General features: G+C 71.4%; 116 protein-coding genes (1 of these 116 only partly in view). 83 read left to right on the top strand and 33 right to left on the bottom strand.

Annotation, left to right across the window (positions count from 1 at the left end; translation table 11 throughout):
* From ACZ6ZI_RS28095 to ACZ6ZI_RS28045, 11 genes are all read right to left on the bottom strand, one after another.
* Positions 1-1,361, bottom strand: the 5' portion of a protein-coding gene (locus ACZ6ZI_RS28095) for an ATP/GTP-binding protein (RefSeq protein ID WP_363060221.1). Its footprint begins 52 nt before the window's first position; only the first 1,361 of its 1,413 coding nucleotides appear in the window; its start codon is at positions 1,359-1,361; its stop codon lies off the left edge, out of view.
* Between the two features lie 92 nt (positions 1,362-1,453).
* Positions 1,454-2,947: an SCO6880 family protein gene (locus ACZ6ZI_RS28090; RefSeq protein ID WP_469525235.1), complete on the bottom strand. Its 1,494-nt coding sequence runs from the start codon at positions 2,945-2,947 to the stop codon at positions 1,454-1,456.
* Between the two features lie 27 nt (positions 2,948-2,974).
* Positions 2,975-3,964, bottom strand: a complete 990-nt coding sequence (locus ACZ6ZI_RS28085) for a zeta toxin family protein (protein ID WP_469525232.1) — start codon at positions 3,962-3,964, stop codon at positions 2,975-2,977.
* Positions 3,965-4,071: 107 nt separating this feature from the next.
* The gene (locus tag ACZ6ZI_RS28080) at positions 4,072-4,314 is read right to left on the bottom strand and encodes a hypothetical protein (protein WP_469525231.1); all 243 of its coding nucleotides are present in this window, start codon (positions 4,312-4,314) and stop codon (positions 4,072-4,074) included.
* A gap of 17 nt (positions 4,315-4,331) precedes the next feature.
* Positions 4,332-5,426, bottom strand: coding sequence for a zeta toxin family protein (locus ACZ6ZI_RS28075; RefSeq protein ID WP_469525228.1), 1,095 nt, complete (start codon positions 5,424-5,426; stop codon positions 4,332-4,334).
* Positions 5,419-5,661 (bottom strand): hypothetical protein, encoded by a 243-nt coding sequence (locus ACZ6ZI_RS28070; RefSeq protein WP_469525225.1) that lies wholly within the window; start codon positions 5,659-5,661, stop codon positions 5,419-5,421. Before ACZ6ZI_RS28070 ends, ACZ6ZI_RS28075 begins: the two co-directional genes overlap by 8 nt.
* Positions 5,662-5,738: 77 nt before the next feature.
* Complete coding sequence (locus ACZ6ZI_RS28065; RefSeq protein WP_469525223.1) at positions 5,739-6,944, bottom strand: hypothetical protein; 1,206 nt, start codon at positions 6,942-6,944, stop codon at positions 5,739-5,741.
* On the bottom strand, positions 6,934-7,737 hold the full coding sequence (locus ACZ6ZI_RS28060; RefSeq protein ID WP_469525220.1) for a DUF8175 domain-containg protein: 804 nt from the start codon (positions 7,735-7,737) through the stop codon (positions 6,934-6,936). Before ACZ6ZI_RS28060 ends, ACZ6ZI_RS28065 begins: the two co-directional genes overlap by 11 nt.
* 16 nt (positions 7,738-7,753) lie before the next feature.
* Complete coding sequence (locus tag ACZ6ZI_RS28055; RefSeq protein WP_363060121.1) at positions 7,754-8,041, bottom strand: hypothetical protein; 288 nt, start codon at positions 8,039-8,041, stop codon at positions 7,754-7,756.
* 163 nt (positions 8,042-8,204) lie between these two features.
* Complete coding sequence (locus ACZ6ZI_RS28050; protein ID WP_469525218.1) at positions 8,205-8,447, bottom strand: hypothetical protein; 243 nt, start codon at positions 8,445-8,447, stop codon at positions 8,205-8,207.
* 23 nt (positions 8,448-8,470) lie between these two features.
* A complete protein-coding gene (locus ACZ6ZI_RS28045; protein ID WP_469525311.1) occupies positions 8,471-8,863 on the bottom strand; it encodes a DUF6668 family protein in 393 nt (130 codons plus the stop codon).
* A gap of 336 nt (positions 8,864-9,199) precedes the next feature.
* On the opposite strand from ACZ6ZI_RS28045, the gene ACZ6ZI_RS28040 reads away from it, so the two are divergent.
* From ACZ6ZI_RS28040 to ACZ6ZI_RS28030, 3 genes are read left to right on the top strand one after another with little or no spacing between them, the layout of a single operon-like run.
* The gene (locus ACZ6ZI_RS28040) at positions 9,200-10,237 is read left to right on the top strand and encodes a peptidoglycan DD-metalloendopeptidase family protein (RefSeq protein WP_469525215.1); all 1,038 of its coding nucleotides are present in this window, start codon (positions 9,200-9,202) and stop codon (positions 10,235-10,237) included.
* Positions 10,234-10,965, top strand: a complete 732-nt coding sequence (locus tag ACZ6ZI_RS28035; protein ID WP_469525212.1) for a hypothetical protein — start codon at positions 10,234-10,236, stop codon at positions 10,963-10,965. Before ACZ6ZI_RS28040 ends, ACZ6ZI_RS28035 begins: the two co-directional genes overlap by 4 nt.
* Before the next feature lie 22 nt (positions 10,966-10,987).
* Positions 10,988-12,472 carry a hypothetical protein gene (locus ACZ6ZI_RS28030; protein WP_469525210.1) on the top strand — a complete coding sequence of 495 codons (1,485 nt, stop codon included), beginning with the start codon at positions 10,988-10,990 and terminating at the stop codon, positions 12,470-12,472.
* Positions 12,473-12,481: 9 nt separating this feature from the next.
* Here ACZ6ZI_RS28030 and ACZ6ZI_RS28025 read toward each other — a convergent pair whose 3' ends face one another.
* Positions 12,482-14,971, bottom strand: a complete 2,490-nt coding sequence (locus ACZ6ZI_RS28025) for a YfhO family protein (RefSeq protein WP_469525207.1) — start codon at positions 14,969-14,971, stop codon at positions 12,482-12,484.
* Positions 14,972-15,371: 400 nt separating this feature from the next.
* On the opposite strand from ACZ6ZI_RS28025, the gene rpsL reads away from it, so the two are divergent.
* The 41 genes from rpsL (at position 15,372) to glmM (ending at position 44,359) form a co-directional block, all read left to right on the top strand.
* The gene (gene rpsL / locus ACZ6ZI_RS28020) at positions 15,372-15,743 is read left to right on the top strand and encodes a 30S ribosomal protein S12 (protein WP_007265893.1); all 372 of its coding nucleotides are present in this window, start codon (positions 15,372-15,374) and stop codon (positions 15,741-15,743) included.
* 2 nt (positions 15,744-15,745) lie between these two features.
* Positions 15,746-16,216, top strand: a complete 471-nt coding sequence (rpsG, locus tag ACZ6ZI_RS28015; RefSeq protein WP_007265894.1) for a 30S ribosomal protein S7 — start codon at positions 15,746-15,748, stop codon at positions 16,214-16,216.
* Positions 16,217-16,255: 39 nt separating this feature from the next.
* The gene (gene fusA / locus ACZ6ZI_RS28010) at positions 16,256-18,388 is read left to right on the top strand and encodes an elongation factor G (RefSeq protein WP_469525206.1); all 2,133 of its coding nucleotides are present in this window, start codon (positions 16,256-16,258) and stop codon (positions 18,386-18,388) included.
* A 150-nt stretch (positions 18,389-18,538) separates the two neighbouring features.
* Positions 18,539-19,732 (top strand): elongation factor Tu, encoded by a 1,194-nt coding sequence (tuf, locus tag ACZ6ZI_RS28005; protein ID WP_363060133.1) that lies wholly within the window; start codon positions 18,539-18,541, stop codon positions 19,730-19,732.
* A gap of 176 nt (positions 19,733-19,908) precedes the next feature.
* Positions 19,909-21,090, top strand: coding sequence for a hypothetical protein (locus ACZ6ZI_RS28000; protein WP_469525204.1), 1,182 nt, complete (start codon positions 19,909-19,911; stop codon positions 21,088-21,090).
* Positions 21,091-21,544: 454 nt separating this feature from the next.
* Entirely contained in the window at positions 21,545-21,853 is a 309-nt protein-coding gene (rpsJ, locus tag ACZ6ZI_RS27995; RefSeq protein ID WP_003948644.1) for a 30S ribosomal protein S10, read from the top strand.
* An 18-nt stretch (positions 21,854-21,871) separates the two neighbouring features.
* Entirely contained in the window at positions 21,872-22,516 is a 645-nt protein-coding gene (gene rplC / locus ACZ6ZI_RS27990) for a 50S ribosomal protein L3 (protein ID WP_069921521.1), read from the top strand.
* Positions 22,517-22,520: 4 nt separating this feature from the next.
* Positions 22,521-23,171: a 50S ribosomal protein L4 gene (gene rplD / locus ACZ6ZI_RS27985; protein WP_249767355.1), complete on the top strand. Its 651-nt coding sequence runs from the start codon at positions 22,521-22,523 to the stop codon at positions 23,169-23,171.
* On the top strand, positions 23,171-23,494 hold the full coding sequence (rplW, locus tag ACZ6ZI_RS27980; protein ID WP_007265901.1) for a 50S ribosomal protein L23: 324 nt from the start codon (positions 23,171-23,173) through the stop codon (positions 23,492-23,494). Before rplD ends, rplW begins: the two co-directional genes overlap by 1 nt.
* A 39-nt stretch (positions 23,495-23,533) precedes the next feature.
* A complete protein-coding gene (gene rplB / locus ACZ6ZI_RS27975) occupies positions 23,534-24,370 on the top strand; it encodes a 50S ribosomal protein L2 (protein WP_363060137.1) in 837 nt (278 codons plus the stop codon).
* Between the two features lie 12 nt (positions 24,371-24,382).
* Positions 24,383-24,664, top strand: a complete 282-nt coding sequence (gene rpsS / locus ACZ6ZI_RS27970) for a 30S ribosomal protein S19 (RefSeq protein ID WP_249767356.1) — start codon at positions 24,383-24,385, stop codon at positions 24,662-24,664.
* 43 nt (positions 24,665-24,707) lie between these two features.
* Positions 24,708-25,055, top strand: a complete 348-nt coding sequence (gene rplV, locus ACZ6ZI_RS27965) for a 50S ribosomal protein L22 (RefSeq protein WP_007265904.1) — start codon at positions 24,708-24,710, stop codon at positions 25,053-25,055.
* Positions 25,055-25,894: a 30S ribosomal protein S3 gene (rpsC, locus tag ACZ6ZI_RS27960; RefSeq protein ID WP_363060139.1), complete on the top strand. Its 840-nt coding sequence runs from the start codon at positions 25,055-25,057 to the stop codon at positions 25,892-25,894. The genes rplV and rpsC overlap by 1 nt, the downstream gene beginning before the upstream one ends.
* Before the next feature lie 5 nt (positions 25,895-25,899).
* Entirely contained in the window at positions 25,900-26,319 is a 420-nt protein-coding gene (rplP, locus tag ACZ6ZI_RS27955) for a 50S ribosomal protein L16 (RefSeq protein WP_030653642.1), read from the top strand.
* The gene (gene rpmC, locus ACZ6ZI_RS27950; RefSeq protein WP_079429299.1) at positions 26,319-26,543 is read left to right on the top strand and encodes a 50S ribosomal protein L29; all 225 of its coding nucleotides are present in this window, start codon (positions 26,319-26,321) and stop codon (positions 26,541-26,543) included. Before rplP ends, rpmC begins: the two co-directional genes overlap by 1 nt.
* Positions 26,543-26,827, top strand: a complete 285-nt coding sequence (gene rpsQ, locus ACZ6ZI_RS27945) for a 30S ribosomal protein S17 (RefSeq protein ID WP_008739702.1) — start codon at positions 26,543-26,545, stop codon at positions 26,825-26,827. Before rpmC ends, rpsQ begins: the two co-directional genes overlap by 1 nt.
* Before the next feature lie 107 nt (positions 26,828-26,934).
* Entirely contained in the window at positions 26,935-27,303 is a 369-nt protein-coding gene (gene rplN, locus ACZ6ZI_RS27940) for a 50S ribosomal protein L14 (protein ID WP_003956455.1), read from the top strand.
* A gap of 2 nt (positions 27,304-27,305) precedes the next feature.
* Positions 27,306-27,617 carry a 50S ribosomal protein L24 gene (gene rplX, locus ACZ6ZI_RS27935; RefSeq protein WP_363060142.1) on the top strand — a complete coding sequence of 104 codons (312 nt, stop codon included), beginning with the start codon at positions 27,306-27,308 and terminating at the stop codon, positions 27,615-27,617.
* Complete coding sequence (gene rplE, locus ACZ6ZI_RS27930) at positions 27,617-28,168, top strand: 50S ribosomal protein L5 (RefSeq protein WP_249767359.1); 552 nt, start codon at positions 27,617-27,619, stop codon at positions 28,166-28,168. The genes rplX and rplE overlap by 1 nt, the downstream gene beginning before the upstream one ends.
* Before the next feature lie 5 nt (positions 28,169-28,173).
* Positions 28,174-28,359: a type Z 30S ribosomal protein S14 gene (locus ACZ6ZI_RS27925; RefSeq protein ID WP_003956452.1), complete on the top strand. Its 186-nt coding sequence runs from the start codon at positions 28,174-28,176 to the stop codon at positions 28,357-28,359.
* 220 nt (positions 28,360-28,579) lie between these two features.
* Positions 28,580-28,978, top strand: coding sequence for a 30S ribosomal protein S8 (gene rpsH, locus ACZ6ZI_RS27920; protein ID WP_008739698.1), 399 nt, complete (start codon positions 28,580-28,582; stop codon positions 28,976-28,978).
* Positions 28,979-28,998: 20 nt separating this feature from the next.
* Complete coding sequence (gene rplF / locus ACZ6ZI_RS27915) at positions 28,999-29,538, top strand: 50S ribosomal protein L6 (RefSeq protein ID WP_363060145.1); 540 nt, start codon at positions 28,999-29,001, stop codon at positions 29,536-29,538.
* A gap of 2 nt (positions 29,539-29,540) precedes the next feature.
* Positions 29,541-29,924, top strand: coding sequence for a 50S ribosomal protein L18 (gene rplR, locus ACZ6ZI_RS27910; RefSeq protein WP_007265913.1), 384 nt, complete (start codon positions 29,541-29,543; stop codon positions 29,922-29,924).
* A 45-nt stretch (positions 29,925-29,969) separates the two neighbouring features.
* Positions 29,970-30,572, top strand: a complete 603-nt coding sequence (gene rpsE / locus ACZ6ZI_RS27905) for a 30S ribosomal protein S5 (RefSeq protein WP_249767360.1) — start codon at positions 29,970-29,972, stop codon at positions 30,570-30,572.
* Positions 30,572-30,754 (top strand): 50S ribosomal protein L30, encoded by a 183-nt coding sequence (gene rpmD / locus ACZ6ZI_RS27900; RefSeq protein WP_005313525.1) that lies wholly within the window; start codon positions 30,572-30,574, stop codon positions 30,752-30,754. Before rpsE ends, rpmD begins: the two co-directional genes overlap by 1 nt.
* A gap of 2 nt (positions 30,755-30,756) precedes the next feature.
* Positions 30,757-31,212 (top strand): 50S ribosomal protein L15, encoded by a 456-nt coding sequence (gene rplO, locus ACZ6ZI_RS27895; protein ID WP_053682613.1) that lies wholly within the window; start codon positions 30,757-30,759, stop codon positions 31,210-31,212.
* Between the two features lie 188 nt (positions 31,213-31,400).
* Entirely contained in the window at positions 31,401-32,714 is a 1,314-nt protein-coding gene (gene secY / locus ACZ6ZI_RS27890; protein WP_363060148.1) for a preprotein translocase subunit SecY, read from the top strand.
* Positions 32,714-33,361 carry an adenylate kinase gene (locus ACZ6ZI_RS27885; RefSeq protein WP_363060150.1) on the top strand — a complete coding sequence of 216 codons (648 nt, stop codon included), beginning with the start codon at positions 32,714-32,716 and terminating at the stop codon, positions 33,359-33,361. The genes secY and ACZ6ZI_RS27885 overlap by 1 nt, the downstream gene beginning before the upstream one ends.
* A gap of 101 nt (positions 33,362-33,462) precedes the next feature.
* Positions 33,463-34,314, top strand: coding sequence for a type I methionyl aminopeptidase (map, locus tag ACZ6ZI_RS27880; RefSeq protein WP_469525191.1), 852 nt, complete (start codon positions 33,463-33,465; stop codon positions 34,312-34,314).
* Positions 34,315-34,442: 128 nt separating this feature from the next.
* On the top strand, positions 34,443-34,664 hold the full coding sequence (gene infA / locus ACZ6ZI_RS27875; RefSeq protein WP_003956442.1) for a translation initiation factor IF-1: 222 nt from the start codon (positions 34,443-34,445) through the stop codon (positions 34,662-34,664).
* A gap of 61 nt (positions 34,665-34,725) precedes the next feature.
* The gene (rpmJ, locus tag ACZ6ZI_RS27870) at positions 34,726-34,839 is read left to right on the top strand and encodes a 50S ribosomal protein L36 (protein ID WP_003956441.1); all 114 of its coding nucleotides are present in this window, start codon (positions 34,726-34,728) and stop codon (positions 34,837-34,839) included.
* 200 nt (positions 34,840-35,039) lie between these two features.
* The gene (gene rpsM / locus ACZ6ZI_RS27865; RefSeq protein ID WP_007265919.1) at positions 35,040-35,420 is read left to right on the top strand and encodes a 30S ribosomal protein S13; all 381 of its coding nucleotides are present in this window, start codon (positions 35,040-35,042) and stop codon (positions 35,418-35,420) included.
* A 54-nt stretch (positions 35,421-35,474) separates the two neighbouring features.
* Positions 35,475-35,879 carry a 30S ribosomal protein S11 gene (gene rpsK, locus ACZ6ZI_RS27860; RefSeq protein ID WP_003956432.1) on the top strand — a complete coding sequence of 135 codons (405 nt, stop codon included), beginning with the start codon at positions 35,475-35,477 and terminating at the stop codon, positions 35,877-35,879.
* Positions 35,880-36,026: 147 nt separating this feature from the next.
* Positions 36,027-37,049, top strand: coding sequence for a DNA-directed RNA polymerase subunit alpha (locus ACZ6ZI_RS27855; protein WP_007265920.1), 1,023 nt, complete (start codon positions 36,027-36,029; stop codon positions 37,047-37,049).
* Between the two features lie 92 nt (positions 37,050-37,141).
* Entirely contained in the window at positions 37,142-37,618 is a 477-nt protein-coding gene (rplQ, locus tag ACZ6ZI_RS27850) for a 50S ribosomal protein L17 (protein ID WP_007265921.1), read from the top strand.
* A 104-nt stretch (positions 37,619-37,722) separates the two neighbouring features.
* Complete coding sequence (truA, locus tag ACZ6ZI_RS27845) at positions 37,723-38,586, top strand: tRNA pseudouridine(38-40) synthase TruA (protein ID WP_363060154.1); 864 nt, start codon at positions 37,723-37,725, stop codon at positions 38,584-38,586.
* An 84-nt stretch (positions 38,587-38,670) separates the two neighbouring features.
* A complete protein-coding gene (locus ACZ6ZI_RS27840) occupies positions 38,671-40,299 on the top strand; it encodes an ABC-F family ATP-binding cassette domain-containing protein (protein WP_469525189.1) in 1,629 nt (542 codons plus the stop codon).
* A gap of 38 nt (positions 40,300-40,337) precedes the next feature.
* Positions 40,338-41,621 (top strand): glycosyltransferase family 87 protein, encoded by a 1,284-nt coding sequence (locus tag ACZ6ZI_RS27835; RefSeq protein WP_469525186.1) that lies wholly within the window; start codon positions 40,338-40,340, stop codon positions 41,619-41,621.
* Positions 41,622-41,863: 242 nt separating this feature from the next.
* Positions 41,864-42,307, top strand: a complete 444-nt coding sequence (gene rplM / locus ACZ6ZI_RS27830; protein ID WP_363060160.1) for a 50S ribosomal protein L13 — start codon at positions 41,864-41,866, stop codon at positions 42,305-42,307.
* A gap of 42 nt (positions 42,308-42,349) precedes the next feature.
* Positions 42,350-42,865 carry a 30S ribosomal protein S9 gene (gene rpsI, locus ACZ6ZI_RS27825; protein WP_363060162.1) on the top strand — a complete coding sequence of 172 codons (516 nt, stop codon included), beginning with the start codon at positions 42,350-42,352 and terminating at the stop codon, positions 42,863-42,865.
* Between the two features lie 135 nt (positions 42,866-43,000).
* Complete coding sequence (glmM, locus tag ACZ6ZI_RS27820; protein WP_469525183.1) at positions 43,001-44,359, top strand: phosphoglucosamine mutase; 1,359 nt, start codon at positions 43,001-43,003, stop codon at positions 44,357-44,359.
* Between the two features lie 10 nt (positions 44,360-44,369).
* Here the strand turns inward: glmM and ACZ6ZI_RS27815 are convergent, their stop codons facing one another.
* Positions 44,370-45,335, bottom strand: a complete 966-nt coding sequence (locus tag ACZ6ZI_RS27815; RefSeq protein ID WP_469525181.1) for a TIGR00341 family protein — start codon at positions 45,333-45,335, stop codon at positions 44,370-44,372.
* A 35-nt stretch (positions 45,336-45,370) separates the two neighbouring features.
* On the bottom strand, positions 45,371-46,390 hold the full coding sequence (gene coaA, locus ACZ6ZI_RS27810; protein WP_363060168.1) for a type I pantothenate kinase: 1,020 nt from the start codon (positions 46,388-46,390) through the stop codon (positions 45,371-45,373).
* Positions 46,391-46,653: 263 nt separating this feature from the next.
* Between coaA and ACZ6ZI_RS27805 the strand changes: the two genes are divergently transcribed.
* The 8 genes from ACZ6ZI_RS27805 to ACZ6ZI_RS27770 all read left to right on the top strand — a co-directional run bounded on the left by ACZ6ZI_RS27805 (position 46,654) and on the right by ACZ6ZI_RS27770 (position 54,612).
* Complete coding sequence (locus tag ACZ6ZI_RS27805; protein ID WP_469525179.1) at positions 46,654-47,439, top strand: hypothetical protein; 786 nt, start codon at positions 46,654-46,656, stop codon at positions 47,437-47,439.
* A 132-nt stretch (positions 47,440-47,571) separates the two neighbouring features.
* Positions 47,572-49,458, top strand: a complete 1,887-nt coding sequence (gene glmS, locus ACZ6ZI_RS27800; protein WP_469525176.1) for a glutamine--fructose-6-phosphate transaminase (isomerizing) — start codon at positions 47,572-47,574, stop codon at positions 49,456-49,458.
* 18 nt (positions 49,459-49,476) lie between these two features.
* On the top strand, positions 49,477-49,845 hold the full coding sequence (locus ACZ6ZI_RS27795; RefSeq protein ID WP_469525174.1) for a holo-ACP synthase: 369 nt from the start codon (positions 49,477-49,479) through the stop codon (positions 49,843-49,845).
* A 16-nt stretch (positions 49,846-49,861) separates the two neighbouring features.
* Positions 49,862-51,256: an NAD(P)H-hydrate dehydratase gene (locus ACZ6ZI_RS27790; protein WP_469525172.1), complete on the top strand. Its 1,395-nt coding sequence runs from the start codon at positions 49,862-49,864 to the stop codon at positions 51,254-51,256.
* A gap of 95 nt (positions 51,257-51,351) precedes the next feature.
* Positions 51,352-52,500, top strand: a complete 1,149-nt coding sequence (gene alr / locus ACZ6ZI_RS27785; RefSeq protein WP_469525168.1) for an alanine racemase — start codon at positions 51,352-51,354, stop codon at positions 52,498-52,500.
* Between the two features lie 17 nt (positions 52,501-52,517).
* Positions 52,518-53,690: an alpha/beta fold hydrolase gene (locus ACZ6ZI_RS27780; RefSeq protein WP_469525166.1), complete on the top strand. Its 1,173-nt coding sequence runs from the start codon at positions 52,518-52,520 to the stop codon at positions 53,688-53,690.
* Positions 53,647-54,210 (top strand): tRNA (adenosine(37)-N6)-threonylcarbamoyltransferase complex ATPase subunit type 1 TsaE, encoded by a 564-nt coding sequence (gene tsaE / locus ACZ6ZI_RS27775; RefSeq protein ID WP_469525163.1) that lies wholly within the window; start codon positions 53,647-53,649, stop codon positions 54,208-54,210. Before ACZ6ZI_RS27780 ends, tsaE begins: the two co-directional genes overlap by 44 nt.
* A gap of 219 nt (positions 54,211-54,429) precedes the next feature.
* Entirely contained in the window at positions 54,430-54,612 is a 183-nt protein-coding gene (locus tag ACZ6ZI_RS27770) for a hypothetical protein (RefSeq protein ID WP_469525161.1), read from the top strand.
* Positions 54,613-54,663: 51 nt separating this feature from the next.
* Here the strand turns inward: ACZ6ZI_RS27770 and ACZ6ZI_RS27765 are convergent, their stop codons facing one another.
* Positions 54,664-55,221 (bottom strand): hypothetical protein, encoded by a 558-nt coding sequence (locus tag ACZ6ZI_RS27765; RefSeq protein WP_363060185.1) that lies wholly within the window; start codon positions 55,219-55,221, stop codon positions 54,664-54,666.
* A 148-nt stretch (positions 55,222-55,369) separates the two neighbouring features.
* Here ACZ6ZI_RS27765 and tsaB point away from each other — a divergent pair, with 148 nt between their 5' ends.
* From tsaB to ACZ6ZI_RS27740, 5 genes are all read left to right on the top strand, one after another.
* Complete coding sequence (gene tsaB, locus ACZ6ZI_RS27760; RefSeq protein ID WP_363060187.1) at positions 55,370-56,047, top strand: tRNA (adenosine(37)-N6)-threonylcarbamoyltransferase complex dimerization subunit type 1 TsaB; 678 nt, start codon at positions 55,370-55,372, stop codon at positions 56,045-56,047.
* A 26-nt stretch (positions 56,048-56,073) separates the two neighbouring features.
* On the top strand, positions 56,074-56,562 hold the full coding sequence (gene rimI, locus ACZ6ZI_RS27755) for a ribosomal protein S18-alanine N-acetyltransferase (protein WP_469525310.1): 489 nt from the start codon (positions 56,074-56,076) through the stop codon (positions 56,560-56,562).
* Positions 56,555-57,718: a tRNA (adenosine(37)-N6)-threonylcarbamoyltransferase complex transferase subunit TsaD gene (gene tsaD / locus ACZ6ZI_RS27750; RefSeq protein WP_469525158.1), complete on the top strand. Its 1,164-nt coding sequence runs from the start codon at positions 56,555-56,557 to the stop codon at positions 57,716-57,718. Before rimI ends, tsaD begins: the two co-directional genes overlap by 8 nt.
* Complete coding sequence (locus tag ACZ6ZI_RS27745) at positions 57,715-57,987, top strand: hypothetical protein (RefSeq protein WP_469525155.1); 273 nt, start codon at positions 57,715-57,717, stop codon at positions 57,985-57,987. Before tsaD ends, ACZ6ZI_RS27745 begins: the two co-directional genes overlap by 4 nt.
* 131 nt (positions 57,988-58,118) lie before the next feature.
* A complete protein-coding gene (locus ACZ6ZI_RS27740; protein WP_469525153.1) occupies positions 58,119-58,781 on the top strand; it encodes a hypothetical protein in 663 nt (220 codons plus the stop codon).
* Positions 58,782-58,820: 39 nt separating this feature from the next.
* Here the strand turns inward: ACZ6ZI_RS27740 and ACZ6ZI_RS27735 are convergent, their stop codons facing one another.
* Positions 58,821-59,993 (bottom strand): THUMP-like domain-containing protein, encoded by a 1,173-nt coding sequence (locus tag ACZ6ZI_RS27735; protein ID WP_469525151.1) that lies wholly within the window; start codon positions 59,991-59,993, stop codon positions 58,821-58,823.
* A 91-nt stretch (positions 59,994-60,084) separates the two neighbouring features.
* Between ACZ6ZI_RS27735 and ACZ6ZI_RS27730 the strand changes: the two genes are divergently transcribed.
* Together ACZ6ZI_RS27730 and ACZ6ZI_RS27725 are read left to right on the top strand one after the other, a co-directional pair.
* Positions 60,085-61,032: a polysaccharide deacetylase family protein gene (locus ACZ6ZI_RS27730; protein WP_469525149.1), complete on the top strand. Its 948-nt coding sequence runs from the start codon at positions 60,085-60,087 to the stop codon at positions 61,030-61,032.
* Complete coding sequence (locus tag ACZ6ZI_RS27725; RefSeq protein WP_469525146.1) at positions 61,029-61,916, top strand: polysaccharide deacetylase family protein; 888 nt, start codon at positions 61,029-61,031, stop codon at positions 61,914-61,916. The genes ACZ6ZI_RS27730 and ACZ6ZI_RS27725 overlap by 4 nt, the downstream gene beginning before the upstream one ends.
* Positions 61,917-62,392: 476 nt before the next feature.
* Here ACZ6ZI_RS27725 and ACZ6ZI_RS27720 read toward each other — a convergent pair whose 3' ends face one another.
* The 3 genes from ACZ6ZI_RS27720 to ACZ6ZI_RS27710 are packed head-to-tail and all read right to left on the bottom strand — an operon-like array spanning position 62,393 to position 63,280.
* A complete protein-coding gene (locus tag ACZ6ZI_RS27720) occupies positions 62,393-62,929 on the bottom strand; it encodes a DUF6879 family protein (protein WP_469525144.1) in 537 nt (178 codons plus the stop codon).
* A gap of 8 nt (positions 62,930-62,937) precedes the next feature.
* On the bottom strand, positions 62,938-63,156 hold the full coding sequence (locus tag ACZ6ZI_RS27715; RefSeq protein WP_469525142.1) for a hypothetical protein: 219 nt from the start codon (positions 63,154-63,156) through the stop codon (positions 62,938-62,940).
* Positions 63,149-63,280: a hypothetical protein gene (locus ACZ6ZI_RS27710; protein WP_469525140.1), complete on the bottom strand. Its 132-nt coding sequence runs from the start codon at positions 63,278-63,280 to the stop codon at positions 63,149-63,151. The genes ACZ6ZI_RS27715 and ACZ6ZI_RS27710 overlap by 8 nt, the downstream gene beginning before the upstream one ends.
* 143 nt (positions 63,281-63,423) lie before the next feature.
* Here ACZ6ZI_RS27710 and ACZ6ZI_RS27705 point away from each other — a divergent pair, with 143 nt between their 5' ends.
* Genes ACZ6ZI_RS27705 through ACZ6ZI_RS27695 form a run of 3 tightly spaced genes read left to right on the top strand, consistent with a single transcriptional unit; the run spans position 63,424 to position 65,463 of the window.
* Positions 63,424-64,260: a helix-turn-helix domain-containing protein gene (locus ACZ6ZI_RS27705; protein ID WP_469525138.1), complete on the top strand. Its 837-nt coding sequence runs from the start codon at positions 63,424-63,426 to the stop codon at positions 64,258-64,260.
* Between the two features lie 14 nt (positions 64,261-64,274).
* The gene (gene cyaB / locus ACZ6ZI_RS27700; RefSeq protein WP_469525137.1) at positions 64,275-64,832 is read left to right on the top strand and encodes a class IV adenylate cyclase; all 558 of its coding nucleotides are present in this window, start codon (positions 64,275-64,277) and stop codon (positions 64,830-64,832) included.
* Between the two features lie 52 nt (positions 64,833-64,884).
* A complete protein-coding gene (locus tag ACZ6ZI_RS27695; RefSeq protein WP_469525134.1) occupies positions 64,885-65,463 on the top strand; it encodes an HD domain-containing protein in 579 nt (192 codons plus the stop codon).
* Positions 65,464-65,989: 526 nt separating this feature from the next.
* On the opposite strand, the gene ACZ6ZI_RS27690 is transcribed toward ACZ6ZI_RS27695, so the two are convergent.
* Genes ACZ6ZI_RS27690 through ACZ6ZI_RS27675 form a run of 4 tightly spaced genes read right to left on the bottom strand, consistent with a single transcriptional unit; the run spans position 65,990 to position 70,848 of the window.
* Positions 65,990-67,363 (bottom strand): FtsW/RodA/SpoVE family cell cycle protein, encoded by a 1,374-nt coding sequence (locus ACZ6ZI_RS27690; protein ID WP_469525133.1) that lies wholly within the window; start codon positions 67,361-67,363, stop codon positions 65,990-65,992.
* 11 nt (positions 67,364-67,374) lie between these two features.
* The gene (locus ACZ6ZI_RS27685) at positions 67,375-68,631 is read right to left on the bottom strand and encodes an LCP family protein (RefSeq protein WP_469525131.1); all 1,257 of its coding nucleotides are present in this window, start codon (positions 68,629-68,631) and stop codon (positions 67,375-67,377) included.
* Between the two features lie 59 nt (positions 68,632-68,690).
* Complete coding sequence (locus ACZ6ZI_RS27680) at positions 68,691-70,175, bottom strand: HAMP domain-containing sensor histidine kinase (protein ID WP_469525130.1); 1,485 nt, start codon at positions 70,173-70,175, stop codon at positions 68,691-68,693.
* Positions 70,168-70,848 (bottom strand): response regulator transcription factor, encoded by a 681-nt coding sequence (locus ACZ6ZI_RS27675; protein WP_363058152.1) that lies wholly within the window; start codon positions 70,846-70,848, stop codon positions 70,168-70,170. The genes ACZ6ZI_RS27680 and ACZ6ZI_RS27675 overlap by 8 nt, the downstream gene beginning before the upstream one ends.
* 341 nt (positions 70,849-71,189) lie before the next feature.
* On the opposite strand from ACZ6ZI_RS27675, the gene groES reads away from it, so the two are divergent.
* Both groES and groL read left to right on the top strand, forming a co-directional pair.
* Positions 71,190-71,498: a co-chaperone GroES gene (gene groES / locus ACZ6ZI_RS27670; protein WP_007265952.1), complete on the top strand. Its 309-nt coding sequence runs from the start codon at positions 71,190-71,192 to the stop codon at positions 71,496-71,498.
* A 133-nt stretch (positions 71,499-71,631) separates the two neighbouring features.
* The gene (gene groL / locus ACZ6ZI_RS27665; RefSeq protein ID WP_363058150.1) at positions 71,632-73,260 is read left to right on the top strand and encodes a chaperonin GroEL; all 1,629 of its coding nucleotides are present in this window, start codon (positions 71,632-71,634) and stop codon (positions 73,258-73,260) included.
* 119 nt (positions 73,261-73,379) lie between these two features.
* Here groL and ACZ6ZI_RS27660 read toward each other — a convergent pair whose 3' ends face one another.
* The 3 genes from ACZ6ZI_RS27660 to ACZ6ZI_RS27650 form a co-directional block, all read right to left on the bottom strand.
* Positions 73,380-74,075 carry an ester cyclase gene (locus tag ACZ6ZI_RS27660; RefSeq protein ID WP_469525126.1) on the bottom strand — a complete coding sequence of 232 codons (696 nt, stop codon included), beginning with the start codon at positions 74,073-74,075 and terminating at the stop codon, positions 73,380-73,382.
* A 121-nt stretch (positions 74,076-74,196) separates the two neighbouring features.
* Positions 74,197-74,970: an SDR family NAD(P)-dependent oxidoreductase gene (locus ACZ6ZI_RS27655; RefSeq protein WP_469525125.1), complete on the bottom strand. Its 774-nt coding sequence runs from the start codon at positions 74,968-74,970 to the stop codon at positions 74,197-74,199.
* 22 nt (positions 74,971-74,992) lie between these two features.
* Entirely contained in the window at positions 74,993-75,664 is a 672-nt protein-coding gene (locus ACZ6ZI_RS27650) for an MOSC domain-containing protein (RefSeq protein WP_469525122.1), read from the bottom strand.
* 80 nt (positions 75,665-75,744) lie between these two features.
* On the opposite strand from ACZ6ZI_RS27650, the gene ACZ6ZI_RS27645 reads away from it, so the two are divergent.
* Positions 75,745-76,656: a LysR family transcriptional regulator gene (locus ACZ6ZI_RS27645; RefSeq protein ID WP_469525120.1), complete on the top strand. Its 912-nt coding sequence runs from the start codon at positions 75,745-75,747 to the stop codon at positions 76,654-76,656.
* A gap of 95 nt (positions 76,657-76,751) precedes the next feature.
* Here the strand turns inward: ACZ6ZI_RS27645 and ACZ6ZI_RS27640 are convergent, their stop codons facing one another.
* Positions 76,752-77,078: a WhiB family transcriptional regulator gene (locus ACZ6ZI_RS27640; protein ID WP_363058140.1), complete on the bottom strand. Its 327-nt coding sequence runs from the start codon at positions 77,076-77,078 to the stop codon at positions 76,752-76,754.
* A gap of 379 nt (positions 77,079-77,457) precedes the next feature.
* Between ACZ6ZI_RS27640 and ACZ6ZI_RS27635 the strand changes: the two genes are divergently transcribed.
* The 4 genes from ACZ6ZI_RS27635 (at position 77,458) to ACZ6ZI_RS27620 (ending at position 81,970) form a co-directional block, all read left to right on the top strand.
* Positions 77,458-78,069, top strand: a complete 612-nt coding sequence (locus ACZ6ZI_RS27635) for a response regulator transcription factor (RefSeq protein ID WP_003948568.1) — start codon at positions 77,458-77,460, stop codon at positions 78,067-78,069.
* Positions 78,070-78,409: 340 nt separating this feature from the next.
* Positions 78,410-79,039, top strand: a complete 630-nt coding sequence (locus ACZ6ZI_RS27630) for a sigma-70 family RNA polymerase sigma factor (RefSeq protein WP_469525119.1) — start codon at positions 78,410-78,412, stop codon at positions 79,037-79,039.
* A 129-nt stretch (positions 79,040-79,168) separates the two neighbouring features.
* Positions 79,169-80,668 (top strand): IMP dehydrogenase, encoded by a 1,500-nt coding sequence (gene guaB, locus ACZ6ZI_RS27625; protein ID WP_469525116.1) that lies wholly within the window; start codon positions 79,169-79,171, stop codon positions 80,666-80,668.
* 177 nt (positions 80,669-80,845) lie between these two features.
* A complete protein-coding gene (locus ACZ6ZI_RS27620; RefSeq protein WP_363058134.1) occupies positions 80,846-81,970 on the top strand; it encodes a GuaB3 family IMP dehydrogenase-related protein in 1,125 nt (374 codons plus the stop codon).
* A 74-nt stretch (positions 81,971-82,044) separates the two neighbouring features.
* Here the strand turns inward: ACZ6ZI_RS27620 and ACZ6ZI_RS27615 are convergent, their stop codons facing one another.
* The 4 genes from ACZ6ZI_RS27615 to ACZ6ZI_RS27600 all read right to left on the bottom strand — a co-directional run bounded on the left by ACZ6ZI_RS27615 (position 82,045) and on the right by ACZ6ZI_RS27600 (position 86,870).
* A complete protein-coding gene (locus ACZ6ZI_RS27615) occupies positions 82,045-83,832 on the bottom strand; it encodes a M16 family metallopeptidase (protein WP_469525114.1) in 1,788 nt (595 codons plus the stop codon).
* 12 nt (positions 83,833-83,844) lie between these two features.
* A complete protein-coding gene (locus ACZ6ZI_RS27610) occupies positions 83,845-84,813 on the bottom strand; it encodes a hypothetical protein (protein ID WP_469525113.1) in 969 nt (322 codons plus the stop codon).
* Between the two features lie 155 nt (positions 84,814-84,968).
* Complete coding sequence (locus tag ACZ6ZI_RS27605; protein WP_469525109.1) at positions 84,969-85,436, bottom strand: hypothetical protein; 468 nt, start codon at positions 85,434-85,436, stop codon at positions 84,969-84,971.
* 204 nt (positions 85,437-85,640) lie between these two features.
* Entirely contained in the window at positions 85,641-86,870 is a 1,230-nt protein-coding gene (locus ACZ6ZI_RS27600; protein ID WP_363058126.1) for a nucleotide sugar dehydrogenase, read from the bottom strand.
* A gap of 266 nt (positions 86,871-87,136) precedes the next feature.
* Between ACZ6ZI_RS27600 and ACZ6ZI_RS27595 the strand changes: the two genes are divergently transcribed.
* From ACZ6ZI_RS27595 to ACZ6ZI_RS27565, 7 genes are all read left to right on the top strand, one after another.
* Positions 87,137-88,843, top strand: coding sequence for a glycerol-3-phosphate dehydrogenase/oxidase (locus ACZ6ZI_RS27595; protein ID WP_469525107.1), 1,707 nt, complete (start codon positions 87,137-87,139; stop codon positions 88,841-88,843).
* Positions 88,844-88,993: 150 nt separating this feature from the next.
* Positions 88,994-91,822 (top strand): serine/threonine-protein kinase, encoded by a 2,829-nt coding sequence (locus ACZ6ZI_RS27590; RefSeq protein WP_469525105.1) that lies wholly within the window; start codon positions 88,994-88,996, stop codon positions 91,820-91,822.
* A gap of 90 nt (positions 91,823-91,912) precedes the next feature.
* Positions 91,913-94,633 (top strand): protein kinase, encoded by a 2,721-nt coding sequence (locus ACZ6ZI_RS27585; RefSeq protein WP_469525102.1) that lies wholly within the window; start codon positions 91,913-91,915, stop codon positions 94,631-94,633.
* Between the two features lie 114 nt (positions 94,634-94,747).
* Positions 94,748-96,370 carry a serine/threonine-protein kinase gene (locus tag ACZ6ZI_RS27580; RefSeq protein WP_469525100.1) on the top strand — a complete coding sequence of 541 codons (1,623 nt, stop codon included), beginning with the start codon at positions 94,748-94,750 and terminating at the stop codon, positions 96,368-96,370.
* A 92-nt stretch (positions 96,371-96,462) separates the two neighbouring features.
* Positions 96,463-98,088 carry a succinic semialdehyde dehydrogenase gene (locus tag ACZ6ZI_RS27575; RefSeq protein WP_469525098.1) on the top strand — a complete coding sequence of 542 codons (1,626 nt, stop codon included), beginning with the start codon at positions 96,463-96,465 and terminating at the stop codon, positions 98,086-98,088.
* A gap of 26 nt (positions 98,089-98,114) precedes the next feature.
* Positions 98,115-99,920 carry a GMC oxidoreductase gene (locus ACZ6ZI_RS27570; protein WP_469525097.1) on the top strand — a complete coding sequence of 602 codons (1,806 nt, stop codon included), beginning with the start codon at positions 98,115-98,117 and terminating at the stop codon, positions 99,918-99,920.
* 180 nt (positions 99,921-100,100) lie between these two features.
* Positions 100,101-101,774 (top strand): hypothetical protein, encoded by a 1,674-nt coding sequence (locus ACZ6ZI_RS27565; RefSeq protein ID WP_469525094.1) that lies wholly within the window; start codon positions 100,101-100,103, stop codon positions 101,772-101,774.
* 286 nt (positions 101,775-102,060) lie between these two features.
* Here ACZ6ZI_RS27565 and ACZ6ZI_RS27560 read toward each other — a convergent pair whose 3' ends face one another.
* A complete protein-coding gene (locus ACZ6ZI_RS27560) occupies positions 102,061-102,324 on the bottom strand; it encodes a chorismate mutase (RefSeq protein ID WP_363058110.1) in 264 nt (87 codons plus the stop codon).
* A gap of 299 nt (positions 102,325-102,623) precedes the next feature.
* Here ACZ6ZI_RS27560 and guaA point away from each other — a divergent pair, with 299 nt between their 5' ends.
* From guaA to ACZ6ZI_RS27540, 4 genes are all read left to right on the top strand, one after another.
* Complete coding sequence (guaA, locus tag ACZ6ZI_RS27555; RefSeq protein ID WP_469525092.1) at positions 102,624-104,198, top strand: glutamine-hydrolyzing GMP synthase; 1,575 nt, start codon at positions 102,624-102,626, stop codon at positions 104,196-104,198.
* Positions 104,199-104,317: 119 nt separating this feature from the next.
* On the top strand, positions 104,318-105,103 hold the full coding sequence (locus tag ACZ6ZI_RS27550) for a class II aldolase/adducin family protein (RefSeq protein ID WP_469525090.1): 786 nt from the start codon (positions 104,318-104,320) through the stop codon (positions 105,101-105,103).
* A gap of 94 nt (positions 105,104-105,197) precedes the next feature.
* On the top strand, positions 105,198-106,463 hold the full coding sequence (locus tag ACZ6ZI_RS27545) for a hypothetical protein (RefSeq protein ID WP_469525088.1): 1,266 nt from the start codon (positions 105,198-105,200) through the stop codon (positions 106,461-106,463).
* 18 nt (positions 106,464-106,481) lie between these two features.
* A complete protein-coding gene (locus tag ACZ6ZI_RS27540; RefSeq protein ID WP_469525085.1) occupies positions 106,482-107,006 on the top strand; it encodes a DoxX family protein in 525 nt (174 codons plus the stop codon).
* Between the two features lie 156 nt (positions 107,007-107,162).
* Here the strand turns inward: ACZ6ZI_RS27540 and ACZ6ZI_RS27535 are convergent, their stop codons facing one another.
* A complete protein-coding gene (locus ACZ6ZI_RS27535) occupies positions 107,163-108,470 on the bottom strand; it encodes a PspC domain-containing protein (RefSeq protein WP_469525083.1) in 1,308 nt (435 codons plus the stop codon).
* 131 nt (positions 108,471-108,601) lie between these two features.
* On the opposite strand from ACZ6ZI_RS27535, the gene ACZ6ZI_RS27530 reads away from it, so the two are divergent.
* The 3 genes from ACZ6ZI_RS27530 to ACZ6ZI_RS27520 all read left to right on the top strand — a co-directional run bounded on the left by ACZ6ZI_RS27530 (position 108,602) and on the right by ACZ6ZI_RS27520 (position 111,805).
* Positions 108,602-109,891, top strand: a complete 1,290-nt coding sequence (locus ACZ6ZI_RS27530; RefSeq protein ID WP_469525081.1) for a PspC domain-containing protein — start codon at positions 108,602-108,604, stop codon at positions 109,889-109,891.
* Positions 109,888-110,583 carry a response regulator transcription factor gene (locus ACZ6ZI_RS27525; protein WP_363058094.1) on the top strand — a complete coding sequence of 232 codons (696 nt, stop codon included), beginning with the start codon at positions 109,888-109,890 and terminating at the stop codon, positions 110,581-110,583. The genes ACZ6ZI_RS27530 and ACZ6ZI_RS27525 overlap by 4 nt, the downstream gene beginning before the upstream one ends.
* A 109-nt stretch (positions 110,584-110,692) precedes the next feature.
* Positions 110,693-111,805 (top strand): alpha/beta hydrolase, encoded by a 1,113-nt coding sequence (locus tag ACZ6ZI_RS27520; RefSeq protein ID WP_469525079.1) that lies wholly within the window; start codon positions 110,693-110,695, stop codon positions 111,803-111,805.
* The last annotated feature ends 9 nt before the right edge of the window (positions 111,806-111,814 follow it).

Genomic DNA, 111,814 nt, shown 5'->3' with positions numbered 1-111,814 from the left:
CGGTTGTTCGTGTTGTGCAGGGCCTTCTCGGTCTCCGTGATGGCCACCTTGATCGGGATGCCCGGCCGGCCACCCACCTTGATCAGGAACCGGCCCCGGCCGGGCGGCTCGGCGTTCGCCGTCGGATTGGCCCACCCGGGCGGCGAGGACCAGGACGACACCAGGTCGATCTCCCGCTCCGACATGCCGATGACCTTGCCGAGCTCCTCCATCTCGGTACGCGGCAACCCCGCGCACACCACCATCCCCGCACGCTCCACGAAGCCGCGGGCCTTGGCCCGGTCCGCCTCGCTGCCCAGCGCCTCGGCGTCCTTCAGGGTGTGGGTGATCTTCGCGTCGCCCAGGCCCAGCGAGCGGTTCAGGCGGGTCAGCGCGTCGATGCGCTCCACGATGCCGGACGCCGCGCGCAGCGGACGCCACAGCTCGTCCAGGACGGTGAAGAACCAGCGCTGCGGGGCCAGGCCCGCGTCGGCCAGCGCGTGCGCGGCGGCGACCGTGCCGAGCCCGTCCGACCAGGCCGCGAGCATCGCCGCCGCCGTCAGCTGGGTGTCCGCCTCACCGATGCGGGAGATGTCCACGCACACGGCCGGCGCGTTCGGGTTGATCCGCGTGGAGGTCTCCGTGGCGAACGTGTCGCCCAGCGGGCCGTCCAGGATGCCGATCAGCGAACGGTGCAGGGGGTCGACGGCCTCCTGGTACCGCTCCTGGTTCCCGCGGTCCAGGGTGACCGCGCGGACCCGGTCCGGACCCTCGTCGAGGACCCGCAGGAGGTCGGGCAGCAACGGCGGCTTGCCCGGCGCGGCCCGCTCCTTGAGGTGGTGCAGGCACGCCGACAGCACCGACTGCTCGTGGTCGTCCATCGGACGCCCGCGCATGATGGTGATCAGCGCCGCCACCATGTTGAGGACACGACCGTGCGCCTCCGCCTGGAGCACCCGACCGGCCTCCCCGCCGATGCGCTCCGCCGCCTCGCCCATCGCCCCCGGGTCCAGGACGTTGATGCCGCCGACCCCGCGCCCGATGGAGATCACCTGGCCGCCGAGGGCCCGTACGGTGTCCGCGTAGTCCGGCTTCAGGTCGCCGAGGACCAGCGGCACCACACCGGTCGCCGTCATCCCGATCAGCATCCGGTTGACCAGCGTCGACTTGCCCAGACCCGGCATGCCGAGCATGAACAGCGACGGGTTCGAGATGTACCGCGCCCGGGTGAACCACGAGATCGGGTCCCCGCACACCGTCGCACCCGTGTGCAGGTGCTGACCCAGCGGCACGCCCGTCATCGGCGCGCCCGACCCCGCGGCGAACGGCCACAGACCGCACGCCTGCACGGTCGTGGCACGCCACATCGACGGCGGGTCCATGTTCGCGACCTGCCCGCCGCCCGGCCCGGCCCAGCCACGCGACGGCGCCACGGGTATCCGCGGCGCCCGGGGTGCCTGCGGCTGCTTCTTGCTCACAGGGTCTCCCTGAGCTGGTACGGGATGAGGGTGTGCTCCCACGGCAGGAGGCCGACGGGCAGGGTGCAGGTGAACGCCGCCGCCTGCATGCGGTCGGCGGGACGCATCAGGATCCGGGAGGACGCCTGGAGGTTGCGCACGGTGATCGACGCGTCCGCGAGCTGCTCCTCGTCGGCGACGGTGACCGTGACCATCATCGAGAACTCGACGAGGCCGGCGCCCGAGGCCTCCTCGGCGGCCGTCTGCTCCGCCGCCCGCATCTCCGACGCGGCACGGGCCTGGACCAGGCCGCGCTGTGAGCCGGCCATGAAGTGCGCGGAACGGCGGTCCGCCTCCACGATCCGCGCGGACGTCGCCGGGTCGATGGGCCGGTAGACGAGGCTGACGCGCTTGCGGCGGGTGCCCTGCGCCGGCTCCAGCAGACCGCGCAACACGCTGGAACGCACGGTGCCGCGCGGGGCCAGCGTCAGCATCCACGTCCGCGAGACGCCGGAGTCGTGCTTGTAGCCGTCCACCGTCTCCACGGCGGCGGCCGGACCCGCGTCGTGCCACTGGAGGCCGGTGACGCCGTGCTCGGCGCGCACGTTGAGGACGTCCGGGGCGATCGCCGGGTCGTAGGCGACCCGCACGATCTCCGAGATCTGCTCCGCCGACAGCGGGGACGCGGAACCGCCACCGGCGGCGACCAGGCCCGACAGCAGCGACGGCAGGCGCATCGACAGGTCGGTGATGACGTCCTCGGTCTTGCGGCGCGGACCGGGCACCGCCCCGTAGGTGAGGGCGATGTACGTGTGCATCTCGGAGGACGCGGACGGGTAGCGGGCCACGACCTCCTCCATCACCGCGCGCGCCGCCGGCGGGGCGTCGGGCACGATGCGCGGCAGCACCTCGGCCGCGAGCCGGGTACCGGTGTCGGGGGCCGTCTCCACGACGACCTGCGCGCCGCGCAGACCGGGCTCGTGCGACAGCCGGGCCAGCCAGTCGCCCCAGGACGCCACCCAGATGTCGACCTGCTGCGGGTCGACGAGGGAGCCGCCGTCCGGCTCACAGGCCAGGACGATGGTGAACAGGTTGCGGCCCGGGTGGTGCAGGACGCCGAACGAACGCCCGTACGCGTCGTTGCCCTCCAGCATCTTCACGCGGGCGAGCATCCCGGGCGGGGAGAAGTGCCCGCCGGGGCGCCGGGAGAGCGGGCCGGAGACGTACGAGGTCGAACCGTTGGCCTTGCGCTTCATCCAGCCGATCCGCACGGCCACCATCTGGTAGACGTTGCGGCCGTCGGCGGTGCGCAGGGCGAGCGGCCCGACGACCAGCGCGAGCGGTATCAGGACCCCGATGGCCGCGGCGAGCGAGATCAGCGAGGCGAGCAGCACGACCACGAGCCCGCCGAACGCGATGACGGTGCCGAGCAGGCCGAGCGGCCCGAGGCCGGGCCTGCGGGGGCGCCGCCAGTTGCCGTAGGTAGGCCGCGCCATGGATTCGGTGGCCATGGGATTCCTTTCGGGTTTGGTTCGGGCTCAGCGGGTCCGGCCGGGGGCCGGGGGATTCTGGCGCGGGACCTGGGGGGCGGTGGTCCGGGTGGAGGGCGTGACGGGGGCGGCACCCGTACGCGAGGACCGCAGCCGCCCGGCGGCGGCGACGCTGACGCGGGTGTCGCCCTGCTGGAAGGAGGGGGCCTGGCCCTGGCCCTGTGCCTGGCCCTGCCCCTGTCCCTGGGCGGGAACGCCGCCCTTCGCCGCCGCCTGCGGGAAGGTCCCCCGGTCGGTGGTGATGAGCCCGGTGGCGAGCCCCCGCTCGGCGAGCTTCTCGGCGTTCTCCCGGCCGATGGAGTAGCCGCGGGCGGCGTCTCCCTGGGCGTAGAGGCCCTTGATCATCGCCTCCGGGGCCATGCGGCCGCCGTAGTTATGCTCGTCCTCGCCGTTCTCGTACTTGATGCGGCCCTTCTGCCAACGCTCGGCGTTCTGGGCGATGCACTGGTCCAGCGGGACCTCTACGGAAAGGATGACCCGCTGGTCGTAGCCGCCGTGATCAAGGTTTTTGAGGAGCTTGGCGTTGTCCTCCAGGTTCTTGAGGGTGGCGTCGTACAGCAGGTTGTAACCCTCCCCGCGCGCCCACTGTTCGAAGGCGTCCTGGAGCAGGGACGACTCGCGGTGGATCAGGGAAGCCATCTCCGCGGGAGCCAGCTCTCGGCCGAAAGGCAGGGCGCGCAGACCGGTATCCAACTGAGGGAGACCGCCGTGCTCGAAAATGGCGACCTTGAATGCATCGGGATCCAGCGGGACGTAGTCGTCCATGTTCACACCGTGCGCGGACGCCACGGCACGGCCCAATGGCGAATCCTGAGCCTGCCATTCCTGAAGGCCGTCCCGGGCAGCGCCCTTGCCCACACCCGGTGCCCCCGCCGTGAGCAGCACGGCGTGCCCACCGCGGGGGCGGTTTCCGTACGTGTCCTGGAACTGCGCGATGATCGCGCGGTGGAGTGCGACTCTCTCTGGTCCCAGGTCCATGAGCGACTGTCCTTTGTAGGCGGTCGCGTGGGGACTGTCGGGAGAGAGGTCTCCGCGGGGCCCCATGCGAGCCTGGAGTACTTCGTACAACTCCTTGTAGAGGTCGCTCATGCGCGCAGCTCGCGTCGACGGTTGATCTCCGTGAGGTCCTCGTACTCGATCTGACCGAGCACGCAGGCCGTCCACAGGTTCTTCGCGGTGTTGTCCTGGTGGGTGGGCTCGATGTGCTCCGGGTCCCAGTCGTCCTCTTCGAAGTCCCAGGCGGCGACGGTGGCGATCATCTCCTCGCGGGGGATGCCGCCTTGCGCGTAGCGCTGGAGGTACGCGATCAGGGAGGGCTTGTCGGTCATCGGCGTTTCCTTACGGATCAACGGGTGCGGCCGGGGGCCGGCGGGGTCTGGCGGGGGACCTGGGGGGCTGGTCCCTGGGCCGGTGGCGTGGTGGGGGCGGTTCCCGCCCGGGGCGAACGCATGCGGCCGGCGGCGGCGATGCTGATGCGGGTGTCCTCGCGCTGGAAGCCGGGGGACTGCGTCCGGCCCTGGGCGGCCGTGGCCGTGGCCGCGGTCTGCGGGAAGGTGCCCCGGTCGGTGGTGATCAGGCCGGTGGCCAGGCCCGCCTCGGCGAGGTGCTGGGCGTTCTCCCGACTGATGGAGTGCCCCCGGCCCGTGGTGGACTTGCCGTAGAGGGAATCGATCATCCCCTCGGGGGACATCCGGCCGCCGTAGGCGTTCTCGCCCCGCTCGAACTCGGCGCGCCCCTGGTGCCAGCGACCCGCGTTCTGGGCCACGGACAGATCGCGCGGCACCTCGACCGACAGGATCACGCGCTGCTCGTACCGGTTGTCGTCACGCAGGCTCCGCAGGAGTTCCGCCGCCGCCGGTTGGTTCGCGAGGGTGGCGTCGTAGAGGACGTTGTGCCCCTGCTGGAGCGCCCACGCCTCGCAGCGGTCGCGCAGGACGGTCGCCTCGTTGTGGAGGAGGCCCGACATCTCCGCGGGGGTGAGCTCGCGCCCGTAGGGGAGCTTCAGGTCCTCGGCGGTCAGGCGGGGCAGGCCCCCGGCCCTGAACAGGTCCTCCTTGAAGTCGTCCGGGTTCAGGACGACGTAGTCCTTGATGTCGAGGCCGTGCACCCCGGAGAGTCGGCGGCCGAGCTCGGAGTCCTCTGCCTGCCACAGCGCGAGCCTGTCCTGCGTACTGCCCTTGCCGACGCCGGGGGCGCCCGCCGTCATCAGGACGGCGCGCCCGCCGCGCGGGTGGTCGGCGTACTTGGCCTTGAAGGCCTCGACGATCTCGTTGTGCATGGCCCGGCGGGCGGGGTCCCAGCGTTTCCCCTGCCGGTACTGGGCGGTGGTGTCCGTCGGTCCCGGCGAGAGGTCACCGCCGCGCTTCATACGCTGTTGCAGGGCCGCGTAGAGCTGGGCGTACTCGCCCGGTAGGGCGGTGCCCCCGGAGAACTCAGCCATGGGCGTCCATCCGCCGTTCGATCTCCTGGACGTCTTCCTCCGTGATCTGGCCCAGCACCTCGGCGGTGTAGACGAGCTCGAAGGTGTTGTCCTGACGGATGGGCTCGATGACCAGCTCGTCGCGGACGTCTTCTTCGAAGTCCCAGGCGGCGACGGTGGCGATCATTTCCTCGCGGGGGACGCCGCCTGCCGCGTAGTGCTTCAGGTAGGCGCGCAGGGAGGGCTTCTCGGTCACGGGGGTTCCTTTCGAGCGACCTGCTGCCGACGGTGGGGTGGCGCACGCCGAGGCGCGCACCACCCCACCGTCGGTGACTACTGGTTGTGGCCCTTCATACCGTCGTTGTCGTCCAGGGAGCCGGCGACTTCCTGCGCCGCAGCGATACCAGCCTGGGCGACCACCGCGGCGGCCTGGATCGCGACGCCCGCAGGGCCTGCGGCTGCCGCCGCGCCGCCGGCCGCGCCACCTGCGGCGCCGCCGGCGCCACCGGCACCGCCGGAAGGGGCTCCGGCGCCGGCGGACGGGGAGCCCTCGGGGCCCTTGCCGCCACCGCCACCGCCACCGCCACCGCCGCCACCACCGGCTCCGGAGGCGATGCTGACGGCGCCGGAGGCGACGTTGCTCGCGAAGTTCATCGCGACGGTTCCGCCGGAAGTGCTGCCGAGGGCCGCAGTCGCGGGTACGACGAGCTTGAGCATGGCGGGAAGGGCGAAGACCGAGAGGATCAGTAGGCCCATACCGGCGATGACGCTGTCCAGATCCGCTTTGCCCTTGGTCATCGACGCCGCAGAGTAGATGATCAAAGCGGCGGCCGGTTTATAAAGGAGCCACGCCGTGATCCAACCGATGTGCTTCTTCCACCAGCCGTCGCCCCAGCCGGTCATCGACGAGGCCGCGGCGATGGGCAGCGTGCCGATCAGCATGATGAGCACACCCAGCCTGATGTACATCAGGATGATCTGGATGAAGCTGGACAGCATGATGAGAATGCCGAAGATGATGATGATTCCCGGGCTTCTCAACATGATCGCGCCGGTCAGCTGTTCGGCGGTCTTCCCGAGATCGGCCTTCGCGTAGATCTCCTTCGCGTAGGCGTCGGAGGCCGTGTAGAGGGCCTGTGCGATGACGGGGGCCATGGCGCTGACGAGGATGACCTTCCACATGCCCATGAAGGCCTGCTGCATGGACTGGCCCTTGCGCTCGTAGGCCATGCGGAACGCAGCGAGGAGGAGGCACGCGACGGCGATGTAGCCGACGATCCAGCTGGTCTCATCCATGATGGCCTTGAGCCCGGTGCCCTCAGTGGAATTCAGGTTGGAGCCGCTGCCGACCGACAGCCAGACGCCGTTGAGGCTCTTGAGGATCTCCTCGACGGCCTTGCCGATCGCCTGAGCGAAGGCCTTCACAGCACCGTCAGCGATGGCCCCGCCAGCCTTCGAAACGACCTTTCCGCCACAGCCCACCAGGTCGCCGGCGCAATCGACGATATCGTCGAGGGGCCCGGGGAGGTTAGGCGCCACTGCCGCCTCCCCACATCGTGAAGCCTTCCGGACCGCCCACCGATGCGAGGCCTTCCGTCACCGATCCGCTCAAGGTGGGGCGGATCTTCCAGTCGCCGTCTTCCCACACTGTCGACACCGTTGCGACGGCGTAAGCGCCGTCCGCTAGGCGCATCAGGACCATCGTCGTGGCCTGTTCCTTCGAGTAGTTGAGGACTCGGAAGCCGACATAGGTGCCGGCGCTGCCAGGGGCTCCGGTCTTGTCCTGGTCGGGGATCGCGGAGCGCTTTGCCTTGAAGGCGTCCATGCCCGGGCCCTTCGCGATCTGCTTCTCGGTCACCACCTTCCACTCGGAGCCGCTTAGTTTGGCCGAGATGGAATGGACGGCCAGCACCGCACCGAGCGGCGTGTGGGAGAAGCAAGACCAGACGCCGCCATCGAACTTCAGAGGCCCCGCAACGGGTGATGTCGGGAGTAGCGACGTCTGGTAGGCCTTCCACTTGAGGTCGGCCGGGCTCTGCTGAGGGGTGCTCTGGTCCGCGTCGTTCGTGCTGCACCCCGCCGGGCGGCCTTCCGCCGCGCCGGACGGCTTGCCCGACGGCTGTCCGGACGGCGCTCCGGAGGACTTGCCGGACGCCGACGCGGACGGCTGAGGCTGCCCGGTGTCGTTGGTCGTGCCGTCGTCCGTCAGGAGGACGAATCCGCCGATCAGGAACATCGACAGCAGGAACGCGGCCGAGATCAGCCACCCGCGCTGCTGCCAGAACGGCTTGTCCCACTCGCCGCTGTTGCCACGGGATCCTCGGGAAGCCATCGGTCAGCCTCCCGGGTCAGTTGAAGACGAACGACACGAGGGGACCGGCCGTGGCGACCAGGACGCAGCCGCCGAGGACCATGCCGAGGCGGCCCATGTGCTCGGAGCCCTCGCCGCGGCGCATCGATATCGCCATCATGGCGCCGGTGATGAGGACGCCCGCCACGCCGGCGGCGGTGCCGGCCCAGGCCGCGATGCCGAGGACGTCGTTCACCTTGTTGGTGAGCTCCGTCGGTGCCTTCATCTGGGGATTCGGGACGTCGGCCGCGAGGATGACCGCGGCATCGCGAACCTTGCTGAACATGAAAATTCCCCCTGATTAATGTCTACATCGGCCAAATCGCCGAAGATACTGCGGTATTGAGATTCATTTGCCGACGGCATCATGGCAGGGATGGCCGACAAGGTGATCGTATGAGGCCGGCTCGTGACCGGCCTGGGACATATTTCGTCGGTGGTACGTCGCCTCAGCCGTTCAGCAGGAAAGCGACGATCGGCCCCGCGGTGGCGCCGATGATGCACGCCCCCAGGACCGTGGCCAGCTGGGTGAGGTGTTCGTCCCCGCCGCCCGCGCGCAGGGCGATCGCCATGCGGGATCCGACGATGATCACTCCGAGCACCCCTGCGGCGGTGACCAGCCAGGCCATCCAGCCGAGCACGGTGTTGAGGGGTGCGGTGACGTCGGCCCCGACGGCCAGCGTCCATTCCATTGCGTGGCCCCTCTCTACGGGTCTCACTGACTGTTGATCAGTTTGGACAGCGCGGAAGCCTCCCGGGGCGCCGGACCCGACAGGTCGCCCATGCGCCAGTTCGGCATCCAGGGGACCCGGTGGATCGTGACGACCGAACTGATCACCTTGATGCGTTTGGCCAGCTCAGGGGGCAGACGGCCAGGTGCGTCCGCCACGAGAACCACGGCCTGGAGGGTCACTCCTGATGGCTGCTCATCCCGTCGGATCATATCCAGTACCCGTGACACCGCCTGGAGGCCGGAAGCGTGCGTCCGTGCCACGAGAAGGACTTTTCCGGACGCTCCGGCTTCCGTTTCGGGCCACCTGGCGCCGCAGTCGTAACCGCCGAAGACCGTGGCCAGGGTGCTCGCCCCGGCACCTCCGTGGGCGTTCATCCAGCTGAAGGCGGTCGTCCCCGGAGGGGGTCCGGAAACCGGAAGACCCGTGTCCGCAAAGGGTTGTGGAGGTGCGGTGGAGATGTCGACCGGAGCGGAGCCGCCGCCGATCGGGCCCCGGATCCAGATCTCCGGACCACCAGGTGTTTTATCGTTCAAGGCTTCATCTCCCCCCGTGTCGACGCATGTCCGCGGTCTCGCGTAGCGTCCAGCATCGACAACTTAGTGCGAATCTCTGGGGATTGTTTGTGACAGTCTCGTGACCGTGCTGCCGGGAGTTCCCCAGGAGACTCACACCGGCAACGGCATTGGAACACGACTGACTACGGGGGAGTGATGTCGGAAGCGGGGGGCGGCGCGGCCATGTGGGTGGTCGGCGCCGGAGTGGCGGCCGTCATGATGCCGTTCGTCATGTTCGTCGGCGTCAGCGGCGGCGGGGCGGACCCGAACATGGACGTCGTCGCGGGCGGCGCGCTCAATCCGAAGAACGTGCCCGCGCAGTACCTGCCGTGGGTGTTGAAGGCGGGCTCGATGTGCCCGCAGATCACCCCGCCGGTCATCGCCGCGCAGATCGAGGCCGAGTCCGGCTGGATCAACGGCCGTACCTCGCCCGTCGGCGCGCAGGGCCTGTCCCAGTTCATGCCCGGAACCTGGGCCGGTTGGGGTCGCGACGACGACGGCAACGGCCGAATAAACCCGTTCGACCCCGGCGACGCCATCATGGCCCAGGGCCGCTACGACTGCGCCCTCGCCCGGGACGTCGAGCGCTACAAGGCCCGCGGCATAGCCGCCGGCCCCACCCTCGACCTCACCCTCGCCGCCTACAACGCGGGACCGGGAGCCGTGGAGAAGTACGGCGGCATCCCCCCGTACCGCGAGACCCGGGGCTACGTCGTCGCCATCAAGAACGCCATGGCGAAGTACACGGCCATCGCCTCCGACCCCGGCGGCGGCACCATCCCCGCCGGCCAGCAGATGGCCTTCCCGCTGCGCGGCAGCTTCCCGGTCACCTCGCCCTACGGCATGCGCGTGCACCCGGTGACGGGCGTCCACAAGCTGCACACCGGCATGGACTTCGGCGTCGCGTCCGGCAACCCCGTCCTGGCGGCCAAGGAGGGCACGGTCACCTTCTCGGGCTGGAACGCCGCCTACGGAAACCGCGTCATCATCTCGCACGGCACCATCGGCGGCGCGCAGGTCTCCACCACCTACAACCACATGTCCGCCCTGAACGTCGGCGTGGGACAACAGGTCGGGGTCGGCACCGTGGTCGGGCTCGTCGGCTCGACGGGCTACTCCACCGGCGCCCACCTCCACTTCGAGGTCCAACAGAACGGCAGCTACGTGAACCCCGCACCCTGGATCGGCAGATGAGCGGGACGAGGAACCGGAAGAAGGGGAAGGGCGTCATGCGCAACGCGCTCGGCCTGGCACTCGCGACCGTCGCGGGCGCCGCGCTCCTGACGGGGTGCGGCCTGAAGGACCTGCGGGACGACAAGGGCGCGGGACCCTCGCCGCTGCCCTCCGTCTCGGAGACCTTCCCGGTCAAGGCCCCGCTGCCGGCCGGGAAGCCGCTCGACGGCCAGGCGAAGGTGCGACCCGTGCCCGCGCCCGACCCCGCCGACCCGAACTCCGTGGCCCGCGCCTGGCTGGAGACGGTCTACAGCCACGACACGGCGTACGACACCGGGCCGCAGGACGCCAACCTGCGCGCCGTCGACCACCTCACGCCGCAGCAGGCCGAGGCCGAGCGCGCCTACCGGCCCGGCGCCGGCAGCGGCGCGGCCTGGGCGGTCTGGGCGGAGCACAAGGCGTGGACCACGGTGGAGATCACCGCCGACGAGGACGACCAGGGCCCGGGTGACACGCCGACGTCCTCCTTCCGTACCTTCTACGTCGACGGCAAGGCCCACGGCCGCGACGGCTGGAACGGCACCGGGCCGCAGCTGACCGCCGTCGTGGAGCTGACCATGACCGCCCCGGGCACGTGGAAGGTCGCCGGAGCCACGGTGACGCCGGCCGCGATCCCGCCCGGTCCCGTCCCGACCACGTCGTCTTCGGCGTCCTCCTCACCGTCACCCTCCACCACCAACACACCCTGAGCCGAGCAGAGCCGAGGAACGCATGTCCCTATTCAGTCGACGAGGCCGGAAGTCGGAGCCCGCACCGCAGCCGGCACCGGTCGAGGCGGTCCACGTGGAGGTACGGGTCACGGCGGACGGCTACGCGGAAGTGGCGGGCCGGCCCGTCGTCGCGGGCGTCGGGGAACCGGTGCAGGACGCGGTGCTCGACTACCTCCACCGGCAGGCGCTGTCGAGCGGGGCGCCGGTCACCGCCACGGTGCGGGACGAGCGCATCGCCTCGATCGTGCCGATCCAGGTACTGGCGGACGGCTCCAGCCGGTTCACGGCGGAGCCGGTGCCGCTGCCCGGCGCGGTGCCGGTGGCGCCGGTCGCGCCCGAGGTGGCCGCGCCCGCGCCGGTGGTGCCGGAGGCGGTCGCGCCCGCGCCGGTGGTGCCGGAGGCGGTCGCGCCCGCGCCGGTGGTGCCCGAGGTGGCCGCGCCCGCGCCGGTGGTGCCCGAGGTGGCCGCGCCGCCGGTCGCCGTGGTGCAGGAGCCGCGCGCGGTCCCCGCGCCCGTCCCGGTGCCGCAGGCCCAGCCCGAGCCGACGCCCGTGCCCGCGCCGGTCGCGCTCCCCGAGGCGGAGCCCGAGCCGACGCCGGTGCCACTGCCCGTGCCGGTCGCGCTCCCCGAGGCGGAGCCCGAGCCGACGCCGGTGCCACTGCCCGTGCCGGTCGCGCTCCCCGAGCCCGCGCCCGAACCCGCGCCCGCCCCGGAGCCCGCGCCCGTCCCGCTCCCGGAGCCGAGCCCCGTTCCCGCGCCGGAGCCCGCGCCCGCGGTGGCGCCCGCGCCCGTGGTGGCGCCCGCCCCGGAGCCCGCGCCCGCGCCGGAGCCCGTCGAGGCGCCCGCGCTCCCCGCCGCGCCCGCCCCCGTACCGGATCCGCCCTCGGAGCCGGCGCCCGTGGTGACTCCGGAGCCCGCGCCGGAGCCCGAGCCCGTTCTCGCGCCCGCCCCCGCCCCCGTGCAGGTACCGCCCCCGCCGCCGATGCCGCCCACCGCGCCGCCCGTACCGCCCGCGCCCCCGGCGCCCCCGGCGCCCGCGCACGCGCCCGGGACCGACCTCATCGAGGGGCCCATCGCGCGGATCAACGACGCCATCCGCCGCGGCTGGATCGAGTGGGCCGCCGGCCACGCCCGGGAGAGCACCGCCACCGCCGCCGAGAGCCTCGGCTGGGAGGATCCCGGCGTGCTGCGGCTGCGCGAACTCAACGCGTACGTCGCCTACGTCGCCGGCGACGCCCGCCGCTCCTTCCACAGCTCCCTGGAGATCGCCCGGATCCGCTCCGGCCGCCAGGACCCGCTGGCCCTCCAGAGCGTCCACAACGCGGCCGCCGCCTGGGCCAAGGTGAGCGACCCGGTCGAGGCCGTCGCCATGGGCCGGGACCTCGTCGCCCTGTGGGTGCTCGCCGCGCCCGCCGGGGCGGACACCGCCCACCTCGACGCCGCCCGCGCCCGGATAGCCCGCATGGAGCAACGGGCCGCCCGCTGACCGGAACCGTCAGGAGCCGGCGGGCCCGCCCCGCCGGCGCAGGCGCGCCACCGTCGGGACCGCCAGCAGCGCGAGCAGCGCCAGACCCCCCGCCGCGAGGCCGGGGGCGAGGCCCTTCGGGGTGAAGGAGCACGAGACCCGGTCGGCGCCGGCCGGGACCTCGACGGCCACCAGCCCGTGGAAGGGTTCGATCGGCGCCGAGCACCGCCAGCCCTCGACCGCCGTCATCGCGAAGACGGCGGTACGGGCGCCGCCCGCCGGCAGCGTGGCCTCGATCGTGTGACCGCCGACGTCCACGGACGCGGCGCCCGTCGCCGTCAGCTCCCGCACCCGGGCGTCGAGCGCGGCCCGGTCCAGACAGCCGATCGGACGGTCGCCGGCCGTCGCGCCCTCGGTCCGGGTGTCGACGGCCACCTCGACGCGGCCCGACGCGGGCACCCGCCCCAGCGGCAGGACCCCGCTCATCCGGTCCTCCAGCGGACGCCGCAGCTCACCGGAGCGCAGCGTCCCGTACAGCTCGGGGGAGTACCAGAAGGCCTCGGAGCCGGGCGTGCACCGGGCGGCGTACGTCTGCTCGGTCGGGGTGCCGCCCGCCGTGACGGCCGGGACCTCGTAGACCCGGGCGCCGAGCACGTTCTCCTGCCGGGCGTAGACGCCGTCCGGGTTCGGCGACGCGAACGGGGCCCCGGACCGGACGGTGACCAGCGGGGGAGCCGCGAACCGCGCACCGGTCCAGGTGTTCGGCGCCGTCCCCGGCCGGACCCGCGCACCGATCGAGAAGATCGCGTCGAGCACCGGGTTGTCCGCCCCGAAGAAGGTCCGGCCGTCGTTCTTGTAGCCGTACCCCAGCGGCTCCAGCGCCCGGTAGGTGACCTCCGGCAGGTAGCTGCTGTAGTACTGCGGCCCCTCCGCCCCGAGCGCGAGCGCGTCGTTGTACGAGGTCTGCGGCGCGCCCGAGTCCGTCCGGTACGCGGGCCAGCCGTCCACGTCGCGGACCGCCTCGAAGTGGCGCGTGATCGACTGGCTGGAGGTGACCGCCGGCTTCGCCCAGCGCTCGCGGGCCCGCCGCGCGTCCGCGTTCGCCGCCGCCACGGTCGACTCCGCGAAGACCACGCCCACCATCAGCACGGCCGCCACCGGCACCAGCACGCGCCGCTTCCCGCCCAGCGCGAGCAGCACCAGCGCGAGCAGCGACACCGCGCCCCCGCCGAGCACCGCGGGCCAGGTCCAGCCGCCGAAGTCGTCGGTGTGCCGGAGCGCGAACGCGGCCACCACCAGCAGGGCGGCCGACAGGGCCAGGTGCGGGGGGCGGGGCCGGTGGGCGAGCGCCAGCCAGGCCACGATCACGACCATGCCGCTGAAGACGAACGCCTCGCGGTACGGATTGCCGTTCGGGACCGCGAGCCCGTGCCACACGTACTGCGTCGGAGGGAACTGGAAGGAGACGGCCACCAGCACGACCGCGGCCGCCCACACCAGTCGGGTGCGGCGGGCGACGGCCGTGTTGAACAGGAAGCTGCCGGCCAGGATCAGACCCAGGGAGGCGACGTACAGGCGCGGCCGGCCGCCCCACAGGTGCGTCGCCGGGAGCATCCCGGACAGGAACACGTCGATCCGCACCGGGTCGAAGGCGGCGGCCTTCGTCGGCTGCGCCGCCCCGCTCGACAGGAAGGACGGCAGCAGCAGCGGCAGCGTCAGCAGGATGCCGACGGCCGCCGCGGAGGCGGCCCGCCACAGCGCCCGCACCCGCTGCCGGCCGGTGAGGTCGAGGGTGAGCATCCGGACGCCGAGGAGCACGCAGGCGGCCATCGTGGCCATCATGGCGGTGTAGAAGTTCCCGAACCAGGCGAGCGCGACGAACAGCGCGACGCCCGGCCACCGCCGCTCCTCCAGGCACCACTCGACGGCGATGCCGAGCAGCGGCAGCGCCACCAGGCCCCACAGCCACATCGGGATGTACGAGGCGTCGCTGAGCGCCCACCCGCACAGCCCGTACGTCGCCCCGAGCACGCCCCGCTGCCACCACGGGCCGGGCTTCAGCTTGCCCAGGTACACCGCCATCAGCGCGGCGGCCGTGCCCATGGTGATCGGGGTGATCGCGAAGACGGCCAGGTCCACGTGTTGGCGCGGCACCAGGACGGCGAGCCAGGAGAAGGGGTTGCCGAGGTAGGTGTAGTAGTCGGAGAGGAACTGTTGTCCGAAGCCGCCGCGCCAGCTGAACAGCAGGTCGCCGGCGGCCTGCCCGTGCACCAGGTCCCACAGGGCGCGGTGGAAGGGCACGTACTGGTTGGCCTGGTCGTTGATGGCCCGGCCGGTGTCGCCGAAGGGGAACCCGCCGCGGGCCGCCCAGGCCGCGCAGAAGGCGCCCGATGTGACGAGGAAGGCCAGCAGGGGACCGTAGAGGCGGGAGAGCGCGCCGCGCCCGGTCGCCGGGCCGGCCGCGCCGTCGTCGGGAGGCGGCGTGTCCGCCGTCTTCGGCTCCGGTGTGACCGTCCCCAATGTCCCGCTCCTGGCACTCGTACGTGTTTGGACTGACCCGCTGCGATTCGCAGGAAGTGTAGTTCGCCCGCTCTACCACGAACGGGCGCCGGTCGCGCGGCCGGCCCGGTGCGATGCCCCGCCGCCCGTGTGCCGCTTGAGCTGTGGTCCCGTGGGGCGGGGTGCCGTGCCGCTTATGTTTTGACCGCAGTGGATGCGGTGGGTACGCTCAGACCTTGTGCCTGGGGTGTGCCTGGGCTCCCGTGCGTGTCCATCAACCGCACGCGAGTCGTATCGGCCACCGCGATCCACGCGTTTCCGCGCTTGCGCGGAGGTCCGCCGGATCCGACACACCCGACCGCGTGGGTCGGCAAAGTTCCAGGTTAGCTTCACTACACGGCACACAGAAACCGGAGAAGTAGTGCCTACGATCCAGCAGCTGGTCCGTAAGGGCCGGCAGGACAAGGTCGAGAAGACAAAGACCCCCGCGCTCGAGGCCTCGCCCCAGCGTCGTGGCGTCTGCACGCGTGTGTTCACGACCACCCCGAAGAAGCCGAACTCGGCGCTCCGTAAGGTCGCGCGTGTGCGTCTGACCTCCGGCATCGAGGTCACCGCTTACATTCCGGGTGAGGGACACAACCTGCAGGAGCACTCGATCGTGCTCGTGCGTGGTGGCCGTGTGAAGGACCTGCCGGGTGTTCGTTACAAGATCATCCGCGGTGCGCTTGACACCCAGGCTGTCAAGAACCGCAAGCAGGCCCGCAGCCGCTACGGCGCCAAGAAGGAGAAGTAAGAATGCCTCGTAAGGGCCCCGCCCCGAAGCGCCCGGTCATCATCGACCCGGTCTACGCATCTCCTCTGGTGACCTCGCTCATCAACAAGATCCTCCTGAACGGCAAGCGCTCCACCGCCGAGCGCATCGTCTACGGCGCCATGGAAGGCCTCCGCGAGAAGACCGGCAACGACCCGGTCATCACGCTGAAGCGCGCGCTGGAGAACGTCAAGCCGTCCCTCGAGGTCAAGTCCCGCCGTGTCGGTGGCGCGACCTACCAGGTTCCCGTCGAGGTCAAGCCGGGTCGTCAGTCGACCCTGGCCCTCCGCTGGCTCGTGGGTTACTCCCGCGCCCGTCGTGAGAAGACCATGACCGAGCGCCTGATGAACGAGCTGCTCGACGCCTCGAACGGTCTTGGCGCTGCCGTCAAGAAGCGTGAGGACACGCACAAGATGGCCGAGTCCAACAAGGCCTTCGCGCACTACCGCTGGTAGTCCCAACCCACATCGAGACCGAGAGAAGACTGAGCCGATATGGCTACCACTTCGCTTGACCTGGCCAAGGTGCGCAACATCGGCATCATGGCCCACATCGACGCGGGCAAGACGACCACCACCGAGCGCATCCTGTTCTACACCGGTGTGTCGTACAAGATCGGTGAGGTCCACGACGGCGCCGCCACGATGGACTGGATGGAGCAGGAGCAGGAGCGTGGTATCACCATCACGTCTGCCGCCACCACCTGCCACTGGCCGCTCGAGGATGTTGACCACACGATCAACATCATCGACACCCCGGGTCACGTCGACTTCACCGTCGAGGTGGAGCGTTCGCTCCGCGTCCTCGACGGCGCCGTCACCGTCTTCGACGGTGTGGCCGGCGTAGAGCCGCAGTCGGAGACCGTCTGGCGTCAGGCGGACCGCTACGGCGTCCCGCGCATCTGCTTCGTCAACAAGCTCGACCGCACCGGCGCCGAGTTCATGCGCTGCGTCGACATGATCAAGGACCGCCTCGGCGCCGTCCCGATCGTGATGCAGCTGCCGATCGGTGCCGAGGCCGACTTCCAGGGTGTCGTCGACCTCGTCCGCATGAAGGCGCTCGTGTGGTCCGCCGAGGCGACCAAGGGCGAGATGTACGACGTCGTCGACATCCCGGCCACGCACACCGAGCTGGCCGAGGAATGGCGCGGCAAGCTCGTCGAGCAGGTCGCCGAGAACGACGAAGAGATGATGGAGCTCTTCCTCGAGGGCGAAGAGCCCACCGAGGAGCAGCTGCACGCCGCCGTGCGTCGCATCATCCTCGGCTCCGGCAAGGGCAAGGGCGAAGCCACGATCACCGCGGTGTTCTGCGGTACGGCGTTCAAGAACAAGGGCGTCCAGCCCCTGCTCGACGCCGTCGTGCGCTACCTCCCGTCGCCCCTCGACATCGAGGCCATCGAGGGCCACGACGTCAAGGACGCCGAGGTCGTCGTGAAGCGCAAGCCGTCCGACGAGGAGCCCCTCGCCGCGCTCGCGTTCAAGATCATGAGCGACCCGCACCTCGGCAAGCTCACCTTCGTCCGGGTTTACTCGGGCCGCCTGGAGGCCGGCACCGCGGTGCTGAACTCCGTCAAGGGCAAGAAGGAGCGCATCGGCAAGATCTACCGCATGCACGCGAACAAGCGTGAGGAGATCGACTCGGTGGGCGCCGGCGACATCGTCGCCGTCATGGGCCTGAAGCAGACCACCACCGGTGAGACGCTGTGCGACGACAAGGCGCCCGTGATCCTGGAGTCCATGGACTTCCCGGCTCCGGTCATCCAGGTCGCCATCGAGCCCGCTTCCAAGGGTGACCAGGAGAAGCTGGGTGTCGCCATCCAGCGTCTCGCGGAAGAGGACCCGTCGTTCCACGTCCACTCGGACGAGGAGACCGGCCAGACCATCCTCGGCGGCATGGGCGAGCTGCACCTCGAGGTGCTGGTCGACCGCATGAAGCGCGAGTTCAAGGTCGTCGCCAACGTCGGCAAGCCGCAGGTGGCCTACCGCGAGACGATCCGCAAGGCCGTCGAGCGTCACGACTACACCCACAAGAAGCAGACCGGTGGTACCGGTCAGTTCGCCAAGGTGCAGATCGCGATCGAGCCGATCACGGACGCCGATGGTCCGGCGTACGAGTTCGTCAACAAGGTCACCGGTGGCCGCGTGCCGAAGGAGTACATCCCTTCGGTCGACGCCGGTGCGCAGGAAGCCATGCAGTTCGGCATCCTGGCCGGCTACGAGATGACGGGCGTTCGCGTCACGCTTCTCGACGGTGGCTACCACGAGGTCGACTCCTCCGAGCTCGCCTTCAAGATCGCCGGTTCGCAGGCCTTCAAGGAGGCCGCGCGCAAGGCTTCTCCCGTGCTCCTCGAGCCGATGATGGCCGTCGAGGTCACCACGCCGGAGGAGTCCATGGGTGACGTCATCGGCGACATCAACTCCCGCCGTGGCCAGATCCAGGCCATGGAGGACCGTCACGGAGCCAAGATCGTCAGGGGCCTCGTGCCGCTGTCGGAGATGTTCGGCTACGTCGGCGACCTCCGCAGCAAGACCTCGGGTCGCGCCAGCTACTCGATGCAGTTCGACTCCTACGCCGAGGTTCCCCGGAACGTCGCCGAGGAGATCATCGCGAAGGCCAAGGGCGAGTAACTCTTCCGAGTACACGCTTTAGGCTTGTCACCGGAGCCTCTGGGGCAACAGGAGCAACCCTCCCGTTGCCCCGGGGAACCCGGCTTTCCAGCAAAGATCACCTGGCGCCGATCTGTAAGGCGTACAGAACCACTCTCCAGGAGGACCCCCGTGGCGAAGGCGAAGTTCGAGCGGACTAAGCCGCACGTCAACATCGGCACCATCGGTCACATTGACCACGGTAAGACGACCCTCACGGCCGCCATTACCAAGGTGCTGCACGACGCGTACCCGGACCTGAACGAGGCCTCGGCCTTCGACCAGATCGACAAGGCTCCTGAGGAGCGCCAGCGCGGTATCACCATCTCCATCGCGCACGTCGAGTACCAGACCGAGGCGCGTCACTACGCCCACGTCGACTGCCCGGGTCACGCGGACTACATCAAGAACATGATCACCGGTGCCGCGCAGATGGACGGCGCCATCCTCGTGGTCGCCGCCACCGACGGCCCGATGCCGCAGACCAAGGAGCACGTGCTCCTGGCCCGCCAGGTCGGCGTTCCGTACATCGTCGTCGCCCTGAACAAGGCCGACATGGTGGACGACGAGGAGATCCTGGAGCTCGTCGAGCTCGAGGTCCGTGAGCTGCTCTCCGAGTACGACTTCCCGGGCGACGACCTTCCGGTCGTCCAGGTCTCCGCGCTCAAGGCGCTCGAGGGCGACAAGGAGTGGGGCGAGAAGCTCCTCGGCCTCATGAAGGCCGTCGACGAGTCGATCCCGACCCCGCCGCGTGACACCGAGAAGCCGTTCCTCATGCCCGTCGAGGACGTCTTCACGATCACCGGTCGTGGCACCGTCGTCACCGGTCGTATCGAGCGTGGTGTCCTCAAGGTCAACGAGACCGTCGACATCATCGGCATCAAGACCGAGAAGACCACCACCACGGTCACCGGCATCGAGATGTTCCGCAAGCTGCTCGACGAGGGCCAGGCCGGTGAGAACGTCGGTCTGCTCCTCCGTGGCATCAAGCGCGAGGACGTCGAGCGCGGCCAGGTCATCATCAAGCCCGGTTCGGTCACGCCGCACACCGAGTTCGAGGCCGCCGCGTACATCCTGTCGAAGGACGAGGGTGGCCGTCACACCCCGTTCTTCAACAACTACCGCCCGCAGTTCTACTTCCGTACCACGGACGTGACCGGCGTCGTGACCCTCCCCGAGGGCACCGAGATGGTCATGCCGGGCGACAACACCGACATGACCGTCGAGCTGATCCAGCCCGTCGCCATGGAGGAGGGCCTGAAGTTCGCCATCCGTGAGGGTGGTCGCACCGTCGGCGCCGGCCAGGTCACCAAGATCACGAAGTAATTCGTGTTCTGACCCGGTAGTCCGCGTGAGCGGACGCCATGTTTGACAGAAGGGCCCCTTCCCACCGCCTCGGCGGCGGGGAGGGGCCCTTTGTCATACCCCCCGGTAAGGATGGGATAAGGGGCCCGTGAGAGGCTCCGGCACGGATCGACGTACGCACGTTCGGGGTGGGGAGCATGGCGCAGCAGCAGCACGGTGACGGGTCGGGGATATCCGACGAGGAGTGGGCCCGGTTCGGCGACGAGGTCGCGCGGGAGCGCGCGGACGCGCCGAGGGAGCCCTCGGCGCGGGCGCGGATGGTCACCGAGCGGCTGCGGCGCGAGGAGGAGGAGCGGGCCCGGTCGGCCGGGCGCGGCCTCTTCGGACGCCGCCGGCCCGCGCCGAGCGACCCGCCGGGATGGCGTACGGGGCCGGCGTGGCAGGAGACGCGGGGGCGCGGGCGCGCCAAGCGGGGCCTGAAGGCCGCGGCGGCCATCGCGTGCATCGCGGCACTCGCGGTGATCGTCGTACGCCCCGAGCTGGTCATCGACCGGCTGACGGGGGAGACGCGGGACGGCGCGGGCTCCGCGAGCGCGGCCCCGCTGCCCGCGGAGTCCGTACGCCCCACCGCGCCCCCGCCGCCCGTGGACCCGGACCGGCCGACCCTGAAGGAGCCCTTCCGCGGCTCCCCGGCCCTCCAGTGGGCCGAAGGGGAAGCCGGCATCGAGGTGCCCGCGGCGAGCGCCCTGGCCGGGATGTCGCAGGAGCAGGTCGCGGGCGCGCTCGCGAAGGCGAAGACCTTCCTGGTCGCGGCCAACCTCGACCCCGCCACCCTGCGGGGTGAACGGCCCCAGGCGGCGTTGGCGCTCCTGGACCCCCGGCAGCCGAAGGTCCCCGAGCAGGTGGAGCGCTCCCTGACGCGGCCCACGAAGGAGGACGACCCCGCCACCCTGTTCACCCGCTTCGACCCGGCAGAGGTGCGGCCGGTGGGGGACGTGGTCAAGGTGCGCGGCAGCATGCGCGCGGAGGCGGGGGACCCCGGGGAGCTGCGGGTGGTCGCCGACTACACCTTCGTGTACCCGATGACGAAGCCGACGACGGCCGAGGACCGGGACGTGCAGCGCACGATCGTGCGCCGGCAGATCACCTTCTCGCTGCTCGACCCCTCGCGCTGGCAGGCCACCAAGGGGCGGCTCCAGCTCCACACGTACGACTCCGAGTGGTCGAACGTGCGGTGCGAGGCCACCGGAGGCTTCCTGCACCCGGACTTCCCGCAGGACGTCGCGGACGGAACGCAGCCCTCCGGGCCGGCCGTGGACCCGTACGACCGCAGCCGCGACGTCGAAGGCGAGGGCTGCGGGACCATCACGAGGTCCTGACCAGGGATCCCCGTCGCGTGGCGCGGTTTGACGTGTCCGCGCGGCGGGGTATTCTCTTCCGCCCGATTGGCCAGGTACGTGTCTCGTATGGCAGACTACTCAAGTTGCTCGGCTGAGTGCCGATGCTGTGCGCCTCCCGCCGGGAGGACCGGAAGCGAGTCCCACAGTACTCGTCGTCCTTAATCTGCCCCTCGGGGCAGCAATGGGGGCGGACGTACGGGAATCTTCTGGGAAGTGTCAGCACGGTGCCAACCAGGCACTCGGTGGGTGTTTCTCCCCCGAAGCGCGGTCAGGACCGCATCCCCTTGGACGAGGGAATTTCCGTATGGGAATTTTCTGTAGAGGGAGTGCGACACGCCCGACCGCGTGGGTCGGAGAGAAGCCGCGGAACCCCGTTCCGCAGCCTCCCGGGAGCCAGAGCGTTTCCACACAGAGACAGGACTACGGAGTAGCCATGGCGGGACAGAAGATCCGCATCCGGCTCAAGGCCTACGACCACGAGGTCATCGACTCCTCGGCGAAGAAGATCGTCGAGACGGTGACCCGCACTGGTGCGTCGGTCGCGGGCCCGGTGCCGCTGCCCACTGAGAAGAACGTGTACTGCGTCATCAAGTCGCCGCACAAGTACAAGGACTCGCGCGAGCACTTCGAGATGCGCACCCACAAGCGCCTGATCGACATCCTCGACCCGACGCCGAAGACCGTTGACTCCCTGATGCGACTCGACCTCCCGGCCGGTGTCGACATCGAGATCAAGCTCTAAGGGCCGGTGATCTGAGAGATGGCTAAGCAGATCAAGGGCATCCTGGGCGAGAAGCTCGGCATGACGCAGGTGTGGGACGAGAACAACCGTGTTGTTCCCGTCACCGTCGTCAAGGCCGGTCCGAACGTCGTGACCCAGGTCCGTACCAACGACATCGACGGCTACGAGTCGGTCCAGATCGCCTTCGGCGAGATCGACCCGCGCAAGGTGAACAAGCCCCTCAAGGGCCACTTCGCCAAGGCCGACGTGACCCCCCGCCGCCACCTGGTGGAGCTCCGCACCTCCGACGCCAGCGAGTACACGCTCGGCCAGGAGATCACTGCTGAGGTGTTCGAGTCCGGCGTCAAGGTTGACGTCACGGGCAACAGCAAGGGCAAGGGCTTCGCCGGTGTCATGAAGCGGCACAACTTCCGGGGCCTCGGCGCCGGTCACGGTGTGCAGCGCAAGCACCGCTCCCCCGGTTCGATCGGTGGCTGCGCCACCCCTGGGCGTGTCTTCAAGGGCATGCGCATGGCCGGTCGCATGGGTAACGAGCGCGTCACCACCCAGAACCTGACCATCCACGCGGTTGACGCGGAGAAGGGTCTGCTGCTCATCAAGGGCGCGGTCCCCGGTCCGAACGGCGGCCTCGTCCTGGTCCGTACCGCGGCCAAGGGGGCTTGAGGTAATGAGCACCATTGACATCCTTTCGCCGGCAGGCGACAAGGCCGGTACCGTCGAGCTCCCCGCGGAGATCTTCGACGCGAAGACCAGCGTTCCGCTGATCCACCAGGTCGTCGTCGCCCAGCTGGCAGCTGCCCGTCAGGGCACGCACAAGACCAAGACCCGTGGCGAAGTCCGTGGTGGTGGCCGCAAGCCGTACCGCCAGAAGGGCACCGGCCGCGCCCGTCAGGGTTCGACCCGCGCTCCGCAGTTCGCCGGCGGTGGCGTCGTCCACGGCCCGCAGCCGCGTGACTACTCGCAGCGGACCCCGAAGAAGATGAAGGCCGCCGCCCTCCGCGGTGCCCTCTCGGACCGTGCGCGTCACTCCCGCATCCACGTCGTCACCGGCGTGGTCGAGGGTGCCGCCTCCACGAAGGCCGCGAAGACGCTGTTCGGCAAGATCTCGGAGCGCAAGAACCTGCTCCTGGTCGTCGACCGCTCCGAAGAGGCCGCGTGGCTGTCCGCCCGCAACCTGCCCCAGGTTCACATCCTGGAGCCGGGCCAGCTGAACACGTACGACGTGATCGTCTCTGACGACGTGGTCTTCACCCAGGCCGCTTTCGAGTCCTTCGTGTCTGGCCCCAAGGCCGTTGAGACCGAAGGGAACGAGGCCTGATGTCTGAGGCGACCGTTACCAGCAAGACCTTCACCGACCCGCGCGACCTGCTGATCAAGCCGGTCGTCTCGGAGAAGAGCTACGCGCTGCTGGACGAGAACAAGTACACGTTCATCGTCGCGCCCGGCGCCAACAAGACCCAGATCAAGCAGGCCGTCGAGGCGGTCTTCTCGGTCAAGGTCACCGGGGTCAACACGATCAACCGTCAGGGTAAGCGCAAGCGCACCAAGACCGGTTTCGGCAAGCGCGCCAACACCAAGCGCGCCATCGTGACCCTTGCCGAGGGCAACCGTATCGACATCTTCGGCGGCCAGGCCTCCTAACGGAGGTCTAGTCGTCCGGAATCGGACGAGGACTGAGAAATGGGTATCCGCAAGTACAAGCCGACGACCCCGGGCCGTCGTGGCTCCAGCGTCGCCGACTTTGTCGAGATCACGCGGTCCACGCCGGAGAAGTCGCTGGTCCGCCCCCTGCACAGCAAGGGCGGCCGTAACAACACCGGTCGTGTGACCGTTCGCCACCAGGGCGGTGGCCACAAGCGCGCCTACCGCGTGATCGACTTCCGTCGTCACGACAAGGACGGCGTGCCGGCCAAGGTCGCGCACATCGAGTACGACCCCAACCGCACCGCGCGCATCGCGCTCCTGCACTACGCGGACGGCGAGAAGCGCTACATCATCGCGCCGAAGGCTCTGAAGCAGGGCGACCGGATTGAGAACGGCCCCACGGCCGACATCAAGCCCGGTAACAACCTCGCGCTCCGCAACATCCCGGTCGGTACCACGATCCACGCGATCGAGCTCCGTCCCGGTGGTGGCGCCAAGTTCGCCCGCTCCGCGGGTGCCTCCGTGCAGCTGCTGGCGAAGGAGGGCACCATGGCCCACCTTCGTATGCCGTCCGGTGAGATCCGTCTCGTCGACGCGCGCTGCCGCGCCACGGTCGGCGAGGTCGGCAACGCCGAGCAGTCGAACATCAACTGGGGCAAGGCCGGCCGCATGCGCTGGAAGGGCGTTCGCCCGACCGTCCGCGGTGTCGCGATGAACCCGGTTGACCACCCGCACGGTGGTGGTGAGGGCAAGACCAGCGGTGGTCGCCACCCGGTCTCCCCGTGGGGTCAGAAGGAGGGTCGTACTCGCTCGCCGAAGAAGGCTTCGAGCAAGTACATCGTCCGCCGCCGCAAGACGAACAAGAAGCGCTAGGAGCGGGTTTAGATGCCGCGCAGTCTCAAGAAGGGACCCTTCGTCGACGACCACCTCGTGAAGAAGGTGGACGCTCAGAACGAAGCTGGTACCAAGAACGTCATCAAGACCTGGTCCCGTCGCTCGATGATCATCCCGGCGATGCTGGGTCACACCATCGCGGTGCACAACGGCAAGACGCACGTCCCGGTGTTCGTCACCGAGTCGATGGTCGGCCACAAGCTCGGCGAGTTCTCGCCGACTCGCACCTTCCGCGGCCACGTCAAGGACGACCGGAAGTCGAAGCGCCGCTAAAGGCGGGGTGGTTACGACTATGACTTACACCGAAGGGACAACCATGGAAGCCAGGGCCCAGGCGCGGTACATCCGCGTCACGCCCATGAAGGCCCGCCGCGTGGTGGACCTTATCCGTGGCATGGATGCCACGGAGGCTCAGGCGGTCCTGCGTTTCGCCCCGCAGGCCGCGAGCGTGCCGGTCGGCAAGGTGCTGGACAGCGCCATTGCCAACGCCGCACACAACTACAACCACCCGGACGCCTCCACGCTGGTCATCAGCGAGGCGTACGTGGACGAGGGCCCGACCCTGAAGCGGTTCCGTCCGCGTGCCCAGGGCCGTGCCTACCGGATCCGCAAGCGGACCAGCCACATCACCGTGGTCGTCAGCAGCAAGGAAGGTTCCCGGTAATGGGCCAGAAGGTAAACCCGCACGGGTTCCGGCTCGGCATCACCACGGACTTCAAGTCCCGTTGGTACGCCGACAAGCTGTACAAGGACTACGTCAAGGAAGACGTCGCCATCCGTCGGATGATGACGTCCGGCATGGAGCGCGCCGGCATCTCGAAGGTTGAGATCGAGCGCACCCGTGACCGCGTGCGTGTGGACATCCACACCGCTCGTCCCGGCATCGTCATCGGCCGCCGTGGCGCCGAGGCCGACCGCATCCGCGGTGACCTCGAGAAGCTCACGGGCAAGCAGGTCCAGCTGAACATCCTCGAGGTCAAGAACCCCGAGCTCGACGCTCAGCTCGTTGCCCAGGCCGTTGCCGAGCAGCTCTCCTCCCGCGTCTCCTTCCGTCGTGCCATGCGCAAGAGCATGCAGGGCACCATGAAGGCCGGCGCCAAGGGCATCAAGATCCAGTGTGGCGGTCGCCTCGGCGGCGCCGAGATGTCCCGCTCCGAGTTCTACCGCGAGGGTCGTGTGCCGCTGCACACGCTGCGCGCGAACGTGGACTACGGCTTCTTCGAGGCCAAGACCACCTTCGGCCGTATCGGTGTGAAGGTCTGGATCTACAAGGGCGACGTCAAGAACATCGCCGAGGTTCGCGCCGAGAACGCCGCGGCCCGTGCGGGTAACCGCCCGGCCCGTGGTGCCGGCGCTGGCGACCGTCCCGCCGGCCGTGGTGGCCGTGGTGGCGAGCGCGGCGGCCGTGGTGGCCGCAAGCCGCAGCAGGCTGCTGGTGTCGAGGCCCCCAAGGCCGAGGCTCCCGCCGCCGCTCCGGCCGAGAGCACCGGAACGGAGGCCTGACCGACATGCTGATCCCTCGTAGGGTCAAGCACCGCAAGCAGCACCACCCGAAGCGCCGCGGTATGGCCAAGGGCGGTACTGAGGTCTCGTTCGGCGAGTACGGCATCCAGGCGCTCACCCCCGCCTACGTGACGAACCGCCAGATCGAGGCGGCTCGTATCGCGATGACCCGCCACATCAAGCGTGGCGGCAAGGTCTGGATCAACATCTACCCGGACCGCCCGCTGACGAAGAAGCCCGCCGAGACCCGCATGGGTTCCGGTAAGGGTTCCCCCGAGTGGTGGATCGCGAACGTGCACCCGGGCCGGGTCATGTTCGAGCTGTCCTACCCGAACGAAAAGATTGCGCGTGAGGCCCTCACTCGTGCGGCCCACAAGCTGCCGATGAAGTGCCGGATCGTCAAGCGCGAGGCAGGTGAGTCGTGATGGCGACGGGAACCAAGGCGTCCGAGCTCCGCGAGCTCGGCAACGAGGAGCTCGTTGCCAAGCTGCGCGAGGCCAAGGAGGAGCTGTTCAAGCTCCGTTTCCAGGCGGCCACCGGCCAGCTGGAGAACAACGGCCGGCTCAAGTCCGTCCGTAAGGACATCGCTCGCATCTACACCCTGATGCACGAGCGTGAGCTCGGTATCGAGACGGTGGAGAGCGCCTGATGAGCGAGAAGAACGTGACCGAGACCACTGAGCAGCGCGGTTTCCGCAAGACCCGTGAGGGTCTGGTCGTCAGCGACAAGATGGACAAGACCGTCGTCGTCGCCGTCGAGGACCGCGTCAAGCACGCGCTGTACGGCAAGGTCATCCGCCGTACGAACAAGCTCAAGGCTCACGACGAGCAGAACGCTGCCGGCGTCGGCGACCGCGTCCTCATCATGGAGACGCGTCCGCTGTCGGCGAGCAAGCGCTGGCGCATCGTCGAGATCCTCGAGAAGGCCAAGTAATCACTTGAAGGGGTAACCCTTCGAGTTCGTTCCGCCAGGCTCGGTCGGGGCTCCGCTGTCCGCAGTGAAGCCCCGGCCGGGAACCGGCAGACAAACAGGAGATAGACGTGATCCAGCAGGAGTCGCGACTGCGTGTCGCCGACAACACTGGTGCCAAGGAGATCCTTTGCATCCGTGTTCTCGGTGGCTCCGGTCGCCGCTACGCGGGCATCGGTGACGTCATCGTCGCCACCGTCAAGGACGCGATCCCCGGCGGCAACGTGAAGAAGGGTGACGTCGTCAAGGCGGTCATCGTTCGCACCGTCAAGGAGCGCCGCCGCCAGGACGGCTCGTACATCCGCTTCGACGAGAACGCCGCCGTCATTCTGAAGAACGACGGCGACCCTCGCGGCACCCGTATCTTCGGCCCCGTCGGCCGTGAGCTGCGCGAGAAGAAGTTCATGAAGATCATCTCGCTCGCGCCGGAGGTGCTGTAAGCATGAAGATCAAGAAGGGCGACCTGGTCCAGGTCATCACCGGTAAGGACAAGGGCAAGCAGGGCAAGGTCATCGCGGCCATGCCCAGCGAGAACCGCGTCCTGGTCGAGGGTGTCAACCGGGTCAAGAAGCACACCAAGGCCGCGCAGAACCAGGCCGGTGGCATCGTCATCACCGAGGCCCCGGTCCACGTGAGCAACGTGCAGCTGGTCGTGGAGAAGGACGGCAAGAAGGTCGTCACCCGCGTCGGTTTCCGCTTCGACGACGAAGGCAACAAGATCCGCGTTGCCAAGCGCACGGGTGAGGACATCTGATGGCTACCACTCCGCGTCTGAAGACGAAGTACCGCGAGGAGATCGCGGGCAAGCTGCGTGAGGAGTTCTCCTACGAGAACGTCATGCAGATCCCCGGCCTCGTCAAGATCGTCGTGAACATGGGTGTCGGCGACGCCGCCCGTGACTCGAAGCTGATCGACGGCGCCATCCGCGACCTGACGACGATCACCGGTCAGAAGCCGGCCGTCACGAAGGCCCGCAAGTCCATCGCGCAGTTCAAGCTGCGCGAGGGTCAGCCGATCGGCTGCCACGTCACCCTCCGTGGTGACCGCATGTGGGAGTTCCTGGACCGTACGCTGTCGCTCGCGCTGCCGCGTATCCGTGACTTCCGCGGTCTGTCGCCGAAGCAGTTCGACGGCCGTGGCAACTACACCTTCGGTCTCACGGAGCAGGTCATGTTCCACGAGATCGACCAGGACAAGATCGACCGTACCCGGGGTATGGACATCACCGTGGTCACCACGGCGACCAACGACGACGAGGGCCGCGCGCTCCTTCGTCACCTCGGCTTCCCCTTCAAGGAGGCGTAAGCGAGATGGCGAAGAAGGCTCTCATCGCGAAGGCTGCCCGCAAGCCCAAGTTCGGTGTGCGTGCGTACACCCGCTGCCAGCGCTGCGGTCGTCCCCACTCCGTGTACCGCAAGTTCGGCCTCTGCCGCGTGTGCCTCCGTGAGATGGCTCACCGTGGCGAGCTGCCGGGCGTGACCAAGAGCTCCTGGTAATCCCCTCACCCTTTGGGTGTTGAGGTTTTCCAGACGCTCTCGGTAAGCATCAGGTCGGCGGACCGCCCTGCCCGCATGCCGTAGGCTTGTGGGGTTGGGCGTCCGCCGCCCTATCGACTTACTACGCCGTAGGTCCCCGTGCCGCACCCGTCCCGCCACTGAGTGGGGAGAGGGATGGCGCATACAGGAAACCCCGGCGAGAGAGGCCGAAGGCCACTTCATGACCATGACTGACCCGATCGCAGACATGCTCACGCGTCTGCGTAACGCTAACTCGGCGTACCACGACTCCGTCGTGATGCCGCACAGCAAGATCAAGTCGCACATCGCGGAGATCCTCAAGCAGGAGGGTTTCATCACCGGCTGGAAGGTCGAGGACGCCGAGGTCGGCAAGAACCTCGTCCTCGAGCTGAAGTTCGGGCCGAACCGTGAGCGCTCCATCGCGGGCATCAAGCGGATCTCGAAGCCCGGTCTGCGCGTGTACGCGAAGTCCACCAACCTGCCGAAGGTCCTCGGTGGCCTGGGCGTGGCGATCATCTCCACGTCGCACGGTCTCCTGACCGGTCAGCAGGCAGGCAAGAAGGGCGTAGGTGGGGAAGTCCTCGCCTACGTCTGGTAGTCGGGAACGGAGGAAAAGCAATGTCGCGAATCGGCAAGCTCCCCATCCAGGTTCCCGCCGGTGTGGACGTCACCATCGACGGCCAGACGGTCGCGGTGAAGGGCCCCAAGGGTTCCCTCACGCACACCGTCAAGGCGCCGATCGAGATCGTCAAGGGTGAGGACGGCGTTCTGAACGTCACCCGCCCGAACGACGAGCGTCAGAACAAGGCCCTGCACGGCCTGTCCCGCACGCTGGTGGCGAACATGATCACCGGTGTGACCACGGGGTACGTCAAGGCTCTCGAGATCAGCGGTGTCGGTTACCGCGTGGCCGCGAAGGGCTCCGACCTGGAGTTCCAGCTCGGCTACAGCCACCCGATCCTGATCGAGGCGCCCGAGGGCATCTCGTTCAAGGTCGAGTCCCCGACCAAGTTCTCGGTCGAGGGCATCGACAAGCAGAAGGTCGGCGAGGTCGCCGCCAACATCCGCAAGCTGCGGAAGCCCGACCCGTACAAGGCCAAGGGTGTCAAGTACGCCGGCGAGGTCATCCGCCGCAAGGTCGGAAAGGCTGGTAAGTAGCCATGGCATACGGTGTGAAGATCGCCAAGGGCGACGCGTACAAGCGCGCTGCCAAGGCTCGCCGCCACATCCGCATCCGCAAGAACGTCTCGGGTACGGCGGAGCGTCCGCGCCTCGTCGTGACGCGTTCGAACCGCAACATCGTTGCTCAGGTCATCGACGACCTCAAGGGTCACACCCTTGCGTCGGCGTCGACCCTGGACGCTTCGATCCGCGGTGGCGAAGGCGACAAGAGCTCGCAGGCCCAGGCTGTCGGCGCGCTCGTCGCCGAGCGTGCCAAGGCCGCGGGTGTCGAGACCGTCGTTTTCGACCGCGGTGGCAACCGATACGCCGGGCGCATTGCCGCTCTGGCTGACGCCGCCCGCGAAGCCGGGCTGAAGTTCTAAGCCCCGGTTCCGGGACTCACGGACGTAACAGAGAGAGGTAATCCAATGGCTGGACCCCAGCGCCGCGGAAGCGGTGCCGGTGGCGGCGAGCGGCGGGACCGGAAGGGTCGCGACGGTGGCGCTGCCGCCGAGAAGACCGCTTACGTTGAGCGCGTTGTCGCGATCAACCGTGTCGCCAAGGTTGTCAAGGGTGGTCGTCGCTTCAGCTTCACCGCGCTCGTCGTGGTGGGTGACGGTGACGGCACCGTAGGTGTCGGTTACGGCAAGGCCAAGGAAGTTCCCGCGGCCATCGCCAAGGGCGTCGAGGAAGCCAAGAAGAACTTCTTCAAGGTTCCCCGCATCCAGGGCACCATCCCGCACCCGATCCAGGGCGAGAAGGCGGCCGGCGTTGTCCTGCTGAAGCCTGCTTCCCCCGGTACCGGTGTTATCGCCGGTGGCCCGGTGCGCGCCGTTCTGGAGTGCGCCGGCGTTCACGACATCCTGTCGAAGTCGCTCGGCTCCGACAACGCGATCAACATCGTGCACGCGACCGTGGAGGCCCTCAAGGGTCTGCAGCGCCCCGAGGAGATCGCGGCTCGCCGTGGTCTGGCCCTCGAGGACGTCGCCCCCGCGGCTCTCCTTCGTGCGCGCGCTGGGGCGGGTGTCTGATGGCCCGCCTCAAGATCACGCAGACGAAGTCGTACATCGGCAGCAAGCAGAACCACCGCGACACGCTGCGTTCGCTCGGGCTCAAGCGCCTGAACGACGTCGTCGTCAAGGAGGACCGCCCCGAGTTCCGCGGAATGGTGCACACCGTCCGCCACCTCGTGACGGTTGAGGAGGTTGACTAATCATGGCTGAGAACAGCCCGCTGAAGGCCCACAACCTCCGTCCCGCCCCCGGCGCCAAGACCGCGAAGACCCGTGTCGGTCGTGGTGAGGCGTCGAAGGGTAAGACGGCCGGTCGTGGTACGAAGGGCCAGAAGGCCCGCTACCAGATCCCGCAGCGCTTCGAGGGTGGGCAGATGCCCCTCCACATGCGCCTGCCGAAGCTCAAGGGCTTCAAGAACCCGTTCCGCACCGAGTTCCAGGTCGTGAACCTGGACAAGCTCGGCGCTCTCTACCCCGAGGGTGGAGAGGTCACGGTGGCCGACCTGGTCGCCAAGGGCGCGGTTCGCAAGAACAGCCTCGTCAAGGTCCTGGGCCAGGGCGAGATCTCCGTGGCGCTGCAGGTTTCGGTTGACGCCGTCTCCGGCTCCGCCAAGGAGAAGATCGCCGCTGCCGGCGGCACCGTCACCGAGCTCGTCTAAGACGAAACTCAGTGACAAATAGCTAGAAACCCGACCGGGGATGCCTCACATATGGGGCATCCCCGGTTGGTCGTTCCACGGGGGGCGCAGTCGCCGGTAAGGTGGCCTGCACCTTTGCTCGTACGTTATTCGTCGATCCCTCAGACCGTCACCTCTGACGCAGTAGCGCGGGGGTCGCAGGAGGCACCGTGCTCACCGCGTTCGCCCGGGCGTTCAAGACGCCCGACCTGCGCAAGAAGCTGCTCTTCACGCTCGGCATCATCGTGCTGTTCCGGCTCGGGTCCCACATCCCGGTACCCGGCGTGAGCTACAAGAACGTTCAGATCTGTGTGGACCAGATGGGGAGCAGCAACAGCCTCTTCGGTCTCGTCAACATGTTCAGCGGCGGTGCGCTGCTGCAGATCACGATCTTCGCGCTCGGCATCATGCCGTACATCACGGCGAGCATCATCCTGCAGCTGCTGACCGTGGTCATCCCGAAGCTGGAGACCCTCAAGAAAGAGGGACAGTCCGGCACGGCGAAGATCACTCAGTACACGCGCTATCTGACGGTCGCGCTCGCGATCCTTCAGGGCACCGGCCTGGTCGCCACCGCGCGCACCGGCGCCCTGTTCGGCACCTGCCCCGTCGCTCGCGAGATCGTCCCGAACCAGTCGATCTTCACTACGGTCGTCATGGTGCTCACCATGACCGCCGGCACCTGTGTCGTGATGTGGCTCGGTGAGCTCATCACCGACCGCGGCATCGGCAACGGCATGTCGATCCTGATGTTCATCTCGATCGCCGCCGGCTTCGTCGGCGCTCTGTGGCAGATCAAGCTCCAGGGCAAGATCGCTGATGGCTGGGTCGAGTTCGGCGTGGTCATGCTCGTCGGCCTCGCGATGGTGGGTCTGGTGGTCTTCGTCGAGCAGGCGCAGCGTCGGATCCCGGTCCAGTACGCGAAGCGCATGATCGGCCGCCGTGCCTACGGCGGTACGTCCACCTACATCCCGCTCAAGGTGAACCAGGCGGGCATCATCCCCGTCATCTTCGCCTCGTCGCTGCTCTACATCCCGGCACTGGTCGTGCAGTTCAGCGGGTCGACCGCGGGCTGGGCCACCTGGATCCAGAAGCACTTCGTCAAGGGCGACCACCCGTACTACATCGCGGTCTACTTCCTCCTGATCGTCTTCTTCGCGTTCTTCTACGTGGCGATCTCGTTCAACCCCGAGGAAGTTGCCGACAACATGAAGAAGTATGGTGGGTTCATCCCGGGCATCCGCGCCGGCCGGCCCACCGCCGAGTACCTGAGCTACGTACTCAACCGGATCACCTGGCCGGGGTCGCTGTACCTGGGTCTCATCGCTCTTGTGCCGACGATGGCGTTGGCGGGCTTCGGAGCGAACCAGAACTTCCCGTTCGGCGGGACGAGCATCCTCATCATCGTGGGTGTGGGTCTGGAAACCGTGAAGCAGATCGAGAGCCAGCTCCAGCAGCGCAACTACGAAGGGTTCCTCCGCTGATGCGAATCGTCCTCGTCGGACCCCCCGGTGCGGGCAAGGGAACGCAGGCCGCGTTCCTTGCCAAGAACCTGTCGATCCCGCACATCTCCACGGGCGACCTCTTCCGCGCCAACATCAGCCAGAACACGGAGCTGGGCCTGCGCGCGAAGGGGTTCATGGACGCGGGTGAGCTCGTCCCCGACGAGATCACCATCGGCATGGCCAAGGACCGCATGGAGCAGCCGGACGCCGTGAACGGCTTCCTGCTCGACGGCTTCCCGCGCAACGTGTCCCAGGCCGAGGCCCTCGACGCGATGCTCCAGTCGTCCAACATGAAGCTGGACGCGGTCCTCGACCTGGAGGTCGAGGAGGACGAGGTCGTCAAGCGCATCGCCGGTCGCCGGATCTGCCGCAAGGACTCCTCGCACGTCTTCCACGTCACGTACGCGGCGCCGAAGACCGAGGGTGTCTGCGACACCTGTGGCGGCGAGCTGTACCAGCGCGACGACGACTCCGAGGCGACGGTCCGCAACCGGCTGGAGGTCTACCACACGCAGACCGAGCCGATCATCGACTACTACAAGGCCCAGGGCCTGCTGGTGACGATCGCTGCCCTCGGCGAGGTGCACGAGATCACCAAGCGGGCGATGGACGCCCTGAAGAAGTAGTCCCCCCGTTGTGCAGGTACGGCCGCGGTGTCCTTCGGGCGCCGCGGCCGTACTGTTGAGAAGCTCAGAACACGCAGAACCGAAGGTGGAAGGCACTCTCCATGGTCCAGATCAAGACCCCCGAGCAGATCGCGAAGATGCGCGAGGCGGGGCTGGTCGTCGCGGCGATCCACGCGGCGACCCGTGAGGCGGCCGTTCCGGGCGCCACGACGCGGGATCTGGACATGGTGGCCCGCAAGGTCATCGCGGACGCCGGCGCCAAGTCGAACTTCCTCGGCTACGGCGGTTTCCCCGCGACGATCTGCACCTCGGTGAACGAGGTCGTCGTCCACGGCATCCCGGACGACAAAACGGTCCTCAAGGACGGCGACATCATCTCGGTGGACGCCGGCGCCATCGTGGACGGCTGGCACGGTGACGCCGCCTTCACGGCCTTCGTGGGCACCGGTCACGCACCGGAGCTGGTCGAGCTCTCCCGGGTGACCGAGGAGTCGATGTGGGCCGGTATCGCGGCCATGCGTCTCGGCAACCGTCTGGTGGACATCTCGAAGGCGATCGAGTCGTACATCAAGCGCCAGCCGCGCCCCTCGACCGGTGCGCACAGCCTCGGCAAGTTCGGGATCATCGAGGACTACGGCGGCCACGGCATCGGTTCCGAGATGCACATGGACCCGCACCTGCTGAACTACGTCTCGCGCAAGCGGGGCAAGGGCGTCAAGCTGGTCCCGGGCCTGTGCCTGGCGATCGAGCCCATGGTGTCCCTCGGAACCGTCCAGACGGAGGTATTGGCGGACGACTGGACCGTCATCACCACCGACGGCACCTGGTCCTCGCACTGGGAGCACTCGGTCGCCCTGACCGAGGCCGGTCCCATCGTCCTGACCAGCCCGGACTGTGGCAAGGCGAAGCTGGCGGAGTACGGCGTGACCACCGCGCCGGACCCCCTCGGTTAATGATCTAGACTCTGGGGCAAACTTTCCGGATTCGTCTTTCTGGGTGCCCTGACGTAGACTGACTCGTCGGCTCACGTGCATTTCCATGCCTGTGCGCCGATCAAGGTAGCCGATTCGAAAGGCGAAGCGTGGCCAAGAAGCAAGGTGCCATCGAGATCGAGGGCACCGTGATCGAGTCCCTCCCGAACGCCATGTTCAAGGTGGAACTCCAGAACGGTCACAAGGTCCTCGCGCACATCAGCGGCAAGATGCGCATGCACTACATCCGCATCCTCCCTGACGACCGGGTCGTGGTGGAGCTCTCTCCCTACGACCTGACGCGTGGCCGGATCGTCTACCGATACAAGTAGATCTTGCCCCCGCATCCCGCTCCCGCGGGGTGGTGGCACTGACCCGGAGAACCTCACCAACATGAAGGTCAAGCCGAGCGTCAAGAAGATCTGCGACAAGTGCAAGGTGATCCGCCGTCACGGTCGGGTCATGGTCATCTGCGACAACCTGCGCCACAAGCAGCGCCAGGGCTGACGCACGCCGACCGACCTGCCTTACGCAGTTCTTCGCGCGACGTAAGAAAACGTACATACGCAGAACCCGCCCAGCCCTGAGAGGGGCCGGCGGCACCTCCGGCGGGGGCCGGGGACCCGGACGTACCATCACCCGACTCGGGTGGTCGGCGGTCGGGGCCGGTTCTGTGGAAGACCCCCGAATCACACAGGAGCCATTGAATGGCACGCGTTTCCGGTGTTGACATCCCGCGCGAAAAGCGTGTGGAGATCGCACTCACCTACGTCTTCGGTATCGGGCGCACCCGGTCCAAGGAGATCCTCGCCTCCACCGGCGTGAACCCGAACACCCGCGTTCGTGACCTGGCCGAAGAGGACCTGGTCAAGATCCGCGAGTACGTGGACGCCAACCTCCGTACCGAGGGTGACCTCCGCCGCGAGATCCAGGGCGACATCCGCCGCAAGATCGAGATCCAGTGCTACCAGGGCATCCGCCACCGTCGTGGCCTGCCGGTGCACGGTCAGCGCACGAGCACCAACGCGCGTACCCGCAAGGGCCCGCGTCGCGCGATCGCCGGTAAGAAGAAGCCGGGCAAGAAGTAGTCCTGTTCAGCGGTCTTGCGCTGTAGGACCGACCACCTCCCGTAGGAGTAAGAGATGCCCCCCAAGGGTCGTCAGGGCGCTGCCAAGAAGGTGCGCCGCAAGGAAAAGAAGAACGTCGCTCACGGGCACGCCCACATCAAGAGCACGTTCAACAACACCATCGTTTCGATCACGGACCCGTCCGGCAACGTGATCTCCTGGGCCTCCGCCGGCCACGTCGGCTTCAAGGGCTCGCGCAAGTCCACCCCCTTCGCCGCGCAGATGGCCGCCGAGTCGGCCGCCCGTCGCGCGCAGGAGCACGGCATGCGCAAGGTCGACGTCTTCGTCAAGGGTCCCGGCTCCGGCCGTGAGACCGCGATCCGCTCCCTCCAGGCCACCGGCCTCGAGGTCGGCTCGATCCAGGACGTCACCCCCACCCCGCACAACGGCTGCCGCCCCCCGAAGCGGAGGCGCGTCTGACCTCAGGTGCGTTACGCACTCTGTGGTTGATGTGGGACTCCGGGCGACACGCCTCCGCAAGGCGGCGTGTCGCCCGTACCCTTGCTGTACCTGGCTTTACCCGTCGGGCGTCAAATAGTGGGCGTCCACGAATGAAGGAACACAGACATGCTTATCGCTCAGCGTCCTTCGCTGACCGAAGAGGTCGTCGACGAGTACCGCTCGCGGTTCGTGATCGAGCCGCTGGAGCCGGGCTTCGGCTACACCCTCGGCAACTCCCTGCGCCGTACCCTCCTGTCCTCCATCCCGGGTGCCGCTGTCACCAGCATCCGCGTGGACGGCGTCCTGCACGAGTTCACCACCGTGCCGGGCGTCAAGGAAGACGTCACGGACATCATCCTCAACATCAAGCAGCTGGTCGTCTCCTCGGAGCACGACGAGCCGGTCGTGATGTACCTGCGCAAGCAGGGTCCCGGCCTGGTCACCGCTGCCGACATCGCGCCCCCGGCCGGTGTCGAGGTGCACAACCCGGACCTGGTCCTCGCCACGCTCAACGGCAAGGGCAAGCTGGAGATGGAGCTGACCGTCGAGCGCGGTCGCGGCTACGTCTCCGCCGTCCAGAACAAGCAGCTGGGCCAGGAGATCGGCCGCATCCCGGTCGACTCCATCTACAGCCCGGTCCTCAAGGTCACCTACAAGGTCGAGGCGACCCGAGTCGAGCAGCGCACCGACTTCGACAAGCTCATCGTCGACGTCGAGACCAAGCAGGCCATGCGCCCGCGCGACGCCATGGCGTCCGCCGGCAAGACCCTGGTCGAGCTGTTCGGCCTGGCGCGCGAGCTCAACATCGACGCCGAGGGCATCGACATGGGCCCGTCCCCCACGGACGCCGCCCTGGCCGCCGACCTGGCGCTGCCGATCGAGGAGCTGGAGCTCACCGTTCGGTCGTACAACTGCCTCAAGCGCGAGGGCATCCACTCCGTGGGTGAGCTCGTCGCCCGCTCCGAGGCCGACCTGCTCGACATCCGCAACTTCGGTGCGAAGTCGATCGACGAGGTCAAGGCGAAGCTGGCCGGCATGGGCCTGGCCCTCAAGGACAGCCCGCCCGGATTCGACCCGACCGCCGCCGCCGACGCCTTCGGCGCCGACGACGACGCGGACGCCGGTTTCGTCGAGACCGAGCAGTACTAAGCAGCACCCGTAGATCTTTCCCGCGGCGTCCGCCCCGGGGGAACTGACACCGGTACCTGACACGGCCGGTGCAGATATGAAGGAGTAACACCATGCCGCGTCCCGCAAAGGGTGCCCGTCTGGGCGGTTCCGCCGCGCACGAGAAGCACCTCCTCGCGAACCTCGCGAAGGCGCTCTTCGAGCACGGCCGGATCACCACCACCGAGGCCAAGGCCCGCCGCCTGCGTCCCTACGCCGAGCGTCTGGTCACCAAGGCCAAGAAGGGCGACATCCACAACCGTCGCCTGGTGCTGCAGACGATCACGGACAAGAGCATCGTGCACACGCTGTTCACCGAGATCGCCCCGCGCTACGAGAACCGCCCCGGTGGTTACACGCGCATCACCAAGATCGGCAACCGTCGTGGCGACAACGCCCCGATGGCCGTGATCGAGCTGGTCGAGGCCCTTACGGTCGCCCAGCAGGCCACCGGTGAGGCCGAGGCCGCCACCAAGCGCGCGGTCAAGGAGGCGGAGGCCAAGGCCGAGGCCACCGAGACCGAGGCCGTCGAGGAGACCAAGGAGGCCTGATCCCGTTCCGGGATCGAGCTTGCTTGATCGGCTCTGAACGGGCCCGCCCCCTTCCGGGGGGCGGGCCCGTTCTGCATTGCTGTGCTTCTGAGAGGATCGGTCACGTGAGTGACGAGGTGGAGCCCGGGCACGTCCGGGTACGGCTGGACCTGAGCTACGACGGCAAGGACTTCTCCGGCTGGGCGAAGCAGCGCACGCTGCGGACCGTCCAGGGCGAGCTGGAGAGCGCCCTCCAGACCGTGATGCGGCTGAAGGAGCCCGTCGACCTGACCGTGGCCGGACGCACCGACGCGGGCGTGCACGCGCGCGGCCAGGTGGCCCAGTTCGACCTGGCCGAGGAGGTGTGGGCCGAACACCACGACAAGCTGCTGCGCCGCCTCGCGGGCCGGCTGCCGCACGACGTACGGGTGTGGAAGGTCGCCGAGGCCCCCGAGGGCTTCAACGCCCGCTTCTCGGCCATCTGGCGCCGCTACGCCTACCGTGTCGGCGACCACCAGGCCGGCGTCGACCCGCTGCGCCGCGGCCACGTGCTGTGGCACCAGTGGCCCCTGGACGTGGACGCCATGAACCGGGCCTCCGCGGCCCTGCTGGGCGAGCACGACTTCGCCGCGTACTGCAAGAGGCGCGAGGGCGCCACGACGATCCGCACGCTCCAGGAGCTGAGCTGGGAGCGCGGGGCCGACGGCGTCGTCACCGCCACCGTCCGGGCCGACGCCTTCTGCCACAACATGGTCCGCTCGCTCGTCGGGGCCCTGCTGCACGTGGGCGACGGGCACCGGCCCGTCGAATGGCCCGGCGCCGTGCTGGCCGCCGCCGTACGGGACTCCTCCGTCCACGTCGTGAAGCCCCACGGGCTCACCCTGGAGGAGGTCGGCTACCCGGCGGACGAGTTGTTGGCCGCCCGCAGCAAGGAGGCGCGGAACCTGCGCACCCTGCCCGGGGCCGGCGGGGGCTGCGCGGGCTGCTGAGCCCGGCGCGGGCGCGTCCGTCCGCCCCGGCCCGCCCCCGTCGCGGCGCAATCCATTTGGGCGGCGCCGTGGCGGCCCCGCACAATGCGGGACATGGGACATCTCGAAGCGAGTCATCTGGAGTACTACCTTCCCGACGGGCGGGTACTGCTCCCCGACGTCTCCTTCCGGGTGGGGGAGGGAGCCGTCGTCGCCCTGGTCGGGGCGAACGGGGCCGGCAAGACCACCCTGCTCAAGCTGATCTCCGGTGAGCTCCAGCCGCACGGCGGCGGCGTCACCATCAGCGGCGGCCTCGGCGTGATGTCGCAGTTCGTGGGCTCCGTGCGGGACGAGACGACCGTACGGGACCTGCTGGTCTCGGTCGCCCAGCCGCGGATCCGGGAGGCCGCGAAGGCCGTGGACCGGGCCGAGCAGCTGATCCTGACCGTCGACGACGAGGCCGCGCAGATGGCGTACGCGCAGGCGCTCAGCGACTGGGCCGACGTCCAGGGCTACGAGGCGGAGACCCTGTGGGACGTCTGCACGATGGCCGCGCTGGACATCCCGTACGACTCCGCGCAGTTCCGCGAGGTGCGCACGCTGTCGGGCGGTGAGCAGAAGCGGCTCGTGCTGGAGGCGCTGCTGCGCGGTCCGGACGAGGTGCTGCTGCTGGACGAGCCGGACAACTACCTGGACGTTCCCGGCAAGCGGTGGCTGGAGGAGCAGCTGCGGGCCACGCGCAAGACGGTGCTGTTCGTCTCGCACGACCGGGAGCTGCTGACCCAGGCCGCCGAGAAGATCATCAGCCTGGAGGCGAGCCCGACCGGCTCCGACGTGTGGGTGCACGGGGCGGGCTTCGCCACCTACCACGACGCCCGCAAGGAGCGCTTCGCGCGCTTCGAGGAGCTCAAGCGGCGTTGGGACGAGGAGCACGCCAGGCTGCGGGCCCTGGTGCTGCGGCTGCGCAACCAGGCGGCGTCCAGCCCCGACATGGCCTCGCGCTACCGGGCGATGCAGACCCGCTTCCAGAAGTTCGAGGAGGCGGGCCCGCCGCCCGAGCCGCCGCGCGAGCAGGACATCAAGATGCGGCTCAAGGGCGGCCGGACCGGTGTGCGGGCGCTGACCGTGGAGAACCTGGAACTCACGGGGCTGATGAAGCCGTTCTCCCTGGAGGTGTTCTACGGGGAGCGCGTCGCGGTCCTGGGCTCGAACGGCTCGGGCAAGTCGCACTTCCTGCGGTTGTTGGCGGGGGAGGACGTCCGGCACACGGGGCAGTGGAAGCTGGGCGCGCGAGTGCTGCCCGGGCACTTCGCGCAGACGCACGCCCATCCGGAGCTGTTCGGTCGCACCCTCGTCGACATCCTGTGGACGGAGGCGGCGAAGCCCCTGGGGCAGGCGATGGGCGCCCTGCGCCGCTACGAGCTGGAGCGGCAGGCGGAGCAGCCGTTCGAGAAGCTGTCGGGTGGTCAGCAGGCGCGTTTCCAGATCCTGTTGCTGGAGCTGGCCGGCACCACGGCGCTGCTGCTGGACGAGCCGACGGACAACCTCGACCTGGAGTCGGCGGAGGCCCTCCAGGACGGGCTGGAGGCGTACGAGGGCACGGTGCTGTGCGTGACGCACGACCGCTGGTTCGCGCGCACATTTGACCGCTATCTGGTCTTCGGTTCGGACGGTGTGGTGCGGGAGACTCAGGAGCCCGTCTGGGACGAGCGTCGGGTCGAGCGCAAGCGCTGAGGGGAACCTCCCCCTCGGCCGGTCGAGGGGGAGGCGTCGTGGGGCTGCGGCCTGGGATCCGGATCGCGAAGTGGGGCCGACCGCCCGCGTCCGACGGGTGGACGGCCTGGCTGACGCGGCCGGCGCCCCGGTCGTGGCGGCTGGTCTCGCTCGCGGTCCTGCTGTTCGTCTGCGTCTCGACGAGCCTGCGGGAGAACTGGGGATCGGACAACGCCTTCGTGGTGAAGGCGGCCGAGGCACTGCTCGCCGGGGTCTCCCCGTACGAGGACAAGCGGTTCCTGTACCTGCCGAGCGCGGTGCTGATGGCGGTGCCGGAGGCGCTCGTGCCGCGGTCGGTGCTGCGGTGGTCGCTGCCGGTGGGGATGACGGGGCTGACGGCCCTGGGTTGGTGGGCGGCGCTCCGGTTGTTCGGGGTGCCGCCCACCTCGCGTTTCGCGGTCGGGGGCCTCGGGCTGCTGGCGCTCGCGTACAAGCCGTACGCGAACCTCGTGCTGATCGGGAACTGGACGGTGATCTCGGCGGCGGCCCTGCCGGTGGCGCTGTTGCTGGCGCACCGGCGGTCGTGGGGGGCCGCGGGGCTGGTGGTGGGGCTGGCGATCGCCTGCAAGCCGATGCTGGTGCCGATCGGGTTGCTGTTCGTGCTGGCCCGGCGGTGGCGGGGGCTGGCGGTGGCGGTGGCGGTGCCGCTCGGGTTGTCGCTGGTGGGGGCGCTGGTGATGCCGAGCCCGTCGCTGTTCTTCACCAAGACGCTGCCCTTCCTGCTCCAGGGGCAGGACGCGTACGCGTTGCCCTGGGACGCGTCGCCGATCGCGGTGCTGCCGCGGCTGGGGGTGCCGGAGCCGGTCGCGGTGGCCTTGGCGGGTGCGGGGGCGGCGGCCGGGCTGTGGGCGGCGTGGACGCGGTGGCGGCGTCCGGACGCGGAGGGCGAGGGCGGTGAGCTGAGGCTCGCGGAGACGGCGTGCATGGTGATGCTCGCCGCATTCCTGGTGTCGCGGCCCTCCTTCGACCACTACCTGCTGGTGGTGCTCCCGCTGCTGCTGGCGACGGGTGCGCGGGAGGGTTCGATGCCGCGTACGCCCTGGTTCTGGCTGGCCCTGGTGCCGCAGGCGGCGCTGGTCCCGTGGCCCTCGGAGCTGGCCCACAAACGGCGCGCCTTCAGGGACTGCGCGACCCTGTGCGGGCTGGCGGTTCTGCTGGCGCGTCGTGCGAGGGGCTCGGGGCGGGTTACTCTGGAGCCCGTAACAACTGCGGGGTCCCCACCCAGGACCGAACCGGAGTGCGCCGCGAAGCCGAGTCGATCGTCATCGCGGACCGCGTTTTGACCCGTACGGGTCTGCTTGGGTATCCTGCTGGTTTGTTATGCGTATTGGCTTTCTCATTCTCACGTGAAAGGGCCTTACGCCGGTCCACCGGACCGATGACCAGCGGTTCACCGTTCACGAGGGTTGCGTCCCCGATGTGAACGAGGGCTGTCGTGATCGTCCGTGGTGACCCTGTCAGGACCCTTCCCCCGGGGCTCGCGCCCCATGGGATGACCCACCACTGAAGAAGCGAAGGCATACGCGTGCGTACGTACAGCCCCAAGCCCGGCGACATCTCGCGCCAGTGGCTCGTCATCGACGCCCAGGACGTCGTCCTCGGCCGTCTGGCGACCCAGGCCGCTGCCCTCCTCAAGGGCAAGCACAAGCCGACCTACGCCCCCCACATGGACATGGGTGACTTCGTCGTCATCATCAACGCCGACAAGGTGCACCTGTCCGGTAACAAGGCGTCCCAGAAGATGGCCTACCGCCACTCCGGCTTCCCGGGCGGTCTCCGCTCCGTGCGTTACGACGACCTCCTGGCGAACAACCCGGAGAAGGCCGTCGAGAAGGCCGTCAAGGGCATGCTCCCCAAGAACACCCTGGGCCGTCAGATGCTCTCGAAGCTGAAGGTCTACTCGGGCGACCAGCACCCCCACGCTGCCCAGCAGCCGGTGCCGTTCGAGATCACCCAGGTCGCGCAGTAGTTCCGGCCACCCCCTAAGACGTAGAAAATTCTGAGGAGCATCGTGGCCGAGACCACCGCCGAGACCCCCGTCGAAGAGTTCGAGGGCGTCGAGGAGTACACCACCGAGACCGAGGTCGTCGTCGAGGGCGACTACACCTCCGAGTCCCTTGCCGGTCGCTTCGGTGACCCCCAGCCGGCCGCCGGCCTGGGCCGTCGCAAGAACGCCATCGCCCGCGTCCGGATCGTTCCGGGCACCGGCAAGTGGAAGATCAACGGTCGCACCCTTGAGGACTACTTCCCCAACAAGGTGCACCAGCAGGAAGTCAACGAGCCCTTCAAGCTCCTGGAGCTCGACGGCCGCTACGACGTCATCGCCCGCATCTCGGGTGGCGGCGTCTCCGGCCAGGCCGGTGCCCTGCGCCTCGGTGTCGCCCGTGCGCTGAACGAGGCGGACGTGGACAACAACCGCCCGGCGCTGAAGAAGGCCGGCTTCCTCTCCCGCGACGACCGTGCGGTCGAGCGCAAGAAGGCCGGTCTCAAGAAGGCCCGTAAGGCTCCGCAGTACAGCAAGCGTTAATCTGCGCCTGCTGTTCTGCAACGAAACCGCCCCGGCAGCACTCTCTGTGCTGCCGGGGCGGTTCGTTTACCGCCATAAGCGGCAAATACCTGTCACAAGCGGTCACAAGCAAAGCGTGAGCTCGGGAGGACAACAGTGGGACGACTCTTCGGGACGGACGGTGTACGAGGCGTAGCCAACGCGGATCTGACGGCCGAGCTCGCGCTCGGCCTCTCCGTGGCGGCGGCGCACGTACTCGCCGAAGCGGGCACCTTCGCGGGCCACCGGCCCACGGCCGTGGTGGGCCGGGACCCCCGCGCGTCGGGCGAGTTCCTGGAGGCCGCGGTCGTCGCGGGCCTCGCCAGCGCCGGCGTGGACGTCCTGCGCGTCGGTGTGCTGCCCACCCCGGCGGTGGCGTATCTCACCGGTGCTCTGGGTGCCGACCTCGGCGTGATGCTGTCGGCCAGCCACAACGCCATGCCCGACAACGGCATCAAGTTCTTCGCGCGCGGCGGCCACAAGCTCGCCGACGAGCTGGAGGACCGCATCGAGTCCGTCTACGAGGAGCACCGCACGGGCGCTCCCTGGGACCGGCCCACCGGCTCCGGCGTCGGCCGCGTCTCCGACTACACCGAGGGCTTCGACAAGTACGTCGCGCACCTCATCGGCGTCCTCCCGAACCGTCTCGACGGCCTGAAGGTCGTCCTCGACGAGGCCCACGGCGCGGCCGCGTACGTCTCGCCCGAGGCCTTCACCCGCGCCGGCGCGGAGATCGTCACGATCGGCGCCGAGCCCGACGGGCTGAACATCAACGACGGCTGCGGCTCGACCCACCTGGACCTGCTGAAGCAGGCCGTGGTGGAGCACGGCGCGGCCTTCGGCATCGCGCACGACGGTGACGCCGACCGCTGCCTGGCGGTGGACCACACCGGCGCCGAGGTCGACGGCGACCAGATCCTCGCCGTGCTGGCGCTGGCCATGCGCGAGGCGGGGCAGCTGCGCGAGAACACCGTGGTCGGCACCGTCATGTCGAACCTGGGCTTCAAGCTGGCCATGGAGGGCGAGGGCATCCAGGTCGTGCAGACCGGTGTCGGCGACCGCTACGTGCTGGAGTCGATGAAGGAGCACGGCTACGCGCTCGGCGGCGAGCAGTCCGGCCACGTGATCATCCTCGACCACGCGACGACCGGCGACGGCACGCTGACCGGCCTGATGCTGGCGGCGCGCGTCGCGGCCACCGGCCGCACGCTGGCCGACCTGGCGGGGGTCATGGAGCGGCTGCCGCAGATCCTGATCAACGTCCCGGACGTGGACAAGTCCCGGGTCGCGACCTCGGGCGAGCTGGCCGCGGCGGTGGCCGACGCCGAGCGCGAGCTGGGCGCCACCGGCCGGGTGCTGCTGCGCCCGTCCGGTACGGAGCCGCTCGTACGGGTGATGGTGGAGGCCGCCGACATCGAGCAGGCCCGCGCGGTCGCCGGCCGGCTGGCCGACGTCGTGAAGTCCGCGCTGGGCTAGTCGGACCCGCTCATCGGCCGGGGGCCTCGTGGCTCCCGGCCCGGCGGATCCAGCGACCGCGCTGGGTCCGCCACAGCGCTTTCTGGGCGTACAGGGTGGCGATGCCCGCGAGCATGATGCCGCCGAGGTTGAGCAGGAGCTGTTCCGCCGAGCCCCACATCTGGGCGAACTCCCCGTATCCGAGTGCCACGGCGGCGTTCGCGGCGGCCGGGACGGTCGTCACGGAGATGGCCACGCCGACCAGCGCGCCCGATTTCGCGGAGGTCAGGGAGAGCACTCCGGCCACGCCGGCCAGGAGCGAGACCACGAAGGAGAACGGGTCCGGCTGCCAGATGAAGCCGGTGTTCGGGCGGGGTCGCTCCAGCATCTCCGGATCGAACTGTCCGATCGCGTCCATCCCGAGGCTGAAGACGGTCGTGGCCACGATGGCCGCGGCGAACCCGACCAGCAGCGCGGTCAGGGAGCGCAGGGCGAGCCGCGGCTCGCGCCGGACGACGCCGACGGACACCCCCGCGAGCGGGCCGAACTCCGGGCCGACGGCCATGGCGCCCACGATGAGGACCGCGTTGTCCAGCACCACACCGCAGGCGGCGATCATGGTCGCGAGGATCATGAACGCGCAGTAGGTGATGGAGAGCGTGGACTCCTCGTGGGTGGCCTCGGTGAGCTGTCCCCACAGCACGGCGTCGGCGGCCTCGCCGGGCGCCTCCTCCTCGGCCTCGTCGGCCCGCTCGGACAGGGACAGGTCGATGTTCTCGACGGCGATCGAGCCGTCCTTCTCGATGCCCAGGGCCTGGAGCTCGCCGAGCAATTCGTCACCGGCCTCACGGGCCACGTCGCACAGCACGAGGTCGCCCGCCGGCACCCGGGCCGCGCCGGGCAGGACGACGAGGTGGGTGGTGCCGACCGTCCGCTCGACGACCGCGACCACCTCCTCCGTCCGGTCGGGCGGGGTGATCATCCGTAGATGCAGCATGGCCGCACCCTAGGGCCTGTCGGCCCCGGCGGCGGTCAGAGCTTGCGCAGGCTCAGCTTCTGCACCTTGTGGTCGGGGCCCTTGCGGACCACGAGGGTGGCGCGGCCGCGGGTGGGCGCCACGTTCTCCAGCAGGTTCGGCTTGTTGATGGTCCGCCACATCGTCTGGGCGTACTCCAGGGCCTCCTCCTCGGAGACCTGGGTGTACTTGCGGAAGTAGGAGAACGGGTTCTGGAACGCCGTCTCGCGCAGCTTGCGGAACCGGTTGAGGTACCAGCGCTCGATGTCCTCGGCCCGGGCGTCGACGTACACGCTGAAGTCGAAGTAGTCGGCGAGGGCGACGCGGGTGCGGCCGTCCTTGCCGGGCAGGGCGGGCTGGAGGACGTTGAGGCCCTCGACGATCAGGATGTCCGGGCGGCGGACGACGAGCCGCTCGTCGGGGACGATGTCGTAGATCAGGTGGGAGTAGACGGGGGCGGTGACCTCGTCCTTGCCGGCCTTGATGTCGGCGACGAAGCGGGTCAGCGCGCGCCGGTCGTAGGACTCGGGGAAGCCCTTGCGGGAGGTCAGGCCGCGGCGCTGGAGTTCCTTCATCGGGTAGAGGAACCCGTCCGTGGTGACGAGCTCCACCCGCGGGTGCTCGGGCCAGCGGGCAAGGAGGGCCTGGAGGAGGCGGGCGACCGTGGACTTGCCGACGGCGACGGAGCCGGCGACGCCTATCACGAAGGGGGTGCCCTGCTGGGCGCCGTGGCCGTTGCCCGCGTCGCCGAGGAAGGTGTTGACGGTGCCGCGCAGGTTGCTGGTGGCGCCGACGTAGAGGTTCAGCAGGCGCGAGAGCGGCAGGTAGACGTCGCGCACCTCGTCCAGGTCGATCACGTCGCCGAGGCCGCGCAGCCGCTCGACCTCGTCCGCCGTCAGCGGCAGGGGCGTGCGCTCGCGCAGGGCGCTCCACTCGGACCGGGTGAGGTCGACGTAGGGGGACGCGTCGGAGACCCGGCGGGGGCCGGTGCGCTCCGTCGCGCGGTCCGGCGTGCAACGCGTAGGCGATGTGATCACACCGCCATTGTCGGGGTTCGGGGTCGCTCGTGGGTGGTGGGGTCGGTCACGTGGGGTCGCGCCACGAGCGGACGCGGGGTTGTACGCGTGCCGGTATCGATCGGAGGGCCGCCCGGTCTCGTGCGGATCACGATTGCGTCCGGAGCCCGAAAATACCGATCACCCGGTCGAGCGAAGTCGTAGATTGACGATCACCGTGGCGCTGATCTGCGCATTTTTGGTGCGCTTCAGCCTGCCTTTACTTTTTCCGGGGGAGTCCTTCCGTGCGTTCCGCTGTTGTCCGTCGTTCCGTCCTGGCCGCCTCCGCGGTCTCCCTGAGCCTGCTCGTCACCGCGTGTGGCTCCGGCGACTCGAAGTCGGACGCCAAGTCCGACGCGAAGCCGGACGCCAAGGCGTCGGCGTCGGCGAGCGCCGCTCCGGCCGCCAAGGCGAAGACCGCCGCCGAGCTGGCCCCGCTGCTGGTCACCCAGGCCGATCTGCCGGACCACAAGATCGGCGCGGACAAGTCCATCGACGCCGCGCAGAGCGAGAAGGTCACCACGGACAAGGCCGCGTGCCAGCCGCTGGTCGAGCTCCAGAGCTTCAAGTCGGCCGGTACCCCCGCGGGCACCGCCCACACCGGGACCACCGAGAACTCCAAGGCGCCGTCCGAGGGCGCCAGCGTGGAGGAGAAGCTCAACGCGATCACGGACAAGCTGTCGGCGACCCGCACCGTGGTCATCCTCTCCTCCTACGAGGGCAAGGCGACCGAGGAGACCCTCGCCGCGGTGAAGTCCGCCGTCACGGCCTGCGCCGCCGGCTACACCGTCACCGCGGGCACCGAGGTCACCAAGGTCGAGAAGGCCGCCGCCTCCACCGCGGTCACCGCCGGCGACGAGGCCTTCGCCTTCAACACGACCATCGACCTGAAGGACGGCCAGAAGAACACGATGGAGTTCGTGGTCGTCCGCAAGGGCAACGTCCTCGCGTCCTTCGCCTCCGTCAGCGGCGCCGGCCAGGCGAAGCAGCCGAAGACGGTCGTCGAGGCGCAGGTCAAGAAGCTCGGCTGAGTCGCCGTCAGCGACGGCCCGTAAGGCCGTTCGAACAGTCGTCAACCCCGCTCCGGCGCTTTTCGCCGGGGCGGGGTTTTCGTCTCGTCCAGGTACCGGACGGCCGGCCCGGCGCGGCGTACGCTGCCGCCTATGTGCGGAATTGTGGGTTACGTAGGAGCGCAGTCTGCGCTCGATGTGGTCATCGCCGGACTGAAGCGGCTGGAGTACCGCGGCTACGACTCGGCGGGCATCGCCGTGCTCGCCGACGGGAGCCTGGCCAACGTCAAGAAGGCCGGGAAGCTGGTCAACCTGGAGAAGGAACTGGTCGGGCGGCCGTTGCCCGCCGGTTCCACGGGCCTGGGACACACGCGGTGGGCGACCCACGGCGGCCCCACCGACGTCAACGCCCACCCCCACCTGGACAACTCCGGGCGGGTGGCCGTCGTCCACAACGGCATCATCGAGAACTTCGCGGCGCTGCGCGCCGAACTGGCCGAGCGGGGGCACCGGCTGGAGTCCGAGACGGACACCGAGGTCGTGGCGCACCTGCTGGCGGAGCGCTTCGAGGCGGCCGGGGGCGCCGTGGGCGGAGCCGGCGGCGCCGCCCGCGCCGGCGGGCTCGCCGAGGCGATGCGGCAGGTGTGCCGGCGGCTGGAGGGCGCCTTCACCCTGGTCGCCGTGCACGCCGACGAGCCGGACGTGGTGGTCGGCGCGCGCCGCAACTCCCCCCTGGTGGTGGGCGTCGGCGAGGGCGAGAACTTCCTGGCCTCGGACGTGGCCGCGTTCATCGCCCACACCCGATCGGCCATCGAGCTGGGCCAGGACCAGGTCGTCGAACTGCGCCGCGACGGGGTCACCGTCACCGACTTCGACGGCGCGCCCGCGACCGTGCGGGCGTACCACGTGGACTGGGACGCCTCCGCGGCCGAGAAGGGCGGCTACGACTACTTCATGCTCAAGGAGATCGCCGAGCAGCCGAAGGCCGTCGCCGACACCCTCCTGGGCCGGATCGACGCGAGCGGCCTGCTGACCCTGGACGAGGTGCGCATCCCCGCCTCGGTGCTGCGCGAGGTCGACAAGGTCGTGATCGTGGCCTGCGGTACGGCGTACCACGCGGGCATGATCGCGAAGCTGGCCATCGAGCACTGGACCCGCATCCCCTGCGAGACGGAACTGGCCAGCGAGTTCCGCTACCGCGACCCGATCCTGGACCAGCGGACGCTGGTGATCGCGATCTCGCAGTCCGGCGAGACCATGGACACCCTGATGGCGCTGCGCCACGCCCGTGAACAGGGCGCCAGGGTGCTGGCCGTCTGCAACACGAACGGTTCGACGATCCCGCGCGAATCGGACGCCGTGCTCTACACGCACGCCGGTCCCGAGGTCGCCGTGGCCTCCACGAAGGCGTTCCTGACGCAGCTGGTGGCCTGCTACCTGGTCGCCCTGTACCTCGGGCAGGTGCGGGGCACCAAGTGGGGCGACGAGATCCGGGCGGTGATCCGGGAGCTGTCCGACATCGCGGCGGCCGTCGACACCGTCCTGGAGACGATGGAGCCCGTACGGGCCCTCGCGCGTTCCCTCGCCGACAAGGACACCGTGCTGTTCCTGGGCCGGCACGTGGGCTACCCGGTGGCGCTGGAGGGCGCGCTCAAGCTCAAGGAGCTGGCCTACATGCACGCCGAGGGGTTCGCGGCGGGCGAGCTCAAACACGGGCCGATCGCGCTGATCGAGAAGGACCTGCCGGTGGTCGTGGTCGTGCCCTCGCCGCGCGGGCGCTCCGTCCTGCACGACAAGATCGTCTCGAACATCCAGGAGATCCGGGCCCGCGGGGCGCGCACGATCGTGATCGCCGAGGAGGGCGACGAGGCGGTCGTCCCGTACGCCGACCACCTGATCCGCATCCCGGCGACCCCCACGCTGCTCCAGCCGCTCGTGGCCACGGTGCCCCTCCAGGTGTTCGCCTGCGAGCTGGCCACCGCGCGTGGAAACGAGGTGGACCAGCCGCGTAACCTCGCCAAGTCCGTCACGGTGGAGTAGTCGTCAGGGGTTGGTGTTGTGATCATCGGTGTGGGGATCGACGTCGCGGAGATCGACCGGTTCGCCGCGGCGCTGGAGCGGACGCCCCAACTGGCGGCCCGCCTCTTCCTCGACGCCGAGATGACCCTGCCGAGCGGCGAGCGGCGCGGCAGCGCGTCGCTCGCAGCCCGCTTCGCGGCCAAGGAGGCCCTGGCCAAGGCGCTGGGGGCGCCGGGCGGGCTGCTGTGGACGGACGCCGAGGTGTACGTGGAGGATTCCGGGCAGCCCCGCCTGCGGGTGTCCGGGACGGTCGCGGCGCGGGCCGCGTCCCTCGGGGTGAAGTCCTGGCACATCTCGCTGAGCCACGACGCGGGAGTCGCGTCCGCTGTGGTGATCGCCGAGGGATGACGGGCAGGCTGGGGGCATGCGTACCGCTTACAGCGTGGAGACCGTACGGGCCGCCGAGCGCGAGCTGATGGCCCGCCTGCCCGAAGGCGCCCTCATGGCGCGCGCCGCCGCCGGACTGGCCGCCGTCTGCGCGGGGTTGCTCGGACGCGTCTACGGCTCCCGGGTCGTGCTGCTCGTCGGGCCCGGGGACAACGGCGGCGACGCCCTGTACGCGGGTGCCCGCCTGGCCCGGCGCGGGGCGGCGGTCACCGCGGTGCCCCTGGACCCCGAACGGCTGCACCCCGGCGGGTGGGCCGCGCTGCGGGCCGCCGGGGGCCGCCTCGCCACGACCGTGCCCACCCGGGCGGACCTGGTGCTGGACGGGCTCGTCGGCATCGGCGGACGCGGCGCACTGCGCCCGGAGGCCGCCGCGCTGGTGGCGGCCGTGCCCGTCGGGGTGCCCGTCGTCGCGGTGGACCTGCCGAGCGGGGTGGACGCCGACACCGGGGAGGTCGCGGGCCCGGCCGTGTCGGCGGACGTCACCGTCACCTTCGGGGCGCACAAGCCCGGCGTGCTCATCGACCCGGGCGCCTCGCGGGCCGGTGTCGTGCGGCTCGTCGACATCGGGCTGGAGCTGCCGCCCGCCCCCGCGATCGAGGTGCTGCAACACGCGGAGGTCGCGGCCCTGCTGCCGACCCCCACGGCGAGCAGCGACAAGTACCGCCGCGGCGTCGTCGGCGTCGTCGCCGGGTCCGAGCAGTACCCCGGGGCGGCGGTGCTGGCCGTGGCCGGCGCCCTGCGGGGCGGCGCGGGCGCGGTGCGGTACGTGGGCCCGGCGGGGGACGCCGTCCTGGCCCGGTACCCGGAGGTGCTGGTGGGGACGGGCCGGGTGCAGGCCTGGGTCGTCGGGCCGGGCATCGGCGCGGGGCGGGAGGCCGAGGTCGAGAAGGCGCTGGCGGACCGCGACGTGCCCGTCCTGCTCGACGCCGACGGGCTGCGGGCTCTGGACGCCGCCCTGGTGCGCTCGCGCCGGGCGCCCACCCTGCTGACCCCGCACGCGGGGGAGGCGGCGGCGCTGCTGGGGACGGCCCGGCAGGAGGTGGAGGCCGGGCGGCTGGCCGCCGTGCGCGAGCTCGCCGGGCGGTACGGGGCCACGGCCCTGCTGAAGGGCTCGACGACGCTGGTGTCCGCGGGAGGCGTCGTACGCGTCAACCCGACGGGCACGCCCTGGCTGGCGACGGCGGGCAGCGGCGACGTGCTGTCCGGCCTGGCCGGCGCCCTGCTCGCGGCGGGCCGCGACGGCCTCGACGCGGGATCGCTGGCCGCCTACCTCCACGGACTCGCCGGCCGGCGGGCCGCCTCGGGCGCCCCGGCCCTGGCCCACGAGGTCGCCTCCGCGCTGCCGGCCGTGTGGCGCGACATCACCACCTGAGCGACCGACTTCGTCCCGAGATGTCCCACAGCGGGCCGGTGCACCCCGGCCGGCCTGCGGCGAAGGGCGGGCGGGCCTCTGAGAGACTGGGGGCGATGAACGAGACAGCCACGCGCGTGTACGCCGAGATCGATCTTGACGCAGTACGGGAGAACGTACGCGCACTGCGCGCGCGGGCGCCCCGTTCAGGCCTCATGGCCGTCGTCAAGGCGGACGCCTACGGGCACGGGGCCGTCCCCTGCGCCCGCGCCGCCCGCGAGGCCGGCGCCACGTGGCTCGCCACCGCCACCCCCGACGAGGCGCTCGCGCTGCGCGCCGCCGGCATCGAGGGCCCGATGCTGTGCTGGCTGTGGACCCCCGGCGCCCCCTGGCGCGAGGCCATCGAGGCCGACATCGACGTGTCCGTCAGCGCCCTGTGGGCCCTCGACGAGGTCCGCGCCGCCGCCCGCGCCGCGGGCCGCACCGCCCGCGTCCAGCTCAAGGCCGACACCGGCCTCGGCCGCGCCGGCTGCCAGCCCGCCGAATGGGCCGAGCTCGTCGGCGCCGCCGTGGCCGCCCAGGCCGAGGGAACCGTCCAGGTCACCGGCGTCTGGTCGCACTTCGCGTGCGCCGACGAACCGGGCCACCCCTCCATCGCCCTCCAGCTCGACGCCTTCCGCGACATGCTCGCCTACGCGGAGAAGGAGGGGATCGACCCCGAGGTCCGTCACCTCGCCAACTCCCCGGCGACCCTCACCCTCCCCGAGAGCCACTTCGACCTCGTCCGCCCCGGCCTCGCCCTCTACGGCGTCTCGCCCGCCCCCGAACTCGGCACCCCCGCCCAGCTCGGCCTGCGCCCCGCGATGACCCTCAAGGCCTCCCTCGCGCTGGTCAAGCGGGTCCCCGCCGGGCACGGCGTCAGCTACGGCCACCACTACGTCACCGAGGGCGAGACCCACCTCGCCCTCGTCCCCGCCGGGTACGCCGACGGCCTGCCCCGCAGCGCCTCCGGTCGCGGCCCCGTCCTCGTCGGGGGCCGGATCCTGAACGCCGCCGGACGTATCGCCATGGACCAGTTCGTCGTCGACCTCGGCCCCGACCTGGGCGGTGTCCCCGTCCGGGCCGGCGACGAGGCCGTCCTCATCGGTGACGCCGAACGGGGCGAACCCACCGCCGAGGACTGGGCTCAAGCGGCGCACACGATCGCGTATGAGATCGTCACCCGTATCGGAGGTCGGGTGCCCCGGGTGTACCTGGGCGGCTGAGTGAGGACGGCGACGTCGTGAGCGAGAACTGGCGCAAGGCCGGCTGGGCCGGCGCCGCCATCGGTGTCATAGCGGCGGGCGCCGCGGCCGGTGTCGCGGTCGAACGCATCACCGTGGGGCGGGGCATCCGCATGAAGGCCCGACTCGCCCTCGACGCGACCGGGGACTACGGCTCCCTGCGCGGTACCGAGGGCACCTGTCGGGCCGAGGACGGCACCGCGCTCCACCACGAGGTCGACGAACTCCCCGAGGAGGCACCCAAAAGGCGACTGCGCCGCAAGGGCCCGCCCCCGGTCACCGTCGTCTTCTCCCACGGCTACTGCCTGGGGCAGGACTCCTGGCACTTCCAGCGCGCCGCGCTGCGCGGACTCGTCCGCTGCGTCTACTGGGACCAGCGCAGCCACGGCCGCAGCATGCGCGGCCTCGCCCAGGCCGACGGACTGCCCGTCACCATCGACCAGCTCGGCCGCGACCTCAAGGCCGTCATCGACGCCACCGCCCCCGAGGGCCCCCTGGTCCTCGTCGGCCACTCCATGGGCGGCATGACCGTCATGGCGCTGGCCGACCAGTTCCCCGAGCTCGTGCGCGACCGGGTCATCGGCGTGGCCCTCGTCGGCACCTCCAGCGGCGGGCTCGACCAGGTCACCTACGGACTGCCCTCCGTCGGCACGGCCGCGCTGCGCCGCCTGCTGCCCGGAGTGCTCAAGGCGCTCGGATCGCAGGTCGAACTGGTCGAGAAGGGCCGACGGGCCACCGCCGACCTCTTCGCCGGCATGATCAAGATGTACTCGTTCGGCTCCCGGGACGTGGACCCGGCCGTCGCGCGCTTCGCCGAGCGGCTGATCGAGGCCACCCCCATCGACGTCGTCGCCGAGTTCTACCCGGCCTTCCAGACCCACGACAAGACCGAGGCACTGCAACGCTTCGCGGAGATCCCGGTCACCGTCATCGCCGCCGACCGCGACATGATCACCCCGGCCGAACACAGCGTCACCATCAAGGAGGCCCTCCCGGCCGCCGAGCTGGTGGTGCTGGAGGACACCGGGCACCTGATGATGCTCGAACGCCCCGACATCGTGACCGGGCTGCTCACCGACCTGCTGATCCGCGCCGGAGCCCTGCCCGCAGCGACTAACGTGGGGACCCATGGAAGAAGTACCGCGGGAAGCGCCGCGCAGCCCGGCGGCTGAGGTCCTGGCCGAGGCCGCCGCCGAAACCCTGATCACCGTCGACTCGCCCGACTCCATGCGGGAGCTGGGCCGTCGGATCGCCGGCCTGCTGCGCCCCGGCGACCTCGTCCTGCTGACCGGCGAACTCGGCGCGGGCAAGACCACCCTGACGCGCGGCCTGGGCGAGGGGCTCGGCGTCCGCGGGGCCGTGACCTCCCCGACCTTCGTGATCGCCCGGGTGCACCCGTCCCTGGGCACCGGCCCGGCGCTGGTGCACGTGGACGCGTACCGGCTCGGAGGCGGGCTGGACGAGATGGAGGACCTGGACCTCGACGTCTCGCTGCCCGAGTCCGTGATCGTCGTGGAGTGGGGCGACGGCAAGGTGGAGGAGCTGTCGGACGACCGGCTGCACGTGGTCATCGGACGGGCCGTCGGACACGAGGAGGTCCTCGACGACGTGCGCGAGGTCGCGGTGCGCGGCGTCGGCGCGCGCTGGGCCGAAGCCGGACTGGAGACCCTGGCGGGCCAGGGGGCGCGCTAGCGGCGCACGGTCACGGTCACGGTCACGGAGAGTGTTTCGAGGGGCGCCCCCGCGGTGGGGCGCCCTTCGGCGTTCCGGTCGCGGGCGGGCCCTCGCGGCGGAAACGTCCCGACAAGACGTCGGCAACATATTGCGCCGGCGTGGCGTCGCGTGATGACATGGTACCCAGCGTTGGTTAGGTATACCTAAGTACGCCGTCCCGGGATCCAGGAGGCAGCCATGTCGGCAGCACGAGCAGCAGAGCGAGCGCCCGTCGTGTCCATGCGGGCCCTGCTCGCGGCGGGCATCGCCGCCACGGCGGTGTCCACCCCGCCGACGGTGCGCCCGTTCCCGGACCCGGAGGTCGCGGCCGTGGCCGCCGCACACGCCGAACAGGCCGCCCCGGAGTCGGAAGCGGCCTGAGCCCTCACCCGTTCGGGTGGGGGAGGGGGAACCCGTGCGGGCGGCGACGTGTCAGGGGACGACGACGACCTTCGCGCTGATCGTCGCGAACGCCCACATGGCGTCCCCGTCGCCCCGCGACATGCGGATGCCGCCGGTGCGCTTCGTCGGGTCCGGCTCGGGCATCGCACCGTCCACCCGCGCGCTGAAGCCGACCGAGATCCCGTCCGAGGTGGCGAACCGCACCACGTGCTCGATCGGCACCCCGTCGGAGCCGGTCACCGACCCGGAACGGGACCCGACCACGTACGTCCCGGTCACCGGGTGCACGGTGCTCGGCATCACCGCGAACGTCTTCGGCTGGCTGCCGTCCTCGGGGACCAGCCAGACCCGCTTCTGCGAGATGGAGTACACCACCCGCGTGCCCGTGCCGGAATCGGCGGGCACCGCCGCCGGCTTGGCGGGGTCCTGCTTGGCCGGGGGCTGCTCCTGCGCGGCCGCCGGGGTCTGCGCGGCGGGCCGCAGGGGGTGCTCGGGGGCGGACGCGGACGCCTGGTAGGCCAGGAACCCGATGGCGGCGACCGCCGCGAAGGTGAGCCCGGCCACGATTCCCGAGCTTCTGCGTGCCACCTTGCTCCACCTCTCCGCCGCCCGCGTCGCCGACCTGCTCGCGGGCCACGACTGGTAACGGTCGAATATCCCGGTCGAAAGGTAGCAGCCGGGCCCGGCCGGCGACCGGCCGCAAGGCCCCGGGCCCCGGGAGTCGTAGGCTGTTCGCGTGCTCTTGCTCGCCGTAGATACCGCCACGCCCGCCGTCACCGTCGCCCTGCACGACGGGGAGTCCGTCCTCGCCGAATCGAACCAGGTCGACGCCCGCCGCCACGGGGAGCTGCTGCTGCCCTCCGTCGACCGGGTCCTCGCCGAGGCCGGGGTGAAGCTCGAAGCCGTCACCGGCATCGTCGTGGGCGTCGGCCCCGGCCCCTACACCGGACTGCGCGTCGGCCTCGTCACCGCCTCCACCTTCGCCTCCGTCCTCGGCGTCCCCGTGCACGGCCTGTGCACCCTCGACGGCCTGGCCCACGCCGCCGGCGCCGCCGGCATCGAGGGCCCCTTCGTCGTCGCCACCGACGCACGGCGCAAGGAGGTCTACTGGGCGCGCTACGAGGACCCCCGCACCCGCCTCGAAGGCCCCTCCGTCGACCGCCCCGCCGACATCGCCGAGCGCGTCGCGGGCCTGCCCGCCGTCGGCCAGGGCGCCGAGCTGTACCCGGCCGTCTTCCCCGACGCGCGCGGCCCCGTCCACCAGTCCGCCGCCGCCCTGGCCGCCCTCGCGGCGGAGCGCCTCGCGAGCGGCGCGGCCTTCGAGAACGCCGACGGCGCGCCCCCGACCCCCCTGTACCTGCGCCGCCCCGACGCCGAGGTGCCCAAGAACTACAAGGTGGTCACCCCCAAGTGACGGCCGCGACCGTGGTGCTCCGCGAGATGCGCTGGTGGGACATCGCACCGGTGCTGGAGCTGGAGCACGAGCTGTTCCCCGAAGACGCCTGGTCCGCCGGCATGTTCTGGTCCGAGCTCGCCCACGCGCGCGGCCCCCGCGCCACCCGCCGGTACGTGGTGGCCCAGGACGGGACCGGCCGGCTCGTCGGCTACGCCGGGCTCGCCGCCGCCGGCGACCTGGCCGACGTACAGACCATCGCGGCCGCGCGCGACCAGTGGGGCACCGGGCTCGGCGCCCGGCTCCTCACCGAGCTGCTGCGCGCCGCCACCGCCTTCGAATGCGCCGAGGTGCTCCTGGAGGTGCGCGTGGACAACACCCGCGCCCAGCGGCTCTACGAGCGCTTCGGCTTCGAGCCGATCGGCTTCCGGCGCGGCTACTACCAGCCCGGCAACGTCGACGCGCTCGTCATGCGACTGACCGACCCCGCCCACGCGGGCACCGCGAACCCTGAGAGCAGTGAGACCCATGGCTGACGAACCGCTCGTCCTCGGCATCGAGACCTCCTGCGACGAGACCGGCGTCGGCGTCGTCCGCGGCACCACCCTGCTGGCCGACGCGATCGCGTCGAGCGTCGACGAGCACGCCCGCTTCGGCGGCGTGGTCCCCGAGGTGGCCTCCCGGGCCCACCTGGAGGCGATGGTCCCGACGATCGAACGCGCCCTGAAGGAGGCCGGCGTCTCCGCGCGCGACCTCGACGGCATCGCCGTGACCGCCGGCCCCGGCCTCGCGGGCGCGCTGCTCGTCGGCGTCTCCGCGGCCAAGGCGTACGCGTACGCGCTGGGCAAGCCGCTCTACGGCGTCAACCACCTGGCCTCCCACATCTGCGTCGACCAGCTGGAGCACGGCCCGCTCCCGGAGCCGACCATGGCGCTGCTCGTCTCCGGCGGGCACTCCTCGCTGCTGCTGGCCCCGGACATCACCAGCGATGTCCGCCCGCTCGGCGCGACCATCGACGACGCCGCCGGCGAGGCCTTCGACAAGATCGCCCGCGTGCTCCAGCTCGGCTTCCCCGGCGGCCCGGTCATCGACCGGCTCGCGCGCGAGGGCGACCCCAAGGCGATCAACTTCCCGCGCGGCCTGACGGGGCCGCGCGACGCGGCGTACGACTTCTCCTTCTCCGGCCTGAAGACGGCGGTGGCCCGGTGGATCGAGGCCAAGCGCAAGGCGGGGGAGGAGGTGCCGGTGCGTGACGTGGCGGCGTCCTTCCAGGAGGCCGTGGTGGACGTGCTGACGCGCAAGGCGATCCGGGCGTGCAAGGACGAGGGCGTCGACCACCTGATGATCGGCGGCGGTGTCGCGGCCAACTCCCGGCTCCGCTCGCTGGCCCAGGAGCGCTGCGACGACGCGGGGATCATCCTGCGCGTGCCGCGCCCGAAGCTGTGCACGGACAACGGCGCCATGGTGGCGGCGCTCGGCGCCGAGATGGTCAGGCGCAACCGGCCGGCCTCCGACTGGGACCTGTCCGCGGACTCCTCGCTTCCGGTCACGGACCCGCACGTGCCGGGCGCGGCGGCGGACCACGAACACGGCGAGGGCGAGGGCCACGGGCACGCGCACGGCCACGGCCACGGGCACGGACATGACCACGACCACGTGCACGAGCTGAGCAAGGACAACCTCTACTCATGAGCACCGTCGCCCTGATGTGGGAGGCCCGGGCCGCCGCCGGCCGCGGCAACGAGCTGCTGGAGTGGGCCCGCTCGCAGGTCCTGGCCCGGGAGCCGGTGCGCCGCGAGGTGCTGCGCGCGCCCCAGGACCGGGTCCTCGTGGTCACCTGGTGGGACAGCGCGGAGGGCCTGGCGGCGGAGCTGCCCGAACTGCCCGAGCCGGCGGCGGACCTGATCACCCGTGCGGTACACCGCTGGCGGTTCGAGTCGGTCGAGGTCACCGGAGGCTGAGGGGCTCGGCGCCGCGCGGCCGCGCGGGACGGCGTGGGGCTCCGGGGGTTCCCGGGGCCGCTGCGCCCACTGTGGCGACGTTCCAGGGGCTCTCAGTCGGAGTTGGAGCGCGTGACGCTATGGTCATGCGCATGCCTAGCCGTGAGCTCCCGCCTCCACCGCCGCCCGCGCACCTGCGCGAGTGGCTGGACGAGACCGTCGTACGGGCCGACCGCGCGCGGTTCCTGGCGGACCTCGGCCGGCGCAGCCTGGGCCTCGGCCGGCTGGCGCTGCTGTGGACCGTGGCCGCGGTCTTCGCGTTCGGCTGGACCTTCGTCGGCATGGCCGTCATGTCCTTCGAGTCCGGCGACGCCTTCGGCCCCCTGTTCGGGGTCCTCTACGCCGTCATCGGGCTCGGCGTCCTGATCCCCGCCGGGTTCTGGTTCGCCTGGGGCGCCCGCCAGGAGCGGCGGGTGCGCCGGCTGCTGTGCGCCTGGGTCGAGGCGGGCCGCGACCCCGCCACCGACGCCCGGCTGCGCGCCCCCGCGCGGAGCCTGGTCTGGCTCACGGCCTCCCTCGCACTGGGCGCCGTCGGGCTCTGGGTGGCCTTCGCGGCGGCGGCCGGGGCCCGGCCGGGCCAGGACACGTACGGCGAGGTCGCCTACTTCATGGGCTTCGGCATGATCCTGTGGATCACCGCCCTGCTGGGCCTGGCCAAGGCCGGCGCGCACTACCGCTGGGCGATCCGCGCCTTCCGCGGCGGACCGGCCGCGGGCGGACCCGGCGGCCGGCGCCTGGTGTCGGAAACCTCGTAGTCCCGTCACCCCGTAGCCCCGTCGCCCCGGGCGAGGGGGTCAGGCGACCGGCGAGCCGATCAGCATGGACGGGGCGCCCGCGACCCGTGTCAGGAACACCGTCGCCGAGTTCGGCCCCTGCGGCTTGACCTTCTTGCGCAACTCCTCGGGCTCGATGGCCGAGCCGCGCTTCTTCACCGTCAGGATCCCGACCCCGCGCTCGCGCAGCAGCGCCTTCAGCTTCTTCAGGCCGAAGGGCAGCACGTCGGTGATCTCGTACGCGGTCGCGTACGGCGTCGCGCGCAGCTCGTCGGCGGTGATGTACGCGATGGTCGGGTCGATGAGCCGGCCGTCCAGCTCCCTCGCGACCTCGGCCACCAGGTGGGCGCGGATCACGGCCCCGTCGGGCTCGTACAGCCAGCGGCCCACCGGCCCCGCCTCCGGGTCGGGCAGCGGATCGGCGGTGCGCAGGGCGCGCGGGCCGGGCAGCAGGGTGGCCCGCACGGTCCCCGGGGCGGTGCCGAACCACAGCACGGCCTCCTTCACGTCACCGTGGTCGGAGATCCACTCCGCCTCGGCCTGCGCCGGGACCGCCTCGTGCGGGATCCCGGGGGCGATCTTGATGGCGGCGTACCGGGCCGCGCGGGCCGTCTCGACCGCCCAGGACAGCGGCGGCGAGTAGGACTCCGGATCGAAGACGCGCCCGCGCCCGCCGCGCCGGGCCGGGTCGAGGAACACGGCGTCGTACGCCGACACGTCCACGTCGGTCACGTCCGCCTCCCGGACCTCGATCAGGTCCGCCAGCCCCAGCGCCTCGGCGTTGGCGCGGGCGACGGCCACCGTCAGCGGGTCCCGGTCCACGGCCAGGACGCGGATGCCGAGCCGGGCCAGGGCCAGGGCGTCGCCGCCGATGCCGCAGCACAGGTCCGCGACGGAGCGTACGCCCAGCTCGGCGAGGCGACCGGCGCGGTACGCGGCCACCGAGGCGCGGGTGGCCATCTCGCCGCCGCCCGGAGTGAAGTACATCCGGGAGGCGTCCTCGGCCCCGAACTTCGCGACCGCCCGCTGACGCAGTCGGGCCTGCCCGAGCGCGGCCGACACCAGGGCGGCGGGGTGCTCGCGGCGCAGCCGGGTGGCGACGGCCAGCTCCTGGGCGGGGTCGTACGCGCGCAGGGAGTCGAGGAGGGCGCGGCCCTGGGGGGCGAGGAGCTCGGCGAAGTCTTCGGGGGTCACCGTCCCATTGTCCGCCAGTCGGTGGAAGGGCAATCTCCGACCGTGTGTGTCGGCCGGGTCGGCGCGCTGTGCGATGGAAAGATCCGCAGCTATGCAGCTTGTGCGACAAAAGGGAAATAGTACGCAGTTTGGTCACCGGTGCGCGGCACGCCCGCGCGGCCGGTACGGCGTGGCCCTGGCCGCGCTGCTCGTCGCGGCCCTCGGAACGGGATGCGGATCCGGAGCGGACGCGCCCGCCAAGACCAAGGCGGCGGCCGGCCCCGTCAAGGAGGGCGGCGCGGCGGGCGCCCTCGCCAACTCCGCCGAGCGGCTCAAGGCCGCCCAACAGGCCCGGATCGCCGCCGCCAAGAAGTGGGGCCTGGCCAAGACCCCGCTGCTCGCCCCCGCCGCACCGAAGGAAAAGCCCGAGATCACCACGCGGGACGGCTTCGAGGTGGAGGACCAGGACGAACTGCCGCCCGTCTTCACCACCGTCCCCACGGAGGACAAGGTCGTCTTCCTCACCATCGACGACGGCGCGGAGAAGGACCCCGAGTTCGTCCGGATGATGCAGGAACTGAAGATCCCGTACACGGCGTTCCTCAGCGACTACCTCGTCCGCGACTCCTACCCCTACTTCAAGGGGATGCAGGCCGCCGGCGTCACCCTCAACAACCACACGCTCAACCACCGCTACATGCCCGGACTCTCGTACGAGAAGCAGCGCGAGGAGATCTGCGGCCAGCAGGACACCATCCAGAAGCAGTTCGGCAAGCGCCCCACGCTCTTCCGGCCGCCCTACGGCAACTACAACCAGGACACGCTGCTCGCCGCGAAGTCCTGCGGCATCAAGGCCGTCCCCCTGTGGAACGCCGAGGCCTTCCCGAACCGGATGGACTACCGGGAGTGGGACCGCGACCTGCACCCCGGCGACATCATCCTGACGCATTTCAGGGGCCGGGACGACTGGAAGGGCACGATGCCTGACATGATCCGTCATGTCATGAAGACCGTCACGGACAAGGGGTACGCCGTGGCCCGCTTGGAGGACTACCTGTGAAGTACGCGCGCCGGTTGGTAGCCGGGACGCTGACGGCCGGCGCGCTCGCGCTGTCCCTGACGGGGTGCGGGAACAGCGTGGATCCCATCGAACGGCTGGGCCGCAAGGCCGCCTCGGACCCGGGGACGTCCGCCTCCCCGTCCGCGCCGGCCCCCGCGGCCTCCGGCCCCTCGGCCACACCGGCGCCGGGGGACCAGGCGTACCGCAAGTGGGGCCTGACGGCCCCCGTCCAGTACGCCCCGAAGCCCGACCGCAAGCCCCAACTCCCCAAGGGCGCCCCCGGCAAGGCGGCCGTCGTCGACCGAATACCCGTCGCGCCGACGGACAAGGTCGTCTTCCTGACCTTCGACGACGGCGCGGAGAAGGACCCCGAGTTCCTGAAGATGGCGGCTGACCTGAAGCTGCCCATCAGCATGTTCCTGACGGACAACGTCGCGGCCTCGGACTACGGCCACTTCGAGAAGCTCCGCGACAACGGCTCCGGCAGCACCGTCAACAACCACACCCTGACGCACCCGAACCTCCGCACCCTGCCCTTCGCGGCGCAGAAGAAGGAGATATGCGGCCAGCAGGAACGCCTGGAGAAGCGCTTCGGAAAGCGCCCGCCCCTCTTCCGGCCGCCGTTCGGCAACTACAACGACGACACCCTCAAGGCCGCTTCCGAATGCGGCATCTCCTCGGTCGTCCTGTGGCGCGCGTCGATGCAGATCAACGACTTCCAGTACGCCGAGGGAACCGCCCTCAAGCCGGGCGACATCATCCTGGCCCACTTCCGCGGCCCCTCGGAACTCAAGGGCAAGACCGAAACCCAGATGACGGCCCGCATGCTCCAACACATCCAGGAACAGGGCTACCGCATAGGCCTCCTGGAGGACTACCTGTAGGCACGGACGGGGCGGGTCGGGGGCATCCCCCTCGACCCGGCTTTCGCCTGCGGGGCGGGGGTGGGAGGGGTTGCCTCCCGGGGGCGGTATTGCGAACGGGCTGGGGGTTTCCCGTCAGTCTCATCGTCTCTCCGGTGCGGGCCGGGCCCTCAAGGGCGCTCACTGCGTTCGCGTCACTGCGTGATGGCCTTCGGCCACCCTTGACCGCCCGTCCCGCCCCGGACAAACGAAGACTGTCGGGAAACCCCCGAAAGAACGGCCACGGGGCAGGAGCAGGGACGACCCCGCATCAGCGACCAGCGAGCGGCCATCCCACGGGCCCACCGGGCATCGGGCACTCACAGCCCCTTTCGGGACCGGGCTGCCCGCCTACCTGCACGAAAAGTCGACGAGACCGTCCCACGGAGCACCCAGGCGCGACAGATCGCTACGCGCTCCTCTCGTCTCAGCGTCCGACCGCCGCCCGGGGCCGATATCTACCCACCAGGACGATCACAGATTTTGTAGTCCTCGTGCGGCATGGCCCGCGTCCACACCGCTTCGAAGGCTTGGGCGCAGAGATTGGCCGCGATCGGATCGTCGGTGATCTCTGCGCCCCTCGACGACCCGTCGCCTGCGAAGTGGTTCCAGTGGACCCACTCGCCGTCGAACAGCCAGAAGTCGTTTCCAGGCAAGGCAATGGTCGAGGCCAGGCGATGCGGAAGCCAACGCACCCGCTCGCCGGCAGCGATGTTGGTGAACGTCCCGTCGTGCAGGAAGCGCGTGTATTCGCTGACGGGCTCGGACACGACCCGAGCCCGTCGGATGACCGCGCCACGACCCACGGTCTCCGCGACCAGGTCCAGCCAGGGACGCCACCATGAATTCCGGTCGGCCGGATCGCGCCGGAGTCCCTTCCGCCACTCGGCGAACGGGCCCTCTTCGTAGTCGACCGCGTAGGAGTCGCGCATTTCCAGGTGCACGGCCTGGGAGCAACCGGCCATCAGCTCATCGAACGTGGGCGTCGAAGACATCGCAGGAATCAGCGCGTGCGGGTGACCGGCTCGACGTTGGCGACGGCGGTGGTGAACTCACGCCCATTACGGGCACGGATGTAGGCCAACGGCATCCAGCGCTCGACGCCGGTGTCGGACACGTTCTCGTTGACCACGGCCATCAACTCGCCCTCGGTCCCCGAGGCGATGTCGCGGACTCGACGCCGGAGCAGATGGTGCGGCAGGTACTCGTAGCACTCACTCATCGGACACCTCCTCGAAGGTGTCGAGAAAGCGCTCCCAACCGACAAGCGCCCGGTCAAGAAGGTCCGGGCTGGGTTGCGCTACTGGCCAGAGGGCTTCGGCCGGATCGGCGGCAAGGAAAGTCACGATGCGTCCTCCCATTTCAGGAGCCCTTCAAGCGGGCATACCAGGAGGATCTGGTGACAGCGCGTACGCAGTCGATATCCGAACGGTAATCTCACCGTGGGATGACTTCCCATCTCGTCAACGGGTGAGCGGAGTGGTCGACCGTGGCGACAACGGCATTCCTGCCCGATTGGGCATGGGAGCGGGCGGATGTACGTCAGGCTCTCCGCGCTCGTGATGTGGGAGCGGTGTTCCGATACGTCCAGCAGTACAGCGGAGTGAGTCAGGGGCGCATCGCTGCGGCGGTCGGCATGACCCAGGCCCGCGTCAACGAGATCATCAATCGTCGCCGTGAGGTGTCGCGCCTTGACGTGTACGAGCGGATCGCCGACGGACTGAACATGCCGGACGACGCGCGCCACCTACTCGGGCTCGCGGCCGGCCGCGAGCAGCGCTCGGGTGGGGCGGCGTTCGATCTCACCGCCTTCCCCGAGGTGGTTCGGGTGTACGCCGCACAGGCGTCGGCCCGCGAGGAGATCCAACAGCAGGTACGCGCTGCGAAGTCGTTGGACATCCTCGCCGTTCGTGGCCTCGGCTTGATCGGCCTGAACGATTCGATGCTGCGGGGGCACCTTGCGAGGCAGGGAGGCGATCTCCGCGTGCGGGTCCTGCTGCTCGATCCGGAGTCGCCGGCCCTTGCCTCGCGCGCCGCCGAGATCGGTGAATCGGTCGAGGCACTCGCCGGCGGAGTGCGGATGGCCGAGGCCCGGCTGCGTGAGCTTGCGGGGATCTGTGAAATCGAGGTGTACAGGTACGGCATGCTGCCCACATGGCGGTTGATCCGAGCCGACTCCACCCTGTTCGTCGGGGCGTTCGACGCGGGTTGGGAAGGGCATGAATCCGCCACGTACAAGGTCATGGAAACGTCGCACGGCCCGTTGTTCAGAGGCTTTGCGCGCATGTTCGAAGCCATCGTCGCAGGCGCGGAGCGCACGGTGTGAGAGGGGACGGACCGATGATCGAAGCCGAACTCAAGGCGTGCGTGCACGCGCCACAGGAGACTCTGCGTCGGCTGGACGACCGGGCCGAAGGCCGGGCCGAGGTGTACCAGGACACCTACTACGACACCGTGGACGGAGCCTTGGAGGCCAAGGACGAGGAACTCCGCGTCCGCACCGTGCACGGCGCGGACGAGACCCGCACGATCCTCACGTACAAGGGAGCCCGGGTCGACGAGGAATCCGGCTCCAAGCCGGAGCACGAGACCCGCGTGGAGAACGCCGAGGCCGTGCACGCGATGCTGCGCAGCCTCGGCTATGTCCCGGCGATCGAGTTCGAGAAGCGGTGCAGGAATTACTCCTTCGAAGCGAGAGGCCGGCAGATGCTGGCCACTCTCGTCCGCGTTCCGGAGCTGGACGGGACGTTCCTGGAGTTGGAAACCCTGGTGGCGGAGAAGGACGTGCCCGATGCGCTCGACGATGTCCGCCAGGTCTTGACCGAGCTCGGCATCCGCGCGGAAGACCTGACACGGGAGCAGTACACCGCAGCGGTCAAGGCCCGGCGCCGACTCTGACTGCGGACCGTCTACGCGATTCGCCTCGCCGAGGCGTGAGAAGGAGACAGACGTGGCTGACGACCTGTCGGCGGTGGCCCACTTCCTCTACGAGGCGGGCACGCTCAAGAACGCGCGTCGTACCGGCTGGTGGATGGCCGGGGTGAACAACCCGGAAAGTGTGGCCGAGCACTCCTGGCGGACCGCCCTGATTGCCACGATCATCGCGAAGCTGGAGGGTGCGGATCCCGCACGTGCCGCCTTTCTCGCCGTGTGGCACGACACCCAGGAGACCCGCACCGGGGACGTGAACCACCTGGGGAAGAAGTACTCCACCAACGCGGACCCGATCGTCGTCACCGCAGACCAGACGGCCGACATGCCCGACGTCCTCGCCTCCGCCATCCAAGACCTGGTCGCCGAGTACGAGGCCAAGGAGTCCCCCGAGGCCGCGTGCGCCCGGGACGCCGACAAGCTGGAATGCATGCTGCAAGGCATCGAGTACAAGGCCCAGGGCTACGAGAACACCCAGCGCTGGATCGACAACAGCCGAGGTCGACTGACGACAGAGACGGGCCGACGGCTCGCTGACGAACTCCTCGGGCAAGGCACCCTCGACTGGCTCCGCGCGGCCATGGGCGAAAAGCCTTGATGGCATCTGATCGCTTCGACGGACAGCCATCAGCCCCAGACGGCCGGCGGACGCTGAGACGTGAGGAGCGCGTAGCGATCTGGCGCGTTTGGGTGCTCCGGGGGACGGTCTGGTCGACTTTTGGTGCGGGTAGGGCCTGGGTGGGGTCCCGAAAGGGGCTGTGAGGGAGGTCGCCCGGTTGAGGCTCCTCGCCCGGGAGGTCGAGGGTCGCTGATGCGGGGGAGATCGCCTCCTGCCCCGTGGCCGTTCTTTCGGGGGTTTCCCGACAGTCTTCGTTTGTCCGGGGCGGGACGGGCGGTCAAGGGTGGCCGAAGGCCATCGCGAAGCGACGCGAACGAAGTGAGCGCCCTTGAGGGCCCGGCCCGCACCGGAGAGATGATGAGACTGACGGGAAACCCCCAGCCCGTTCCCGACTCCGCCCGGCCGGGGCAGCCCCACCCCACCCCCACCCCCGCACGCGGCGCCACCGGCCCGCCCCGCCCCGTCGAAGGGGCGACGGCGGGCCCGCACCGGGACGGCGTACGCCTCAGCGCAGGGCCACCACCGGGGTGATCGTGGTTTCCACCGGGCCGCGGGCGTCGGCTTCGCGTTGGCGTTCCGCGCTGTCGCTGATGCGCAGGAGGAGGGCGATCATGATCCAGTTGGCCAGGAGTGACGAGCCGCCCTTCGCCAGGAAGGGGAGGGCCTTGCCGGTCAGGGGGATGAGGCCGGTGACGCCGCCCGCGACCACGAAGACCTGGAGGGCCAGCGCCGCCGCGAGGCCCACCGCGAGCAGCTTGCCGAAGGGGTCGCGGGCCGCCAGGGCCATGCGCAGCCCCCGCTGCACGAGGAGGGCGTAGAGGAAGAGGACGGCCATGACGCCGGCCAGGCCGAGTTCCTCGCCGACGGTGGTCAGGATGAAGTCGCTGCGGCCCGCGAACTTGATCAGCTCGGGGTGTCCCAGTCCCAGACCGGTGCCCGAGACGCCGCCGGTGCCGAAGCTGAACAGCGCCTGCGCGGACTGGTCGGAGGTGATGCCGGCCGGTGGGTTCTCCCAGTAGTACGAGAGGGGGTTGAGCCAGGCGGCCACGCGGGCCTTGACGTGGGGCTCGGTGGAGCCGACGACGAAGGCGCCGACGGCCGCCATGAGGAGACCGCAGACGATCCAGCTGGTGCGCTCGGTGGCGACGTAGAGCATCACCACGAAGACGCCGAAGAAGATCAGCGACGTACCGAGGTCGCGCTCGAAGACCAGCACCAGCATGGAGACGATCCACACGGTGATGATGGGGCCGAGCTGGCGCATCGGGGGCAGGCGCATGCCGAGGAACCGGCGGCCCGTCAGGGCCAGCGAGTCGCGGTGGATGACCAGGTAGCCCGCGAAGAAGATCGCGATCATGATCTTCACGAACTCGCCGGGCTGGAGCGAGAAGCCGAAGAGGATGATCCAGCGCTTCGCGCCGTAGGTGTCGGCGCCGAAGAAGGCCGGCGCGATCAGCAGGACGAGCGCGACGGCCATGGTGATGTAGATGAACCGTTGGAGCAGCCGGTGGTCGCGCAGCAGCGCCACCACCAGGATGCAGGCGGCGACGCCGACGACGGTCCACATGAGCTGGCCGGGCGCGTTCGCGTCGGAGTTGTAGCGCTCGATGTAGCCCTGGTCGAGCCGGTGGATGAGCACCAGTCCGAGCCCGGTCAGCAGCATGGCCAGCGGGAAGATCAGCGGGTCCGCGTACGCGGCGAACCGGCGGATGCCCAGGTGTCCCACCAGGGACAGCAGCGTCATGCTGATGACGAAGCTGGCGAGGTGCTGCGGCAGCTCGCCGTTCATGGCGAGGCCGGCGCTGACGTGTCCGAACACGGCGATGCCGAGGACCAGGACGAGCAACAGGGCTTCGGTGCGGCGGCGGGCGCCGGCCATCGTCAGTGGTCTCAGTCCACGCACGGGACGCCGCCGCCGTCGAGGGAGTCCTTCGGCGCGGAGGGCGCGGAGGGCGCGGAGGGCACGGAGGACGGAGACGGAGGTGAGGGTGGTGCGGTCGGTGACGACGTTGACGGCGGTGACGACGGCGGAGCCGGTGAGGAGGATGCGGCGCCACTCGGTGCACTCTGCGGACGGTGCGGACCGATCTGCTCGGCTATGAGGCGCTTTATCTTCATATCATCTACGACGTTGATGTCCTCCCCATGGTTCCTTGCGAATCCCTCGATGGGGAGTGTCGTGAACCGCACTTTTCCTCCGGACAGGTTCTTCGCCTGCCGCACGAAGGACAAGAGGTCCCACCCCGCGTCCGTCACCACGTCCTGCTTCGCGGTGTCGATCAGCCGGATCAGCTTCGCCGGGTCGGTGAAGGTCCCCGCCTCGTTCAGCTTCTTCGTCGCGCCCGCCAGGAAGGCCTGCTGCCGCTTCGTCCGGTCCAGGTCGCCGCCGTCCAGACCGTGCCGCTGCCGTACGAAGGCCAACGACTGCCGGCCGTTGAGCACCTGCGGACCCGCCGGGAAGTCGGCCCCCGAGTAGCGGTCCTTCACGGCCTTGTTCAGGCACACCGGTACGCCGTCCAGCGCGCCGGCGAGGTGGTAGAAGCCGGCCAGGTTCAGCTCGGCGAAGTGGTCGACCGGTACGCCGAGGAAGGCGCGCACGGTCTCGATCTGCGCCCGACGCCCCGCCTCGCGGCCCTCCCGCTCCAGCTGCCGCCGGTCCGTGACCCCGCGCGCCGACAGCGACCGCTCGGCGGCGGCCTTCGCCAGCCCGTAGGCCTTCTTGATCTTGTCCTTGCCGTGCCCGGGTATGTCCACGAAGTCGTCGCGCGGGATCGAGAACGCCTGTGCCTGCCCGCCGTCGCCCGGTACGTGCAGCAGGATCATGGTGTTGGCGTTGTAGCCGCCGATGTCCGAGCTGCCGGCGTGCAGCTCGTCGAGGACCTCGGCGGGGAGCGGATCGCCGTTCTGGTCGCGGCGGCTGTCCAGGCCGATGAGCAGGATGTTGGTGTCGCCGTGCGCCGACTTCTCGGCCCCCTCCAACGCCTTCGAACTGCCGATGCTCGACGCGAGGTCCCGGTAGACGTACCAGGCGGTGCCGCCCGCCATGACCGTCAGGGCGCAGCCCGTGATCAGCAGGGTGCGGCCGATCCGGCGGGGCGAGGGTCGGCGGCGGCTGGTCTTCCTCGTCTTCCTCCGTTGCGCGCTCATGCCTGTCGATGCTGACGCACCCCCGCTGAAGGAATCCTGAACCGGTCGGGCTCCCGCCATCAGCCCCCGCGGGCCCCCGGCAGCCGCAGCTCCAGCAGCGCGCCGCCGCCCGGGGCCCGGTGGGCCTCGACGTCGCCCCCGTGAGCCCGCGCGATCTCCCGGGCGATGGCCAGGCCCAGCCCGGTCCCGCCGGCGGCCCGGCCCCGGTCCGCGTCGAGGCGTACGAACCGGCCGAACACCCGGTCCCGGTCCGCGGGCGGGATCCCCGGGCCGTCGTCGGTCACCTCCAGCACCGCCAGGCCCTCGCGCGCGGCGGCCCGGACGGTGACCCCGCCGGCCGCGTGCCGCAGGGCGTTGTCCACGAGGTTGGCCAAGGCCCGCTCCAGTCGCGCCGGGTCCCCGTACGCCGGTACGGGCTCGGGCGCGTCCAGCCGGAGCGGGACGCGGGGGGCGGGGCGGCGTGCGGCGTCCTCGGCCGCCAACAGGGCGAGGTCGACCGGCTCCCCGGCGGGGTGGGGGGCGGGCCCGCCGTCGAGGCGGGCCAGCAGGAGCAGGTCGGCGGCGACGCGCTGGAGCCGGTCGGTGTCGGCGAGGGCGGCGGCGACGGCCTCGCGGTCGGGCCGCTCCATCGCCAGGGCCACCTCCAGGCGGGAGCGCACCGCCGCGAGGGGGTTGCGCAGTTCGTGCGAGGCGTCGGCGGTGAACTGCCGCTGCCGGGCGTCGGAACGCTCCAGGCGGTCGAGGGTGTCGTTGACGGTCCGGGCCAGGCGGGCGATCTCGTCGGCGCCGCCCGGATCGGGCACCCGGCGGTCGAGCGCGCTCGCGGTGACGGCGGCCAGGGCGGTGCGGATCGCGGTGACGGGGCGCAGCGCCTGGCCGGTGGCCCACCAGGCCAGGGCGGCGGCGAAGGCGATCAGCGGGGGAGCGCCGGCGCCGAGGCCGAGGGCGAGGGCGCGGCCGGCGTCGTCCACGTCGCCGAGCACGGTCATGCCGTAGACGGTGTACGGCCCCGCGGCCTCCGCCCCCGTGGCCTCCGCCCCCGCGGCCGCCGCACCCCCGGCCGCCGCCCCCGCCCCCGGCCCCGCGCCCTCCGTCGATCCCGTCCCCGTCCCCGTCCCCGTCCCCGGCCCCGCCCCCGGTGCCTCCACCGCCACGACCACCCGCCGCTGGCCGCCCGGGTGCGCGGGCGGCAGGACGGCCGAGCGGGCGTCCGAGCGGGCGTCCGCGCCGGGTTCCGGGCGCGGGGCGTCGAGGTCCGTCGCCCCGGCGGGGTCGCCGCTGGAGGCGACGACCCGGCCGCGCGCGTCCCGTACGAGGACCAGGTCGACCCCGCCGTCGGGCGCGGGCAGCCGCCCGTCCGCCGGCAGGGTGCGGGTGTCGACGCGGGCGGCGACCTTGCGGGCGGCCAGTTCGGTGCGACCGGTGGTGTTGTCGAGGAGGTTGGCGCCGAGCAGCGTGGAGAGCCACAACCCGCCGCCGGCCAGGACGGCGGTCATCGCGAGGGCGGCGGCGACGGCGGCGCGGGCCCGGGTGCTGCTAACCACCGTCGGGCGCCATCCGGTAGCCGGTGCCGTGGACGGTGAGGATGGAGCGGCGGCCGAAGGGCGCGTCGACCTTCTTGCGCAGGGAGGAGACGTAGACCTCGACGATGTTCGGGTCGATGTCGTGCGGGGCGTCCCAGACCTCGTCGAGGATGTCCTGCTTGGCGACGGCCCGGCCGGGGCGCTCCATCAGGCAGGCCAGTACGCCGACCTCGCGCGCCGTCAGTTCGATGTCCCGGTCGCCGCGCCGGCAGCGCCGGTCGTGCGGGTCCAGGAGCAGGTCCCCGGCGCGCAGCACGGCGGGTTCGGGGGTGGCGGCGCGGCGGGCGAGGGCACGCAGGCGGGCGCCGAGGACGACGAAGGAGAAGGGCTTGGTGAGGTAGTCGTCGGCGCCGGCGTCCAGCCCCTCGGCCTCGTCGTGTTCGCCGTCGCGGGCGGTGAGCATCAGGACGGGGGTGGGGTCGCCGTGGGCGCGCATCCGGGTGCAGATCTCGTGGCCGCCGAGGCCGGGCAGCATCAGGTCGAGCAGGACGACGTCGTAGGGGCCGCCGGTGAGGGCCAGTTCGAGGCCGCGGTGGCCGTCGTGGGCGACCTCGACCAGGTGTCCCTCGGCCGACAGGCCCCGTCGCAGGGAGTCGGCCAGGCCTTCTTCGTCTTCGACCACGAGGATGCGCATCGCTCAAGCGTCACACAAGCGGCACAAACCGGGTCGGATGCCCCGGGACGAGTGGGGGCGACGGCCGCCGCGAAAGGGCGGGCGGGGGCGGGATCCGTCCGGCGGCGACACGCGGACGGGGCCGGATCCATGCGGTTGAGGTGGCCGGATTGCGGGCCAAACGGAGTGGGATTGGCACTCCGCTTGACCGAGTGCTAATCGCCGGAATAGTGTCACACCTGGCACTCGCCACCGGTGAGTGCCAACACAGCGACAGGCAGGTCCGGCACCCGCGACGACGGATCGACCTGGTCGCCACCTCAGACAGTTAACCCCGGATCTCCGAAGGGGGAGGTCGGATCGTGACGACCGCCAGCTCCAAGGTTGCCATCAAGCCGCTCGAGGACCGCATCGTGGTCCAGCCGCTCGACGCCGAGCAGACCACGGCCTCCGGCCTGGTCATCCCGGACACCGCGAAGGAGAAGCCCCAGGAGGGCGTCGTCCTCGCGGTCGGTCCGGGTCGCTTCGAGGACGGCCAGCGTCTCCCGCTGGACGTCAACGTCGGCGACATCGTGCTGTACAGCAAGTACGGCGGCACCGAAGTGAAGTACAGCGGCGAGGAGTACCTCGTCCTCTCGGCTCGCGACGTCCTCGCGATCGTCGAGAAGTAAGTCACTTCTCCAGTTTTGCTTTGAGCTGCGCCCCTGGTCACCCTGCTGATGCCGGGCGGCGAGGGGCGTAGTTCGTTTCCAGGCGGTCGCGGTGAGCGGCCGAGGATCGCAACGAGAGGGCGGAACCGCTCCCATGCCGAAGATTCTGAAGTTCGACGAGGACGCCCGCCGCGCCCTCGAGCGCGGCGTCAACAAGCTTGCCGACACGGTCAAGGTGACGATCGGCCCCAAGGGCCGCAACGTCGTCATCGACAAGAAGTTCGGCGCCCCCACCATCACCAACGACGGTGTCACCATCGCCCGCGAGGTCGAGCTGGACGACCCGTACGAGAACCTGGGCGCGCAGCTGGTGAAGGAGGTGGCGACCAAGACCAACGACATCGCGGGTGACGGCACCACCACCGCCACCGTGCTGGCCCAGGCGCTGGTCCGCGAGGGTCTGCGCAACGTCGCCGCCGGCGCCTCCCCGGCCGCCCTGAAGAAGGGCATCGACGCCGCGGTCAAGGCCGTGTCCGAGGAGCTCCTCGCGACCGCCCGCCCGATCGAGGACAAGTCCGACATCGCCGCCGTGGCCGCGCTCTCCGCGCAGGACGCCCAGGTCGGCGAGCTCATCGCCGAGGCGATGGACAAGGTCGGCAAGGACGGTGTCATCACCGTCGAGGAGTCCAACGCCTTCGGCCTGGAGCTGGAGTTCACCGAGGGCATGGCCTTCGACAAGGGCTACCTCTCGCCGTACATGGTCTCCGACCAGGAGCGTATGGAGGCCGTCCTCGACGACCCGTACATCCTGATCAACCAGGGCAAGATCTCCTCCATCCAGGACCTCCTGCCGCTGCTGGAGAAGGTCATCCAGGGTGGCGGCTCCCGCCCGCTGCTGATCATCGCCGAGGACGTCGAGGGCGAGGCGCTCTCCACCCTCGTCGTCAACAAGATCCGCGGCACCTTCAACGCGGTCGCCGTCAAGGCCCCCGGCTTCGGTGACCGTCGCAAGGCGATGCTCCAGGACATGGCCACCCTCACCGGTGCCACCGTCATCGCCGAGGAGGTCGGCCTCAAGCTCGACCAGGCCGGTCTGGACGTGCTGGGCACCGCCCGCCGCGTGACCATCTCCAAGGACGACACCACGATCGTCGACGGTGCCGGCAAGTCCGAGGACGTCCTCGGCCGCGTCAACCAGATCAAGGCCGAGATCGAGTCCACCGACTCGGACTGGGACCGCGAGAAGCTGCAGGAGCGCCTGGCGAAGCTCGCCGGTGGCGTCTGCGTCATCAAGGTCGGCGCCGCCACCGAGGTGGAGCTCAAGGAGAAGAAGCACCGCCTCGAGGACGCCATCTCCGCCACCCGCGCCGCGGTCGAGGAGGGCATCGTCTCCGGCGGTGGCTCCGCGCTCGTCCACGCCGTCAAGGTCCTGGAGGGCAACCTCGACCTCACCGGCGACGAGGGCACCGGCGTCTCCGTGGTCCGTCGCGCCGCGGTCGAGCCGCTGCGCTGGATCGCCGAGAACGCGGGCCTCGAGGGCTACGTCATCACCTCGAAGGTCGCCGAGCTCGACAAGGGCCAGGGCTTCAACGCCGCCACCGGCGAGTACGGCGACCTGGTCAAGGCCGGCGTCATCGACCCGGTCAAGGTCACGCGCTCCGCGCTGGAGAACGCCGCTTCCATCGCCTCCCTGCTGCTCACGACCGAGACCCTGGTCGTCGAGAAGCCGGCCGAGGAAGAGGCCGACGCCGGTCACGGCCACGGTCACGGCCACAGCCACTGATCGCGCCCCGCGCCGAGAAGGCCCCGTTCCGCAGCACGCGGAACGGGGCCTTCCCCGTATCGGGACCCGTTGGCCGGGACCCGTTGTCCGGGTCCCGTGTCGGGACCCGGGACCGGGACTCAGGTCCCGTAGGGCATTCCGGACCCGCCCATCTGTCGTTGCAGGGCTCCGGGGTTGTAGTGCCACCAGCCCTCGACGATCTGTCCGTCCAGGCACCGGAAGGTCGTGGTCCCGGACATCTCGTACGTCCTGCCGGTCGGCGCGACCCCCATGAACTCTCCCTTGTGGGTGCCGCGCCAGTTCCACACCGTCGTGACCATGTCGCCCTCGGCCACCTGGGCGACCGGTTCGAAGGTCATGTCGAAGGCGGCGCGCCAGATCTCCATGTCGGAGCGCATACCCTCGCGTCCGATGACGGTGGACTCCTCCTTGCTCACGTCGTGGTCGATGTAGTTCGCCGCGAAGCACTCGTCGAGGACGCCCATGTTCCCGGCCATGGCGGCTTCTTTGAACACCCGTTCGCAGAGCTGCTTGTTGAGGTGCTGGTCGCGGACCACGTCCAGGTTCATGAACGTCGGCATCCCCTCGCAGAGGGCCACCATCTCCTGGAACATCCGGTCCGTCTCGGGCAGCCGGGAGTTCTGCATGGCCGCCTCGTACGAGGCGAACTCCACCATGTCCACGTAGTGGTTCCGGGCCTCGCGGTCCTGGCCGATCATCGTGTGCGTGGCGGTGCGCCTGCCGCTGCTCTGCTGCGCCCAGCGGTCGATGAGCGCGTTCATCTCATCGAACCGCGTCGTTTCGTAATCGATCATCTGTACGAATGTCATCGCGTCGCCTCCCGCTGGAGATGAGACATGTCCAGTTTAGGGAGGAAAGACCCGTTCGGCCGTGTCGATCAGGCGTCGACGGAGGCTTACCGGCGGGTCACGAACGCTACTGCGGCCCGTACTTGCGCCCCGTGCGGGACGACACCCCGCCCAGCAGCGCGCGCGGCGTCAGCTTCACCACGCCCATCAACGCCTTGTAGCGCGGGTCCGGGATCGAGACCGTCCGGCCGCGCGCCAGGTCGGCCAGCGCCGCCGCCACCAGCTTGTCGGCGTCCAGCCACATCCAGCCGGGGATGTTGTCGGTGCCCATGCCCGCGCGCTGGTGGAACTCGGTGCGCACGAAGCCGGGGCACAGCGCCATCAGCCGTACGCCGGAACCCGCCAGGTCCTTGGCCGCGCCCTGCGTGAACTGCACGACCCAGGCCTTGCTGGCCCCGTAGGTGCCGCGCGGCACGAAGGCCGCCACCGAGGCCACGTTCACGACCCCGCCGCGGCCGCGCTCGCGCATCGAGGCCGTCGCCGCCGAGGTCAGCCGCAGCACCGCCTCGACGTGCACCTTCACCATGGCCAGCTCGTCGGCCATGGAGACTTCCAGGTAGCGGCCCTTGTTGCCGAAGCCGGCGTTGTTGACCAGCAGGTCCACCGGGTGCGTCCGGTCGCCCAGCCGGGTCTCGACCGCCGCGATCCCGGCGTCGGTGGAGAGGTCGGCGGTCAGCACCTCGGCCTCGATGCCGTGCCGGTCGTGCAGTTCGGTGGCCTGCTCGGCCAGTCGCCCGCTGTCGCGGGCCACCAGTACGAGGTTGTGCCCCTGGGCGGCGAGCCGGCGGGCGAAGGCGGCGCCGATGCCCGCCGTGGATCCCGTAATCAACGCAGTCGTCATAGGCGCAACCTAGCCGCCCGCGTCAGCGCGCGTGCCTGCGCAGGTACGTCCGTACGGTCTCGTGTGCGGCCGGCTCCATGGCGTCACCGGCGGCCAGCGTCCGGGGCAGCAGCGCCCGCTCGGTGGTGAAGGCCCGGAACCAGAACGCCACCGACACCTCGTGGTCCGGCCGGCTCAGCACCTCGACGGTGTCGCCGGGGGAGACCTCGCCCTCCTCGACGACCCGCAGGTACGCCCCCGGGCGGACCGCCTCGGTGAACCGCCGGACCCAGCGCGGCTGGTCCAGCGCGCCCTGGAAGGTCCGGCAGGGGATGCGCGCGGAGGCCACCTCCAGCACGAGGTCCGCGCCGACCCGCCAGCGCTCGCCGAGCAGCGCCCCGTTGAGGTCGATCCCCGAGGTCGTGAAGTTCTCGCCGAAGATCCCGCCGGGCAGTTCGCGCCCCAGCTCGGCCTCCCACCAGTCGAGGTCCTCGCGGGCGTACGCGTACACGGCCTGGTCGTCACCGCCGTGGTGGCGGTTGTCGCAGACGGCGTCGCCGACCAGCCCGCTGCCCAGGCCGGTCGCCTTCGGACCCGGGGCCCGGACGGCGACCGGCCCCGGAACCGGCCGCTTGCCGATGCCGGTCCGGCCGCCCACCGCGTCGGTGTAGTCGGCGACCGTCGCGCGGCCGATGTTCACGGAGATCAGGTGCATGGCGCCACGCTAACCGAAGCCCCCCAAAGCGGGCAGCCGCATATGCGCGGAACCGTCAAAGCCGGGCTTATGCTCGAAGGGTGATCGAGGCACGTCATCTCCGGGTTCTGCGCGCTGTCGCCGGGACCGGATCCTTCTCCGCCGCGGCCCGCGAGCTCGGCTGCACCCAGCCCGCCGTCTCCCAGCAGATGAAGGCACTGGAACAGTCCGCCGGCACCCCGCTGCTGATCCGCACCGGCCGCGAGATGCGGCTCACCCAGGCGGGCGAGGCGCTCGTGCGGCACGCCGCCGGGATCCTGGCCGGGCTGACCGCCGCCGAGGAGGAGGTCGCGGCCATCGCCGGGCTGCGCGCGGGCCGCGTCCGCCTGGTCTCCTTCCCCAGCGGCAGTTCCACCCTGGTGCCCACCGCCCTCGCGGCGATGCGCGCCGCGCACCCGGGCACCCGGATCTCCCTGGTGGAGGCCGAACCGCCGAGGTCGGTGGAGATGCTGCGCGAGGGCGACTGCGATCTCGCCCTGGCCTTCCGCTACGCGGGGGACGGCGCCGGTTCGGGCGCGGGGGCCGCAGAGTGGGAGGACCTGGTGGTGACCCCGCTGCTGACCGACCGGCTCGTCGGGCTGGTCCCCGAGGGGCACCGGCTGGCGGGCGCGGAGCGGGTGGGCATGGCGGAGCTGGCCGACGAGCCCTGGATCGCGGGCTGCCCGCGCTGTCGCCGGCACCTGGTGGAGGTGTGCGAGGGGGTCGGGTTCACCCCGCGGATCGACTTCGCCACCGACGACTACCCGGCCGTGGTCGGGCTGGTCGGGGCGGGCCTGGGCGTCGCGGTGCTGCCGGAGCTGGCGGTGGAGTCCGTACGGGCGAAGGGCGTGAGCGCCCTGGCGGTGGAGCCGGCCGTGGAGCGGGAGATCGTGGCGCTGACCCTGCCCGACCTGGCGCGCGTACCGGCGGTGGCGGCGACCCTGGGCGAGCTGGTGCGGGCCGCCGCGCGGTGACCCGCGCCCCGCGCGGCGGACCCGGTGGGGCCTGCCGCGCGGGGGCGGGCGCGATCGTGAGGAGAAACGTTCCTTCTGGTGGGTGTCGTCGTCGGTCAGCGCGGAGCGATCGGGGTGATCGTTCCGGCGGCGGGGATCAGGCGGTGGCGCGCGCGGCCCATCAGTTCCTCGCGTTCGTCCTCGGTCAGTCCGCCCCACACCCCGTAGGGCTCGCGGACGGCGAGGGCGTGCGCGGCGCATTCCGAGCGCACCGGGCATCTCATGCAGACCTCTTTAGCCGAGGCCTCGCGCGCGCTCCTGGCCGCGCCCCGCTCGCCCTCCGGGTGGAAGAAGAGGGAGCTGTCGACTCCTCGGCAGGCTGCCAGCAGCTGCCAGTCCCAGAGGTCGGCGTTCGGTCCGGGGAGGCGGGAGAAATCTGCCATTGCTAGTCCTCTTGGTGCCGGTACTGAGACGGATACGGTCCATGTCTCCACACCTACTGTCGTAGTAGATGTAAATATGACTCATTCGGAATCTAGCCTCAGACACATGCCAAACGGAAGGAAAGCCGCCAAATAGGGCATAGCTCCAGATGGAGGACAGATGAGCTGCGCCTCCCGTGTCGTGATCGCTTCCTCACGTAGGGTGCTGAAGGTGTCCGTCCGACCCGTAACTCTTTCGAGTGACCATCGTTGAGAGTGCGAAGGCGGTTGAACCAAGAAGTTCCCGGACAGGTGTCCGAGGGCATCGACCGCACAGGTGACGATACGTACCAGCCTGGAGGCTCAAGGTGACGCGCATCAGCAGCTGCGGAGGGCGGTCATGACTTCCGTCCTCGTCTGCGACGACTCCCCGCTTGCCCGAGAGGCGCTCCGTCGCGCGGTTGCCACCGTGCCCGGCGTCGAGCGTGTGACGACGGCTGCCAACGGCGAGGAAGTCCTCCGCCGCTGGGGTGCCGACCGATCCGATCTGATTCTGATGGATGTCCGGATGCCCGGCCTCGGTGGCGTCGAGACGGTGCGCCGCCTCCTGTCCGCCGACCCGGGCGCCCGCATCATCATGCTGACGGTCGCCGAGGACCTGGACGGCGTGGCCCTCGCGGTCGCCGCCGGCGCCCGCGGATACCTGCACAAGGACGCCTCGCGCGCCGAACTGCGGGCCACGGTCACCCAGGCGCTCGCCGACCCGACCTGGAGGCTGGCGCCGCGCCGGCTGCGCTCGGCGGAGATGGGCGCCGCGCCCACGCTCACCGCGCGCGAGATCCAGGTCCTGGAGGGCATGAGCCACGGCCGGTCCAACGCGGAGATCGGGCGCGAGCTCTTCCTCTCCGAGGACACGGTCAAGACGCACGCCCGCCGGTTGTTCAAGAAGCTCGGCGCCTCGGACCGGGCCCACGCCGTGGCGCTCGGCTTCCGCTGGGGCCTCGTCCGCTGACGGCGGGCCCGCGGGCCGACCGCCACGGGCGCTCCCGGCCCCCCGTCCGCCGTCGGCGGACGGGGCCGGCGCACCACCCCGCCGCACCCGGTGTGCGGCCGGGGGTTGGCGGGGCGCGTTCCGGGGGACGTGTCGCTTCGGGCGCGATGCCGCATCCTTGAGGTGTGCCGCATTCTTGGAGAGGTCGGGTCCCGGGGGTCGATTCCTCGGGGACGACGATTCGGGCCGAGCGGAGGGGAGGGCGCACATGACGAGTTCCGGCGCACCCGCTCATAACGCTTCGACGCACAACACGGACCACGGTGCCGCGAATGCTCCGGCGCCAAGGCACCATGGATTGATGCGCGACGACGAGGCCCTGGGGTCCCCCGCGGCCACAGGCCCCACCGGTTCCGCCAAGGGCGGCAGTGCCGGCGGCGTCAGCGCGCTCGTACGCCGGGCCGTGGAGGGCGACGAGCAGGCCACGCACGACCTGCTGGCGTTCGTGCACCCGCTCGCCATCCGCTACTGCCGCACCCGCCTGTCCCGCCTTCCGGGTGACGCTCGTCACTTCGTGGAGGACCTGGCGCAGGAGGTGTGCGTCGCCGTCCTGATGGCGCTGCCCCGCTACCGCGACACCGGGCGCCCCTTCGAGGCGTTCGTCTTCGCCATCGCCGCGCACAAGGTCGCCGACCTCCAGAGGGCCGCCATGCGGCACCCGGGGAGCACGGCCGTGCCGTCCGACGAGATGCCCGAGCGCCCCGACGACTCGCTCGGGCCGGAGGAGCGGGCGCTGCTCAGCAGTGACGCCGCCTGGGCCAAGAAGCTGCTCGCCAACCTGCCCGAGAACCAGCGCGAGCTGCTGGTGCTGCGGGTGGCCGTCGGGCTGACCGCCGAGGAGACCGGGCAGATGCTCGGGATGTCGCCGGGCGCGGTGCGGGTCGCGCAGCACCGGGCGCTGAGTCGACTGCGGGCGCTCGCCGAGCAGTAGGCGCTCCGCAGGCCCGGATCCTCGTAGGAACCCACGAAACTTCTGCTTGACCTTGGTCGTGGAATGAGACGCGTCGGGATCCCGTTAGCATGGACATCCGCGCTGAGCAAGACCATTTGGGAAGGTGTCATGACCGCCGACGGAGTGCCCGACAAATTCGCCACGCTCGGACTGACCTACGACGACGTGCTGCTGCTGCCGGGCGCGTCGGACATGGCTCCCGACGAGATCGACACCTCTTCCCTCATCTCGCGCAACGTCCGCGTCAACGTGCCGCTGCTGTCCGCGGCCATGGACAAGGTCACCGAGTCCCGCATGGCCATCGCGATGGCCCGCCAGGGCGGCGTCGGCGTCCTGCACCGCAACCTCTCCATCGCCGACCAGGCCAACCAGGTCGACCTGGTCAAGCGCTCCGAGTCCGGCATGGTCACCGACCCGATCACGGTGCACCCGGACGCGACGCTGCGCGAGGCCGACGAGCTGTGCGCGAAGTTCCGCATCTCCGGCGTCCCGGTCACCGACCCGGCGGGCAAGCTGCTCGGCATCGTCACCAACCGCGACATGGCCTTCGAGTCGGACCGCAGCCGCCAGGTGCGCGAGGTCATGACCCCGATGCCGCTGGTCACGGGCAAGGTCGGCATCTCCGGCGTCGACGCCATGGAGCTGCTGCGCCGCCACAAGATCGAGAAGCTGCCGCTGGTCGACGACTCGGGCGTCCTCAAGGGCCTCATCACGGTCAAGGACTTCGTCAAGGCCGAGAAGTACCCGAACGCCGCCAAGGACAAGGACGGCCGGCTCCTGGTCGGCGCCGCCGTCGGCGTCGCGGGCGACGCGTACGAGCGCGCCCAGGCCCTGATCGAGGCGGGCGCCGACTTCATCGTCGTCGACACCGCCCACGGCCACTCCCGGCTGGTCGGCGACATGGTCGCCAAGATCAAGTCGAACTCCGGCGTGGACGTCATCGGCGGCAACGTCGCCACCCGCGACGGCGCCCAGGCCCTGATCGACGCCGGCTGCGACGGCATCAAGGTCGGCGTCGGCCCCGGCTCCATCTGCACCACCCGCGTCGTCGCCGGCATCGGCGTCCCGCAGGTCACCGCCATCTACGAGGCCTCCCTCGCGGCCAAGGCGGCCGGTGTCCCGGTCATCGGCGACGGCGGCCTCCAGTACTCCGGCGACATCGCCAAGGCCCTCGTGGCCGGCGCCGACACGGTGATGCTCGGCTCGCTGCTCGCGGGCTGCGAGGAGTCCCCGGGCGAGCTGCTGTTCATCAACGGCAAGCAGTTCAAGTCCTACCGCGGCATGGGCTCGCTCGGCGCGATGCAGTCCCGCGGCGACCAGCGCTCCTTCTCCAAGGACCGCTACTTCCAGGAGGGCGTGGGCGGCGACGACAAGCTGATCCCCGAGGGCATCGAGGGCCAGGTCCCCTACCGCGGCCCGCTCTCCGCGGTCGTGCACCAGCTCGTCGGCGGCCTGCGCCAGTCGATGTTCTACGTCGGCGGCCGGACCGTGCCCGAGCTCCAGGAGCACGGCCGCTTCGTCCGCATCACCTCGGCGGGCCTCAAGGAGAGCCACCCGCACGACATCCAGATGACGGTGGAAGCGCCGAACTACAGCCGCAAGGGCTGAACCGCGTGATCGTCGAAGGGGCGGACCCGGCCGGGTCCGCCCCTTCGACGCGTCCGGACGCGCCGGGCCGCGGGCCGAGGTCACGCGCCGGGGCCGTCCGTACAGCGGTCACCGGGACGCGGGCGCCCGACGTTCGGGGATACTGGACGGGCAGACCCAGAGGAAAGGCCACCACACGTGACTGAGATCGAGATCGGGCGCGGCAAGCGCGGCCGCCGGGCGTACGCCTTCGACGACATCGCCATCGTCCCCAGCCGGCGTACGCGGGACCCGAAGGAGGTCTCGATCGCCTGGCAGATCGACGCGTACCGCTTCGAGCTCCCCTTCCTGGCCGCCCCCATGGACTCCGTGGTCTCCCCGCAGACCGCGATCCGCATCGGCGAGCTCGGCGGCCTCGGCGTGCTGAACCTCGAAGGTCTGTGGACCCGTTACGAGGACCCGCAGCCGCTCCTCGACGAGATCGCCGAGCTGGACGAGGCGACCGCGACCCGCCGCCTCCAGGAGATCTACTCCGCGCCGATCCAGGCCGACCTGATCCGGCAGCGGATCAAGGAGGTGCGCGACTCCGGCGTCGTGACCGCCGCCGCGCTCTCCCCGCAGCGGACCGCCGAGTTCTCCAAGGCCGTCGTCGACGCGGGCGTGGACATCTTCGTCATCCGCGGCACCACCGTGTCGGCGGAGCACGTCTCCGGCGCCGCCGAGCCGCTGAACCTCAAGCAGTTCATCTACGAGCTCGACGTCCCGGTCATCGTCGGCGGCTGCGCCACCTACACGGCGGCCCTGCACCTGATGCGCACCGGCGCGGCCGGTGTCCTCGTCGGCTTCGGCGGCGGCGCCGCGCACACCACGCGCAACGTGCTCGGCATCCAGGTCCCGATGGCCACGGCCGTCGCGGACGTGGCCGCGGCCCGCCGCGACTACATGGACGAGTCCGGCGGCCGCTACGTGCACGTCATCGCCGACGGCGGCGTGGGCTGGTCCGGCGACATCCCGAAGGCCGTCGCCTGCGGCGCCGACGCCGTGATGATGGGCTCCCCGCTGGCCCGTGCCACCGACGCGCCCGGCAAGGGCAACCACTGGGGCATGGAGGCCGTCCACGAGGACGTGCCGCGCGGCAAGAAGGTCGACCTGGGCACCGTCGGCACCACCGAGGAGATCCTCACCGGTCCGTCGCACACCCCCGACGGCTCGATGAACTTCTTCGGCGCGCTGCGCCGCTCGATGGCCACCACCGGCTACAGCGAGCTCAAGGAGTTCCAGCGCGTCGAGGTCACCGTCGCGGACTCGCAGCACAGCCGCTGACCGCGTTCGGCCCGTACGGGTGAAGGGCCCGGCCCCCGCGAGGGGGTCGGGCCCTTCGGCGTGCCGGGGGGAGGTCAGCCCTCGCCGCGGCGGCGCCTGCGCAGCTGCCGTCCCCACAGGAAGGCGGCCCCGCCCGTCGCGAGCGCCATGATGGTGATCGCGACCCAATCCGGGCCCTCGGGGCTCAGCTCCGGGTCGGTCTCGGCGAGGACGGCGATGCCGGTGAACCCGCCCACGAGGACGGTGATCGTGCCCAGCAGCCAGATCAGGGCGGTGAGGGCCCCGCTGCGCGGCGGTTGCGGGCGGGTCGCGGGCTCCGTCCGCTCCGGGCGGGGGATGCGGGACTGCTCGCGGGGCGGCATGGGGACCACGACGGCGGGCGGGACCCCGGCGTCGAGGGGGGCCAGTTCGGCGGCGGTGATGCCGTGGAGGGTCGGTTCGATCGCGAGGGTGAGACCGTCGTGGCCGACCAGGTGGCGCCCGCCGTCCGGGAAGGCGTACACCAGGGAGCATTCGGCGTAGCGGATGGTGATCCGCCGGTCGGCCGTGGTCATGCTGACGCCGTCGTGCGCGACGAGGAGCGCCGTGCCGCGGTCCTCCAGGGAGGTGTAGCGCCGGCCGCTGACGAGGTCGGTGGAGGCGGTGGGGGCGGCGGTCAGGCCCGCCCAGTCCAGGCCCCGGCCGGGGACCTGCACCAGGGCGTCGGCCCACACCTCGCGGGCGATCCGCCGCAGGTCGGCGACGGTGACGGCCTCGATCGCGGCGCGGGCCTCGGCGTCGCTCCGCGCGGGGTGGCGCAGCAGCAGGTTCATGGCCTCGCCGGGCAGGGACGCGAGGGCGGCGTCCGGGCTGTCGAAGCGGGCGAGCGCGGTCGCCCGTACGGACTCCAGGTCGGCCTGGGGGATGGTGCCGGCGCGGAGCGCGGCGAGGACGTCGACGAAGGCGCCGACCATGGCGTCCTGTTGGCGCGGCAGGGCGTCGGCGTAGGCGGTGACGGTCGCGAAGTCGCCGTCGCGGGGGTGGTACTCGGCGCCGGCGGTGTAGGAGTAGCCGCCCTTCTGGCGCAGTGCCCGGAAGAGCTCCTTGTTCAGCAGGTCGGTGAACAGGGAGCCGGCGGTGGAGCGGGGGATCACGGCGGTGAGGACGGCGGCGCCGTCGTCGCCCCGGAACCAGGCGGGGGTGGTGGGCAGGGCGGAGGTGGGTGCGGGGGCGGGGTGCCACGCGCCGGTGGGGAGGGTGAGGTCGAGGCCCTCGGGGACGGTGTCGTCGGTGATCCACAGGACGGCGTTCTCGGCGGTGAAGCGGGTGGCCGCCCAGTCGCGCACGTTGGCGGCGGTGAGCCGGTGCAGGCCGGCCTCCTGGTAGCTGGTCAGACCGTAGCCGCGGGATCCGTAGCGCCACAGGGCCATGTCGTGGCCCGGGCCGTGGCCGCGTCCGGCGGCCTCGGTGCGCAGGATCTCCTTCTCGGTCTCCAGCCGCTCCATCGGCAGGTCGCGCAGGGCGGCGCACACGCCGCCCAGGTACTCGACGACGTCGGCGCGGGTGCCGGTGACGTGGAAGTGGGTGTACACGGCGGCGGTGGCGCCGTTGTAGTGGAGGTCGCCCGGTCCGTGGCGGTGCAGGGCGAGGTGCTCGACGAGGTGGGTGATCCCGCTGGTGGCGAGCGTCTCGTCGGCGCGGCCCACGCGGAACAGCAGGCCGGCGCTGACGGGGCCGGGGCGGGATTCCGCGGCGAGGAGGGTGCGGACGCCGCCGACGGTGGTGCGGACGATCCCGGCGGGGGTGGTCCCGGGGGTGTCGGTGGTTCCGGGGGTGTCGGTGGTTCCGGAGGTGTCGGTGGTCTCGGACGTGTCGGTGTTCACGGTCGCTCGCCTTCAGCCCTGGGCCAGTGCGGTCTTGCGGTGACGGGCGAACGCGCCCGCGTGGTCGGCGCCGACGTAGCCCCAGGGGAACTCGGTGGCGCGGTCGCCGAGGGCCCTGAAGTGCGGGGCGGCGTCGGCGGGGCGGCCGGCGAGGCTGTGCGCGGCGGCGAAGGCGTTGTGCGCGGCGACGTACTGGTAGGCGTCGGGGCGGGAGGCGGGGTGCAGCACGGAGCGGGCGGAGGCGGCGAGGAGTTCGGCGCGGCTGTCGGCTTCGCGCAGGTACGCCTCGGCGGCCTGCTTGGTCCGGTCCCGGGCGATGTCGAGGTACCGCTCCAGCTGGACGACGGCCAGGAGTGCGCCGTTCGGAGCGCCCTCGGGGGCGGCCGCGGCGCGGTCGCGGGCGTAGCCGTGGGCCTCCTCCCAGGTGCCGCCCCACTTGGGGCAGAGCTGTTGGAGGAGTTGGCTCTGGGCGCCGAAGTGGTGCGGGTGGTGTTCCGCGAGGCGGTCGTGGCGGCGGCGGGCCTCGCTCTGGCCGAGTTCGAGTCCGCGCGCGCCGATCAGGCGCAGGTACCAGGCGAGGGCGTTTCGGGGGTCCTCGGCGCAGAGGTCGATCAGCAGGACCTCGGCACGCCTGAGGTGGGAGTGGAAGCGCTCGAACCGCTCCTGAGTGACGTGTTCGGCGCGGGTCTCGCCGCGTATCTCCCAGCCGCGCCGGATCAGGGCGTGGGCGAGCAGGGTGCGGGGCAGCGGGTCGTCGGGGCGGTCCGAGGCGGCTTCCCGCAGGAAGGTTTCCGCGTCGGGCGTCTCCACCACGGTCCAGCAGGCGAGGACGCGGTCGTCCTCGTCGGGGAGCGCGGCGAAGGCGGCGGCGACGGCCGGCGCGTCCTTGCGCAGGACGGCCGAGCGGAGGGCGGCCAGGGCCGGGAAGTGCTCGGCGGGGTCGAGGAGAGGCCGGCCGAGCGGTGGGGTGAGAGCGGACACGCGCGGATCATATGACCGGCTTCCGGCCCCTGACCAGGGCTTTCGGTGGTCGACGTGATCCGCGCGGGCGCGTTCGGTCGGCGTGGGGCCCGCGTGGGGCTCGCGTCCGGTCGGCGTCCGGTCGGCGTCCCGGTGGGGGCGCCGCGGTGCGGTCGTCAGTCGGCGATCTTGCGGGCGACCGTGAAGGCCGCGTACCCGCCGATGGCGAGGAAGAGGAAGGTCAGCGGGTTGGCGTCGGTCTTCCAGGCCTCGATCAGGGCGGAGGTGTCCTCGAGGAGGATGTCGACGGCGCTGACCTGGAGCGCGTCCGCGGCGATCAGGGCCAGGCCGAACATCTGGCCGGCGAGGACGGCGACGATCGACAGCAGGGCGCCGAGGACCGGCAGGACGATGTTGCGGCCGCCGACCTTGCCCGCCGCGAAGCCGATCAGGGCGCCGACGCCGACGGCCGCGTAGCCGATCTCGTGCTCGGTGGCCTTGATGATCGCGCCGTAGACGCCGATGGCGACGAGCGCGGCGACGACGGCGGCCACGACGCCGAGGCCGACGTTGCCGCGGGCCGGGGCCGGCGCCGGGGCGGCGGTGTAGGACGCGGGCGCGGGCGGCTGGAAGTTCTGGCTCATGGAAAATCCCCCCCAGGGATTCGGGCGCACGAATGTCGGTCGGGCATAAGTGCGGGATAAGTGACGCCGCAGGCTAACAGGGAGCACCGACATCCGAGGCGTGCATTTCGGTCGCACGGCCGCGCCGGTGCAGGACGTGACCGGACCGGGATCCGGCCGTGACCTGGCCCGGTCGCGGCGTGCGGGGCGGCGCGCGGGGCGGCGTCAGAGGCGGTGGGCGGCGCCGGCGGGACTGGCGCCCCGGGTGTCCAGCAGCAGCTGGGCCTTCACCGCGAGGCCCTGGAGGTCGTACGTGCGGTGGTGCTGGAGCAGGATCGTCAGGTCCGCGTTGGCGGCGGCCTCGTAGAGCGAATCGGCGCGCGGGACGGGCCGCTCGCGCACCCGCCAGGCGGGGATGTAGGGGTCGTGGTAGCTGATCTGGGCGCCGAGGTCGAGCAGCCGGCTGGCGATCTCGCGGGCCGGTGAGCCCTCCTGGTCGGCGAGGTCGGGCTTGTAGGTGACGCCCAGCAGCAGGACGCGGGCGCCGCGGGCGGACTTGCCGTGCTCGTTCAGCAGGGTGGCGGAGCGCTGGATGACGTACTGCGGCATCCGGTTGTTGATCTCCTGCGCCAGACCGACCATGCGCAGGGGGTGGCCGGGGGTGCGGGTGGTGTGGGGGAGGTAGTTCGGGTCGAGGGGGACGCCGTGGCCGCCGACGCCCGGGCCGGGGCGGAAGGCCTGGAAACCGTAGGGCTTGGTTTCGGCGCACCGGATGACGTCCCAGAGGTCCACGCCGAGGTCGTGGCACAGGACCGCCATCTCGTTCATGAGGGCGATGTTGACGTGCCGGTAGTTGGTTTCGAGGAGCTGTACGGTCTCTGCCTCGCGCAGGCCGCGCGCCCGGACCACCTTCTCGGTCAGGCGGGCGTAGAAGGCGTGCGCCGACTCGGTGCAGGCCGGGGTGAGGCCGCCGATCACCTTGGGGGTGTTGGCGATGCCGTGGGTGCGGTTGCCGGGGTCGTGGCGGCTGGGGGAGTAGGCCAGGTGGAAGTCCCGCCCGGCGCGCAGCCCGGAGCCCTCCTCCAGGATCGGCCGCAGGTAGTCCTCGGTGACGCCGGGGTGGGCGGCGGATTCGAGGATGACGGTGGTGTGGGGGCGCAGCCGGGCGGCGAGGGTGCGTCCCGCCTCGCCGACGGAGCCGAGGTCGAGCGCGCGGTCGGCGCCGAGCTGGGTGGGGGCGCAGATCACGGCGGTGCGGACCCGTCCCAGTTCGGCGGGGTTGGTGGTGACCCGGAACCCCGCCGCCGACATCCGGCGGATCTCGGCGGCGGTGAGGGTGCTGTCCGTGGCGGGGCCGCTGTCGTAGCCGACGGTCTCGATCCCGGCGGCGACGGCCGCCTGGGCGAGGGGGAGGCCGAGGTGGCCGAGTCCGATGACGGCGAGATCTGCGGGCATGGGGGGCCGTCCCTTCCCTTCCCTGACGTGAGGGGGCGGTGCGCGCGATTGCCGTGGACCGGGAGTCCGGAGCCCGGTGGGAGCTGGCGCAATGTCAGACTAGGCGTATATATGACAGATATGTCGCATTGTGAGTCGGTGGTCGCCTTTGTGTTGTCCACAGGCGGTGGCCCATGTCGGTGCGGCCGGTCAGAATCATGGAACGGGCGATGTGAGCGGGATCACCCGCACCGAGCGGGCTCGGCCCGCACCAACGGGAGGCAGCCGTGAGGACAGCGACACTGGGACCGGCACAGCGCGCCGAGGCGCTCGCCCGGATGGCCGAACGCGAACTGGACGTCTTGGTGGTGGGCGCCGGCGTGGTCGGCGCCGGCACCGCGCTCGACTCCGCGACCAGGGGCCTGTCGACCGGACTGGTGGAGGCGCGTGACTGGGCGTCGGGCACCTCCAGCCGCTCCAGCAAGCTCATCCACGGCGGCCTGCGCTACCTGGAGATGCTCGACTTCGCCCTCGTGCGCGAGGCCCTCAAGGAGCGCGGGCTGCTCCTGGAGCGCCTCGCCCCGCACCTGGTGAAGCCGGTGCCGTTCCTGTACCCGTTGCAACACAAGGGCTGGGAGCGCTTCTACGCCGGCTCCGGCGTCGCCCTCTACGACGCCATGTCCCTCTCCAGCGGCCACGGGCGCGGCCTGCCCACGCACCGTCACCTCTCGCGCCGCCGGGCCCTGCGCATCGCCCCCGCCCTGCGCAAGGACGCCCTCGTCGGCGCCCTCCAGTACTACGACGCCCAGATGGACGACGCGCGCTACGTCGCCGCCCTGGTGCGCACCGCCGCCGCGTACGGGGCGCACTGCGCCAACCGGGCGAGGGTGACGGGCTTCCTGCGCGAGGGCGAACGGGTCGTCGGCGCGCGCGTCCAGGACGTGGAGGGCGGTGGCGAGTACGAGATCCGCGCCAAGCAGGTGGTCAACGCCACCGGGGTGTGGACGGACGACACGCAGGCCCTCATCGGGGAGCGCGGGCAGTTCCACGTACGGGCCTCGAAGGGCATCCACCTGGTGGTGCCGAAGGACCGGATCCACTCCACCACCGGGCTGATCCTGCGGACCGAGAAGTCCGTGCTGTTCGTCATCCCGTGGGGCCGGCACTGGATCGTCGGGACCACCGACACCGACTGGGACCTCGACAAGGCGCACCCGGCGGCCTCCAGCGCCGACATCGACTACCTGCTGGAGCACGTCAACTCGGTCCTCGCCGTCCCCCTGACCCGGGACGACGTCCAGGGCGTGTACGCGGGCCTGCGGCCGCTGCTCGCGGGGGAGTCGGACGCGACGAGCAAGCTCTCGCGCGAGCACACCGTGGCCCACCCGGTGCCGGGGCTGGTGGTGGTGGCGGGCGGCAAGTACACCACGTACCGGGTCATGGCGAAGGACGCCGTCGACGCGGCGGTGCACGGGCTGGACCGGCGGGTCGCGCCGTGCGTGACGGAGGACGTGCCGCTGGTCGGCGCCGAGGGGTACCGGGCGTTGTGGAACGGCCGGGCCCGGATCGCGGAGCGCACGGGTCTGCACGTGGTGCGCGTGGAGCACCTCCTCAACCGCTACGGTTCGTTGACGGATGAACTGCTCGATCTGATCGCCGCCGATCCCGCCCTCGGCGAACCGCTGTCCGCGGCCGACGACTACCTTCGCGCCGAGATCGTCTACGCGGCCTCGCACGAGGGGGCCCGTCACCTCGACGACGTCCTGACGCGACGGACCAGGATCTCCATCGAGACCTTCGACCGGGGCACGCGTTCGGCCCGGGAATGTGCGGAGTTGATGGCTCCGGTTCTGGGGTGGGACAAGCAGCAGATCGAGAAGGAGGTCGAGCACTACGAGAAGCGGGTCCAGGCGGAACGGGAGTCGCAGCGCCAGCCCGACGACCAGACGGCTGACGCGGCGCGACTCGGGGCGCCCGACATCGTTCCGTTGTAAGTCCGCGATGCGGAAGGGGGAACCGGTGGACCCGGGGCTCCCGTCCGATGCGGAGTGAGCAACAATGAGGTTTCTGCCGGGGTGGGTTACCGTGCCCCCCGGCGGCTGCCGGGGCAGCCGGGGCAGGCTGCACGATCGCAGAGGGGACGCATGTCGAAGCCGGAGCACACGGAGTCCCCTGCCGGGGCGCGCGCGACCGAGCCGGAGGGTGGCGCCGAAGTCACCCCCGTCGAGGCCGCGTCGCCCGAGGCGGAACGCGCCGCCGCGGGGTCGCGGGCCGAGGGCGCGTCCGTGCCGAAGCAGCGTCCCGGTGGACCGGGGAAGCCCGAGGCCGCGAAGCCGGGTCGCGCACCGCGCGAGGACGCCGCGGACACCGCCCCCGAGGACGCGAAGCGGAACCCGCCGCAGGCGAAGACGCCCGCCGCGCGGCGGGGTTCGGCCGCCGCCGCGCCGAGCTCCGCGGCCCCGGAACCCGAGGACGCGACGGCGAAGCCGGCGTCGACGACCGCCCCCCGTCCCGACACCGCGCCGAAGCCGGCCCGCACCGAAGCGGATCCGGAAGCGGAGTCCGCCGGGGGTGCGACGGGCGCCGAGGGCGCGAAGAACGCGGGCGGCGGGAAGTCCGCCGAGGGCGCCAGGGCCGCCGAGGGCGGGAAGTCCGCCGAGGGTGCGACGGGTGCCGAAGAGGCCGACACGGCCGGGGGCGCGAAGACGGCCGGAGCGGTGAAGACGGCCGAGGCCGCCGGCAACGCGAAGTCCGCCGAGGGCACGACGGGCGCCGAAGGCGCCGACACGGCCGGGGGCGTGAAGAACGCCGGCCAGGTGAAGGCCGCAGAGGCCGCGAAGGGCGCCGAGGACGGGAAGTCCGCCCCGGGCCCGGACGCTGCCGCGGGGGCGAAGGGCGCGGCGGGCGACGGAGGGGCCGCGCAGGCCTCGGCGCCGGTGCCGCCGGCCAGGTCCGGCGGGGTGTCCGTCCGGAAGCCCGGCGCGCCCGCCCGGGTCGAAGGTCCGGGCGAGAACGCCGACGCGCGGGCCACCGCGCCCGGCGAGGCGACGGAGGGTCAGGACCGCGGCAGGCTGCTCGCCCGCCGGTACCGGCTCGGGGCCGTGCTCGGCAAGGGCGGCATGGGCACCGTCTGGCGCGCCGAGGACGAGGTCCTCGGCCGTACGGTCGCCGTCAAGGAACTCCGCTTCGGCAGCGGCGTGGACGAGGACGAGAAGCGACGCCTCATCACCCGCACCCTGCGTGAGGCCAAGGCCATCGCGCGGATCCGCAGCGAAGGCGCCGTCACCGTCTTCGACGTGGTCGACGAGGACGCCCGGCCGTGGATCGTCATGGAGCTCATCGAGGGGCCCTCCCTCGCCGAGTTCATCCGCGAGAACGGCCCGCTGACGCCCCGTCGCGCCGCCGAGGTCGGCCTCGCCGTGCTCGACGTGCTGCGGGCCGCCCACCGCCAGGGCATCCTGCACCGCGACGTGAAGCCGTCCAACGTGCTCATCGCCGGCAGCGGTCGCGTCGTCCTCACCGACTTCGGCATCGCCCAGGTCGAGGGCGACCCCTCCATCACCTCCACCGGCATGCTCGTCGGCGCGCCCTCCTACATCTCCCCGGAGCGCGCCCGGGGCCAGAAGCCCGGCCCGCCGGCCGACATGTGGTCCCTCGGCGGGCTGCTGTACGCGGCCGTCGAGGGCGTCCCCCCGTACGACAAGGGCTCCGCGCTCGCGACCCTCACGGCCGTGATGACCGAGGCCGTGGACCCGCCGCAGAACGCCGGACCCCTCCTCACCGAGGTCATCTACGGGCTGCTCGTCAAGGACCCCGCCCGGCGCCTCGACGAGGAACGCGCCCGCGCGATGCTGACGGCCGTCCTGCACGCCCCCGACCCGCAGCCGGCCCCCGAGCCCGCGCCGGCGGTCGAGGAGACCCGCGCCATCTCCCTCACCAAGGCGGAGGTGGAGGCGGAGAAGGCCGCCGAGAAGGCGGCGAAGAAGGAACGCGACCGCCGCGAGCGCGAACAGCGCGAGCGCGCCCGCGCCGCCCTGAAGGCCACCCGCAAGGCCGCGGCAGCGGCGGCGGCCGCGGCGAGCGCCGCCGAGGCCCCGCCCGCCCGACCCGCCACGCCCAAGGCCCCGCTCACCGACGTGATGCGGCGCCGCACCATCGTCCTCGCGATAGCCGGTGTGGTCGTCGTCCTCGCGGTCGTCGGCTCCCTGATCGTGTACCTGGTCAAGGGCGGCGACGACAACGACGGCCGCAAGGACCAGGGCAAGGGCGGCCCGACCCCCGCCGCCTCCGGCGACCCCTCGCCCGGCGCCAAGCCCGCACCGGGCAACTCGCCCGGAGCGAGCGGAGCCGCCACCGGCAGCCCGAGCCCGGGCGCGAGCACCGGCCCGAGCCCCTCGACGCCCGGCGGGGCCGCACCGAGCGACGGCGGCCAGAGTCAAGGCCAGGGCCAGGGCCAGGACCCGAACCAGGGGCAGAGCCAGGGCCAGGGCGCCAGCCCCGGCGGCTCCGGCACGCTCCCCGCCGGGTTCGCCACGGTGACCGACCTGCGCTACCGCTTCTCCATGGCCATGCCGGAGGGCTTCCGCCAGACGGACACGGCGGGGGAGAAGTCCGGCGCGATATACAGCCGCGACGGCGGGTTCCCCCGCATCCAGGTCGACTACACCCCGACCCCCGGCGACGACGCCCGCGCCGCCTGGGCCGCCCTCGCACCGAGCGTGGCCGGCAGCAGCCGGTCCTACCGCCTCATACGCCTCGACACCGTCCAGTACCGCGACTACCCGACCGTCGCCGACTGGGAGTTCGAGCGGGAGCAGCAGGGCATGAAGGTCCGGGTGCTCGACCGGGGCTTCAAGACGGACGCGAAGCACGGCTACGCCATCATGATCAGCTGCGCCGCCGACCAGTGGGACGGCCCCGAGTGCACGCAGCTGCGCAACGTCGCCTTCCAGACCTTCCAGTCCTTGGGCTGACGGTCCTCCCAAGGCCGGGGCGCGAGAGCCCCGGGCCACGTATCGTGTCAGCGGGGCCATGGGGGACCCGCCGCACTCGGGGGAGGCGATGTGGAGGACTACGCCGGCCGGATCCTGGCCGACCGCTACCGCCTGCCGCTGCCCCCGACCGACGACCACGAGCCCGCGCAGACCCGGGCGTTCGACACGCGCAGCGGCCAGGAGGTCCTCGTACGGCAGGTTCCACTGCCCGAGGTCGTGGACGCGGAGCTGCTCGACGGACCGCACGCGGGCGCCGCGTCGGTGGGCCGTCCGGCCGGGGAACTGCCCGCCGTGCGCCGGGCGATCGCGGCCGCGCAGGCCGCCGCCTCCGTCCCCGACCACCCGCGCCTCGACCAGGTCTTCGACGTGTTCGCCGAGGACGGCTCCCTGTGGATCGTGAGCGAACTCGTCCCGGCCAGGCCGTTGGCCGCGCTCATCGCCGAGGAGCCGCTGAGCCCCTACCGGGCGGCGGAGGTGGCGTCCGACGTGCTGACCGCCCTGCGGGTGCTGCACGCGCACGGCTGGACCCACCGGAACATCACCGTCCGCACGGTGTTGATATGCGAGGACGGCAGGGTCGTCCTGACGGGGCTGGCGGCGGGAGCCGCCGAGGAGGCCCTGTGCGGGTACGACCCGGTGCCGCCGCGGGACGCGGGGGAGTCCTTCGCGGGCGGGCCCGCCGTCGGTGCGGACCTGTACCCGTACCCGACACCCGGGCCGACGCCCCCGACCCCGGCCGCGCCGAGCCCGCGGGCCGCGCCGACGGCCCCGGCCGCACCGAGCCCGCCCCCGCCGCCCGCCGGCTCCGCCCCGCCCGCCGGCTCCGCCCCGCCCGTGTACGCGCCGCTCGTGGCCCCCGGCTACGACACCGGGCCCCGGTACTCGGACCACGTCACGCTCCCGGAGCGGGCCGCCTCCGCCGAGCCGCCGCCGCCCGCGCACGCCCCGCAGTCGCCCCCGGGTCCCGCGGCCGACCGGGCCACCCGCGAGGCCACCGCCCGCGCCGGGATCGTCGCCGCCTACCGCGCCGGCACCCGGGCCGCGCAGGCCAAGGTGGCCCGGGACCGCGGCGAGCGCGGGCCGGTCGTGGTGCCCGTGCCGCCGCCGACCGGGGCCAACCTGCCGCAGGAGTACGCCTACCCGTACGGGGGACCGGAGCGCGAACCCGGCACGCCCTGGCACGGAGCCGCCCCCCGCCGCGCCGCCGAACCGGCCCCCGCCGCCCCGGCACCGGAACCCGAGCCGGCCCCGGACCCGGCCCCGGACCCGGCCCCCGCCCGGGACGCCGGGCCCGCGCCGGAGCCCGGGCCCGCCCGGGACGCCGGGCCCGCGCCGGAGCCCGGGCCCGCCCGGGACGCCGAGCCCGGGCCCGCCCGCCCGGCGCTGCCCGCCCGGCTCGCCCTCCCGCAGGGCTACCGCCAGGCGGACGCCCCGCCCGACGCCCCGCCCCCGCTCCCGGCCCCGCTCCCCGCGACGGTCCGGCCCCCGGCCCCGACGGCCCCCGCCCCGACCGCCCCGACGCCCCCCGCCGCGGCCGTCCCCGCGCCCACCCGGGCACCCGTCGCCGGCTGGGGGAGCGCCCCGGGCGGCGCGGGCCCCCGCAGCGGCCTCGACGCCGAGCGGGCCCGCCAGACCCGGATGGCCGTCGTCGGCCCCGTCACCGAACGGTGGGCCCCCGAGCAGGCCGGACCCGTCCACGGCCACTGGCAGCTCGCCGCCCCCGTCGGCCCGGCCACCGACCTCTGGGCGCTCGGGGCCCTGCTGTACCGCTCGGTCCAGGGCCACGCCCCGTACCCCGAGGACAGCGTCGCGGAACTCGTCGAGATGGTCTGCGCCGAGCCCCCCGCCTTCGCCGAGGAATGCGGCCCGCTGCGCCCGGTCGTGGAGTCCCTGCTGCGCCAGGACCCCACCGAACGCCCCGACTTCGAGGAGCTGCGGGGCTGGCTGCGTTCCCTGGTCCGCTCCGCCCCCGAGCCCGACGGCGACCTCGCCGTGTTCCCGATGCCGGAGCCCGACCCCGCCCGGCTGCCCGTCGTCCGCCGGCGCGGCGACCTGCACGGCCGCCACCGCAACCCGAGCGCCCCCCGCCGGCCCCGCGCCCTCGGGCGGACCCTGCTGGTCGGCATCCTCGCCGTGCTCGCGGCGGCGGTGGCGTACGCGATGGTGTTCATGCCGCGCTCCGGCGACCCCCGTGACCAGGCGCAGCAGCCCACGGCCGCGGAGAGCCCGTCCGGGCCCACGACCGGGCCCGGGGCGAAGCCGTCGGCGGGCGCCTCCACCCCGCCCGCGTCGGGGAGTCCGCAGTCCAGGCCCGCCCCGCAGACGGAGCCCGGCCCCGCCCCGGAGGGCTACACCCTCGAACGGGACCCGGAGCACTTCACGATCGCCGTCCCCAAGGGGTGGGAACGCCGCGGCATCAACGAGGCCGGCCAGGTCCGCTACACCCAGGGGGCGTTCACCCTCGTGGTGGTGCCGGGCCGGGATCGGGTCGAGGGCAATCCCGACCCGAAGGGCTACCAGCAGGACAAGGAGCCCGAGCTGTCGCCGTGGCGCAACTCCACCTGGGCCGAGTCGGGCGACGTGAAGGCGACGACCGTGGGCGGCCGGCTCAGCGTCACGGGCCGGTACACGTGGATCGATTCGACGGGCCGCAGCGTGTTGGCCCGCAACTTCGTGGTGGCCCTCGGCGGGAGTTACCACGTGGTCATGGTGACCGGTCCGAAGGACGAGACGGACAAGGTCACCGACGTCTTCGAAAAGGCCACGGCGAGTTACAAGGCCGGAGGCTGACGGGCAGTCAATACGGCGATTGCGTCACAGTGACGTCCTACCGGCCCCGCGTGGTTCCGGCTTCGGCCGCGGGCTCCGTAATCTGACCCGGAGTGCACAGAGCGGCGGGAAATCGTGGAACAGCAGACAGGCGCGGGTGCGGTGCTCGCGAGCCGGTACAGGCTCGTCGAGCCCATCGGCAGCGGCGGCATGGGGAAGGTGTGGCGCGCGCATGACGAGCTGCTGCACCGAACGGTCGCGGTCAAGGAACTGACGGCGGGACTCTACGTCGCCCAGGCCGACCGCGAGGTCCTGCACGCCCGCACCCAGAAGGAGGCGCGGGCCGCGGCCCGCATCCAGCACCCCGCGGTGGTCACCGTCCACGACGTGCTGGAGCACGACGACCGGCCGTGGATCGTCATGGAGTACATCGACGGCCCCTCGCTCGCCGAGGCGGCCAAGGCCGCGGGGCGCATCGAGCCCCGCGAGGCGGCCCGGATCGGCCTGCACGTCCTCGGGGCCCTGCGCGCCGCGCACGCGGTCGGCGTGCTGCACCGGGACGTGAAGCCGGGCAACGTCCTGCTCGCCAAGGACGGCCGGGTCCTGCTCACGGACTTCGGGATCGCCGCGATCGAGGGCGACTCCTCGATCACCCGTACCGGCGAACTCGTCGGCTCCATCGACTACCTGGCCCCCGAGCGGGTCACCGGCGGCGCCCCCGACCCGTCCTCGGACCTGTGGTCGCTGGGCGCCACCCTCTACACGGCGGTCGAGGCGCGTTCGCCGTTCCGTCGTACGTCGCCCATCTCCAGCCTCCAGGCCGTCGTCAACGACGAGCCGCCCGTGCCGCGCCAGTCCGGGGTCCTCGGTCCGGTCATCACCGCGCTGTTGCGCAAGGATCCGGCGGAGCGCCCCTCGGCGGCCGAGGCCGAGCGGATGCTGATCGAGGCGATGGAGGGGCGCGAGCCGAAGGCGGCGCAGGCGTACGTGCCCACGCGCGCGGTCAGCGCGCAGGAGATGGCGCCCGCGCAGGAGGAGGTCGTGCGCCCGGAGCCGGCGCGGACCGCGACGACCGCCGTCACGGGGACGCCCGAGCCCGCGGCGGGCGGGTCGTCCTCGCCCGGGAGGTTCAAGCGGGTCGCGGCCGTCGCGCTGGTGGCGGCCCTGCTGGGCGGCGGCGGGGTGTTCGGCGTGCTGACGTACCTGGACGGCAGGGACGGGGGCGGCTCCGACAAGGACGTGTCCGTCGTCGACGGGCGGGGTGCGGACGGCAAGGCCAAGGCGACGCCGGGCGCGCCGCCCGCGGGCTGGAAGAGGGTCACCGACCCCGTCGGCGGTTTCACCCTGTTCGTCCCGGAGGGCTGGACGCGGCAGACGGACGGCAACCAGATCGACTACACCCCGGACAACGGCAAGACCTTCATCCGCGTCGCCGTCGACACCACCCCGGACTACGACAACGCGTACTCGCACCTGCTCGATCTGGAGAAGCAGGTGGCGAAGCGGACGGACTACAAGCGGCAGCGGCTGAACCAGAACACCTTCCGCGACAGCACGCGCTCCGCGTTGTGGGACTTCACCTGGACCGAGAAGAACAACCACGCCGGACCGCGCCGGGCCATCGAGCAGATGTACATCACCCCGGACAACACCGAGTACGCGATCTACATGGCGAGCCCCGTCTCCTCCTGGAGCGCGACCCGTCAGCAGTTCGACATCGTGCTCAGCGGTTGGGAGCCGGCCCCCGCGAAGCCCTGATCCCGCCACCGCGCCAGTGATCGCTGGCAGATTTGGCAAAATCGGTTACCGGCGGGTACCCAAAGGGGTCCCGGCGCAATACGCTCACGGCCATGACGGACTCGCAGGCCCCCGCCGCCCCTCTCCGCCCCGCGCCCACCAACCCGGTCGCCCCGGCCCCCGCCGGCGCCCGCACCGCCGCCGACGTGGTCACCCCCGACCTCGTCGCCCGGCTGACCCGCGGGGTGATCGGCTCCGGCCGGACCGCCAACCACACCCCCTTCACCGGGGAACGGCTGGCCGAGCTGCCCGAGGCAGGCCCCGAGGACGTCGCCACCGCCTTCGCCCGGGCCCGCGCCGCCCAGGGAGCCTGGGCGGCGGTGCCCGTACGCCGGCGGGCCGCGGTCCTGCTGCGCTTCCACGACCTGGTCCTCGACCGTCAGTCCGAGGTCCTCGACCTCATCCAGCTGGAGACGGGCAAGGCCCGCCTGCACGCCCACGAAGAGGTCCAGGCCGTCGCCGTCGCCGCCCGCCACTACGGCCGCAAGGCACCCGCCTACCTGCGCCCCAAGGGCCACACCGGTGCCATGCCGACCCTCACCAAGGTCACCGAACTGCGCCAGCCGCGCGGGGTCGTCGGCCAGATCGCCCCCTGGAACTACCCCCTGGAGCTGTCGGTCGGCGACGCGCTGCCCGCCTTCGTCTCCGGCAACGCCGTCGTCATGAAGCCCGACACCGAGACCGCGCTCACCGCCCTGTGGGCCCGCGACCTGCTGATCGAGGCCGGCCTGCCCGCCGAGGTCTTCCAGGTCGTCCTCGGCGAGGGCCCGGTCGTCGGCCCCGAGGTGGTCCGCCACGCCGACTACGTCTCCTTCACCGGCTCCACCCGCACCGGCCGCGAGGTCGCCCAGGGCGCCGCCGCCCGCCTCGTCGGCGTCTCCCTCGAACTCGGCGGCAAGAACGCCATGCTCGTCCTCGCCGACGCCGACGTGGAGAAGGCCGCCGCCGGCGCCGTCCGCGCCTGCTTCTCCTCCGCCGGCCAGCTCTGCATCTCCATCGAGCGGATCTACGTCCACGCCTCCGTCGCCGACGCCTTCGTCGAGCGCTTCGCCGCCCGCACCCGGGCCATGCGGCTCGGCGGCTCCCTCGCCTACGGCGCCGACATGGGCTCCCTCGTCGGCGAACGCCAGCTGGAAACCGTACGCCGCCACGTGGACGAGGCCGTCGCCAAGGGCGCCACCCTCGTCGCCGGCGGCGTCCACCGCCCCGACATCGGCCCCCTCTTCTACGAGCCCACCATCCTCGACGGCGTCGAGGCGCCCATGGCCGTCTGCGGCGAGGAGACCTTCGGCCCGGTCGTGTCCGTCTACCGGTTCACCGACGAGGACGAGGCCGTCGAGCAGGCCAACGCCACCGCCTACGGCCTCAACTCCAGCGTCTGGACCAAGGACGCCCGCCGCGGCCACGCCGTCGCCGCCCGCCTGCGCACCGGCACCGTCAACATCAACGACGGCTACGCCCCCGCCTACGGCAGTGCCCAGGCCCCCATGGGCGGCATGAAGGACTCCGGCCTCGGCCGCCGCCACGGCTCCGAGGGGATCCTCAAGTACACCGAGGCCCAGACCGTCGCCCACCAGCGGCTCCTGCCGATGGGCCCCTCGCTGGGCATGGACGACGAGAAGTACGCCGCGTTCATGTCCCGCAGCCTGAAGGTCCTCAAGACGCTCCGATTCCGCTAGGCACGACAGCCCAGGAGGCACCCGCAGTGTCGTACGACTACGACGTCATCGTCATCGGATCGGGCTTCGGAGGGTCGGTCTCGGCACTGCGGCTCACCGAGAAGGGCTACCGCGTCGGCGTCCTGGAGGCAGGACGCCGCTTCACCCGCGAGAGCCTGCCCCGCAACAGCTGGGACCTGCGCAACTACCTGTGGGCGCCCGCCCTCGGCCTGTACGGGATCCAGCGCATCCACCTGCTCGGCAACGTGATGGTGCTCGCGGGCGCCGGTGTCGGCGGCGGCTCGCTCAACTACGCCAACACCCTCTACGTGCCGCCGGCCGCGTTCTTCGAGGACCGCCAGTGGGCGTCCATCACCGACTGGCACGCGGAGCTCGCCCCGTACTACGACCAGGCCAAGCGGATGCTCGGCGTACGACTGAACCCGACGCTGACCCCCTCCGACGTGCACCTCAAGGCCGCCGCCGAGCGGATGGGCGTCGGCGACACCTTCCACATGGCGCCCGTCGGCGTCTTCTTCGGCGACGGCGACGACGCCGAGGGCGGGCCCCGGATCCGCCCCGGCCAGGAGGTCCCCGACCCCTACTTCGGCGGCGCCGGCCCCGCCCGCAAGGCCTGCACCGAGTGCGGCGAGTGCATGACCGGCTGCCGGCACGGCGCGAAGAACACCCTGAACGAGAACTACCTCCACCTGGCCGAACGGGCCGGCGCCGTCATCCACCCCATGACCACCGTCACCGCCCTCGCCGAACACCCCGACGGCGGCTACCGGATCCGCACCGTCCCCACCGACCACCGCCGCGCCGGCCGCGCCAAGGTGCTGCGCGCCCGGTACGTGGTCGTCGCGGCGGGTACCTACGGCACCCAGACCCTGCTGCACACCATGAAGGACCGGGGCGAACTCCCGCGCCTGTCCGACCGCCTCGGCGACCTGACCCGAACCAACTCCGAGGGCGTGGTCGGCGCCCAGACCGACGACCGCCGCTACCGCAGGCGGCACGGCGGCACGGGCCGCACCGACTTCACCCGGGGCGTGGCCATCACCTCCTCGGTCCACCCCAACGCCGACACCCACATCGAGCCCGTCCGCTACGGCAAGGGCTCCAACGCCATGGGCTTCATGACGGTCCTCCAGGTCCCCTACTCGCCCCGGCGGGTCCGCGCCTGGTTCGCCCGCACCGCCCGCCACCCCGTGCAGCTCGCCCGCTCCCTGTCCAACCGCCGCTGGTCGGAGCGGACCATCATCGGGCTCGTCATGCAGTCCCTGGACAACTCCCTGACGACCTACCGCAGGCCCCGGGGCATCGGCAAGGGACTGCTCACCGCCCGGCAGGGGCACGGCGCCCCCAACCCGGTGCAGATCGCCGAGGCCACCGAGGCGGCGACCCTGCTGGCCGAGGAGATCAACGGCTTCCCCGGCAGCAACGTCGGCGAACTGATGGGCACCCCGCTGACCGCCCACTTCCTCGGCGGCTGCCCCATCGGCGCCTCCGCCGACGAGGGGGTCGTGGACCCGTACCACCGCCTCTACGGGCACCCCGGCATCTCGGTCGTCGACGGCTCGGCCGTCTCCGCGAACCTCGGGGTCAACCCGTCGCTGACGATCACGGCGCAGGCCGAGCGGGCGATGTCGTACTGGCCGAACAACGGGGAGGCGGACCCGCGGCCCGCGCAGGGGGAGGCGTACGTCCGTCTGGCGGCGGTGGAGCCGAACCGGCCCGCCGTGCCCAAGGAGGCCTTCGGCGCCCTGCGGCTGCCGCTCCTGCCCGTCCCGGAGGTTCCCGCGCGGAAGGCCGCCGGGACCCGATCGGAACCCGGGGAACGGATCGGCTGAGTCCCGGACACGTACCGGGCGGGCACCGCGCTCCCCCTCCGAGCGCGGTACCCGCCGCGGTACAAGAGGGGACCGGCGGAGGCCGAAGAAGGTTGTACCGGAATCCTTTTCCCACGGCTGTGGTGTCGGTCACACGGCCCGGAGCGCAACTGTGGCGGCGCCCCGGGTGTCAAGAGGTGCATGAGACAGCGCATCTCCCTGCTGGCCGCCTGCGGCCTGGTGGCCGTCGGGTTGGCGGCCACCCCGGCGAACGCCGCGGATCCCGTCTTCACCCTGACCGGCTCACCGGCCGCCCTGGCCCTGACCCCCCACCCCGGTGGCACGGGCACGCCGAAGCCCGCCTCCCTCGCCCTGCGGCTGGACCGGCCGAGCGGCGACACCACCTTCACCTTCACCGTCGACCTCTCGGGGATCGACAAGGTCGCGGACGTGAAGGAGAAGAACCCCGCCGCGACCGGCCCCCGGTGCGAGAAGAGCGGTACCACCCTCGTCTGCGCCGACCGGACCGCTACGGGAGGCGGCCCGGCCGGCATCGACCTGGAGGTCACCGCCGCCAAGGACGCCGCGAACGGCGCCACCGGCACCCTCACCGTCACCGGCACGGCCACCGGTGCGAGCGTCACCGCCGCCCGCACCGCGATCCAGATCGGCGGCCCCGACCTGGTCATGACGGAGATGGCGCTCAAGACCGCGCCGAAGCCCGGCGAGACCCAGCCGCTCCCCCTCGCGTTCGCCAACCGGGGCACCCAGTCCGCCCACGGCGTCATCCTGGAGCTGGAGGCCACGCACGGCCTGGAGCTGCCCGAGCGGTACGACAACTGCACGTACACCCCCGGCCGGACCTCGACCACCGTCCGCTGCGTGGTGGACGGCGAGTTCAAGGCCGACGAGAGCTACGAGGTGGCCGGCGAGAGCCCGCTGCACCTCAAGGCGAGCGCGCACGCCCGCACCGAGCGGTTCGCCTACGGGGTCCTCCCGGTGGCCCCCGCCGCACGCGGCGGCGCGGCCGACCAGGGCGCGGCCGACCGGAGGACCGGTCAGGACGCCCAGGACGCCCCGGGCGGCCAGGCCGCCAAGAAGGGCACCGGCGGCCGCAAGCTGATCGCCAAGAAGCGGGCCAAGCCCGGCCCGGACCTGAACCCGAGCGACAACCGGCGCGAGGCCTTCATCGGGGTGGAGAACAAGGCCGACTTCGCGGCCGACGCCCTCGCCCTCAAGGGCGCGTCCGGCGCCACCGTCAAGGCGCCCGTCACGATCCGCAACCTCGGCCCCGGCTGGGTCTTCGACCCCAAGTCCCCCGAGGCCCCGGCGGCCGTCGCCGAGGTGCGGTTCCCGAAGGACGTGAAGGTCGTCAAGGTGCCGGCGTCCTGCCGTGCGGCCGCCCCCTCCGAGACCTCCCGCTACCTGTGCGCGACGGCCTCCTCCGTACGGGAGAAGGAGAAGATCGAGTTCCCCTTCGAGGTGCGGCCCGAGAAGGACCTCCGTGACGCCAAGGGTGCGATCACGGTCGGCCTGCCCGACGCGAAGGGCGAGCTCGGCAAGCACGCCTTCGACCCGAACGTGGCCAACAACCAGGCCGACGTCGTGGTGAACCCGACCGCCGTCAGCCCCGGCCCGAGCCCGAGCACCTCGACCGGCGCGAGCCCGAGCCCGAGCGCCTCCACGAGCGCCTCGGCCTCGCCGACGGCCGGAGCCGGCGGCAACTCCACCCCGCAGGGCGGCACGACCGGCGGCGGTCCGCTGGCCTCCACCGGTAGCGGCGCGGCCCTGATCGGACTCGCGGCGGCCGCCCTCTTCGCGGTCGGCGGCGCGCTGTTCCTCGTCTTCCGGCGGCGCGGAGCGGCCCACGCGTAGCGGCGCGGGCGCGCGGTTCGACGTAGGACCGCGCGCGCACGACGGAACGGCCGGCCCGGGGCGTCCCCCGGGCCGGCCGTCCTTTTGAGGGTGACCGGGCTGCTGTCCCCTGCCGTCCGGTCACGCGAGGGAGCGAGGTCCCACGACGCGCGCCGTCGGGCGGCACGTCTCATCGCTCCCGCGGAGCCACGCGTGGTGGTGCGTGTCCGCGTCTGGCCGGCGCGGACATCCTCACCAACGAAGCCCCTCGGGGCCGGTCACGCTCCGGACGGGTGACGAACAGCCGTCACACCCGGCCCCGGCACAGCTCCAGCAGCGTCATCGCGAGACCGGTGCCCGGCTTGCCTAGGGCGTCGCTGAAGTGGGCCAGCACCTCCATCTCGCGCGAGAGGTGCACCCGCCGGCCGCCCGAGGAGATCCGGGCCTCCTGGATGACGGCCGAGACGGCCATCCGTTCCTGGATCAGTCCGATGATCCGGTCGTCGAGGGCGTCGATGCGCTCGCGGGAGTCGGCGATCAGCTGCTCGGGGGTGGTGGTGATCGTGGTCATGGTCGGTCTCCTGTCGGGTGGGGCCGACGGGACCGGAGGAACGCCAGAGCGCCCCGGTCCTGTCGGACCGGGGCGCTCTGGGAAGTTCGGCGGCTCAGGCGAGCATCACGAAGACCCATGGCGACCGGACCGGCCGGTGCCATAGGTAAAGAGGAAGCTCAGCTGCTTGCGCATGGAACGGATTATTACCATCCGTCCCGCTCCGGGCCAACCCGGTTCGGATGGTGAGACGAATCCGGCCACCCGTCCCCCGTTAGAATCGACAACACAACACCCTCTTTCCGCCGGAAGGCCGCCCCGTGCCAGTAGCACCCTCCGCCGCACCGGACGTCGTCCTCGTTGTCGACTTCGGCGCGCAGTACGCCCAGCTCATCGCCCGCCGCGTCCGTGAGGCCCGGGTCTACAGCGAGATCGTCCCCAGCACGATGCCCGTGGCCGAGATGCTGGCCAAGAACCCCAAGGCGATCATCCTCTCCGGCGGTCCGTCCTCCGTGTACGAGGAGGGCGCCCCGCGGCTGGACCGCGCGCTCTTCGAGGCCGGGGTCCCCGTCTTCGGCATGTGCTACGGCTTCCAGCTGATGGCCGTGACCCTCGGCGGCACCGTCGACAACACCGGCGCCCGCGAGTACGGCCGCACCGCGCTGGCCGTCTCCAAGTCCGGCTCCACCCTCTTCGAGGGCACCCCGGACCAGCAGTCGGTGTGGATGTCCCACGGCGACGCCTGCTCCGCCGCCCCCGAGGGCTTCACCGTCACCGCGTCCACCGACGTCGTCCCGGTCGCCGCCTTCGAGAACGACGAGAAGAAGCTCTACGGGGTCCAGTACCACCCCGAGGTCATGCACTCCACGCACGGCCAGCAGATCCTGGAGCACTTCCTCTACCGCGGCGCGGGCCTCGCCCCGACCTGGACCACCGGCAACATCGTCGAGGAGCAGGTCGCGGCCATCAAGGCGCAGGTCGGCGACAAGCGCGCCATCTGCGGCCTGTCCGGCGGCGTGGACTCCGCGGTCGCCGCGGCCCTCGTCCAGAAGGCCATCGGCTCCCAGTTGACCTGCGTCTACGTCGACCACGGCCTGATGCGCAAGGGCGAGACCGAGCAGGTCGAGAAGGACTTCGTGGCCGCCACCGGCGTCCAGCTGAAGGTCGTCGACGCCGAGGAGCGCTTCCTGAACGCGCTGGCCGGCGTCTCCGACCCGGAGACCAAGCGCAAGATCATCGGCCGTGAGTTCATCCGCGTCTTCGAGCAGGCCCAGGCGGAGATCATCGCCGAGGGCGGCGCGGACGTGGCCTTCCTGGTGCAGGGCACCCTGTACCCGGACGTCGTCGAGTCCGGCGGCGGCACCGGCACCGCGAACATCAAGTCCCACCACAACGTGGGCGGCCTCCCCGAGGACATCGAGTTCGAGCTCGTCGAGCCGCTGCGCCAGCTGTTCAAGGACGAGGTCCGCATGGTCGGCCAGGAGCTCGGCCTGCCCGAGGAGATCGTCCAGCGCCAGCCCTTCCCCGGCCCCGGCCTCGGCATCCGCATCGTCGGCGAGGTCACCAAGGAGCGCCTGGACCTGCTGCGCGAGGCCGACGCCATCGCCCGCGAGGAGCTGACCGCCGCCGGCCTCGACCGCGAGATCTGGCAGTGCCCGGTCGTGCTGCTGGCCGACGTCCGCAGCGTCGGCGTCCAGGGCGACGGCCGCACCTACGGCCACCCGATCGTCCTGCGCCCCGTCTCCTCCGAGGACGCGATGACGGCCGACTGGACGCGCATGCCGTACGAGGTGCTCGCCCGCATCTCCACCCGCATCACCAACGAGGTGGCGGACGTGAACCGCGTGGTCCTGGACTGCACCAGCAAGCCGCCGGGCACCATCGAGTGGGAGTAGTCCCCACCCGCCTTACGTGACGGAGCCGCCGTTCCTCCAGTGGAGCGGCGGCTCCGCCGCGTGTATGGCCACTTGGCGCGGGCGCCGGTACCTTGCGCGGCGAGCCGAAGGAGGGGGCCATGCCGCAGAAACCCGAGCCCGAGCCCGTGCCCGTGGAGCGGCTGCGGTTCGAGATGCCGCCCGTCCACCGGGGGCCGGCCGAGGAGCGGGCACACCGCAGGGAGCGGCTCGCCGGGGCGCTGCGGCTGTTCGCCCGCCTCGGCTACGAGGACGGGGTCGCCGGGCACGTGAGCGCGCGGGACCCGGAGTTCGAGGACTGCTACTGGGTGAACCCCTTCGGCCGGGCCTTCGCCGGCCTCGGCCCCGAGGACCTGCTGCTGGTCGACGGGGACGGGCGGGTCGTGCGCGGCGAGCGGCGGGTCAACCAGCTGGCCTTCGCGGTGCACGCGGCCGTGCACCGGGCCCGCCCCGAGGTGGTGGCCGTGGTCCGCGCGCAGGCCCCGTACGGGCGGGCCCTGGCCTGTCTCGGCGAACTGCTGGCTCCCGTCACCCACGAGGCCTGCGTCTTCTACGAGGACCACGCGCTCATGGACGAGTACGCCGGGGTCGACGACGCGGGGCGGATCGCCCGCGCCCTCGGACCGCACAAGGCGCTGATCCTGCGCAACCACGGGCTGCTGACGGTCGGCGGGTCGGTGGACGCGGCGGCGTGGTGGTTCGTGGCCGCGGAGCGGGCGGCGCAGGTCCAGCTGATCGCGCGGGCGGCCGGGAAACCGGTGCCGATCGACCACCCGCGGGCCGTGGCCACGCGTGAGCGGTTCGGCGGCGACCTCGCCGCCTGGGCCTGCTTCCAACCGCTGTGGCAGACGGTCACGGAGGGTGGCGTCAACATCATGAACGGTTAATCACCTGCTCTGACATCGTGCGCAATCCGGAGCACTGCCCCAGTGGTGCACAATTCGCTGGCATTGCACCGGAGTTCAGAGAGGCGGCACGCACGTGGCTGTCCAAGAGATCCCCAGAAGCACCCACGGCGGCGGCTGCACCTGCGACGACTGCCCCCACGGAGCCCGCGAGGGGCACCGCCGGGCGGTGGCGGCGTTCCTGGAGAAACGCGACGAGTTCGCCGCAGGCCAGGGAGTGCCGGCCGCCGTGGCCCACTCCCTCGGCGGCTCCCGCCAGTGGGTGTCCGACGAGCTGACCCTGTCCGCCCGCACCGCCGCCGACCGCGGCCGGGAGGCCGGACACTCCTGGCTGTACCTGCTGTCCCGACGGGCCGTCCTCACCCTGTGGATCGCCGCCGGGGTACTGCTCGTCGTCGAGGTCGGCACGGCGCTCGGCACCGGCTGGTCCACGGCCCGCACGGCCGGACTGCTGGCCGCGCTGGTGCTGGCCGGGCTGCTCACGGTCGCCGCCCGGGCCCAGTCGCTGCGCGGCGGCCTGCTCGCCCCGCTGGTCGGCGAGGACAACCGGCTGTCCACCTCCCGCGCCGTCCCCGCCGCCTGGCTGGTGCTGACGGCCTTCGCGGCGCTGCTGCCGGCGCTGCGGCTCGCCGCCTCCTCGCCCGGACCGGAGCGCGACGCCCTCTACGCCGGGCTCGCCCTCGACCGCGCGCTGCCCCTGCTGACGGTGCTCGGCCTGACCTCGGGGGTGGCGGTGCTGGTGCGCCGGGTGGTCTGCGTACGCATCGCCGGGCAGCGGATGCAGAAACTGCCGGCCGACCGCCCCCGGGGCGCCGACCTGCTCACCGACGACGCGGGGCGGGGCAGCTTCACCGACGCCCAGTACGTCCTGGTCTCCACGGTGGTGCTGGTCTTCGCCGCGGTGTCGCTGGCCCGCTTCCCCGACCGGCTGCCCCGACTGCCGTGGTCGCTGGCGCTGCTGGTCGCGCTGTCGGCGGTGGTCTACCTGGCCGCCAAGTACGCCGAGGGCGGCCGACCCCTCGTCCTGTCGGTGGTCCGCAGGCGCGAGCCCGGTGACCTGGACGGCGCGCTGCGCCCGGGCGACGACATCGAGATCCGCGGCCTGGGCTTCGTACCGCCGGGGGCGCAGACCCCGGAGATGCTGGCCCGGATCGTGGTGCGGATCGGGGCGGTCCACGTGCACGTGCCGCTGGTGCCGGTGGCGGGCGGGTTCACGAACCCGTCGGACGCGGTGCTCACGGTGCCGGTCCCCGCGGAGGTCGAACCGGGCCGCACCGAGATCCAGGTGGTGACCGCCGCCGGAGTGGAATCCAACCGGTACGGCATCGATGTGGCCGAGTGAACGGGGTATGCATGGGGCGTGACCCGAACTGACGGCCTCTCCGGCGCGCGCCAAGACGCCGCCCGCCACGCGCTCCTGCCCCTGCGGATCTTCCTCGGCGTGACCTTCGTCTACGCGGGTCTCGACAAGCTGACCGACTCCGCCTTCCTGTCCGCCACCGGCAGCGGATCCATCGGCGAGATGATGCGCGGGGTGCGCGACTCCTCGGCCGTCCCCGCCCTCGTGGACCTCGCCCTGAAGGCCCCCGTCGGCTTCGCCGTCTTCCTCGCCGTCGCGGAACTCCTCGTCGGCCTGGCCACCCTGGCCGGCCTGCTGACCCGCCTCGCGGCCGTCGGCGGCGCGCTGATCTCGCTCAGCCTGTGGCTGACGGTGTCCTGGGCGGTCACCCCGTACTACTACGGCAACGATCTGATCTACCTGATGGCCTGGACCCCGCTGATCCTCGCCGGGGCGCCCTACCTGTCCGTGGACTCCCTGCTCGGGCGCGGCGGCGCCGCGGACCCCCTCCCGCCGTCGTCCCTGCGGTCCCGACGCACGGCGTAGGTCACCATCCCGACGACGGCGGCCAGGCAGAGCCCGCCCGCGGCCATCGGGACCACCAGGAACCACGGCAGGTCGGTCTCGCCGGTGGCGTCCAGCAGGTAGAGCACCCCCGCCGCGGTCAGGACCAGGCCCGCCAACAGCCTGCCCGGCTGGAACTCATGACGCCGCACGGGCCACCTCCACCTGTCCCACGCCCGCCTCCAGGCGCAACTCGATCGTCCCGCCGGCCTCGGTGCCGGGGGCGGGCGGCAGGGTCGCCTGCCGGGTCTCTCCGCCGTCCTTGATCCGGATCTGCCCGCCGCGGTCCCCGGGCAGTTGGATGTCGCCGATCCGGATCGAGATGTCGGCCTTCGCCGTGACCTCCCGGGGCAGCACCACCTTCAGCCGGCCCGCGTCGATGACGGCGCGGACGGGCACCGTCGCCCCCTTCGGCACGTCCAGACCGGTCAGGTCCAAGGTCGCGAGTCCGGTCCCCGACGCGTACAGCGGCCTCACGTCGGCCACCGCCGCCGGACGCCAGACGACGTCGTGCCAGTCGGTGGTGATCTCGCGCGGCAGGACGGCGGCCACCGCGAGCAGCCCGGCCGTGATCAGCGCCAGCAGTACCGTGCCGAAGCCGGTGCGGCCCTTGACGGAGCTGACCGCGAGGCCCAGACCGAAGACGGCCAGGGCCGCCGCGAAGCCGATCTGGAGGGCGTGCGAGAGGGTGCTGCCCTCCCACACGGCGGCCGTGCCGATGCCCCCGGCCAGCAGCGCCAGGACGAACACCCGGCCGCCGATCCCCGACGAACGCCGTACGGGCGCCCGCTCGCCGCGCGCCTTCACCCGGCGGGTCCGGTCCACCGGCTCGGCCGTGTCGTCGGGGCCCCACAGGTAGCCGGTGGAGCCGACCGGGCCCGTCGTCCCGTCCTTCACCAGCGGGTCCCGCCACCACGACGGACTGCCCGGGACGGGCGGCGCCTGCGTCTCGGGCGGCGCCGGGCGGTGCGCCGCGGGTCGCTCGGGAGCGGGGGAGCCCGCCTCGGGGGCGAGGGTGTGCCGGTGGCGCTGCGACCAGTAGGCGGCCCCGCCCAGAGCCAGGATGACCAGGACGGAGAAGGCCCCCAACACCCCGTTGTCGATCATCGACAGGAACATCGCGCAGCCCACGAGCGCGCCGAACACCGCCGCGAGGGTGGCCCCCTCCACCCGGCCCGTGAGGAGCTTCTTGCCCTCGCTGTCGTCCTCGCCCTCCTGGGGCAGGAGCAGCCACGCGAACCCGTAGAAGATCAGACCGACGCCGCCGGTCACCGCGAGCACGCCGAGGACGATCCGGAACACCACCGGGTCCAGGTCGAAGTACCGGCCCAGACCGCCGCACACGCCCGCGAGGACCTTGTCGTTCTTGCTGCGGCGCAGGGGAGGACGGTCCCCCGCGGCGGGTGCCCCCGGACCGGCCGGCGGGGCGTCGTGTACATCGGTCATGGCTCCATGGTGACGGGCCGCGCGACCGCACGGCACCGGGGCCGACCCTGGCGCAACCCTGATATCCCCCCGACCGAACTGGGGGAACGCCCTGATGTCCGGCCGGGCCCGCGCATGTGACCCTTGGTGTCATGCCCGCAGCAGCCGCCGCACCCCGTACCCCGCACGCCCCGGACACCGACGAGAGCGCCCCGCGCAAGCTCTACCGCAGCGCGGACGGCCGGATGCTCGGCGGTGTCGCGCGCGGCCTCGCCGGGCACCTCGGGCTGCCCGTGCTCTGGGTCCGCCTCGCCTTCCTCGGCCTGTTCCTGTTCGGGGACGGCCTCGGAGTGCTGCTCTACGCCGCCTTCTGGGTCTTCGTCCCGCTCGGCGTCGGCGGCAGCACCGGACACCACTCCTTCTTCGAGACCCTCGACGACGGCACCCGGCGCCTGCGCAAGCCCGACAAGGGGGCGGTGTCCGGGCTGATCGCCCTCGTCGTCGGCGCCGGGATCTTCATCTCCCAGCTCAGGGTCGGCGGCGAGAACGGCCGCTACATCTGGCCGACGCTGCTCGTCGGCGCCGGCGTGGTCCTCGTCTGGCGCCAGGCCGACAACGCCCGCCGCGCCCACTGGGGCCCCGCCAAGGGCAGCCGCGGCCGCCTCTTCCAGGCGGCGCGGGCCCTGGCGGGCGTGGCCCTCGTCGGCGTCGGCCTGACCGTCTTCATCGTCGTCCGCGGCTCGGCGGCCCAACTCGGCAACGTCCTCACCGCCACCCTCGCCGTCCTCGTCGGCATCGCCCTGCTCGCCGGCCCCTGGCTGATCCGGATGACCCAGGACCTCTCCGAGGAACGCCTCATGCGCATCCGGGCGCAGGAACGCGCCGAGGTCGCCGCCCACGTCCACGACTCCGTCCTGCACACCCTCACCCTGATCCAGCGCAACGCCGAGGACGTCGGCGAGGTACGCCGCCTCGCGCGCGCCCAGGAACGGGAACTGCGCAACTGGCTCTACAGGCCCGAGGGGACCGGCAAGGACGAGGAGGAGGAGCCGACCACCCTCGCGGAGGCGGTCAAGAAGACCGCCGCCGAGGTGGAGGACCACCACGGCGTCCCGATCGAGGTGGTCGTCGTCGGGGACTGCCCCCTCGACGAGAAGCTGGGCGCCCAGGTCCAGGCCGCGCGCGAGGCGATGGTCAACGCCGCCAAGTACGGTGGCGAGGGGGGACCGGTCCAGGTCTACGCGGAGGTCGAGGGCCGTACCGTGTTCGTGTCCGTACGCGACCGCGGACCGGGCTTCGACATCGACGCGGTACCCGACGACCGCATGGGCGTACGAGAATCGATCATCGGCCGGATGCAGCGCAACGGCGGGACCGCCCGACTGCGGTCCGCGCCCGACGGCGGCACGGAAGTCGAGCTGGAGATGGAGAGGGCGGCATGAGCGAGGACAACGGTGTGACGCGGGCGGAGACCAGGCGCGTGCGGGTGGTGCTCGTCGACGACCACCGGATGTTCCGCGCGGGCGTCCAGGCCGAGATCGGCGAGACCGCGCGGACCGGCGTCGAGGTCGTCGGCGAGGCCGCCGACGTCGACCAGGCCGTCACCGTCATCACCGCCACCCGCCCCGAGGTGGTGCTCCTCGACGTGCACCTGCCCGGCGGTGGCGGCGTGGAGGTGCTGCGCCGCTGCGCCCCGCTGATGGCGGCGCACGAGAACCCGGTGCGCTTCCTGGCCCTGTCGGTCTCCGACGCGGCCGAGGACGTCATCGGCGTCATCCGCGGCGGCGCCCGCGGCTACGTCACCAAGACCATCACCGGCGCCGACCTGGTGGACTCCGTCTTCCGGGTCCAGGACGGGGACGCGGTGTTCTCGCCGCGCCTCGCCGGCTTCGTGCTGGACGCCTTCGCCTCCACGGACGCCCCGCCGGTGGACGAGGACCTGGACCGCCTCACCCAGCGCGAGCGCGAGGTGCTGCGACTGATCGCGCGCGGGTACGCGTACAAGGAGATCGCCAAGCAACTGTTCATCTCGGTGAAGACGGTGGAGTCCCACGTCTCGGCGGTCCTGCGCAAGCTCCAGCTGTCCAACCGCCACGAGCTGACCCGCTGGGCCACGGCCCGCCGCCTGGTCTGACCGCGACGCGGTCCGCCCGCCCCCGGTTCCCCCGCCGACCGACGTGTGATCCACGACGCAGCGCCGGCGGGCAACCGGACCGGGGGCCGTCGGACTCTTGGGTGGCGTGATGAGCCTGACGGGGACCCCCCTTCTCGCGACGGTGGTCGCCCTGACCGTGATCGCCGTCGCCCTGCCGCTGGCCGTGTGGAGCAAGGTGCGCGGCCCCGCCGTCGCACGCGGCGCGACCCGCGTCCTGATGGTGGTCTTCGCGCAGGTGACGGCCGTGGCCCTGGTCTTCGTCGCGATCAACCGGGACATGAACTTCTACGCCTCCTGGGGCGACCTGATGGGCACCGGGTCCTACGTCCAGGCCGCCCCCGACCTCGGCCCGGACGGACTCGGCGGCAAGAAGGCCGAACAGGTCAAGGAGGAGCCGAAGGCCCGCCAGGACTTCCAGCCGGTCGAGGGCCTCGGCGGGCGCGTGAAGAAGACCGAGCTCGACGGGAAGATCTCCGGGGTCAAGGGCGACGTCATGGTGTGGCTGCCGCCGCAGTACGACGACCCGGCCTGGAAGGACCGGAAGTTCCCGGTCGTCGAGCTGATCCCCGGCATACCCGGCACCGGGAAGTCCTGGTTCCAGGGGCTCAAGGCGCACGAGGTGCTGGAGCCCCTCATGAAGGAGGGGAAGATCCAGCCCTTCATCCTGGTCTCCCCGCGCGCCATGCTCCTCGGCAACGCCGACACCGGCTGCGCCAACCTCACCGGCAAGGTCAACGCCGACAGCTGGTTCAGCGTCGACGTCCGCAAGATGGTCACCGACAACTTCCGGGCCTCGGACGAGGCCCGCACCTGGGGCGTCGCCGGCTACTCCGCCGGTGCCTACTGCGCCGCCAAGCTCGCGATCCTGCACCCCGACCGCTACAGCGCGGCCGTCTCCCTGTCCGGGTACAACGACCCCGGGCAGGAGCCCAGCTCGCTGGTCGCCCAGGACCCGGAACTGCGCCGCACCCACAACCTCAAGCACCTCCTCCAGACGCAGCCCGCGCCGCCGGCGGTCTCGCTGTGGATGTCGGGCGCCGAGCACGACGGCTACCTGTCCGGCCAGGACCTGAAGGCCATCGCCAAGAGCCCGACGACGGTGCACGCGGAGAAGGTCGGCGGCGGGCACAACCTCGACTCGTGGTCCAGGCAGCTGCCGCAGACCTTCGACTGGCTGAGCAAGACGGTCAAGGCGCCGTAGCGGGGACAC

The sequence above is a fragment of the Streptomyces sp. NPDC103540 genome (genome assembly GCF_055584445.1).
This window is presented reverse-complemented; position numbering and strand designations above follow the sequence as displayed.

Coding starts and splice junctions, on each gene's coding strand:
- ACZ6ZI_RS28090 (WP_469525235.1), bottom strand. CDS start 2,947: ATGGCCACCGAATCCATGGCGCGGCCTACCTACGGCAACTGGCGGCGC.
- ACZ6ZI_RS28085 (WP_469525232.1), bottom strand. CDS start 3,964: ATGGACCTGGGACCAGAGAGAGTCGCACTCCACCGCGCGATCATCGCG.
- ACZ6ZI_RS28080 (WP_469525231.1), bottom strand. CDS start 4,314: ATGACCGACAAGCCCTCCCTGATCGCGTACCTCCAGCGCTACGCGCAA.
- ACZ6ZI_RS28075 (WP_469525228.1), bottom strand. CDS start 5,426: ATGGCTGAGTTCTCCGGGGGCACCGCCCTACCGGGCGAGTACGCCCAG.
- ACZ6ZI_RS28060 (WP_469525220.1), bottom strand. CDS start 7,737: ATGGCTTCCCGAGGATCCCGTGGCAACAGCGGCGAGTGGGACAAGCCG.
- ACZ6ZI_RS28055 (WP_363060121.1), bottom strand. CDS start 8,041: ATGTTCAGCAAGGTTCGCGATGCCGCGGTCATCCTCGCGGCCGACGTC.
- ACZ6ZI_RS28050 (WP_469525218.1), bottom strand. CDS start 8,447: ATGGAATGGACGCTGGCCGTCGGGGCCGACGTCACCGCACCCCTCAAC.
- ACZ6ZI_RS28045 (WP_469525311.1), bottom strand. CDS start 8,863: ATGAACGCCCACGGAGGTGCCGGGGCGAGCACCCTGGCCACGGTCTTC.
- ACZ6ZI_RS28040 (WP_469525215.1), top strand. CDS start 9,200: ATGTCGGAAGCGGGGGGCGGCGCGGCCATGTGGGTGGTCGGCGCCGGA.
- ACZ6ZI_RS28035 (WP_469525212.1), top strand. CDS start 10,234: ATGAGCGGGACGAGGAACCGGAAGAAGGGGAAGGGCGTCATGCGCAAC.
- ACZ6ZI_RS28030 (WP_469525210.1), top strand. CDS start 10,988: ATGTCCCTATTCAGTCGACGAGGCCGGAAGTCGGAGCCCGCACCGCAG.
- rpsG (WP_007265894.1), top strand. CDS start 15,746: ATGCCTCGTAAGGGCCCCGCCCCGAAGCGCCCGGTCATCATCGACCCG.
- fusA (WP_469525206.1), top strand. CDS start 16,256: ATGGCTACCACTTCGCTTGACCTGGCCAAGGTGCGCAACATCGGCATC.
- ACZ6ZI_RS28000 (WP_469525204.1), top strand. CDS start 19,909: ATGGCGCAGCAGCAGCACGGTGACGGGTCGGGGATATCCGACGAGGAG.
- rpsJ (WP_003948644.1), top strand. CDS start 21,545: ATGGCGGGACAGAAGATCCGCATCCGGCTCAAGGCCTACGACCACGAG.
- rplC (WP_069921521.1), top strand. CDS start 21,872: ATGGCTAAGCAGATCAAGGGCATCCTGGGCGAGAAGCTCGGCATGACG.
- rplD (WP_249767355.1), top strand. CDS start 22,521: ATGAGCACCATTGACATCCTTTCGCCGGCAGGCGACAAGGCCGGTACC.
- rplW (WP_007265901.1), top strand. CDS start 23,171: ATGTCTGAGGCGACCGTTACCAGCAAGACCTTCACCGACCCGCGCGAC.
- rplB (WP_363060137.1), top strand. CDS start 23,534: ATGGGTATCCGCAAGTACAAGCCGACGACCCCGGGCCGTCGTGGCTCC.
- rpsS (WP_249767356.1), top strand. CDS start 24,383: ATGCCGCGCAGTCTCAAGAAGGGACCCTTCGTCGACGACCACCTCGTG.
- rplV (WP_007265904.1), top strand. CDS start 24,708: ATGGAAGCCAGGGCCCAGGCGCGGTACATCCGCGTCACGCCCATGAAG.
- rpsC (WP_363060139.1), top strand. CDS start 25,055: ATGGGCCAGAAGGTAAACCCGCACGGGTTCCGGCTCGGCATCACCACG.
- rplP (WP_030653642.1), top strand. CDS start 25,900: ATGCTGATCCCTCGTAGGGTCAAGCACCGCAAGCAGCACCACCCGAAG.
- rpmC (WP_079429299.1), top strand. CDS start 26,319: ATGGCGACGGGAACCAAGGCGTCCGAGCTCCGCGAGCTCGGCAACGAG.
- rpsQ (WP_008739702.1), top strand. CDS start 26,543: ATGAGCGAGAAGAACGTGACCGAGACCACTGAGCAGCGCGGTTTCCGC.
- rplX (WP_363060142.1), top strand. CDS start 27,306: ATGAAGATCAAGAAGGGCGACCTGGTCCAGGTCATCACCGGTAAGGAC.
- rplE (WP_249767359.1), top strand. CDS start 27,617: ATGGCTACCACTCCGCGTCTGAAGACGAAGTACCGCGAGGAGATCGCG.
- ACZ6ZI_RS27925 (WP_003956452.1), top strand. CDS start 28,174: ATGGCGAAGAAGGCTCTCATCGCGAAGGCTGCCCGCAAGCCCAAGTTC.
- rpsH (WP_008739698.1), top strand. CDS start 28,580: ATGACCATGACTGACCCGATCGCAGACATGCTCACGCGTCTGCGTAAC.
- rplF (WP_363060145.1), top strand. CDS start 28,999: ATGTCGCGAATCGGCAAGCTCCCCATCCAGGTTCCCGCCGGTGTGGAC.
- rplR (WP_007265913.1), top strand. CDS start 29,541: ATGGCATACGGTGTGAAGATCGCCAAGGGCGACGCGTACAAGCGCGCT.
- rpsE (WP_249767360.1), top strand. CDS start 29,970: ATGGCTGGACCCCAGCGCCGCGGAAGCGGTGCCGGTGGCGGCGAGCGG.
- rpmD (WP_005313525.1), top strand. CDS start 30,572: ATGGCCCGCCTCAAGATCACGCAGACGAAGTCGTACATCGGCAGCAAG.
- rplO (WP_053682613.1), top strand. CDS start 30,757: ATGGCTGAGAACAGCCCGCTGAAGGCCCACAACCTCCGTCCCGCCCCC.
- ACZ6ZI_RS27885 (WP_363060150.1), top strand. CDS start 32,714: ATGCGAATCGTCCTCGTCGGACCCCCCGGTGCGGGCAAGGGAACGCAG.
- map (WP_469525191.1), top strand. CDS start 33,463: ATGGTCCAGATCAAGACCCCCGAGCAGATCGCGAAGATGCGCGAGGCG.
- rpmJ (WP_003956441.1), top strand. CDS start 34,726: ATGAAGGTCAAGCCGAGCGTCAAGAAGATCTGCGACAAGTGCAAGGTG.
- rpsM (WP_007265919.1), top strand. CDS start 35,040: ATGGCACGCGTTTCCGGTGTTGACATCCCGCGCGAAAAGCGTGTGGAG.
- rpsK (WP_003956432.1), top strand. CDS start 35,475: ATGCCCCCCAAGGGTCGTCAGGGCGCTGCCAAGAAGGTGCGCCGCAAG.
- ACZ6ZI_RS27855 (WP_007265920.1), top strand. CDS start 36,027: ATGCTTATCGCTCAGCGTCCTTCGCTGACCGAAGAGGTCGTCGACGAG.
- rplQ (WP_007265921.1), top strand. CDS start 37,142: ATGCCGCGTCCCGCAAAGGGTGCCCGTCTGGGCGGTTCCGCCGCGCAC.
- ACZ6ZI_RS27840 (WP_469525189.1), top strand. CDS start 38,671: ATGCGGGACATGGGACATCTCGAAGCGAGTCATCTGGAGTACTACCTT.
- ACZ6ZI_RS27815 (WP_469525181.1), bottom strand. CDS start 45,335: ATGCTGCATCTACGGATGATCACCCCGCCCGACCGGACGGAGGAGGTG.
- glmS (WP_469525176.1), top strand. CDS start 47,572: ATGTGCGGAATTGTGGGTTACGTAGGAGCGCAGTCTGCGCTCGATGTG.
- ACZ6ZI_RS27790 (WP_469525172.1), top strand. CDS start 49,862: ATGCGTACCGCTTACAGCGTGGAGACCGTACGGGCCGCCGAGCGCGAG.
- alr (WP_469525168.1), top strand. CDS start 51,352: ATGAACGAGACAGCCACGCGCGTGTACGCCGAGATCGATCTTGACGCA.
- tsaE (WP_469525163.1), top strand. CDS start 53,647: ATGGAAGAAGTACCGCGGGAAGCGCCGCGCAGCCCGGCGGCTGAGGTC.
- ACZ6ZI_RS27770 (WP_469525161.1), top strand. CDS start 54,430: ATGTCGGCAGCACGAGCAGCAGAGCGAGCGCCCGTCGTGTCCATGCGG.
- rimI (WP_469525310.1), top strand. CDS start 56,074: ATGCGCTGGTGGGACATCGCACCGGTGCTGGAGCTGGAGCACGAGCTG.
- tsaD (WP_469525158.1), top strand. CDS start 56,555: ATGGCTGACGAACCGCTCGTCCTCGGCATCGAGACCTCCTGCGACGAG.
- ACZ6ZI_RS27745 (WP_469525155.1), top strand. CDS start 57,715: ATGAGCACCGTCGCCCTGATGTGGGAGGCCCGGGCCGCCGCCGGCCGC.
- ACZ6ZI_RS27740 (WP_469525153.1), top strand. CDS start 58,119: ATGCCTAGCCGTGAGCTCCCGCCTCCACCGCCGCCCGCGCACCTGCGC.
- ACZ6ZI_RS27730 (WP_469525149.1), top strand. CDS start 60,085: ATGCAGCTTGTGCGACAAAAGGGAAATAGTACGCAGTTTGGTCACCGG.
- ACZ6ZI_RS27720 (WP_469525144.1), bottom strand. CDS start 62,929: ATGTCTTCGACGCCCACGTTCGATGAGCTGATGGCCGGTTGCTCCCAG.
- ACZ6ZI_RS27715 (WP_469525142.1), bottom strand. CDS start 63,156: ATGAGTGAGTGCTACGAGTACCTGCCGCACCATCTGCTCCGGCGTCGA.
- cyaB (WP_469525137.1), top strand. CDS start 64,275: ATGATCGAAGCCGAACTCAAGGCGTGCGTGCACGCGCCACAGGAGACT.
- ACZ6ZI_RS27690 (WP_469525133.1), bottom strand. CDS start 67,363: ATGGCCGGCGCCCGCCGCCGCACCGAAGCCCTGTTGCTCGTCCTGGTC.
- ACZ6ZI_RS27685 (WP_469525131.1), bottom strand. CDS start 68,631: ATGAGCGCGCAACGGAGGAAGACGAGGAAGACCAGCCGCCGCCGACCC.
- ACZ6ZI_RS27675 (WP_363058152.1), bottom strand. CDS start 70,848: ATGCGCATCCTCGTGGTCGAAGACGAAGAAGGCCTGGCCGACTCCCTG.
- groL (WP_363058150.1), top strand. CDS start 71,632: ATGCCGAAGATTCTGAAGTTCGACGAGGACGCCCGCCGCGCCCTCGAG.
- ACZ6ZI_RS27660 (WP_469525126.1), bottom strand. CDS start 74,075: ATGATCGATTACGAAACGACGCGGTTCGATGAGATGAACGCGCTCATC.
- ACZ6ZI_RS27655 (WP_469525125.1), bottom strand. CDS start 74,970: ATGACGACTGCGTTGATTACGGGATCCACGGCGGGCATCGGCGCCGCC.
- ACZ6ZI_RS27650 (WP_469525122.1), bottom strand. CDS start 75,664: ATGCACCTGATCTCCGTGAACATCGGCCGCGCGACGGTCGCCGACTAC.
- ACZ6ZI_RS27640 (WP_363058140.1), bottom strand. CDS start 77,078: ATGGCAGATTTCTCCCGCCTCCCCGGACCGAACGCCGACCTCTGGGAC.
- ACZ6ZI_RS27635 (WP_003948568.1), top strand. CDS start 77,458: ATGACTTCCGTCCTCGTCTGCGACGACTCCCCGCTTGCCCGAGAGGCG.
- ACZ6ZI_RS27630 (WP_469525119.1), top strand. CDS start 78,410: ATGCGCGACGACGAGGCCCTGGGGTCCCCCGCGGCCACAGGCCCCACC.
- guaB (WP_469525116.1), top strand. CDS start 79,169: ATGACCGCCGACGGAGTGCCCGACAAATTCGCCACGCTCGGACTGACC.
- ACZ6ZI_RS27605 (WP_469525109.1), bottom strand. CDS start 85,436: ATGAGCCAGAACTTCCAGCCGCCCGCGCCCGCGTCCTACACCGCCGCC.
- ACZ6ZI_RS27600 (WP_363058126.1), bottom strand. CDS start 86,870: ATGCCCGCAGATCTCGCCGTCATCGGACTCGGCCACCTCGGCCTCCCC.
- ACZ6ZI_RS27590 (WP_469525105.1), top strand. CDS start 88,994: ATGTCGAAGCCGGAGCACACGGAGTCCCCTGCCGGGGCGCGCGCGACC.
- ACZ6ZI_RS27575 (WP_469525098.1), top strand. CDS start 96,463: ATGACGGACTCGCAGGCCCCCGCCGCCCCTCTCCGCCCCGCGCCCACC.
- ACZ6ZI_RS27565 (WP_469525094.1), top strand. CDS start 100,101: ATGAGACAGCGCATCTCCCTGCTGGCCGCCTGCGGCCTGGTGGCCGTC.
- ACZ6ZI_RS27560 (WP_363058110.1), bottom strand. CDS start 102,324: ATGACCACGATCACCACCACCCCCGAGCAGCTGATCGCCGACTCCCGC.
- ACZ6ZI_RS27550 (WP_469525090.1), top strand. CDS start 104,318: ATGCCGCAGAAACCCGAGCCCGAGCCCGTGCCCGTGGAGCGGCTGCGG.
- ACZ6ZI_RS27535 (WP_469525083.1), bottom strand. CDS start 108,470: ATGACCGATGTACACGACGCCCCGCCGGCCGGTCCGGGGGCACCCGCC.
- ACZ6ZI_RS27530 (WP_469525081.1), top strand. CDS start 108,602: ATGCCCGCAGCAGCCGCCGCACCCCGTACCCCGCACGCCCCGGACACC.
- ACZ6ZI_RS27525 (WP_363058094.1), top strand. CDS start 109,888: ATGAGCGAGGACAACGGTGTGACGCGGGCGGAGACCAGGCGCGTGCGG.
- ACZ6ZI_RS27520 (WP_469525079.1), top strand. CDS start 110,693: ATGAGCCTGACGGGGACCCCCCTTCTCGCGACGGTGGTCGCCCTGACC.